At 63.6% G+C, this 115,343-nt stretch carries 96 protein-coding genes, 1 tRNA gene, 1 other RNA gene and 5 pseudogenes (2 of these 103 cut by a window edge); 34 read left to right on the top strand and 69 right to left on the bottom strand.

Going from position 1 to position 115,343, the window contains the following annotated elements:
• On the top strand, window positions 1-433 hold the 3' end of the coding sequence (gene gap, locus MMB49_RS03135) for a type I glyceraldehyde-3-phosphate dehydrogenase (protein WP_003817090.1). It extends 623 nt beyond the left edge of the window; only the last 433 of its 1,056 coding nucleotides appear in the window; its start codon lies off the left edge, out of view; it ends in the stop codon at window positions 431-433.
• Between the two features lie 137 nt (window positions 434-570).
• On the opposite strand, the gene ybaK is transcribed toward gap, so the two are convergent.
• The 3 genes from ybaK to MMB49_RS03120 all read right to left on the bottom strand — a co-directional run bounded on the left by ybaK (window position 571) and on the right by MMB49_RS03120 (window position 2,498).
• The gene (gene ybaK / locus MMB49_RS03130; RefSeq protein WP_003817088.1) at window positions 571-1,080 is read right to left on the bottom strand and encodes a Cys-tRNA(Pro) deacylase; all 510 of its coding nucleotides are present in this window, start codon (window positions 1,078-1,080) and stop codon (window positions 571-573) included.
• Between the two features lie 152 nt (window positions 1,081-1,232).
• The gene (locus MMB49_RS03125) at window positions 1,233-1,454 is read right to left on the bottom strand and encodes a hypothetical protein (protein WP_022174143.1); all 222 of its coding nucleotides are present in this window, start codon (window positions 1,452-1,454) and stop codon (window positions 1,233-1,235) included.
• A 54-nt stretch (window positions 1,455-1,508) separates the two neighbouring features.
• On the bottom strand, window positions 1,509-2,498 hold the full coding sequence (locus MMB49_RS03120) for a 4-hydroxy-3-methylbut-2-enyl diphosphate reductase (RefSeq protein ID WP_047271750.1): 990 nt from the start codon (window positions 2,496-2,498) through the stop codon (window positions 1,509-1,511).
• A gap of 230 nt (window positions 2,499-2,728) precedes the next feature.
• Here MMB49_RS03120 and MMB49_RS03115 point away from each other — a divergent pair, with 230 nt between their 5' ends.
• On the top strand, window positions 2,729-3,685 hold the full coding sequence (locus MMB49_RS03115) for an aldose 1-epimerase family protein (RefSeq protein ID WP_047271749.1): 957 nt from the start codon (window positions 2,729-2,731) through the stop codon (window positions 3,683-3,685).
• A 106-nt stretch (window positions 3,686-3,791) separates the two neighbouring features.
• Window positions 3,792-3,866 carry a 50S ribosomal protein bL37 gene (locus MMB49_RS09630; protein WP_003817083.1) on the top strand — a complete coding sequence of 25 codons (75 nt, stop codon included), beginning with the start codon at window positions 3,792-3,794 and terminating at the stop codon, window positions 3,864-3,866.
• A 193-nt stretch (window positions 3,867-4,059) separates the two neighbouring features.
• Here the strand turns inward: MMB49_RS09630 and MMB49_RS03110 are convergent, their stop codons facing one another.
• Complete coding sequence (locus MMB49_RS03110) at window positions 4,060-4,353, bottom strand: hypothetical protein (protein WP_371316009.1); 294 nt, start codon at window positions 4,351-4,353, stop codon at window positions 4,060-4,062.
• 67 nt (window positions 4,354-4,420) lie between these two features.
• Entirely contained in the window at window positions 4,421-5,062 is a 642-nt protein-coding gene (locus MMB49_RS03105; RefSeq protein ID WP_013363262.1) for a sigma-70 family RNA polymerase sigma factor, read from the bottom strand.
• 211 nt (window positions 5,063-5,273) lie between these two features.
• Here MMB49_RS03105 and MMB49_RS03100 point away from each other — a divergent pair, with 211 nt between their 5' ends.
• The gene (locus tag MMB49_RS03100; protein WP_047271747.1) at window positions 5,274-6,833 is read left to right on the top strand and encodes a UDP-N-acetylmuramoyl-L-alanyl-D-glutamate--2,6-diaminopimelate ligase; all 1,560 of its coding nucleotides are present in this window, start codon (window positions 5,274-5,276) and stop codon (window positions 6,831-6,833) included.
• A 44-nt stretch (window positions 6,834-6,877) separates the two neighbouring features.
• Window positions 6,878-7,876 carry a lipid II:glycine glycyltransferase FemX gene (locus MMB49_RS03095; RefSeq protein WP_047271745.1) on the top strand — a complete coding sequence of 333 codons (999 nt, stop codon included), beginning with the start codon at window positions 6,878-6,880 and terminating at the stop codon, window positions 7,874-7,876.
• Window positions 7,877-7,952: 76 nt separating this feature from the next.
• On the opposite strand, the gene MMB49_RS03090 is transcribed toward MMB49_RS03095, so the two are convergent.
• Complete coding sequence (locus MMB49_RS03090; RefSeq protein ID WP_047271744.1) at window positions 7,953-9,158, bottom strand: DegT/DnrJ/EryC1/StrS family aminotransferase; 1,206 nt, start codon at window positions 9,156-9,158, stop codon at window positions 7,953-7,955.
• A gap of 178 nt (window positions 9,159-9,336) precedes the next feature.
• On the opposite strand from MMB49_RS03090, the gene MMB49_RS03085 reads away from it, so the two are divergent.
• Together MMB49_RS03085 and MMB49_RS03080 are read left to right on the top strand one after the other, a co-directional pair.
• Entirely contained in the window at window positions 9,337-10,572 is a 1,236-nt protein-coding gene (locus tag MMB49_RS03085; RefSeq protein ID WP_013389675.1) for a carboxylate--amine ligase, read from the top strand.
• Between the two features lie 25 nt (window positions 10,573-10,597).
• Complete coding sequence (locus MMB49_RS03080) at window positions 10,598-11,323, top strand: aspartate/glutamate racemase family protein (RefSeq protein WP_047271743.1); 726 nt, start codon at window positions 10,598-10,600, stop codon at window positions 11,321-11,323.
• A gap of 173 nt (window positions 11,324-11,496) precedes the next feature.
• Here MMB49_RS03080 and smc read toward each other — a convergent pair whose 3' ends face one another.
• The 10 genes from smc to nagB all read right to left on the bottom strand — a co-directional run bounded on the left by smc (window position 11,497) and on the right by nagB (window position 28,008).
• Entirely contained in the window at window positions 11,497-15,159 is a 3,663-nt protein-coding gene (gene smc, locus MMB49_RS03075; protein ID WP_047271741.1) for a chromosome segregation protein SMC, read from the bottom strand.
• A 5-nt stretch (window positions 15,160-15,164) separates the two neighbouring features.
• Entirely contained in the window at window positions 15,165-16,805 is a 1,641-nt protein-coding gene (locus MMB49_RS03070) for a bifunctional folylpolyglutamate synthase/dihydrofolate synthase (RefSeq protein WP_047271739.1), read from the bottom strand.
• A gap of 556 nt (window positions 16,806-17,361) precedes the next feature.
• Entirely contained in the window at window positions 17,362-17,883 is a 522-nt protein-coding gene (locus tag MMB49_RS03065; RefSeq protein WP_033509470.1) for an NUDIX hydrolase, read from the bottom strand.
• A 73-nt stretch (window positions 17,884-17,956) separates the two neighbouring features.
• Window positions 17,957-19,555, bottom strand: coding sequence for an aminopeptidase P family protein (locus tag MMB49_RS03060; RefSeq protein WP_047271736.1), 1,599 nt, complete (start codon window positions 19,553-19,555; stop codon window positions 17,957-17,959).
• A gap of 168 nt (window positions 19,556-19,723) precedes the next feature.
• Window positions 19,724-21,457 (bottom strand): dipeptide ABC transporter ATP-binding protein, encoded by a 1,734-nt coding sequence (locus MMB49_RS03055; protein WP_047271734.1) that lies wholly within the window; start codon window positions 21,455-21,457, stop codon window positions 19,724-19,726.
• Window positions 21,450-22,601 carry an ABC transporter permease gene (locus MMB49_RS03050; protein ID WP_013363253.1) on the bottom strand — a complete coding sequence of 384 codons (1,152 nt, stop codon included), beginning with the start codon at window positions 22,599-22,601 and terminating at the stop codon, window positions 21,450-21,452. The genes MMB49_RS03055 and MMB49_RS03050 overlap by 8 nt, the downstream gene beginning before the upstream one ends.
• 1 nt (window position 22,602) lies before the next feature.
• Window positions 22,603-23,691 (bottom strand): ABC transporter permease, encoded by a 1,089-nt coding sequence (locus MMB49_RS03045; protein WP_003821622.1) that lies wholly within the window; start codon window positions 23,689-23,691, stop codon window positions 22,603-22,605.
• A 155-nt stretch (window positions 23,692-23,846) separates the two neighbouring features.
• Complete coding sequence (locus MMB49_RS03040; protein WP_047271732.1) at window positions 23,847-25,517, bottom strand: ABC transporter substrate-binding protein; 1,671 nt, start codon at window positions 25,515-25,517, stop codon at window positions 23,847-23,849.
• A 284-nt stretch (window positions 25,518-25,801) separates the two neighbouring features.
• Window positions 25,802-27,058 carry an N-acetylglucosamine-6-phosphate deacetylase gene (nagA, locus tag MMB49_RS03035; RefSeq protein ID WP_265067861.1) on the bottom strand — a complete coding sequence of 419 codons (1,257 nt, stop codon included), beginning with the start codon at window positions 27,056-27,058 and terminating at the stop codon, window positions 25,802-25,804.
• 137 nt (window positions 27,059-27,195) lie between these two features.
• Window positions 27,196-28,008: a glucosamine-6-phosphate deaminase gene (gene nagB, locus MMB49_RS03030; RefSeq protein WP_003812347.1), complete on the bottom strand. Its 813-nt coding sequence runs from the start codon at window positions 28,006-28,008 to the stop codon at window positions 27,196-27,198.
• A gap of 250 nt (window positions 28,009-28,258) precedes the next feature.
• Here nagB and MMB49_RS03025 point away from each other — a divergent pair, with 250 nt between their 5' ends.
• Window positions 28,259-29,398: an ROK family protein gene (locus MMB49_RS03025; protein ID WP_014760008.1), complete on the top strand. Its 1,140-nt coding sequence runs from the start codon at window positions 28,259-28,261 to the stop codon at window positions 29,396-29,398.
• A gap of 43 nt (window positions 29,399-29,441) precedes the next feature.
• Here the strand turns inward: MMB49_RS03025 and MMB49_RS03020 are convergent, their stop codons facing one another.
• On the bottom strand, window positions 29,442-30,176 hold the full coding sequence (locus MMB49_RS03020; protein WP_047271730.1) for a copper homeostasis protein CutC: 735 nt from the start codon (window positions 30,174-30,176) through the stop codon (window positions 29,442-29,444).
• Window positions 30,177-30,419: 243 nt separating this feature from the next.
• Here MMB49_RS03020 and MMB49_RS03015 point away from each other — a divergent pair.
• The 3 genes and pseudogenes from MMB49_RS03015 (at window position 30,420) to MMB49_RS03005 (ending at window position 33,982) form a co-directional block, all read left to right on the top strand.
• Window positions 30,420-31,628: pseudogene (locus tag MMB49_RS03015) on the top strand (ROK family protein).
• Between the two features lie 105 nt (window positions 31,629-31,733).
• Entirely contained in the window at window positions 31,734-32,630 is an 897-nt protein-coding gene (locus MMB49_RS03010) for a carbohydrate kinase family protein (protein ID WP_047271728.1), read from the top strand.
• A 68-nt stretch (window positions 32,631-32,698) separates the two neighbouring features.
• Window positions 32,699-33,982, top strand: coding sequence for an MFS transporter (locus tag MMB49_RS03005; RefSeq protein ID WP_003817038.1), 1,284 nt, complete (start codon window positions 32,699-32,701; stop codon window positions 33,980-33,982).
• Window positions 33,983-34,266: 284 nt separating this feature from the next.
• On the opposite strand, the gene dtd is transcribed toward MMB49_RS03005, so the two are convergent.
• Window positions 34,267-34,740: a D-aminoacyl-tRNA deacylase gene (gene dtd, locus MMB49_RS03000; protein WP_003812335.1), complete on the bottom strand. Its 474-nt coding sequence runs from the start codon at window positions 34,738-34,740 to the stop codon at window positions 34,267-34,269.
• Between the two features lie 359 nt (window positions 34,741-35,099).
• Here dtd and MMB49_RS02995 point away from each other — a divergent pair, with 359 nt between their 5' ends.
• Window positions 35,100-35,381, top strand: coding sequence for a hypothetical protein (locus tag MMB49_RS02995; protein ID WP_229940936.1), 282 nt, complete (start codon window positions 35,100-35,102; stop codon window positions 35,379-35,381).
• Between the two features lie 82 nt (window positions 35,382-35,463).
• Window positions 35,464-35,860, top strand: a transfer-messenger RNA (tmRNA) gene (gene ssrA, locus MMB49_RS02990).
• 86 nt (window positions 35,861-35,946) lie between these two features.
• On the opposite strand, the gene MMB49_RS02985 is transcribed toward ssrA, so the two are convergent.
• From MMB49_RS02985 to mraZ, 12 genes are all read right to left on the bottom strand, one after another.
• Window positions 35,947-36,759 carry a cell division protein FtsQ/DivIB gene (locus MMB49_RS02985; protein ID WP_003817017.1) on the bottom strand — a complete coding sequence of 271 codons (813 nt, stop codon included), beginning with the start codon at window positions 36,757-36,759 and terminating at the stop codon, window positions 35,947-35,949.
• A gap of 440 nt (window positions 36,760-37,199) precedes the next feature.
• On the bottom strand, window positions 37,200-38,789 hold the full coding sequence (gene murC / locus MMB49_RS02980; protein ID WP_047271725.1) for a UDP-N-acetylmuramate--L-alanine ligase: 1,590 nt from the start codon (window positions 38,787-38,789) through the stop codon (window positions 37,200-37,202).
• A gap of 70 nt (window positions 38,790-38,859) precedes the next feature.
• On the bottom strand, window positions 38,860-40,029 hold the full coding sequence (locus tag MMB49_RS02975) for a UDP-N-acetylglucosamine--N-acetylmuramyl-(pentapeptide) pyrophosphoryl-undecaprenol N-acetylglucosamine transferase (protein ID WP_013363242.1): 1,170 nt from the start codon (window positions 40,027-40,029) through the stop codon (window positions 38,860-38,862).
• A gap of 125 nt (window positions 40,030-40,154) precedes the next feature.
• Window positions 40,155-41,489 carry a putative peptidoglycan glycosyltransferase FtsW gene (locus tag MMB49_RS02970; protein ID WP_047271724.1) on the bottom strand — a complete coding sequence of 445 codons (1,335 nt, stop codon included), beginning with the start codon at window positions 41,487-41,489 and terminating at the stop codon, window positions 40,155-40,157.
• Window positions 41,479-42,909, bottom strand: coding sequence for a UDP-N-acetylmuramoyl-L-alanine--D-glutamate ligase (murD, locus tag MMB49_RS02965; RefSeq protein ID WP_047271722.1), 1,431 nt, complete (start codon window positions 42,907-42,909; stop codon window positions 41,479-41,481). The genes MMB49_RS02970 and murD overlap by 11 nt, the downstream gene beginning before the upstream one ends.
• A 110-nt stretch (window positions 42,910-43,019) precedes the next feature.
• Entirely contained in the window at window positions 43,020-44,126 is a 1,107-nt protein-coding gene (mraY, locus tag MMB49_RS02960; RefSeq protein WP_003817007.1) for a phospho-N-acetylmuramoyl-pentapeptide-transferase, read from the bottom strand.
• A gap of 17 nt (window positions 44,127-44,143) precedes the next feature.
• Window positions 44,144-45,685: a UDP-N-acetylmuramoyl-tripeptide--D-alanyl-D-alanine ligase gene (locus MMB49_RS02955; protein ID WP_047272031.1), complete on the bottom strand. Its 1,542-nt coding sequence runs from the start codon at window positions 45,683-45,685 to the stop codon at window positions 44,144-44,146.
• A 14-nt stretch (window positions 45,686-45,699) separates the two neighbouring features.
• On the bottom strand, window positions 45,700-46,728 hold the full coding sequence (locus MMB49_RS02950; protein ID WP_003817002.1) for a hypothetical protein: 1,029 nt from the start codon (window positions 46,726-46,728) through the stop codon (window positions 45,700-45,702).
• Between the two features lie 62 nt (window positions 46,729-46,790).
• Window positions 46,791-48,605, bottom strand: coding sequence for a peptidoglycan D,D-transpeptidase FtsI family protein (locus tag MMB49_RS02945; RefSeq protein WP_047271720.1), 1,815 nt, complete (start codon window positions 48,603-48,605; stop codon window positions 46,791-46,793).
• On the bottom strand, window positions 48,602-49,072 hold the full coding sequence (locus tag MMB49_RS02940; protein WP_047271717.1) for a hypothetical protein: 471 nt from the start codon (window positions 49,070-49,072) through the stop codon (window positions 48,602-48,604). Before MMB49_RS02940 ends, MMB49_RS02945 begins: the two co-directional genes overlap by 4 nt.
• Complete coding sequence (rsmH, locus tag MMB49_RS02935) at window positions 49,072-50,184, bottom strand: 16S rRNA (cytosine(1402)-N(4))-methyltransferase RsmH (protein WP_047271715.1); 1,113 nt, start codon at window positions 50,182-50,184, stop codon at window positions 49,072-49,074. The genes MMB49_RS02940 and rsmH overlap by 1 nt, the downstream gene beginning before the upstream one ends.
• Complete coding sequence (mraZ, locus tag MMB49_RS02930; protein WP_014759999.1) at window positions 50,184-50,633, bottom strand: division/cell wall cluster transcriptional repressor MraZ; 450 nt, start codon at window positions 50,631-50,633, stop codon at window positions 50,184-50,186. Before mraZ ends, rsmH begins: the two co-directional genes overlap by 1 nt.
• Before the next feature lie 274 nt (window positions 50,634-50,907).
• On the opposite strand from mraZ, the gene MMB49_RS02925 reads away from it, so the two are divergent.
• Both MMB49_RS02925 and serA read left to right on the top strand, forming a co-directional pair.
• Window positions 50,908-53,187, top strand: coding sequence for a HelD family protein (locus MMB49_RS02925; RefSeq protein WP_047271713.1), 2,280 nt, complete (start codon window positions 50,908-50,910; stop codon window positions 53,185-53,187).
• Window positions 53,188-53,197: 10 nt separating this feature from the next.
• Window positions 53,198-54,397, top strand: coding sequence for a phosphoglycerate dehydrogenase (serA, locus tag MMB49_RS02920; RefSeq protein WP_047271711.1), 1,200 nt, complete (start codon window positions 53,198-53,200; stop codon window positions 54,395-54,397).
• A gap of 179 nt (window positions 54,398-54,576) precedes the next feature.
• Here serA and nrdR read toward each other — a convergent pair whose 3' ends face one another.
• Both nrdR and MMB49_RS02910 read right to left on the bottom strand, forming a co-directional pair.
• Window positions 54,577-55,044, bottom strand: coding sequence for a transcriptional regulator NrdR (nrdR, locus tag MMB49_RS02915; protein ID WP_047271708.1), 468 nt, complete (start codon window positions 55,042-55,044; stop codon window positions 54,577-54,579).
• A gap of 143 nt (window positions 55,045-55,187) precedes the next feature.
• Window positions 55,188-55,685, bottom strand: coding sequence for a LysM peptidoglycan-binding domain-containing protein (locus MMB49_RS02910; RefSeq protein WP_229940934.1), 498 nt, complete (start codon window positions 55,683-55,685; stop codon window positions 55,188-55,190).
• Between the two features lie 134 nt (window positions 55,686-55,819).
• Here MMB49_RS02910 and lexA point away from each other — a divergent pair, with 134 nt between their 5' ends.
• On the top strand, window positions 55,820-56,536 hold the full coding sequence (gene lexA / locus MMB49_RS02905) for a transcriptional repressor LexA (RefSeq protein WP_003812299.1): 717 nt from the start codon (window positions 55,820-55,822) through the stop codon (window positions 56,534-56,536).
• A 129-nt stretch (window positions 56,537-56,665) separates the two neighbouring features.
• Here lexA and MMB49_RS02900 read toward each other — a convergent pair whose 3' ends face one another.
• From MMB49_RS02900 to MMB49_RS02885, 4 genes are all read right to left on the bottom strand, one after another.
• Complete coding sequence (locus MMB49_RS02900; protein ID WP_047271706.1) at window positions 56,666-57,604, bottom strand: cation diffusion facilitator family transporter; 939 nt, start codon at window positions 57,602-57,604, stop codon at window positions 56,666-56,668.
• Window positions 57,605-57,979: 375 nt separating this feature from the next.
• The gene (locus MMB49_RS02895; RefSeq protein WP_003812295.1) at window positions 57,980-58,942 is read right to left on the bottom strand and encodes an L-lactate dehydrogenase; all 963 of its coding nucleotides are present in this window, start codon (window positions 58,940-58,942) and stop codon (window positions 57,980-57,982) included.
• 191 nt (window positions 58,943-59,133) lie between these two features.
• The gene (gene hflX, locus MMB49_RS02890) at window positions 59,134-60,636 is read right to left on the bottom strand and encodes a GTPase HflX (protein ID WP_003812294.1); all 1,503 of its coding nucleotides are present in this window, start codon (window positions 60,634-60,636) and stop codon (window positions 59,134-59,136) included.
• 257 nt (window positions 60,637-60,893) lie between these two features.
• Complete coding sequence (locus tag MMB49_RS02885; RefSeq protein ID WP_013363232.1) at window positions 60,894-61,826, bottom strand: AbaSI family restriction endonuclease; 933 nt, start codon at window positions 61,824-61,826, stop codon at window positions 60,894-60,896.
• A gap of 232 nt (window positions 61,827-62,058) precedes the next feature.
• Here MMB49_RS02885 and MMB49_RS02880 point away from each other — a divergent pair, with 232 nt between their 5' ends.
• The 3 genes from MMB49_RS02880 to MMB49_RS02870 all read left to right on the top strand — a co-directional run bounded on the left by MMB49_RS02880 (window position 62,059) and on the right by MMB49_RS02870 (window position 67,932).
• Window positions 62,059-62,712, top strand: a complete 654-nt coding sequence (locus tag MMB49_RS02880; RefSeq protein ID WP_047271703.1) for a class I SAM-dependent methyltransferase — start codon at window positions 62,059-62,061, stop codon at window positions 62,710-62,712.
• 4 nt (window positions 62,713-62,716) lie between these two features.
• Complete coding sequence (locus MMB49_RS02875; RefSeq protein WP_047271701.1) at window positions 62,717-66,805, top strand: DUF3418 domain-containing protein; 4,089 nt, start codon at window positions 62,717-62,719, stop codon at window positions 66,803-66,805.
• Window positions 66,806-66,885: 80 nt separating this feature from the next.
• On the top strand, window positions 66,886-67,932 hold the full coding sequence (locus MMB49_RS02870; RefSeq protein ID WP_047271700.1) for a hypothetical protein: 1,047 nt from the start codon (window positions 66,886-66,888) through the stop codon (window positions 67,930-67,932).
• Window positions 67,933-68,002: 70 nt separating this feature from the next.
• Here the strand turns inward: MMB49_RS02870 and MMB49_RS02865 are convergent.
• Window positions 68,003-68,265 (bottom strand): annotated as a pseudogene (locus MMB49_RS02865) (MFS transporter); the annotation flags it as partial.
• Here MMB49_RS02865 and MMB49_RS02860 point away from each other — a divergent pair.
• Entirely contained in the window at window positions 68,147-69,175 is a 1,029-nt protein-coding gene (locus MMB49_RS02860; RefSeq protein WP_320109767.1) for a DUF5067 domain-containing protein, read from the top strand. The pseudogene MMB49_RS02865 and the gene MMB49_RS02860 sit on opposite strands and share 119 nt — an antisense overlap.
• A gap of 236 nt (window positions 69,176-69,411) precedes the next feature.
• On the opposite strand, the gene glnA is transcribed toward MMB49_RS02860, so the two are convergent.
• A complete protein-coding gene (gene glnA, locus MMB49_RS02855) occupies window positions 69,412-70,749 on the bottom strand; it encodes a type I glutamate--ammonia ligase (protein ID WP_003812280.1) in 1,338 nt (445 codons plus the stop codon).
• Window positions 70,750-70,855: 106 nt separating this feature from the next.
• Here glnA and MMB49_RS02850 point away from each other — a divergent pair, with 106 nt between their 5' ends.
• Window positions 70,856-72,301, top strand: a complete 1,446-nt coding sequence (locus MMB49_RS02850) for a DUF2252 domain-containing protein (protein ID WP_047271698.1) — start codon at window positions 70,856-70,858, stop codon at window positions 72,299-72,301.
• Between the two features lie 73 nt (window positions 72,302-72,374).
• On the opposite strand, the gene priA is transcribed toward MMB49_RS02850, so the two are convergent.
• From priA to hisD, 6 genes are all read right to left on the bottom strand, one after another.
• Entirely contained in the window at window positions 72,375-73,100 is a 726-nt protein-coding gene (priA, locus tag MMB49_RS02845; protein ID WP_013389648.1) for a bifunctional 1-(5-phosphoribosyl)-5-((5-phosphoribosylamino)methylideneamino)imidazole-4-carboxamide isomerase/phosphoribosylanthranilate isomerase PriA, read from the bottom strand.
• Window positions 73,101-73,211: 111 nt separating this feature from the next.
• A complete protein-coding gene (gene hisH, locus MMB49_RS02840) occupies window positions 73,212-73,862 on the bottom strand; it encodes an imidazole glycerol phosphate synthase subunit HisH (RefSeq protein ID WP_003812274.1) in 651 nt (216 codons plus the stop codon).
• A gap of 68 nt (window positions 73,863-73,930) precedes the next feature.
• The gene (locus MMB49_RS02835) at window positions 73,931-74,644 is read right to left on the bottom strand and encodes a hypothetical protein (RefSeq protein WP_047271696.1); all 714 of its coding nucleotides are present in this window, start codon (window positions 74,642-74,644) and stop codon (window positions 73,931-73,933) included.
• Window positions 74,644-75,246, bottom strand: coding sequence for an imidazoleglycerol-phosphate dehydratase HisB (gene hisB / locus MMB49_RS02830; protein WP_003812269.1), 603 nt, complete (start codon window positions 75,244-75,246; stop codon window positions 74,644-74,646). The genes MMB49_RS02835 and hisB overlap by 1 nt, the downstream gene beginning before the upstream one ends.
• Window positions 75,247-75,383: 137 nt before the next feature.
• The gene (locus tag MMB49_RS02825) at window positions 75,384-76,559 is read right to left on the bottom strand and encodes a histidinol-phosphate transaminase (RefSeq protein WP_003812267.1); all 1,176 of its coding nucleotides are present in this window, start codon (window positions 76,557-76,559) and stop codon (window positions 75,384-75,386) included.
• Window positions 76,560-76,702: 143 nt separating this feature from the next.
• Window positions 76,703-78,100 (bottom strand): histidinol dehydrogenase, encoded by a 1,398-nt coding sequence (hisD, locus tag MMB49_RS02820; RefSeq protein WP_013363223.1) that lies wholly within the window; start codon window positions 78,098-78,100, stop codon window positions 76,703-76,705.
• Between the two features lie 197 nt (window positions 78,101-78,297).
• Here hisD and MMB49_RS02815 point away from each other — a divergent pair, with 197 nt between their 5' ends.
• Entirely contained in the window at window positions 78,298-79,254 is a 957-nt protein-coding gene (locus MMB49_RS02815) for a hypothetical protein (protein WP_047271694.1), read from the top strand.
• Between the two features lie 373 nt (window positions 79,255-79,627).
• On the opposite strand, the gene MMB49_RS02810 is transcribed toward MMB49_RS02815, so the two are convergent.
• From MMB49_RS02810 to MMB49_RS02800, 3 genes are all read right to left on the bottom strand, one after another.
• Window positions 79,628-79,957, bottom strand: a complete 330-nt coding sequence (locus tag MMB49_RS02810; RefSeq protein WP_229940931.1) for a hypothetical protein — start codon at window positions 79,955-79,957, stop codon at window positions 79,628-79,630.
• 360 nt (window positions 79,958-80,317) lie between these two features.
• Entirely contained in the window at window positions 80,318-80,728 is a 411-nt protein-coding gene (locus MMB49_RS02805; RefSeq protein ID WP_014759983.1) for a DUF4186 domain-containing protein, read from the bottom strand.
• A gap of 111 nt (window positions 80,729-80,839) precedes the next feature.
• On the bottom strand, window positions 80,840-81,748 hold the full coding sequence (locus MMB49_RS02800; RefSeq protein WP_047271691.1) for an aldo/keto reductase: 909 nt from the start codon (window positions 81,746-81,748) through the stop codon (window positions 80,840-80,842).
• Window positions 81,749-82,052: 304 nt separating this feature from the next.
• On the opposite strand from MMB49_RS02800, the gene MMB49_RS02795 reads away from it, so the two are divergent.
• The 3 genes from MMB49_RS02795 to MMB49_RS02785 all read left to right on the top strand — a co-directional run bounded on the left by MMB49_RS02795 (window position 82,053) and on the right by MMB49_RS02785 (window position 84,458).
• Entirely contained in the window at window positions 82,053-82,880 is an 828-nt protein-coding gene (locus MMB49_RS02795) for an aldo/keto reductase (protein WP_003812255.1), read from the top strand.
• 139 nt (window positions 82,881-83,019) lie between these two features.
• On the top strand, window positions 83,020-84,060 hold the full coding sequence (locus MMB49_RS02790) for a helix-turn-helix transcriptional regulator (RefSeq protein ID WP_047271690.1): 1,041 nt from the start codon (window positions 83,020-83,022) through the stop codon (window positions 84,058-84,060).
• Between the two features lie 227 nt (window positions 84,061-84,287).
• The gene (locus MMB49_RS02785; protein ID WP_229058026.1) at window positions 84,288-84,458 is read left to right on the top strand and encodes a DnaA ATPase domain-containing protein; all 171 of its coding nucleotides are present in this window, start codon (window positions 84,288-84,290) and stop codon (window positions 84,456-84,458) included.
• A 187-nt stretch (window positions 84,459-84,645) separates the two neighbouring features.
• On the opposite strand, the gene MMB49_RS02780 is transcribed toward MMB49_RS02785, so the two are convergent.
• Window positions 84,646-86,523, bottom strand: coding sequence for an oleate hydratase (locus MMB49_RS02780; RefSeq protein WP_047271688.1), 1,878 nt, complete (start codon window positions 86,521-86,523; stop codon window positions 84,646-84,648).
• 187 nt (window positions 86,524-86,710) lie between these two features.
• On the opposite strand from MMB49_RS02780, the gene MMB49_RS02775 reads away from it, so the two are divergent.
• The gene (locus MMB49_RS02775; protein ID WP_003815248.1) at window positions 86,711-87,016 is read left to right on the top strand and encodes a YhbY family RNA-binding protein; all 306 of its coding nucleotides are present in this window, start codon (window positions 86,711-86,713) and stop codon (window positions 87,014-87,016) included.
• Window positions 87,017-87,106: 90 nt separating this feature from the next.
• On the opposite strand, the gene MMB49_RS02770 is transcribed toward MMB49_RS02775, so the two are convergent.
• The 3 genes and pseudogenes from MMB49_RS02770 to dnaE form a co-directional block, all read right to left on the bottom strand.
• Window positions 87,107-87,940, bottom strand: a complete 834-nt coding sequence (locus MMB49_RS02770; protein WP_047271687.1) for a hypothetical protein — start codon at window positions 87,938-87,940, stop codon at window positions 87,107-87,109.
• Window positions 87,941-88,126: 186 nt separating this feature from the next.
• Window positions 88,127-88,171: pseudogene (locus MMB49_RS02765) on the bottom strand (hypothetical protein); the annotation flags it as partial.
• Between the two features lie 130 nt (window positions 88,172-88,301).
• A complete protein-coding gene (dnaE, locus tag MMB49_RS02760; protein WP_047272027.1) occupies window positions 88,302-91,871 on the bottom strand; it encodes a DNA polymerase III subunit alpha in 3,570 nt (1,189 codons plus the stop codon).
• A 246-nt stretch (window positions 91,872-92,117) separates the two neighbouring features.
• Here dnaE and MMB49_RS09625 point away from each other — a divergent pair.
• The 3 genes and pseudogenes from MMB49_RS09625 to MMB49_RS02750 form a co-directional block, all read left to right on the top strand.
• A pseudogene (locus MMB49_RS09625) lies at window positions 92,118-92,525 on the top strand (hypothetical protein); the annotation flags it as partial.
• Window positions 92,474-92,725: a GH32 C-terminal domain-containing protein gene (locus tag MMB49_RS09620; RefSeq protein ID WP_123772233.1), complete on the top strand. Its 252-nt coding sequence runs from the start codon at window positions 92,474-92,476 to the stop codon at window positions 92,723-92,725. The pseudogene MMB49_RS09625 and the gene MMB49_RS09620, both read left to right, overlap by 52 nt.
• Before the next feature lie 120 nt (window positions 92,726-92,845).
• Entirely contained in the window at window positions 92,846-93,820 is a 975-nt protein-coding gene (locus MMB49_RS02750; RefSeq protein WP_047271683.1) for a YwqG family protein, read from the top strand.
• 137 nt (window positions 93,821-93,957) lie between these two features.
• Here MMB49_RS02750 and MMB49_RS02745 read toward each other — a convergent pair whose 3' ends face one another.
• From MMB49_RS02745 to MMB49_RS02720, 6 genes are all read right to left on the bottom strand, one after another.
• Complete coding sequence (locus MMB49_RS02745) at window positions 93,958-94,749, bottom strand: isoprenyl transferase (RefSeq protein ID WP_003812239.1); 792 nt, start codon at window positions 94,747-94,749, stop codon at window positions 93,958-93,960.
• Window positions 94,750-94,753: 4 nt separating this feature from the next.
• The gene (gene recO / locus MMB49_RS02740) at window positions 94,754-95,536 is read right to left on the bottom strand and encodes a DNA repair protein RecO (protein ID WP_047271681.1); all 783 of its coding nucleotides are present in this window, start codon (window positions 95,534-95,536) and stop codon (window positions 94,754-94,756) included.
• 64 nt (window positions 95,537-95,600) lie between these two features.
• Complete coding sequence (locus tag MMB49_RS02735) at window positions 95,601-97,226, bottom strand: alpha/beta hydrolase family protein (protein WP_047271679.1); 1,626 nt, start codon at window positions 97,224-97,226, stop codon at window positions 95,601-95,603.
• A gap of 267 nt (window positions 97,227-97,493) precedes the next feature.
• Entirely contained in the window at window positions 97,494-98,756 is a 1,263-nt protein-coding gene (gene ispG, locus MMB49_RS02730) for a flavodoxin-dependent (E)-4-hydroxy-3-methylbut-2-enyl-diphosphate synthase (protein ID WP_080959375.1), read from the bottom strand.
• A 117-nt stretch (window positions 98,757-98,873) separates the two neighbouring features.
• Window positions 98,874-100,064 carry a 1-deoxy-D-xylulose-5-phosphate reductoisomerase gene (gene dxr / locus MMB49_RS02725; RefSeq protein ID WP_047271678.1) on the bottom strand — a complete coding sequence of 397 codons (1,191 nt, stop codon included), beginning with the start codon at window positions 100,062-100,064 and terminating at the stop codon, window positions 98,874-98,876.
• Between the two features lie 57 nt (window positions 100,065-100,121).
• Window positions 100,122-101,696, bottom strand: coding sequence for a DivIVA domain-containing protein (locus MMB49_RS02720; RefSeq protein WP_047271676.1), 1,575 nt, complete (start codon window positions 101,694-101,696; stop codon window positions 100,122-100,124).
• 235 nt (window positions 101,697-101,931) lie between these two features.
• On the opposite strand from MMB49_RS02720, the gene MMB49_RS02715 reads away from it, so the two are divergent.
• The 3 genes from MMB49_RS02715 (at window position 101,932) to MMB49_RS02705 (ending at window position 102,802) form a co-directional block, all read left to right on the top strand.
• Window positions 101,932-102,005: transfer RNA gene (locus MMB49_RS02715), tRNA-Val, on the top strand.
• A 43-nt stretch (window positions 102,006-102,048) separates the two neighbouring features.
• A complete protein-coding gene (locus MMB49_RS02710) occupies window positions 102,049-102,213 on the top strand; it encodes a hypothetical protein (RefSeq protein WP_003812227.1) in 165 nt (54 codons plus the stop codon).
• A 127-nt stretch (window positions 102,214-102,340) separates the two neighbouring features.
• Window positions 102,341-102,802 carry a GNAT family N-acetyltransferase gene (locus tag MMB49_RS02705; RefSeq protein ID WP_229940929.1) on the top strand — a complete coding sequence of 154 codons (462 nt, stop codon included), beginning with the start codon at window positions 102,341-102,343 and terminating at the stop codon, window positions 102,800-102,802.
• 98 nt (window positions 102,803-102,900) lie between these two features.
• On the opposite strand, the gene MMB49_RS02700 is transcribed toward MMB49_RS02705, so the two are convergent.
• The 8 genes and pseudogenes from MMB49_RS02700 to MMB49_RS02665 form a co-directional block, all read right to left on the bottom strand.
• Window positions 102,901-103,119: a helix-turn-helix transcriptional regulator gene (locus tag MMB49_RS02700; RefSeq protein WP_003812223.1), complete on the bottom strand. Its 219-nt coding sequence runs from the start codon at window positions 103,117-103,119 to the stop codon at window positions 102,901-102,903.
• Between the two features lie 108 nt (window positions 103,120-103,227).
• The gene (locus tag MMB49_RS02695; RefSeq protein WP_171842372.1) at window positions 103,228-103,968 is read right to left on the bottom strand and encodes a pseudouridine synthase; all 741 of its coding nucleotides are present in this window, start codon (window positions 103,966-103,968) and stop codon (window positions 103,228-103,230) included.
• 43 nt (window positions 103,969-104,011) lie between these two features.
• Complete coding sequence (gene smpB / locus MMB49_RS02690; protein WP_003812219.1) at window positions 104,012-104,491, bottom strand: SsrA-binding protein SmpB; 480 nt, start codon at window positions 104,489-104,491, stop codon at window positions 104,012-104,014.
• Between the two features lie 99 nt (window positions 104,492-104,590).
• Complete coding sequence (locus tag MMB49_RS02685) at window positions 104,591-106,051, bottom strand: CHAP domain-containing protein (RefSeq protein WP_013363207.1); 1,461 nt, start codon at window positions 106,049-106,051, stop codon at window positions 104,591-104,593.
• Window positions 106,052-106,186: 135 nt separating this feature from the next.
• A complete protein-coding gene (ftsX, locus tag MMB49_RS02680; protein ID WP_003812215.1) occupies window positions 106,187-107,110 on the bottom strand; it encodes a permease-like cell division protein FtsX in 924 nt (307 codons plus the stop codon).
• Between the two features lie 434 nt (window positions 107,111-107,544).
• A pseudogene (gene ftsE / locus MMB49_RS02675) lies at window positions 107,545-108,531 on the bottom strand (cell division ATP-binding protein FtsE); the annotation flags it as partial.
• 44 nt (window positions 108,532-108,575) lie between these two features.
• The gene (gene prfB, locus MMB49_RS02670) at window positions 108,576-109,703 is read right to left on the bottom strand and encodes a peptide chain release factor 2 (protein WP_003812212.1); all 1,128 of its coding nucleotides are present in this window, start codon (window positions 109,701-109,703) and stop codon (window positions 108,576-108,578) included.
• 112 nt (window positions 109,704-109,815) lie between these two features.
• Entirely contained in the window at window positions 109,816-109,947 is a 132-nt protein-coding gene (locus tag MMB49_RS02665; protein WP_261804391.1) for a hypothetical protein, read from the bottom strand.
• Between the two features lie 138 nt (window positions 109,948-110,085).
• Between MMB49_RS02665 and dapD the strand changes: the two genes are divergently transcribed.
• Window positions 110,086-111,105 carry a 2,3,4,5-tetrahydropyridine-2,6-dicarboxylate N-succinyltransferase gene (gene dapD / locus MMB49_RS02660; RefSeq protein ID WP_003812208.1) on the top strand — a complete coding sequence of 340 codons (1,020 nt, stop codon included), beginning with the start codon at window positions 110,086-110,088 and terminating at the stop codon, window positions 111,103-111,105.
• Between the two features lie 369 nt (window positions 111,106-111,474).
• Here dapD and MMB49_RS02655 read toward each other — a convergent pair whose 3' ends face one another.
• Window positions 111,475-111,819, bottom strand: coding sequence for a DUF6176 family protein (locus MMB49_RS02655; protein WP_003812206.1), 345 nt, complete (start codon window positions 111,817-111,819; stop codon window positions 111,475-111,477).
• 279 nt (window positions 111,820-112,098) lie between these two features.
• Between MMB49_RS02655 and MMB49_RS02650 the strand changes: the two genes are divergently transcribed.
• On the top strand, window positions 112,099-112,422 hold the full coding sequence (locus tag MMB49_RS02650; RefSeq protein ID WP_047271671.1) for a hypothetical protein: 324 nt from the start codon (window positions 112,099-112,101) through the stop codon (window positions 112,420-112,422).
• Between the two features lie 113 nt (window positions 112,423-112,535).
• Here MMB49_RS02650 and MMB49_RS02645 read toward each other — a convergent pair whose 3' ends face one another.
• The 3 genes in view from MMB49_RS02645 to MMB49_RS02635 are tightly spaced (at most 3 nt apart) and all read right to left on the bottom strand, a layout consistent with a single transcriptional unit that may run on beyond the window.
• Window positions 112,536-113,477, bottom strand: coding sequence for an RluA family pseudouridine synthase (locus MMB49_RS02645; RefSeq protein ID WP_003820557.1), 942 nt, complete (start codon window positions 113,475-113,477; stop codon window positions 112,536-112,538).
• Window positions 113,474-114,151, bottom strand: coding sequence for a signal peptidase II (locus tag MMB49_RS02640; RefSeq protein WP_047271668.1), 678 nt, complete (start codon window positions 114,149-114,151; stop codon window positions 113,474-113,476). Before MMB49_RS02640 ends, MMB49_RS02645 begins: the two co-directional genes overlap by 4 nt.
• 3 nt (window positions 114,152-114,154) lie before the next feature.
• Window positions 114,155-115,343, bottom strand: partial view of a DivIVA domain-containing protein gene (locus MMB49_RS02635; RefSeq protein WP_003812192.1) — the 3' portion only. Its footprint extends 113 nt past the window's final position; only the last 1,189 of its 1,302 coding nucleotides appear in the window; its start codon lies beyond the right edge, outside the window — the gene reads right to left on this strand; the stop codon is at window positions 114,155-114,157.

The raw sequence follows: 115,343 nt of genomic DNA, 5'->3' as shown, positions 1-115,343 counted from the left end.
GAAGGCTCGCAACAACCGCGCCGCCGCGATCAACACCATCCCTCACTCCACCGGTGCCGCCAAGGCCATCGGCAAGGTCGTGCCCGAGGTCAACGGCAAGCTGCAGGGCCACGCCCAGCGCATCCAGGTCCCGGACGGCTCCATCACCGAGCTGACCACCGTCCTGAACAAGGAAGTCACCGCTGACGAGATCAACGCCGCGTTCAAGGAAGCCTTCTCCAACACCGAGTACTACGGCTACAACGAGGACGGCATCGTCTCCTCCGACATCATCGGCGACACCCACGGTGGCGTGTTCGACCCGACGCAGACCGACGTGAACACCGTTGACGGCACCACGATGGCCCGCACCGTGTCCTTCTACGACAACGAGTATGGCTTCACCTGCAACATGATCCGTACCCTGCTGTACTTCGCCGAGATCTCCGAGTGAATCCCCGCGGTCTAGGCCGCTAGATTCCACAAGGGTTTATGGTTTGGGCTCCCACAGTGCTTCGCTGTGGGAGCCCAAACCATAAACCCTTTGTTTTTACCGGCTCGGCACTTGCCGGCGGGCTGAGCCGGACTCCGTCACCACGTACCGATGGGCGCAGCGACCGCGTTCAACACCTTGAGCAGATCATGCGGATTGACACCGACCGAAAACCCGCGCTTGCCGCCGGACAGCAGGATCTCGTCGAATTGCAGAGCGCTCTCGTCAAGCACGGTCTTGTGATGCGTGCGCTGCCCGAGCGGCGAGATGCCTCCGACCACATAGCCGGACTCGCGCATCGCGACCTTCGGGTCGGCCATCGATGCCTTCTTCGCACCGACCGCCGCCGCCAACGCCTTCAGATCCATGTGTCCGCTGACCGGCACCACGCCCACCACACGCTCGGAACCGGTGTCGGCCATCAGCGTCTTGAACACCTGATGCTCATCGAATCCGAGCTTCTTCGCGGCTTCCACCCCGTAACCGTCATCCATGTGGTCGTTGGAATGCTCGTACTCGTAGGTCTTGAACGGCACTCCGGCCTTCTCCAGCTGCACAGTCGCCGGCGTGGAGCCGGCACCCTTCTCATGCTTCGTTTTTTTGCCCATGTTTTCCATACTACCGCTCTCAAAACTCGAAGATACGAAATCGGAAACCGCCATTTTCCAACAAACGGCTTTTCGTATCTGCGAGTTTTGAGAGCGCGAATCGGGAAGGCCTCGACTATTCGGCGGATTCTCCGCCGCTCGGGCCACTGGTTTCACGGTGTCGCAGCAAGGACCCGGCTGCGGTCGGCAAGCGCGACGGCGCCCACGGGCGCACCGGTGGCGGACAGTCCCGCCGCCGCATACCCGTCAGCGCCCACGTTCACCGTGGAGCCTCCCGTCAGCGTCACCTTGCCGTCGACCGCGAGTGTGGAGCACTCCCCCGCCGCGATGCCGGGAACCGTGGCGGCCCCGTCATTGGCGTTGAACACCCTCACATAGGGTTTGCTATACGCCTCGTCCCGCCAGCGGCGGTGAGGCGAGCAGGCGCACTACCGCGCCTGCGAGGGCTTCCGGCGGAGTTCCGCCGGAAGCACGAAATGCATGTTCTCCTTGATGGTCTCCACGGTGGATACATCGGTGAAGCCCCGTGCGCGCAAGGCCTCGATGACGCCCGCGACCAGTTCGTCCGGCACGGATGCGCCCGACGAGATGCCGACCGCCTCGACCCCGTCGAACCATGACGGGTCGAGCTCGTTCGCGTCATCCACGCGGTGCGCTCGCCCGCGCTCCCCCAACGCCCCCTGCGCGACCTCCATGAGCCGCACCGAGTTGGAGGAGTTCGCCGACCCCACGATCACCACGCTATCGGACTGCTCGGCAACGAGCTTCACCGCGGTCTGGCGGTTGGACGTGGCGTAGCAGATATCGGAGCTCGGCGGCTCCTTCATCCACGGGAACCGGCATTTGAGCGCCGCGATGGTGCCGGCCGTCTCATCAATGCTGAGCGTGGTCTGCGTGAGCAGCACCAGCTTCTGCTCCGGCCGGAAATCCAGCGAATCCACGTCCGCCTCATGTTCGATCAGATGCACGTGCACGGGGTCCTCCCCCACCACGCCGACCGCCTCATCATGCCCCCGATGGCCGATGTAGATGATCTCGTAGCCTTCGCGCACGAAACGCAATACCTCACGATGCACCTTGCTGACCAGCGGGCAGGTGGCGTCCACGACGTGCATGCCGCGACGTGCGGACTCCGCCTTGACCTGCGGCGACACGCCGTGCGCGGAGAACACGATCGGGATGCCGGCGGCAGCAGCCTCGTCAGGTATCTCCGCGAGCTCCTGCACGAACACGGCCCCCTGCGCGGCGAGATCCTCGACGACATGCCGGTTGTGCACGATCTGACGACGCACATACACCGGAGGCAGGCCATCCACCCGCGCCGACGCGGCCTTCAGGATGGTCTGCACGGTGAGGATCGCCCGGTCCACCCCGGCGCAGAATCCGCGCGGGTCCGCCAGCACGATGCGTTTCGCCATATCATCCTCCTCATGCAGTCAGTGGCCGCCATGCGGCATCACTCAATCACAACGACTCAGCGTAGCAAAGGCACACGCACGGGTGCGGCCGGAACATCCCTACGCGTGCGATACCGGCACATGACAACGCCCGGGGGCAACAGGCGACACCCCGACCGCACACGGCAGAAGCCCAGCGCACACTATGATAGCGAGCGGTAACAATATCACTGTCGATCATGGAGCAAGCAATGGGCACCACACCGCGTACCGGCAACCAGTATTCCATCCATCATGGCGATTTCTCCGCCGTCGTCTGCGAGCTCGGCTCGAAGCTGCGCCGTTTCGACTACGGCGGCAAGGAGGTGTTCTGCAGCTACGGACCGGACGACCTGACGCCGACCTGCTGCGGCTATATCCTCGCGCCTTGGCCGAACCGCATCAAGGACGGCGAATACGACTTCAACTGCAAGCACTACTGCGCGCCGGTCAACGAGTGCCACCCCGAGCCGCGCAACAACGCGAACCACGGCTACGCATACCAGTACATGTGGAAGCTGGAATCGCTCACCGAGAACAGCGTCACCCAGTCACTGCGCTTCCCGAACCTCGACGGCTATCCGTTCGACGTCACCGTCACCGCCACGTACGAGCTGAACGACAAGGGCATGACCGTCACGGTCAGCGCCCGCAATGATGGCGACGAGCCGGCGCCGTGGGCGCTCGGCCTGCACCCGTGGGTGGCGAACGGCAAAAACGGCGAGACCAGCGAGCAGCGTGACGCCGATTCGGCCGCATGCCGCCTGAAGATCGACGCGGACACGCACGTCACCGTTGACGCCGGTCTGGTGCCGAACGGCACCGAGCCTGTGGACGGCACCAAGTTCGATCTGCGCGACGACCCGGTTCTGGACGGACGCGCGTTCGACGACGCCTGGGTGGACGTCCACCGCGCCGACGACGGCACGACAACGACCGTGTTCACCCGCCCCGATGGCATGGAGATCAAGCTGGTCGGCGACGAGACCATCAACGCGTGGCAATGCTACACGGCCACCGGCGCCCCGTTCGACCAGCATCCGAACGGCATCGCCGTCGAACCGATGACCGCCCCGGCCAACGCGTTCCGCAGCGGCGACCACCTGACCGTGATAGAGCCCGGCAAGAGCGTCACGACCGTGGTACGCTACGAGGTGACGGTCAAGTGACCGACACCCGGCCGTCCTACGGCTGGTGACAATTCGCCACTTGCACAACGTCTACCCCGTATGTGATAATTCCCAAGGCTTATTAATCGTAGTAAAGGAGTCCATCATGGGCATGCGCGGACGCAAGCGCAAGGATCGTCGCAAGAAGGCCGCCAACCACGGCAAAAGGCCGAACGCCTGATTCTTGCCTGACGGCGTGATTCCACGCCGCGAGACATCGCCATATACGGCGGTGTCATAACAGACGACAACGGGTCTGTCCCAGCGAAAGCCGGGCAGACCCGTTTGTTATCTTATTATTCCGTTTTATTATGCAGGCCCGTTTTATCCTGCTTGCCGAGCTTCGAGACAGGGGCCCAAGCCGAAATCGCGTCTCAGGACACGACCGCAGCGCCGCGTACAGGCTGCGCGGGTTGCGCGGACCGTCCCGGCTCGTCGACGGCACCGGCAGCATTCCCGCCATCCTCGCAGCAACAGCGGTCAAGCGTGTCGCGCAACCGCGCCAGCAGACATTCCGGCGCGACCTCGGGCCGCAGATACGCACGCAGCGCCGCGATCATCGCCTTCTCATGCTCGTCGCAACACGAATCCGGGTCGAAACAGTCCCCGACCAGATCATCGCCCATGTCACCGGGCATGCCCGAAATCTCCACCGATGTGATATGCATATCCGCATGGACGATGCCCACAGGCGTCTGCCGTGTGATGGAAATATGGCTGTGCCGCTCAATAGGGTCACTCACGCCTGCTCCTTTCGCTCGTCGCAACGGATCGCATTCCGTCATCTCCATTATGAACGCTCACCGGGGATCTGGAGTTCGCGGACGGTGAACTTGGCAGTTGCTTGCGGGCGTCGCCGTATCCATGCGCCAGCGCGTACGATGACAGTTCGCGTTTCAACTGGGTGCGCGCACGGTTCAGGCGGCTCATCACCGTGCCGATCTTCACGCCCTGCTCGTCGGCGACCTGCTGGTACGACTTGCCGTCGATGGCTGCGTCAATGAACACCTGCCGGCGCTCGGGCGGGAGTTTTGCGAGCGCCGCCATGATCTCCTGCGGCGCGAAGGCGTCCAGATACTCCTGCTCCGCGGATTTCAGCCCCTCCGAGGAGTGCTCGGATGCCGCGTAGATGTCCCAGTCGTCGTATTCGCCGGTGGAGTCGTTGGCCCGCTGCGGCCGCCGCTTCGCCTTCGCGTACTGGTTGAAGTATGCGTTGCGCTCGATGGTGGTCATCCACGCCTCGAAGTTCGAACCGTCCTCGAAACTGTCGAACGCCTTGAACCCGCGTTCGAACGTGTCCTGCACAAGGTCCTGGGCATCATCGGGATTGTTGGTGAGCTTCATCGCCTGGCGGTACAGCGCGTTGACCGCGGGCATGGCGAGCTTCTCGAATCTCGCTCGCGCCTGCGCCGTGGTCTCGTTCGGTTGCTGTTCGTCGGTCACGCTCACTATTGTATGCAAGACGTGCGGTGAAATTGTGAGCGTGGGCACGGTTTTGTGATGGACTTATCAGCACATGTCGCGCATATCGTTCCCGCGGTCGTCGGGCTTGTACAATGACAGCGGCACCATGAGGAAAGGTTTTGGTATGACGGTAACGTTGGCATCGGCGGCGCAACTGCTCAAGCGGCACGGTCTGCTTCGGGAGATCATCCGCGCGGATCGTTGGACGCTTGATGCGCACGACATCGAAGGGGCTGACACCGCTTTTTCGGCGATCACCTATGACACGAGGGACGTGCGCGAGGGCACGCTGCTGTGCTGCAAGGGGCGGTTCAAGGCCGAGTATCTGCATGACATCGACGAGCGCGGGCTGGCCGCATACGTGGCCGACACCGATTTTTCGGCAGAGACCGGCGCACCCGGCCTGATCGTCAATGACGCGCGCAAGGCCATGAGCCTGCTGTCCGCGGAGTTCTACGGACGCCCGCAGGACGAGCTGACCGTGGTCGGCATCACTGGCACCAAGGGCAAGACTACGACCGCGTACTTCACCCAGGCCGTGCTGAACGCCCACTCGCACGGCAAGGCAGCGCTGTTCTCCTCCGTGGACAACTGCCTGGACGGGCACACGTACGTCGAGTCCGACCTGACCACGCCCGAGTCGATGGACGCTTTCCGCATGATGCGAGAGGCCGCTGACAACGGCATGAAGTACCTCGTCATGGAGGTCTCCTCGCAGGCGTACAAGGTCGAGCGCGTGTACGGGCTGACGTTCGACGTGGCCACGTTCCTGAACATCTCCCCCGACCATATCAGCCCGATCGAGCATCCGACGTTCGAGGATTACCTGTATTGCAAGCGCCAGATCGTGCGCAACAGCCGTGCGCTGGTGCTCGGCGCGGCCAGCGATCATGCCGACCTGCTGCGTCAGGACGCGGCGGACGCCGGCGTGCCGGTCACCACGTTCGAGCTGCTGGACGGGCAGAGCCCCGCCGGATCCGATGCCGCCGATGTCACCGCAAGCCCGGCGAACGCCGAGCACAGCGCCTACCGTATCGCCGCAGACGGCGCTGATCTCGGCGAGTTCCGTCTGGCGTTGGACGGCGACTTCAACTACGCCAACGCGGCAGCGGCGCTGGCCATCGCGCATGCCGCCGGAATCGACCTGACCGCCGACGCCGCGGCCACGCACGCGATGGAGCCGGTGCGCATCGCCGGCCGCATGGAGCAGTTCCACGACCCGCAGTCCAACACGCTGGCGATCGTCGACTACGCGCACAACTACGCCTCCGTGACCGCGCTGCTCGATTTCGTCGACGAGCGGTTCGGCTCGCAGCACCCGCGCATCACGCTTGTCACCGGCTCGGCCGGCAACAAGGCGTACGACCGGCGCAAGGAGATCGTCGAAGCGGCGCAGCATCGCATCGACAGCTTCATCTTCACCGCCGAGGACACGGACACCGAACCGTTCATCGACATCTGCATGGAGATGCAACGGTACATCACCGTGCCCGGCATCGCGTCCACCGTCATCTCCGACCGCCCGAGCGCCGTCACGAACGCGATCTACGACGCCCGAGCGCACGCCGACCGGTTCAACATCATCCTCATCATCGGCAAGGGTGACGAACGCTGGATCAAGGAGCACAACAAGCACGTGCCGTTCGAGGGCGACGACCGCATCGTCGAGCGCATGTTCGCCTGAGCCGCCAAAGCGCACGAACCGATAGAAAGACAAGCAAGACAAGCATGATTACGTTACAGAAAACCGACTACCAGCAAATGGAACAGGCGGCGGCCGATGCCGGCGTGACGCTGCCGATCGAACAGACCGACGTGTGGGCACGCTTCCAGGCGGACATCCCCGGCCGCACTCCTTGGGGCGTGTACCTGATCCAGCGAGACGGCGAGACCGTCGCGTTCATCGCGTTCATCGACATGGAGACGCACGGATACCATTACCTGCGTTCGATGCACGGCCCGGCCTGGATCGTCAAGCCGGACGAGGCGCTGGAACGCGAGGCCATCGACGCGATCGCCGCCGAAGTGCACCGAGCGGACAGGCACGTGGCGTTCATCCGTATCGACACGTGGTTCACCGACGGCACCGTGCCGGTGCTGTCGACCGTGCCGTACGACCAGACCGTGGTGATCGACGTGACCGGCGGCGACGATGCGATCCTGAGTCGCATGAAGCGTCGCGGCCGCCGCGACGTGCGCAAGTCGCTGCGCGAATGCCCGGCCGACATCGCCGACGAGACGAAGCAGGCGATCGCCGACTTCGCGGAATACTACGACGTGATGGTGGAGACCGGTAAGCGCGACGGATTCACGCCCGCTCCGATCACCGACTACTCCGACATGATCGAGGCGCTGGGCGCGGATCATTGCCGCGTGTTCGCGGCCCGCATCGAGGGCCGCGTGGTGGCATGGTCAATCGTGACCGTCAACGGCACGCACGCGGTACGCTACTATGCCGGCATGCGCAACGACGTGATGCGCCTGCACGTGACCGACAAGCTGCTGTACACCGAGTGCTGCATCCTTGGCTCGCAGGGCATCACCGAATACGATCTGATGGGCATCGGCTCCGAGCTGGCACCGAGCCTCAACGGCCTCAACGAATTCAAGTGCAAGTTCACCGAGGAAATCACCCCGGTGGCCGCCGGGCGTGACGTGCCGATCAAGAAGGCCTTCTACAGCTCCCTCAAGCTCGCCAAATCACTGAAGAACACCCTCAAGAAGTAAGATTCCCGGCGCGGTGTAACGGGTGAGACGTCTGACCGCCCGCTGCGCGCCAGAGGGCGGTCAGACGTGCCGGTGGTCAGACGGCGGCGCGGACGGCGTCGATGACGCGGCGAACCGCGTCTTCACCCAGTTCGGTGGGCAGGCATAGCGCGGTGGAGACCAGACGGTCGCTGACCGGCACGGTGGAGCGGTCCAACGTGTCGAGCCCATAGGCGGCCGGATCGGTCACGCCGGGGAACAGTTCGGGGCGGTACCAGCGTTCGGCGTAGCCACCCGCCTGCCGCGCTGCGGCGATGATGTGCTCCGCCGCCTCGGTATCCCGCGCGAACAGCGGGAACCGCAACAGCGGCTGCGCCTCGCCGTCCATCGCCACTGCCGGAACATCCAACCCGTCGACGCCCGCAAAAGCCTCGCGATACATGGTCACGACCGCGCGCCGCCCATTCTCATTGGCGTCGAGCGCGGAGATGCCGGCCACCGCCTGCTGCGCGATCCACGGCGTCACCGTCATCGGCTCATATTCCAGTGCGCCGCGACGCTCCTTGTCGGAAATCGGCGGCTCATACCAGCCCGAAGCGGTGAGTCGCTCACGCATCCGCCCGCCGAATCCGCCCAGACGCGACAGCACGCGGTTCTCGTTGATATACAGTTTCGTGACCGTATCCAGATGATGGGACGGCTGCTCCAGCGCGGCGAGCCGGCCTCGGGTCTCGGCGTCCAGCGCCGCATCCCGCTCACGCAGCCGCGGATTGACCCAGATGGCGCCGCCGAATCTGGTCGGCAGCATCTTCTCCACGCCGAACGAGTGCACGGAAATGTCGGCCAACGGCCATCCCGCAGCATCACGGGCCATGCGGGTCACGCAGTGGGCGCAATCCTCGACGAGCAACGCCCCCATCTCCCCCGCCAGCGCGGCCAGCCGCCGGGACGAGTCCTCATCGATCGCGCCAAACGTATGCTGCATCACCATCGCATGCACCTGCTCGTCGCTCCCCAGCGGCATGGACTCCACCTTGGCGACGTCAATGCCCATCGTGTCGGCGCCCACATCCGCATACCGCGGTCTCAGCCCGCTCACAACAATCGGATCGACCGCCGTGCAGCAGGTGAACAGCTGGGTGAGCACCGAGCCGTCGCCACGAACCGACCTCACTGCGTCGAACGCCACCTGCATGCCGTACCGTGCCTTGAAGACCGGGAACCAGTCCTCCGGCCACGTCCCGGTGCGGGACGCCAACGCCTCACGAAGTTCCGCGAATCCCCGTGCCGTCGTCTCTTCCATGACCAACCTCGTTCCATCGGGAGAATACGTCTTATTTCAATGTATCGTCCCCCCGCGCCAGGGGCAACGGCCCGCGTGACCGCATCTTCGCACTCTGCGCACGAAACGGCCTCCCATCGCCACACGGAGTATGTAGAATGTCATAAGCAATCGTGAACGTCCAACAGAAGGATCGATAATGACGGCTTTCCAGCCTGTACTACTCGGCAGTGAAACCTGCGCCTACGCGATGGCCCGCGCGTTCCACAGCGCGTATGGCCTGAAATCGCTGGTATACGGCCGTATGCAGCTTTCCGTCACCAAATTCAGTTCGATTATGGAGCCGACGTTCTTCGCGGACTTCACCGAGCCGGAATCCTTCCGCCGTCACATGGTCGAGGCCGGTCGCCGGCTCACGTCCGAGCGACCCGACACCACGTTCCTGCTCATCGCGTGCGGTGACGACTACAGCGAGCTGCTGAGCCGGTACAAGGACGAGCTGAAGCCGTATTTCACGTTCGTGTCGGTCGATGCCGACCTGCACGACCGTCTGAGCAACAAGACCTCCTTCTACGAGCTGTGCGCCCAGTATGACCTGCCGCACCCGCTCACGTTCGTTCTGGACAAGGCCGGTGCCGCGGCCGGCAAGTATCACGACCTGCCGTTCGGCTTCCCCGTGGCCGTCAAGCCGGCGAACAGCGTCGAATACCTGCACGTGGACTTCCCCGGACGCAAGAAGGCGTTCATTCTGCACACGCCCGAGGAGCTGGCCCATGTCGTCTCCGCGATCTACGGCGCCGGCTACGGCTCCGAGCTGATCATCCAGGACTTCATCCCCGGCTCCGACGCCAACATGCGCGTGCTCAACGCCTACGTCGACCATGACCACCATGTGCGCATGATGGTGCTCGGCCACGTGCTGCTCGCCGACCCGACGCCGGAGGCCATCGGCAACTACGCGGCGATCATCCCCGACTACAACGAGGGATTCTGCCTGAAGATCAAGAGCTTCCTGGAAAGCATCGGATATGAGGGCGTCGCGAACTTCGACATCAAGTTCGACCCGCGCGACGGAGAGTACAAGCTGTTCGAAATCAACTTGCGCCAGGGCCGCACGAACTTCTTCGTGACGCTTAACGGCTTCAACCTGGCCGAGTATTTCGTCGACGACCTGGTGCTCGGCAACCCGATGGAGGGCGACACGGTCATCGGCCGCGGTGACAGCATGCTGCTGGAGGTGCCGTTCTCGACGCTCAAGAAGTACGCGGAGCCGGGGGAGGCGCTTGACCGCGGAATCGCGCTGCACAAGGCGGGCAAATCCGGCTGGACGCTGCGCTACGGGCGGGACCTGTCGTTCAGGCGCCGGCTGCTGCTGTGGAGGCTGCACCGGCTGACCGCGAAGAACTACGACACGTATCTCGGCAAGAACGACTGACTTTTCGGAATCGACGGCGACATTTATGAGACGACCATTTTTTGCGGTATTGGGCGGCATGGGCACGCTGGCCACGGAAAGCTATATCCGGTTGGTCAACCGTGAGACGCACGCCCACAGCGACCAGGAGTTCCTCGACTACGTCGTGTTCAACGACGCGGCCGTGCCCGACCGGACCGCGTTCATCATCGGGCAGTCCGACGATGACCCGTTCCCGATAATCGCCGACGACATCGACAAGGCGACCGCGATGGGCGCGAGCTTCATCGTGCTCACCTGCAACACCGCGCATTACTTCTACGACCATTTCCAGTCACTGACGCCGGTGCCGATCCTGCACATGCCGCGCGGCGCCGTCGCGCACATGGCCGGGCAATACCCCAAGGAGCGTTTCCACCGCGTCGGATTCCTCGGCACGATGGGCTCGCGGGCTTCGGGCGTGTACCGTCAGGCCGTCGAGGAGGCCGGCTACACCTTCGTCGAGCCGGACGACAAGTTGCAGGAGCGCATCACGTCACTGATCTACGACGACGTGAAGGGAACCGGTGACCTGAATCTGCAGCGCTACGAGTCGGTGCTGCAGGCGATGCTCGATCCGGCCGGCACGTGCCGTTGCGATACGCTGATGCTCGGCTGCACCGAGCTCTCCGTGCTCAACGAGGCGTTCCCGCTGCCTCAGCTGCCGATCATCGACGCCCAGGCCGTCCTCGTGGAGGACACCGTCAGCCGGGCCAAGGCCATCCGCCGCTAGAGTCGGCGCAGGCGAAAAAGGTCGGTCGGGCGGAGCAACAGCCACATCCCCGGATGCACGGCCACCCCCAGTCGACCTACGGCCGATTGCCCCCGCCAGCGGGTCGGCAATCGGTAATCCTCCCGCTGACGGGAGGTGGCGCGCAGCGCCGGAGGGTGGTCTTCGATGTGGGGTCAGCGGCTGAGTTTCTGGCTGACTACGGCGGTGACGCCGTCGGAGCGCATCGTGATGCCGTACAGCGCGTCGGCGATCGACATCGTACGCTGCTGGTGGGTGATGATGATGAGTTGGGCGTGTTCGCGCAGTTCGTTGAACGCGTTGATAAGGCGGGTCAGGTTCACGTCGTCGAGCGCGGCCTCCACCTCGTCCATCACGTAGAACGGGCTCGGCCGCGCGGTGAAGATCGCGAACAGCAGCGCCAGCGCGGTCAGGGACCGCTCCCCGCCGGACAACAGGCTCAGCTGCTTGACGCGTTTGCCGGCCGGGCTCGCCTCGACGATGACACCCGTGGCAAGCAGGTCATCGGGGTCGTCGAGACGCAAACGGCCGGTACCGCCGGGGAACAGCGTGGCGAACATCTTCTCGAACGCGGCGGCGGTATCATCGAACGCGGATTTGAACACGCTCACCATCGTGGAATCCAGATCCCTGATGAGCTTCATCAGATCATCGCGAGATTTGACCACGTCGTTGCGCTGGTCGTTCAGGTATTGGTTGCGGGTCTCAAGCGCGTCGTATTCCTCGCCGGCCAACGGATTAACCTTGCCGAGCGCGGCGAGGTCGCGCTTCGCCTTCTCCAGCCTCTTGCGCTGTTCCGCACGGTCATACGGAACGGTTTCGAACCGGCTCGGGTCGTCGCCTCCGTCAGATTCGGAGCCTGGTTCGGACTCGGATTCAGGTTCAGAAGCGTCCGCACGCGGCACGGGACGCCCGTTCTCGTCCAGCACGGGCACCGGCCGCTCGGGGCCGAAATCGCGGGTGAGCTCGTCGATGGAAAGTCCCAGGTCATCCGACACCTTCTGCGTCAACTGCCCGAATTCCCCGGCCAATCGTTCGCGATCCACATCCAGCTCGTGTTCACGCCGCTGCAGTCCCGCGACCTTCGGCTCGATGCCATCGCGCTGCGCCCGCAGCGTCTTCAGCTCCGCGTCGTGGTTCGATGCCTCGGCCTGCAGCGCCTCGCGCTTGGCGATCACATCGTCGATGCTCGCCGCCACCAGGGAGGCGACCTGCGCGGCATCGTCGGCGATGCGCTGCGCGTGCGCGGCCTGCGCCTTGCGACGCTCGTTCATGGCCTCGATGCGCGCGCGTCGTTGCGTGGCCTCCGCGGCGTTGTCGCGCAACAGCCCGGCCTGCCGCTTGAACGACTCGACCTTGCGTTCCGCCTCCGTCCACGCGATCTTCGCGGTGACCTCATGCTCGCGGGTAGCGTTCAACGCGGCTTCCAGCCGATGCTCGCGCTCCCCCAGCTCGTCGACGTCGGCATGTTCCGCGCCGGAATCCCGGATCGCGGCGAGCGCCCGCCGCAAATCGTCGAGCTTCAACTGATGGCTCCGGCGTTCCTCGACACTGCCGCGCAGCTTCTCCTCGATCGCCGCGACCTGACGTTCCACGCCCTTCATCCGCGACTCGGCCGATTGCAACGCCTTCGCGGCCTGTTCGGACTTGAGCTTGGCCTGAATGCGCCGCTGCGATTCCTTGTCGACCAGCACTCGCCCCTGGTCCCGCCGCTGACGGGCCTCGCCAACCTGCCGCGTGATGTCGTCCAGCTGCCCTTGCAGCACCGTAATCCGCTTCAGCGCCTTATCCCGCCTCGCTGCCAAGGACAGGTCGCTTTGCGACAGTGATGAACCGCCCACGGCACCCACCGGGTTGACGACCTCCCCATCGCGGGTGATGGCCTGCGCCCATCCGCCGTCGTGGACCATCCGCACGGCCTCATCCATCGTCTCGACCGCGACGACGTCGTTGAGCAGCAGCCGCACCGCGCCGACGACCCCCGCGGCTCGGCCCGGGTCCGGTGCATTCGGATTCGCCGACACCATCGTGCCGGCCGCACACGGCGTCCGATATGGCGAACCATCGTTCTCCTCAGCGGCGGCCACCTGTTCCGGGGCACCGGCACCGCTTTCAGCCACATCGGACATCACGAGCACGGCCTTGCCCAGACGATCCTGCTTCGCCTTGCGCAGCGCATGCAGGAGGTTGCGCTCCCCCGGCACCACGATGGCGCCCGAGAACGCGTCCAGCGCGTGGGCGATGGCCTCCTCCCAGCCTTCCTCGACGTGGATGAAATCGGCGAGCCGCCCCATCGCGGCCACCTGATCGTCCTGTTCGAGAGCGCCGGAGGCGTTGCGCGATTCCAGCGTGTCGCGCAGCGCGTCGGCTTTGGCCTGCAGCGTGATGATCGAACCGTCGACGTCCCGTTGCCGCGCGAGCGCGTCGTCAAGCGCCTCCTGCCGCTTGGCGAGATCGGCCCGCGCCTGTTCCAGCGCCTTGCCGCCGTCATCGTCGCCGTTGTCGGCCTCGCGTTCCAACGACTCGCACTGCGAGCGCGCCTGCGACAACTGGGTCTGAAGTGTTTCGCGCTGCGCGGTGAAATCCTTGGCGCGTGTGTCTGCAAGTTCGGCGGCCGCCTCCTCGCGGGCGATCAGCGCGTTGAGGTTCGCGATCTGCAAGTCGCGCTGCTGGGCGCTTTTGCGCAGCTCCGCCAGGGTCTGCCGCACCGAGGCGAGTTTTTTCTCGTCGTCGGCGCGCTCCTGTATCGCCTTGTCGAGCGCGATGCGCATGTCGTTGACTGTCTCCGACTGCCGCCGCGCCTGCGATTCCAGCTCCTCCGCCCGCTTGTTCAGCATGTCGGGGTCCTCGCCGAGAGAGGTCACCAGCTGCCCGAGCAGCGACCGTCCGCGTTCGCCGGCCAGTGAGGACAACGATTTCAGCCGTTCCTGTATCTGAGACATCTCATGCCAGGTCTGGTTGATTCGCGCGAGTGCCGGGCTGGATTGCGCGCTCAGCGATTCGATCTGTTCGATGCGCACCTTGACCCGGGCGAGCTCCGATTGCGCGGCCTGCAGGTCGTGACGCACCGAAGCCAGCTCGCCGCGCACCGCGTCGCGCTTCGCCATCGCGGCGACGGCATCGTCGGCGTACAGGCGGCTCTGCGCATCGCGCAACGTCACCTGGATGCTGTCGGCCCTGCGCGAGATACGCGCCTGCCGGCCAAGCGGCCCGAGCTGCCGTCGTATCTCGCTCAGCAGGTCGTCGAGCCGCGACAGGTTCGTTTCGGTGTTCGCCAACTTGCGCAGCGCACGTTCCTTGCGCTTGCGGTGCTTGAGGATGCCCGCAGCCTCTTCGATGAACGCGCGGTGGCCGCTGGGATCGGCCCTCAGAATCGCGTCCAGCCGCCCCTGCCCGACGATCACGTGCATCTGCTGCCCGAGCCCGGTGTCGCTCAACAGCTCCTGGATGTCGAGCAGACGGCAGGCCGAGCCGTTGATCGCGTATTCGGAACCCCCGTTGCGGAAGATGGTGCGGCTGATCGTCACCTCGCTGTAGTCGATGTTCAGCGTGTGGTCGGTGTTGTCGATCGTCAGGCTCACCTGTGCGCGGCCGAGTGGCGGGCGGGAGGACGTTCCCGCGAAGATCACGTCCTCCATCGACGTGCCGCGCAGGTTCTTCGCGCCCTGTTCACCCATCACCCAGGTGAGCGCGTCGACGATGTTCGACTTGCCGGAACCGTTCGGACCGACGACCGCGGTGATGCCCGGCTCGAATCGCAGCGTCGTGGCGGATGCGAACGATTTGAAGCCGCGCAGCGTGAGTTCCTTGAGATACATGTCGACTAGGCCTGTCCGCCCTTGGGGCTGCCGTCGGCGGCATCCGCCTCCTCGTCAGCCTCCTTGGCGGCCTCCTTGGCGGCCTTGTCAAAGCCGAAATCGCCGAAGTCGTTCTCGTTGAAATCGGGGTTCGCGTCGGTGGCGAAGTCCGTGTCGGCGTCTGATTCCACCCCGGACCGTGCAGGGTCGCCGGCGCCGGTGCGCGGCTCGGGCTCGCCCACCGAGGGATTGACGCGCTCGGCCTTCGGCTTGGCGAGGTCGGCGTTCATCCGCTCCTTGAGCAGCGTACGCGCGTCTCCGGCGGTGACGAAACTGCCGCAGACCAGCACGCCACGGCCGTAGCCGACTCCGGTCTCATCCTCGACGTCCACCATGTCGACCGCTTTCTGGATGGCGTCTGGCAGGCTGTCCTCGCGGATGACGCGGTCGCGGCCGAACACTTGGACGGCGATCTTCTCCAGTTCCTCGGCCGGCATGACGCGGTCGCGCCACGAGTTCTCAGTGACGACGACCTGGCTCAGGATCGGCTCCAGCACGCCGAGATACTCCTCCACCTGCTTGTCGCCCATCATCGCGACGACGCCGACCAGCTGTGTGAAGTCGTAGCTTTCCTCGATGGCCTTGCGCAGCGCCTCGGCCGCGTTCACGTTGTGTCCGCCGTCAAGGATGATCGTCGGCGACGTGCGGATCTGCTCTATGCGGCCGGGCACCTTGACGCCCTGCAGCGCCTGCCCGACCAGGTCGCCGTTCAACGGCCCGTTGACCGGGATGACCGCCTCCGCGGCCGTGAGCGCGGCGAGCGCGTTGTGTGCCTGATGCTCGCCGAACTTGGCGATCGGCACCTGCTCGTACACCCCGTTCGGCGTGTGCAGCGTGGCGATCTGGCCGCCGACCGCAGGCACGCGGTCCGTGACCTCCATCTCATAGCCGTCGCGTACCAGCGTCGCATGGTTGCGCTCGGCGGCCTCCATCAGAATCGGCATGACCCGCTCCTCATGCGGCTGCGGCCCGATGATGGCGGTGCAGTTCGGCTTGATGATACCGGCCTTCTCGGTGGCGATCTGCTCGACGGTGTCGCCAAGCCACTGCATGTGATCCATGTCGACCGGGCCGATGATGGCCGCGTCCGCGTCCAGCACGTTCGTCGCGTCCCACAGGCCGCCCATGCCGACCTCGACGACGGCAACGTCGACCGGCGCGTCGGCGAACTTCCAGATGGCCATCGACGTCAGCACCTCGAAGAAGCTCATCGGGGGACGGCCGGACTCGGCCATCTTCGCGTCGACGATGGCGACCAGATCCTTGATCTGATCCCACATGTCCACGAAATCGTCATCGCTCAGCTCCTGCCCGTCGATGGCGATGCGCTCGTTGATACGTTCCAGATGCGGCGACGTATACAGGCCGGTGCGCAGCCCATACGCCCGGCAGAGGGCCTCGGCCATGCGGGCGGTCGACCCCTTGCCGTTCGTGCCGGTGACGTGGATCACACGGAACGAGTGCTCCGGATGGCCGAGCACGTCGAGCATGAGGTTCATCCGGTCCAGATCCAGATTCGTGGTGTTGTGCTCCGGCGGGCGGCGCATGATGTCACGCTCCACGTCGCGGATGGACTCGTTGTTGCGGTTCGGATGCTCAAAAGACATGCTGATATCGACCTCGTTTGCTCGTCAATGGTTCCGTTACGCCATTCTAATGGTCGTCCTGTCATATGCCGACGGCAATATCCGGCCAGCAGGTCGCCGCCGCGTCATTGCGACGCCAATCGCAGGCACGATGACGGCGTAATTCACGAAGTCGTCACCAAAAATTGACCGTTCGTATGACCTGACCCATGAAACGAGCTCTTATATGGTGCTGTACTTGATAAGGAAAGGTTCGGCTCTCCGATGAGAAGACCACGCGATAGGAGATGGATCATGCGGGCAATCATCCTCAGTGGCGTCGCGTTCATAGCGACCACGGCCGTGCTTGCGCTTGCCTGCCCGGCGCATGAGCTCGCCGACATGGAAGACGAGTGAGACGGACGGCACGTCACACCGGTCAGCCCCTATGACGACCGTGTAGCGCTCGTTTGCGTTTCTAAGTGCGCGCCGAAACGACGACCGTGCGCACTTAGAAACGCAAATGGCCTGGTTTGCGTCCCTATGTTCGCGCACTTGTCGTTTCGGCGCGCACTTAGAGACGCAAACAGACCCGCCGCTAGCGCTGCACCCCGTCGGCGACGAACAGCGCGTGGGCGTCGCCCCGGCGCTTGTTGTCGAGATAGCGCCGGAACAGCTTCAGCCGCTCCACAGTGCTGGCGGCCAGGGGCTCGGGCAGATCATCCAGTTCGAACCAGCCCACGTTCAGGCTTTCCTCGTCCCCCACATACGGCTCGGCATTGCCGCCGGGCTTGAGAGCGCACAGGAACGAGTGGTCCATGTACATCGTATTGTCGCCGTTCGCATAGGTGATCACGCGTGACGACGACGTGACGGCGACCAGGTCTGTGACGACCGCGTCGATGCCGGTCTCCTCCTTGATCTCGCGCACCACCGTATCCGCCGGCTGCTCACCGGGCTCGTTGATGCCATAGACCATGGCCCACTCGCCGGTGTCGGAGCGACGGCCCAGCAGCAGGCGGCCCCGGTCGTCCAGCACGCAGCCGGTGACCCCGTTGAGCCACAACAGGTCATGGCCGATCTTCTTGCGCAACTCCAATACGAATTCGGGTGTTGGCATGGGCATTCCTCCTTGTATTGCGTACAACCGACGATGCCGCCCCGTTGAAAGGGGCGGCATCGTATCGGAACAATCAGGCCTTGGAGCCTGCGGCCATGTCGGCCATCCACTGCTCGACGTCGTCGGGCTGCTTCGGGATGCCCGCGGAAATCCATTCGGGGCCGTTCTCGGTCATCAGCACGTCGTCCTCGATGCGGATGCCGATACCGCGGTATTCCGGCGGAATCAGCAGGTCGTCCTCGCGGAAGTACAGGCCGGGCTCGATGGTGAAGATCATGCCGGGTTCGATCTTCGCGCCTTGGTACGACTCGTAGCGAGCCTGTGCGCAATCGTGCACGTCAAGTCCGAGGTGGTGCGCCACGCCGCAGGCGAGCCAACGGCGGTGCTGCTGGCCTTCGGGCGACAGCGATTCCTCGACGTCCACCGGCAGCAGCCCCCAGTCGTGCAGGCGCTGCGCGATCACGCGCATGCAGGCGTGATGGATGTCGGAGTACGTGGCGCCCGGCTTGGCGGCCTCGAAGCCGGCCTGCTGGGAGTCCAGCACCGCCTGGTAGAGCCGGCGCTGGAAATCGGTGAACTTGCCGTTGGTCGGGAACGTGCGGGTGATGTCGGCCGTGTACAGGCTGTTGACCTCCACACCGGCATCGATGAGCAGCATATCGCCCTTGCGCACGACGCCCGTGTTGCGCATCCAGTGCAGAATCGGCGCGTGCTCGCCGGAGGCGATGATCGTATCGTAGCCCAGCGCGTTGCCCTCCTCGCGGGCCACCGCGTTGAACGCGCCTTCGAGGATGCGCTCGGAGCGCGGCTTGTCGAGCGCTTCGGGAAGCTTCGCAAGGATGTGGTCGAAGCCGTGCTTGGTGGCCTGGACGGCCTTGCGCATCTCTCCGATCTCGTACTCGTCCTTGACCATGCGGGCTTCGGCGGCGAACTCGTGCAGCTTGTCGTCGGCTGCGTTGTTCTTGTCCGGGTCGGTATAGCCGTTGGCCTCACGGATCGATTCGACCAGTGACGTGACCTGCGGGTCGGCGTCGCTGATCACGCGCACGCGCACCGCACCGGCCTCGGCCCCGACGTCCTTGGACAGCGCGTCAGCCAGCTGGGCGATGTCGTGCGTCTCGATGCCGGTCATCGAGGTCATTTCCTTGAGACCGGCGCGAGGGCCCACCCAGTATTCGCCGTAATGGGCGTTCATGAAGAAGTCCTGCGTGGCGGTGTCGGCGCGCGGGGCGACGAACAGCTCGGCCTCATGCGTCTTGCCGGCCTTCGCCTCGGGCGAATCCGGGTCGAGAGGGTTGAGCACCAGCACGGCACCCGCCTCGTAATCCTGGCCGAGGCCGGTGTAGTACGCGAAGGTGGTGTCCGGGCGGAACATGTAATCGCAGTCGTTGTTGCGCACCTTGGGACTGCCTGCCGGAATCACCAGACGCTCGCCGGGGAACGCCTTGCCCAGTGCGGCGAGTCGCGCCGGCGTGAACTTCGAGGATTCGAGCGGCTCGATCTCCGGTTCGCTGGCGTCCCAACCAGTCTTCATGAAATCAATGAAGGCGCTGGAATTGGGGCGCAGCGAACGGTTGTTCACACGGTCGCTCATCGCCTGATCCGCGCCGGGGGCGTTCGCCTCCTCGCGGGCCTCGTATTCCTTGTCCTTCTCGGTGATGACTTCGCTCATCGTGTGATGCTCCTTCGTACTGTTCGAAAACCTGTGTCGTTCGAAAACCGACTGACAATTCCTTCCCTATACTAGTCGCGCCACGCCCGCCCATACGACGTTCGCGTGGAGTCGATATGTGTCCTCCCGCCAGCGGGGCGGAACCGGTAATCCTGCTGGGGCTAGCGGCTAGGCCGCGTTTTCGGCGGCCAGGAGCTCGTGCAGGTGGGCGCGGTGCTTCTGCTGTTCGCGCGGGTCGGGAACCGGCAGCGAGGCGAGCAGTTTCTTCGTGTACTGGTTGCTCGGCCGCTGCATGATGTCGTCGGCGTCGCCGTGCTCGACGATGCGTCCCTTGTGCATGACCATGATACGGTCGGCGAGCATGTCCACCACGGCCAGATCGTGGGTGATGAACAGGCAGGCGAATCCGATCTCAACCTGCAGCTTCTTGAACAGTTCCAGGACCTTGGCCTGCACCGACACGTCGAGCGCGCTCGTCGGCTCGTCGGCGATCAGCAGCGACGGCTTGAGCGCCAGCGCGCGTGCCAGCGAGGCGCGTTGCCGCTGGCCACCCGACAGCTCGTGCGGGAATCGGCTCATGTACGCCCTCGGCAGCTGCACCATCTCCAGCAGGTCGCCCACGTACTCCTTCGCGTCAGCGACCGACGAGTACTTGCGGTGCACGATGAGCGGTTCGGCGACGTTCTCCGCGATGGTCATCAGCGGGTTGAACGAGCTGCCCGGATCTTGGAACACGAATCCGATGTCGGCACGCTTGGGCTTGAAATCACGCTCCCTGACGCCGTTCATCTCGACGCCGAGCACATTGAGCGAGCCTCCGCTCACTTTCTGCAGGCCGGCTATCGCGCGGCCGGTGGTGGATTTCCCGGAACCGGACTCCCCCACCAGACCGAGCACTTCGGAACGGTGGATCGCGAAGTCGATGCCGTCTACGGCCACGAAGTCGGGCTGCATCAGGTGCCCGGGGTACGTGATCGTCAGTCCCTTCGCCTCGACGGCCAGTGGCTCGTCATGCCAATCCGACGTGCGGTCGATCGGCTTGCCGCCGACATCGCGCACGACCAGCTTCTGGCCGATGCGCGGCACCGCCGCCAGCAGGCGCTGGGTGTAGGGATGGCTGGGGTGGTAGAAGATGCTTTCCACATCACCCTGCTCGACGACATGGCCGCGGTACATCACGACCACCTGGTCGGCGATGTCGGCGATGACGCCCATGTTGTGCGTGATGATCAGCACGGAGGCGTCGAACTCGTCGCGGGCGAGACGCAGCAGGTCGAGGATTTCGGCCTGCACGGTCACGTCGAGCGCGGTGGTCGGCTCGTCGGCGAGGATCAGCCCGGGGTTGAGCACCAGCGCCATCGCGATGACGATGCGCTGCTTCTGGCCGCCGGAGAACTGGTGGGGATAGTAGTCGATGCGGGTCTCGGCCTCGGGGATGCCGACCTTCTTGAGGATGTCGATGGCCTTCGCCCGGCGCTCCTTCTTGTCTTTCATGCCGTGGGCACGCAGGCCCTCCTCGATCTGCCAGCCGATGGTGTACACCGGGTTGAGCACCGAGTTGGGCTCCTGGAACACCATGGCCGCTTCGGAGCCGCGCATGCGGCGCAGATCCTCACCGGACAGGCTTAGCACATCAAGACGTTCGGAGTCGGCACGGTTCGACAGGTAGATCGCACCGGACGTGGTGGCGGTCTCGGGCAGCAGCTTGATGATCGAACGGGCGGTCACCGACTTGCCGGAGCCGGATTCGCCGACCACGCCGACCACGGTCTTGCGCGGGATGGTGAAGTTCACCTTGTCGATGGCCTTGATGGAGCCCGCATCGGTCATGAACGAGACGCTGAGGTTCTCGATTTCGGCTAGATTGCCGGACGTGTCCTTGACGTTGGTCGAGTCACTCATGGTCGGTCTCCTTTTCCATCACCTGCGCGATGGCAGGGTTCTCCACACTGACCTGGGGCTTGCCTTCGGATTTGAGCTCCGCGATCACCTCGTTGTCGGCGCTCGGCTTCTCACTGGGGTCGACGGACGTGTCTTCGATGGAGCCGATGACCTCGCCGGCGGACTTGCGGGCACGAAGACGCGGATCCGCCAGATCATTGAGCGATTCGCCCACCAGTGTGATGCCCAGCACGATCAGCACGATGGCGATGCCGGGGAACACGGCCGTCCACCAGATGCCGGCGGTGACGTCGGCGACGGAACGGTTCAGGTCATACCCCCATTCGGCCGCGGCCGTCGGCTCGATGCCGAAGCCGAGGAAGCCCAGTCCGGCGAGCGTCAGAATCGCCTCGGACGAGTTGAGCGTAAGGATGACGGGCAGCGTGCGCGTCGAGTTCTTCAGCAGGTGCTTGGTCATGATGCGCCATGTGGAGGCGCCCACGACCTTCGCCGACTCGACGTAGGCCGATCCCTTGATGCGCACCACTTCGGCGCGGATGGTGCGGAAGTACTGCGGGATGTACACCACGGTGATGGAGATGCCTGATGCCAGGATGCCGCTCCACAGGCCGGACTGGCCGCCGGAGATCATGATGGCCATCAGGATGGCGAGCAGCAGCGACGGGAACGAGTAGATGGCGTCGGCGATCACGACCAGCACGCGGTCGACCCATCCGCCGAAATATCCGGAGATGAGGCCGAGCAGCACGCCGGCGAAGATCGACAGCAGCACGGCGACGATGATGGCGATGACCGCGGTCCTCGCTCCCCACACCGTGCGGCTGAACACGTCGAATCCGCCGACGGTGGTGCCCCAGATGTGCTTGGACGAGGGGGCGGCCTGCGTCGGGAACGACACGCCGTCCGCATCCTTGATCTGCGAGTATCCGTAAGGCGCAATCAGCGGGGCGAAGACCGCCACGAGCAGGAACACGCCGGTGATGACAAGGCCCGTGACCAGCATGGCCTTCTGCCAGCCGACCGCGATCTTCAGGTCGCGCACCACCGGCAGCTTGCCGTACCATGGCACCGGCTTGTTGACCTTGAGGTCGCCGAGCCGCTTGTCGCCGGGCACGCCGACTTTGGTTGCAGTGCTTTCGGTCATGTCAGTACCTCACTCTCGGATCGATGAGCGCGCTGATCACGTCAACGATGAAGTTGACCACGGCGACGATGATGGCGATTAGGATCACGATGCCCTGCACGGCGACGAAGTCACGCTGCTTGAGGTACTGGGACAGCATGAATCCCAGACCCTTCCACTCGAAGGTGGTCTCGGTCAGCACCGCGCCGGCGAGCATCAGCGCGATCTGCATGCCCATGACCGTGATGATCGGGATCATTGCGGGGCGCCAGGCGTGCTTGGACAGCAGACGGCCCTCCGACACGCCGCGGGAGCGCGCCGCCTCGACGTAGCCGGACGTGTACGTGGAGATGACGTTGGTGCGCACCAGACGGATGAACACGCCTGCGGTCAGCAGACCCAGCGCGAGGGCGGGCAGCACCGCGTGACGCAGCACATCGACCAGCACGCTCATGTCACCCAGCTGGAAGGCATCGATGATGTAGAAGCCCGTGGGCGACACCAGCCTCTGGAATTGCATGTCGCTGGCGAAGCTGGAACGACCGGATGGGGGCAGCACGTTGAGCCACACCGCGAAGACGAGCTTGAGCATCAGTCCCAGGAAGAACACCGGCGTCGCATAGCACAGGATGGCGAACACGCGGATGCCCGCATCGGCGGCGTGGTCGCGGCGCCTGGCGGCGAGACGGCCCAGTCCGATGCCGACGATCAGAGCGACGATCAGGCTCAGGAACGCGAGTTCGAACGTGGCCGCCCCGTAGCGGGTCAGGATGGTGGTGACCGGCTGGTTGTCGGTGAGCGTGGTGCCCAGATCGCCGCGCAGCAGCCCGCCAAGATAGTCGAGGTACTGCACGACCAGCGGACGGTCATAGCCGGCGGCGTGGATACGGCGTTGCAGCTCTTCGGGAGTCAGGCGTCCGCCCATGGCGGCGGAAATCGGGTCGCCGGTGGCACGCATCACGAAAAACACGATGGTGACGAGAATGAATACAGTGGGGATGATCAGCAGGAATCTGGTCAATACGAAACGGAAAAACCCACTGGACAAACGGTTTTTCTTGGCTTTCGGCTGCGTCTTCGCAGGTGCCGACGCCGTGGCGCTTTCGGACACGCGATGCTCCTTCTGGGGAAAAACGATCGAATACGGATGATGCTCCCGCGGCGTGTGGGATCGCCCGCGGCGGTCATGGATGGCTTGGCGTCAACTGCACCATCCATGACCGGCTTCACGGGCGTCGCCCCGCGTCGGCGGGAGCCGGGACTGGATCAGGACTTGGTCACTGATGCGTAGCGGAAGCGGAACGAGGCGTCGAGCACGACACCCTTGATGTTCGTTCCGGTGACGGCCACCTGGGCACCCTGCAGCAGCGGGATGGTGGACAGGTCCTCGGTCTCCAGGGCCTGGACCTGCTTGAGGATCTCCTCACGCTTGGTGGCGTCCTTCTCGCCTGCCTGCTTGACGATCAGATCGTTGACTTCCCTGTTGGAGTAGCCGTTGTTGACGAAGTTGCCGTCGCGGAAGAACGGGGACAGGTAGTTGTCCGGATCGGAGTAGTCCGGGAACCAGCCGAGCTGGTAGACCGGGTACGAGCCGTCGGAGTCTTCGGTGACGACGCGTTCCTTGTTGTACTGCGTCCATTCGGTCTGCTGCAGGTCGACCTTAAACAGGCCGTCGGCCTCCAGCTGGGACTTGATGGCGGCGTACTCGTCGGCGGACGAGGAGCCGTAGTGGTCGCCGTTGTACTGGAGCTTGAGGTCGACCGGGGTCGAAACGCCGGCGTCCTCCAGCACCTTCTTGGCCTTGGCGGCGTCGGGCTTGCCCTCACCGTCGCCATAGGTGGCCTTCAGCGTGTCGTCATGGCCGGACAGTCCGTCGGGGATGAAGGAGTACATCGGGGTGTAGGTGCCCTTGTAGACCTTCTTGCTCAGCTCATCGCGGTCGATGAGGTTGGCGACGGCCTGGCGCACGGCCTTGGCCTTGTTGGCGTCGGCGTCGGACTGGGACTCGCCGTAGGGCTGGATCTTGAAGTTGAAGGTCAGGAAGCGTTCCTCACCGCCCGGCCCCTTGACGACCTTGACCTTGGAGTCCTTGGACAGGTCCTCGATGTCGGTCGGGGTCAGCGAGCGGAAGGCCACGTCGATCTGGCCCTGCTGGACGTTGAGCTTGAGGTTGGACGCGTCGGCGAAGTACTTGACCTGGATGGCGTCGTTCTTGGCCGGGGTCAGGCCCTTGTAGCTGTCGTTCTTCTCGTAGGACGCGGTCTCGTTCATCTTGAACGCGGTGAGCTTGTACGGGCCGGCGAACGCGTTCCCCTTGACGATGGTGTCGGCGTCGGTCAGCTTGTCGGCGTCGAAGACCTCTTCGTCGACGATGGGGCCGGCCGGGCTGGACATGACCTGCTTGAGCGTCACATCGAACGGCACGGAGTCCTTGAACACGACGGTGGTATCGTCCGGAGCCTCGACGGATTCGACGTTGGCGAGCAGCGAGCTCGGGCCGTTCGCGTCGTTGATCGTCTTGATGCGGTCATACGAGAACTTGACATCGGATGCGGTCAGGTCATGACCGTTCGCGAACTTCAGCCCTTCCTTGATCTTTACGGTGAATTCGGTGCCGTCATCATTCCATGTACCGTCATCGGCGGCGATATCCGGGCTCAATTCGGACGTATTGTAATCCTGTGCATACAGGAACGGGAAAATCTGAATCTGCACGGCATACGAACCATTGTCGTAAGAGCCCGCGGGATCCACGCTGGTGATCTTATCGGTGGTGCCGATGGTGATCGCGGATCCGCTCGCCGTATTGGCGTCCTTCACGCCGCCACATGCGGTCAGCGATGCGATTGCCGCGATGGATGCGACAGCCGCCAAAAACTTGCGATGATTCTTCAAGGGAAATACCTCTTCCTTAACTACTCTCCGCGCCGTCTTCATTGGCACGGTCACCAAGACTATGGGGTTATTGTGTTAGCCATGTGTTTCCATACGAATCGGCTGTGATGTGCAAGGGTGCGGCTTGTGGCCGAATAACCCTTGGAATTGCAACTATTCCGGTATTTTGCGACATCCGCCACACAATGCCCACATTATGAGACCGGAAGAGGTGGGGGCGACAAGGCTGTACATGAGATGAGGGCCGCCTGCATATGCAGACGGCCCTCATCGCGACCTATCACAGTTTCCCGTGACGAATGCAATCAACGCCTTGCGGCTGCGCCTTACTTCAGCTTGCGGCCGGCGCACCACACCTGGTTGACCGTCCAGCTGGACGGATCGGTGAGCAACAGGTCGGCGGCGTACCCGGGCGCGAGCAGACCCAGCGGGGCGCCGGTGACCGCGTTCGGCTTGTCGTAGCCGAACGCGCGCGCGGGCGCCAGCGTGGCAGCCTCGACGGCGTCGACCGGGGAGATGCCCAGCTCATTGACGGCGCGCTGCACGGCGACCTCAAGCAGCAGCGTGGAGCCGGTGATTGCACCGTTCGACACCAGACGGGCGTGGCCGTCGACGACGTTCACGTCCAGCGCACCCAGCTTGTACGGGCCGTCAGGGCAGTCGGTGGCCGCCATCGCGTCGGTGACGAACGCCGTGCGGTGGGGTGCGAACTCGAAGCCCAGCTTGACCATCGGGTCCTGCACGTGGAAGCCGTCGTTGATCAGCTCGATAGTGACGCGCGGATCCTCCACGGCCGCCGGGATCGGGCCCGGCTTGCGGTGGTGCAGTCCATTCATCGCGTTGAACATGTGGGTCATGATGCCCGCGCCGGCGTCGAAACCGGCCTTGGCGGTCTCGTAATCGGCGTCGCAGTGGCCGACGGCCGGCACGACGCCCGCCTTCGTGAACTGCTTGATGGCGCTGATGCCGTGAGGCAGCTCGGGCGCGATGGTGATCTGGCGGATGCAGCCGTCGGCAGCGCCCAGCAGCTCGTCGACGAGCTCGGGAACCGGGTCCTTGAGGCACTCGGGATCATGAGCGCCCTTGCGGGCGAGCGCCAGGAACGGACCTTCGAGATGGGCGCCGAGCACGTCGGGGCGCTCGTCCATCTTGGCGCGAACGTTCTTCAGGTTCGCGCAGATCACGTCGATGGGGTTGGTGATCAGCGACAGCACCTGCCTGGTCGTGCCGTGCACGGCGTGGCCGGCACGCGCGATGTCGATGCCTTCCGGACCGTCATCGAAGGAATGCTCCCATGCGCCATGCGCGTGAATGTCCACATAGCCCGGGGTGATCAGCTGCCCGGCCGCATCGATGATGGCCGTCTCGTCGGCCGGATCAAGGCCGATGGAACGACACGCCGACTCGAACGCCTCGTCGTCGGTGCCGGTGGCGACGATGACACCGTCCGCCGCGGTCAGCCAGAAATGATCCTGGACGCCGCACGCATCCACCTTGCGGGCACCGCGAACGGCGACGCGACCCGCCTCGCCCTTCAGCGCATCAGTCACCCGCGCGACGATCTGTTCTCGTGATTGAGTCATATTGTCCTACCTCTTTGTATGTGATTCGGGGCGCGATGATGACCGCCCCATGCGAGGATGGGTCCCCCAGACGGGGAACCCATCCGTCATGCGCCCCGGTTCGGGAGCGCATATCGATATGCCTGTCAGGGCGCTGATCAGATGCCCTGCCAGGCCGGCTTGTGCTCGAAGGCGTACTTGTAGTAGTCCTTGTGGCGCAGGCGGGAGGCGGCGGCCTCGTCGACGATGATCGTCGCGTGCGGGTGCAGCTGCAGAGCGGAAGCCGGGCAGAAGGCGCTCACGCCGCCCTCGCAGGTCTCCTCGACCGCTTCGGCCTTGCCCTCGCCGAAGGCCAGCAGCACCAGGTGACGGGCCTTGAGCACCGTGCCGATGCCCTGCGTGATGCAGTGGGTCGGCACCTGGTTGATGTCGTCGTCGAAGAAGCGGGCGTTGTCGATGCGGGTCTGTTCGGCCAGGGTCTTGACGCGCGTGCCGGAGGCCAGCGACGAGCCGGGCTCGTTGAAGCCGATGTGGCCGTCGGTGCCGATGCCGAGGATCTGCACGTCGATGCCGCCGGCGGCCTCGATGGCCGCATCGTACTCGGGGCCGGCGTGGGCGATACGCTCGCCGTCCTCCAGTGGGGCGCCGTCGAGCACGTCACCGGGCACGTGCACCTTCTCCGGGTCGAGGCCGAGCGGCTCGACGACGGTGCGGTGGATGGTGGAGTGGTAGGACTCCGGGTGGGTCAGCGGCAGACCGATGTACTCGTCAAGCGCGAAACCGCGCACCTTCGACACGTCGATGTCCTCGGCCTTCACCATGGCGGCGAGGTGACGGTAGGCGGCCAGCGGGCTCGAACCGGTCGCCAGACCCAGCACCGCGTCCGGCTTGCCCTTGATCAGATCGGCGACGCAGCGGGCGTACAGCTCGCCGGCCTCATCCTGATCCTTCACGATAATCACTTCAGGCATGTGCAACCTCCTTGTGTTGTTCATTCTTCAGCGGTTCGGCCACCCCGTTGTCATCAGCGACCAGCCGTGCCGTCACGCGATTCTTGCGTTTCCCGTGACATGCGCATCCGCTATTTGTTAATGATACTAACTAATGTGTATATCCGCATCTTCGGCGACACAACGGACATTGAACATGAGCGACCGTAGAATGAACATTGCGTGACAAGAAATGGTCTCGCGGAGAACCACGGAAAGGATCCAGGGACTTATGACCGCTTACCAGCAATCCGGGATATGGGCCCCCCACAACCCGGGACAGAGCGGCAAGGCAAGTCCCGCCGATGCAAGACGCACGAACCGGTCATTGATCTTCAGCCTGCTGTTCCCCGACGTCCAGCTTTCACGCGCCGAATTGGGGCGGCGCACGGGACTGTCCCGCGTGGCGGTCTCCGATGTGGTCAACAGCATGCTCAGCTGTCACCTGCTGCGCGAGAACGGCCGCGAGTCCAACGGCGGCAAGGGCAAGCGAGGCACGCTGCTGAGCGTCGACCCCGACACGCTGCATATCATCAGCATCGACCTGTCACAGCCGCATCTCATCCAGGGCGAGGCCACGAACCTGCTCGGCGAGCCGGTCATGCACGTGGAACACGCGCTGCGGGCGGTGAACCATGTGGATTTCGACACCATCAACGAGGTCATCACTCCCCTGCACGCCGCCACGCAGAACGTCATCGGCATCGGGCTCGCCATGCCCGGCGTGGTCGACGGCAACGGCCTGGTGAAGCGCTCCACGCTGCTCGGCTGGCGCAACGTCGACGTCCGCACGCCCATCGAACGGCGTTTCTCACTTCCCGTCACCGTGAACAACGACGCGACCGCCGCCATGTTCACCGAGCGACTGTTCGGTAAGGGCGGCCCCAATATGATGTTCGTCCGCCTGCGCCGTGGCGTCGGAGGTGCCGTGCTGCTGGGCGACGTGCCGGTGTTCGGCGAGAACCACGCCGGCGGCGAGATCGGCCACATCTCCCTCGACCCGCAGGGCCCTCCATGCGCCTGCGGCAAGCGAGGGTGCCTCGAACGCCTGGTCTCGGCGACCTCGCTGCACGCACGGCTGCAGCGCAGCGACGAACGGATGCGCGCGAGCATCCTGCGCGAGGCCGGCACCTATCTGGGCACGGCGCTGTCCATGCCCGTGGGACTGCTGGACCTTGCCGACGTGTGCGTGTACGGGCAGAGCGACATCGTCAACGACACCCTGCTGTCGGCCGCGCAGGCGCAGCTCGACCTGCTGACCGGCTCGTCGTTCCACACGCGGACCATCATCCGCCGATGCGAGTGCAAGGGCGAAATCACCCTGCGTGGCGAAGCCCTATCAGTCCTCCACGATTACCTGGAAAACCGCTGATCAGGCTGCGCGCCACCTCCCGACAGCGGGAGGATTTGGATTTTCAGCGCGCGGCGGCGACTGCGGCACGCACGACATCCCGATCGGTGCGGCATACCATGACGCCATCGCCTCCGCCTCCGGGGCCCCCATCCGATGTCATCGTGCGTTTCGCCGACAAATGAATCGCCGACACGCCCGTCTCCTTCAAGGCGGGAATGAGATCGACGGTCACACCGCCGCCGGCCTGTATCTGGATGCGCCCCGCGGCGTATTCGGACAGATCCCGCAGGCGGCCCAGACCATCCGGGACGCATGCGGCGCCACCCGAGGTGAGCACGCGGGTGAAGCCAAGTTCGATCAGGGTATCCAGCGCGGCGAACTGATCGTCGAGCATGTCGAACGCACGATGATACGTGACCTGCACCTTGCGATTGCAGCGCACGGCCTCGTTGCGGGCGGCCTCGGCCAGCGCGCGGGTGAACGGCACGTCAATGCGTCCGTCCTCGGTCATGCCTCCGACGACGACGCCGGACGCCCCGGCGAGGATGGCCGAACGGACGTCGGCGATCTGCACGTATTTCTCTTCATCGGTGAACGCGAACGAACCGCCTCTCGGACGGATCAGCACCTGGACGCCTTGGGGTACGCCGACATGGGAGCATGCCTGGATCATGCCGAAGCTTGGGGTCAGCCCGCCCGTGCCCATCAGAGCGGCGCACAGTTCGACGCGATCCGCCCCCTCCTCATGTGCGATGCGGGCGCCCTCCACGTCCTGCACCGCGATTTCAACCGTCATTGTCATCTCCTTCGATGCGTCACATACCTTGTCTATCACCGTACCATCCCGCACGAGGGCACCCGAACCATCCCACGCCCCGACACGCGCAAACCGTGGGACAAGGCGCGACACGCCGAACAACGGCGCGCCTCCCTTTTTTTGATTAACAGTGTTAATATATAAACATCGTTCATATTCAATGACGAGCATGACAACAACACGCAACGACCGCGTACACGGCACGACAGCGAAGGAGCAGTGATGACCAACACCATCGCCAACGCAACCCTGGCATCAGTGTCCGAAACCAACCGTTCGCGGATCATGCAGCACCTGTACCAGCACGGCATCAGCTCTCGCGCGCAGATCGCCAAAGCCCTCGACCTCACCCCCGCCGCCATCACCAAGATCACCGCCAAGCTCATAGAAGTCGGCGCCATCAAGGAGACCGGCGATTTCGAGGGGCGCAAGAACCGCCGCTCCATCGGGCTCACTCTCGACACCGCAGAATTCCACGTCATCGCCGTGAAATTCGCGCGAAGCCTGGTACAGCTCGGCGTGTTCGACCTCGCCGGCAAACCGCTGACCGTGCAGGAACTGCCCCAAGTCACCGAAGACACCATCGACTCGGCGATCATGCAGCTCCACGACACCATCGGTTCGCTGATCGAAGCCGACCGACGCATCATCGCCATCGGCATGGCCGTCCCCGGCCCCTACCTGCGCAACGTGGGACGCACCGCCGTCGTGTCCTCGATGCGCGGATGGCAGAAAGTCAACTTCATCCACGAATTCAGCAACGCGTTCACCGTCCCCGTGTTCGTGGAGCAAGACGCCCGCGCCGGCGCGATGGCCCAATACCTGTTCGATCCCACCATCACCACCGAGAACCTCGCCTACTACCTCGTCGGCGAAGGCGTCGGCCTCGGCGTGATCGACCACGGCAACATCATCAACGGCGCCCTCGGAGCGGCCACCGAAATCGGCCATGTCAGCATCGATATCAACGGCAAGCCGTGCGACTGCGGCAACGTCGGGTGCCTCAAACGCTACTGCTCCACCCCCGCGATCCACTAGATGATCCTGAAGGAAGGCGATCTGATCGCCGATGCCGGCACGATGACCCACCTGCAGGCATGCCGAGCGCTGTTCGCACTGGCCCGCGGCGGCGACAAGCGCGCGATCGCACTGATCAAGCGGGTCGCACGGTACGTCGGTTTCGGCTGCATCACGATCTTCAACTCCTTCAACCCCTCACAGATCGTCATCGGCGACATCGTCGCCGAAGCCGGGCAGCTCTTACTCGACGAAGTGCACAAGGTCATCGACAAGCACGTCATCCACGAGCTCAACGACACCACCGCCATCACCCTGTCCGCCCTGCCCGCGGACGCCGCCCTGAACGGCGCCGCGGCCGTAGCCATCAACCAGTTCCTCGACCACCCGTCACAGTTCTTCGAACTGTCGTGACCGCCCGCGGAACATCACGGATTTCCGGGGTTCCCCACAACGGAGGACCCCGCAGCAACACAACAACACAACAACCACAGCAACCATTCCGGAAAGGAAACCATCATGACCAAGCCCATCGTTCTGTCTCTCGGAGAGCTCCTGTGGGACATGCTGCCCAGCGGAAAGCGCGCAGGCGGCGCCCCCGTCAACTTCGCCTACCACGCGAAGATGAACGGCGCCGACGGCTGGTCAATCAGCGCGGTCGGCGAGGATGCGCTCGGCGACGAGCTGCTCGCCGAAGCCGAGAAGGCCGGCATCCACTCCATCATCCAGCGCAACGCATGGCCCACCTCCACCGTCGAGGTCAGCTTGAAGAACGGCATCCCGGAGTACACCATCGTCAAGGGCGTCGCCTGGGACCACCTGCTGCTCACCCGCCAGCTCATCGAGGTCGTGGAGCAGGCCGACGCCATCTGCTACGGCACGCTGGCCCTGCGCTCCCCCGAGACCCACGACACCATCATCGAGCTGCTCAAGCACACCAAGCCGGGCGCAATGAAGTTCTTCGACATCAACCTGCGCGGTGACCACTACTCCAAGGAGCTCATCGAGGAGCTGCTTGAAGCGGCGACCGTCTTCAAGATCAACGACGCCGAACTGCTGCTCCTGCGCGACATGTTCGACATCCGCGGCACCTCCGACGACGACGCCTGCCGCTGGTTCATGAGCGAGTACGGCCTCGACTACGTTATCCTGACCGGCGGTTCCACGTTCTCCACCATCATCTCCAAGAACGGCGAGTCCTCCACGCTGGCCGCCCCGCACGTCGAGGTCGTCGACACCGTCGGCGCCGGCGACTCCTTCTCAGGCACGTTCACCGCCCGTACGCTGCTCGGCGACACGCTGGCCGAGGCGCACCGCAAGGCCGTGAACACCGCCGCGTACGTCTGCACCGCCAACGGCGCCTGGCCGGAGTACCCGGACACCATGCCCGACTACCTCGCGCAGGCCGCGCAGTGACACGCCCACAGGATGCACCGACGATCAAATAATCACAGCTCATTATCAGAGAAAAGGGAAACATCGCAATGAGCAACGAAACCACCAAGCCAGTCAACGCGGGATTCGCCAAGATCCTGCCTGTCATGTTCGCCTTCTTCGTCATGGGCTTCGTCGACCTGGTCGGCACCGCGACGAACTATGTGAAGGCCGAGTTCGGTCTCGCCGACGGAACCGCCAACCTGTTCACCACCATGGTGTTCTTCTGGTTCCTGATCTTCTCCGTGCCCACCGGCATCCTGATGAACAAGATCGGGCGGCGCAAGACCGTGCTGTGGTCCATCCTGGTGACGCTCGTCGCCATGGCGCTGCCGATCATCGCCTACCTGCTGTGCCCGATGAAGTCCACCGTGCAGCTGGTGCTCATCGTCATCTCCTTCGCGTTCCTCGGCATCGGCAACACACTGATGCAGGTGTCGCTCAACCCGCTGCTGACCGTGTTCGTCAAGGGTGATAAGCTCGCCTCCACGCTGACCCTCGGCCAGTTCGTCAAGGCGTTCGCCTCCCTGTTCGCCCCGTGGATCGCCATGTGGGGCGCGAACAGCATCTCCGCCTTCACCTACACCAACGCTGACGGCAAGCAGGTCGGCATGTGGTGGATACTGTTCGTGATCTACTTCATCGTCGGCATCCTCGGCTACGTGCTGCTCGCGTTCGACAAGATCGAGGAGCCCGCGCCTGACGCCGGCACCACTACCATCGGCCGCTGCTTCAAGCTGCTGTTCTCCGACCGCATCGTGCTCCTGTGCTTCCTCGGCATCGTGGCGCACGTGGGCGTGGACGTCGCCATCAACGCGCAGGCGCCGCGCATCCTGACCGAGCACACCGGCGACACGTTCACAGCCATCGCGTCCTCCGCGACGATGGTGTACTTCGTCGCCCGCATGATCGGCTGCTTCACCGGCGGCATCGTGCTCCAGAAGATCAGCAACAAGCTCGGCGTGCGCATCTGCGGCGTCATCATGACGCTCTCCGCCATCTGCTTCGCGATCTTCACGCTCGTGCCGACCAATCCGCCGGTCTGGCTGTTCTGGGTCGCGGTCGCACTCGTCGGCTTCGGCAACTCGAACGTGTTCTCGCTGTTCCTCTCCCACGCGCTCATGTACCGTCCGGACCGTCAGAACGAGATCTCCGGCCTGATGCTCATGGGCCTGATCGGCGGCGCGATCTTCCCGCCCATCATGGGTGCCGCGGCCGACGTCGCGGGTCAGTTCGGCGGCATCCTCGTGATGGCCATCGGCTGCCTCTACGTACTCGTCGTCGGCTTCGCCTACAAGGTGCTCGAAAGCGGCAAGAAACCCGTGGAAGCCTGATAGGGTCAAGGCGCTTCGGCGCTGACTGACCGCCCCGCAAAGCCCGCCCGATTGACTGACCGGTTACGACCGGCAGCCGGTCGGGCGGGTTTTCGCATATTCGAGAACCGACACGGACACGGCAATATTCCGCGCGGGTTGCACGGGTTGCGTCACGGGCACCGTCACGCGGGACGCCGTCACACTGGAGAACCGTCACGCTGTGCGGGTTATGCGTCACGCAGTGAGGGATCGCACAGTGACGGTACTCTCGCACGGTGACGGCGCAGCCGCGGCCCGACCGGTCAATGGCGGTCGGCGGTGTCGATGACGATCGTGACCGGGCCGTCGTTGACCAGGCCGACGCGCATATGGGCGCCGAAACGCCCCTCGCGTACTGCAACGCCCCCGGAGCGCAGCGCCTCGTTGAATTTGATCCACATGATGTCGGCATGTTCCGGCTTGCCCGCGCCGACGAAGCTCGGCCGGTTCCCCTTGCGCACGTCGGCGAACAGCGTGAACTGCGACACGGACAGGATCTCACCGCCGATGTCCTGGATCGACCGGTTCATCTTGCCCTGCTCGTCCTCGAACACGCGCAGACGCAGAATCTTATGCGCCAGCCATGCGATCTCGTCATCGCCGTCCTCATCGGTCACGCCGACCAGCAGCAGGAACCCCGGACCGATCTGCTGAAGGTCGAACGTGGGATCCAAATCCCCCAGCTCATTGACGACATCGACCGACGCCTGCGACACACGCTGCAATACCACTTTCATGTATCGGATTCTATCGCACCCACCACCACCGCATCCGAACTGGGCATACCACGGCATACCCCCCCCCAAAAAAAAACCATAAGCGCGAACGAACACGCGATTATGCCGCGTCCACCGAAGCCGGCCGGCACCGTCGCCTCCGGAGAACAGGGAACCTCTCCGGAAACCGAGGGGGGGGTGTCCGGCCCGGCGGCAAGAACGAAGCAACCGGGGACAATACCCGTAAGGACGGCACCGATGCCGACAATGCCGACGGCAAATCCGCACAGCTCGATTCCACTGCACAGCCCGACAGGAGCGGCCCGAACGGCAGCCCCTCCGGGCACTGGGAGACCCGGCCGGTCTATGAGACGCAACGTGTGCAGGCGCCAACCGGACGCGCCATCTTTGAACACGACGGGTTCACTGCGAACGTGAACGACCCCGCGTTCGAGGAGCACGGTGACTACCTGCTCAAGTCCGGCCTCCCCGACAACTACCGGTACGAAAAGGTCTGGCAGGACAAGCAGATCCAAGTCGGGACCCGGCAGGAGGATCACGGCTCGTATCAGATGCAGAGCATCAAGTCCGGCACGAAAAAGGTGCGGACGGGAACCAAGCGCGTCCAGACCGGCACCAAGCGCGTATGGGTGACCGACTGATGACCGACTTGCTTTTTCGAGCAGCCGGGATATAATGAAATGTCCGGCCATAAACCGGAATGCGAATTGATAATTCAATATCGGGGCTGATCGGTTTCGACGGTGACCTGTTCGTCGCAGGGAAGCGTGCCGAGAACGCAGGGTCCGCTCGTGGATGCCCCCTGCAAAAGAATAAGTGCTAAATCTAACCGCACTGAGTTCGCTCTCGCTGCCTGAGCTTCGCGCCAGGGTTAAACAGTGAGCAGCCGCTCCGTTCACTCCCTCTCGTCTTCGGGGGGATGCTGAGCGTCGTTTAGAAGACTCGCCTGAATCATTGAGCCACAGGGTGATTCGGGGACTTTAACTGCGGATATGCCCGCCATCAGTTGTCTGCGACATCGATGGGGGCAGAAAAACCGCCATATGGCCAGCAGACTACGCACGTAGAAGACTGAGGGTTCGGTCATCGGACCGGGGTTCAATTCCCCGCAGCTCCACTCGCCAAGGGCCGCATGATTCCAACGATCATGCGGCCCTTTTCGTATTTTCACCCGCGTTTCGCGTCCTGCCCACGGCGAAACGCGCGCTATTTGATGATGGGTCGGCTCGGGGCCGACACGTCGATCTGATGCTTGTCTCCTATCAGCGACGGGTCGCTGAGCAGCTTGTCGACGATCGCCGACTTGAGTTTCAGCTCGGACGAATCACCCCAGACGACGACATATTTGCCGGAACTCAGCTCGGTGGTGATGGAATCCTGCGTTTTCGCGCTCACCTTGGTGATGACGGTGCGCATCGTGTCGGGCAGACCGCCGAGGATGGTCAGTGCCTCCTTGACGGCGCGGCTGTTCAGACCGTTGTCCACCGAGCTCACCTCGATGACCGGAATACCTTTCATGGACGCCTTGCCCACCGCGTTGAGCACGCGGGCCTTGCGGTCGACCGCCACCAGGGTTCCATCTGGTTCCTTGAGCATGGCGGCGGGCTGCTGCGCCTTGATGTCAATCTCCAGCGAGCGCGGATACCGTTTGACGACGTTCGCCTGGGTTACGCCGGGGATGTTCTTCAGCTGCGAGCTGACCTTGTCTGCGGAGACCAGGAACAGCGATTTGCCGGATTGCTGGTTCGCGATGTCCAGCACATCCTTCTCGCTCACCCATTCGTTGCCGCCGCTGACGCTGATCTGCGAGGTTTCCAAACGGAACACGGATGAGAACAACAGAAGCCAGATCAGCGCGGACACCAACGCCGCGGCCAATATCACAATCAGCACGCGGATGGCGGCGACCCGGGTGCCCGCCTTCTTCCGCTCCTTCAGGCGCGCGTCGAAATCCAGCACTTTGGGACGGGTCGCCACGCCGAGCACGCCGACGTTCTCATCGAGCGTCTTCTTGACCACATCCTCGCTGTGCAGGCGACGCGCGTCGACGAAACCTTCGGCGCGTGATACCGACCGGGACGAGGACGACGAAACGCTCCGGGACGCCGTCTTTCCGAACCTCGATTTTCGGGAGACTGTTTTCCCGCCCTTTGCCTGCCGGGAAGTCTCTTTTTCTAAGGCCTTTTCCGACTTCCTGCCGGACGTCATCTGCCGGCCCGTCGCCTTCCCGACCGTGGTTCTCCCCGGCGATGCCTCTCCGGATGCAGCCTTCCGGGACACGTCATTCGACGCGGTGCGAGGCTTTTTCCTGGTCTGGCGTTCCCGTGTCACGGCGACGCGATTGGCTTCGGCACCCGACGATGAGGCCCTGTCTGCCGTCGTGCGCGGCTTGCGCGAGCCGGACCCTTGCCCGGCCTCACGACCGGCATCGCCATGTGAGGAAACGACCCGCCGTGCCATCAGCGGTCACCGAGATTGTGCCGGGCCCCCAGTGCGTGCAGGATCACCGCGCCCATGGCGGTAATATCCCCCGCGCCGACGGTGAATACCACGTCCGTGGGACGGCAGCGCATCGCCAGCATCTGAGCCGCCACCTGCATGTCGTCGACCGCGCTGATCCACGTCCCGTCGCCCTGCGCCGAAGCGTGCGGCACGTCCTGCGCGGCATCGACGATGGTCATGGCGGAAACGTCCGGGAAGTCCCGCTGCAGTTCGCGTGCGGGGAAGATGCCGGTGACGATGACGTCATCGGCCTTGGACAGCGCCTCGGCGAACTCGTGGGCGAACGTACGCGTGCGCGAGAACAGGTGCGGCTGGAACAGCACCCGGATGACGGAACGCGGGTACCGGCGCCGGGCGGCGTCGAGCAGCGCGCTGATCTCCGTGGGATGATGCGCGTAATCGTCGACCACCGTCACGCCGTTCTCCTCGCCGCGCACCTGGAACCGGCGCGAGGCTCCGAGGAACGTCGAGGCGGTCTGGGCTGCGGCCCCGGGTGTCACGCCCAGCAGCATCGCGGCCAGGATGGCCGCGGTCGCGTTGCGCGCGTTGTGCATGCCTGGGATGGCGAGGCTGACCGGCAACGCCAGATCGGCGTCGCCACAGCCGCAGACCGACGCGAGCGACGCCGGCACATGGACGGTGAAGGTCTCCCGGCCGCTGTCGGCGCTCTCATGCTCGGCATCGATGCGCACCAGCGTGGCGCCGCGCATGTCCCCGATCTGGTCGGCATCCTTGGTGGCGTACACGATCGTTCGACGGGCCACGGACGGGTCGAGGTCGCGCAGCACGGCCACGGCACCCTCGTCATCGCCCGTCATGACGACATGTCCGCTTGCATGCCCCGCATGGTCGACGAACGCGGCGCAGTAATGCGCCTCGTCGCCATAATGGTCGAGATGGTCTGCGAGCGCGTTCGTGATCACCGCGATCGAGGGACGGTACTTGCAGAAGCTGCCGTCGGATTCGTCCGCCTCCGCGACCAATACGTCGCCGCGTCCGGCATGCCCACCGTCCAGTACCGCTCCCCCGGGTGCCTGGATGGTGCCGCCGATGGCGTAGCTGGGATCGGCCAGCTTCCCGGTTCCGGCATGGACGAGGATGTGGGATAGCAGCGAACTTGTCGTGGTCTTGCCATGCGCTCCGGCGACGGTGACCGCCCGGCGGCCGTTCATCAGCAACGCCAGGATGTCGCTGCGATGCACGATGCGGATGCCCCGCTCGTGCGCCGCGACGATTTCGGGGTTGTCGGGCTTTATGGCGCTGGAGTACACCACGGTGTCGGCGCCACGCACGTTGTCGGCCTGCTGGCCGATTTCGACGGTGATGCCGAGGGATCGCAGCCGTTCGGTCTTCGAGCCTTCCTCACGGTCGGAACCGTCGACGTCGACGCCACGCTCATGGAGCATTTCGGCGAGCACGCTCATACCGGCGCCACCGATGCCGATGAAATGGGTCCTTCCCAGTTGCAACACCGTCGCGTCGGGCGCGAACGCGACCCTCATCGGGTCGAGGACGATAGGGGTGGCATTGGTTTGCGCTTCAGACACTGCAGATTCTCCTTGATGATTCATGCTGGTCACCATTATGGTCATACCCGACGCCAATCAGAGCGCCGCATTACGCCAGTTCAAGCACGCGACGGGCCATGGTGTCGGCGGCGTCGCGAATGCCGTACTCCCATGCCTTGTCGCCCAGCTCGCGCAGCCGGTCCGGTTCGGCGAGCAGCGACGGCACATGGGACTGCACCCACTGCGCGGTGAAATCCTTGTCGGCCACCATCAGCCCGCCGCCGGCCTTGACCACGGGAAGCGCGTTGAACCGCTGCTCCCCGTTGCCGATCGGCAACGGGACATACACCGCAGGCAGGCCCAGGGCGGCGAGCTCGGACACCGATCCCGCCCCGGACCGGCAAATCACCAGGTCGGCGCATGCGAACGCCAGATCGATGCGTTCCAGATATTCGGCCGCATGATAGTCGCCCTTGCCGTATGAATCAGGGCCCACACCGGTGAAGACCCCGGCATCGGCGCGCTCTCCCACCAACGAGCGCACTTCGTCGATCTTGCCCTTGCCGGTCAGATGGACGACCTGCGCGTGTTCGAGCAGCACCGCGGCACTGGATGCCACCGCCCTGTTCAGGCTGACCGCGCCCAGCGACCCTCCGGTGACCAGCACCATGGGACGCGCCGGGTCGATGCCCATCGCCTCGGCCCCCGACTGGCGCACGGACGCGCGATCGGACGCGAACTGCGCCGCGAGCGTGCTGATCGCCGGCCGCAACGGCAGCCCGACGCGCTCCATACGGCACCCGGATCCCGGCTTGAGGCCGGTGTTCTCGTACGCCGTACCGATGAACGCAGCGTAACGCGCGCCGAGCTTGTTGGCCATGCCGGCTCGGGCGTTCTGCTCATGGATGACGACGGGTATGCCCATCCTGTGCGCCGCGGAATACACCGGAGCCGAGGCATAGCCGCCGAATCCGACCACGACGTCCGCGTGACGCGAACGCAGGATATCGCGGACCTTGCGGGTCTCGCGCATCCACTTGGCCGGAAACTGGAGCGCGGCCTTGTTGGGGCGCCGCGGGAACGGGACCTTTTCGATGGTGTCCAGCTCATAGCCGGCGCGGGGAACAAGGTCGTGCTCCAGTCCTACGGCCGTGCCGATGATGCTGATGGAAGCCTCGGGCCGGATACGGCGAATCGCATCCGCCACGGCCAGCAACGGGTTGACATGACCGGCGGTGCCGCCGCCTGCCAGAACGATATGCACAGGTGATGAACTCATAATCTCCGAGCTTAGCGTGAGTGATGAAAAAACGCGGCTTCGTCAAGCCGACTTTGACATATTTCGTCCTGTTGGAAGGGCCTTATGGCCACCCCAGCTGGCTTCGCCGACAGCCCCGCCTCCGGTCAGGCGCGGGACGAATCGGCCTTGATCTGAGGTTGGGCGCGCATGAGCGAGGCGGCCACGCCGGCCGCCGCCAGACACATGATCAGGGACGACCCGCCCGCCGAGACGAACGGCATCGGCACGCCCATGACGGGGAAAACCCCGACCACGACGCCGATGTTGATCAGCGCCTGCCCGACAAGCCATACGGTGATGCACAGCAGGCTGACCGATGCGTAACGGTCCGCGGTCTGCAGGGCCACGCTGATCATGCATCCTCCCAGCACCACGAACAGTATGATGACGATGGCCGCTCCGATGAAACCGGTCTCCTCGCCGATGATGGCGAAGATGAAATCATTGTGCGCCTCCGGCAGATAGTTCCATTTCTCGCGGGAGTTGCCCAAGCCTACCCCGAACAGACCGCCTTCGGCCAAGGCGTATTTCGCGTGTATCGACTGGTAGCAGACCTTTTGGGCATCGGTGCCGCTGCACTCCTGGTACGCGGCCAGAACGCGGTTCAGCCTGTTCGGACTGTATGCAATCAATCCCACGATGCCGATGATGCCCAGGGCGGCAAAGGCCGCAAGGACCTTGCCTGGATATCCTCCCAGAAGAAACGCGACGAATCCGATGAACAGGACGATCATGGCCGTGCCCAGATCCTTGCCCAGCATCACGAATCCCAGGCACAGGAGATACAGAACCGTCAGGGGGGCGTATGCCCGCAACTTGCCGATCTTACCGCTGTGTTTCTTCGCCCAGTGCAGGGCCGCCGGAAGCCATATGCACAAGGCGAGCTTCATCACCTCGGCCGGCTGCATCGTGAACACGCCGCGCTTGCCGATCCAGCCGGCATTGCCGTTGACCTCGACGCCGAGCGGCGTGAACGTCAGTAGCTGCAGCAGCATCGCGAATAACACCACGGCGAAGCTGAAACGCCTGTACATACGAGCCGGAAGGCACATGAAAACCACGCCCACGACCAGACCCATCACGCAGTACATGCCCTGGCTGATGGCCTGCGAGAACGGCGATCGGCCGGCGGAGACCATCGACACGGTGGAACTGGAGAACACCATGATCACGCCGAAGCCGGTGAGCACCACAACGGCGGCCCGGAAGCCGTGATAGCACCACAGCGGGTTGAGCAGGCTGCGCAGTCCGGTGAACCTGCCGAGCCGTTGGGCGTCACGCTCTTCGACCCGCCGAGCTTCGGCCAGTCGGGAGGCGGACGAATCCTGCCCCGTGCGTCTGCCCGTGCCAGTGCCCGCGCCCGCGGAACCAGCATCCGACCGCGAAGGCTGGCCGGATCTTACGGAGCGGGTGCGTCGCCGCGGATCGTCACTTGCCATGCTGCGTCACCCATCGTGAGGACTCCCGCGCGAACTGGGTGCCGCGGTCCGCGTAGGAGACGAACTGGTCCATGGAGGCGCAGGCGGGTGCCATCAGCACCACGTCACCTGTGCCGGCGTATGCGCCTGCGGCATCGACCGCGCGCGCCATCACCGTGTCCGAGGGCTCGGACTCGATCACAGTAAGAGGAATGCCGGGTGCGCTGGCGGCGAACGCCTCAAGCATCGGCTTCTGGTCCTTGCCGATGATGACGGCCGCCTTAATCGTATGCGCCTGATCCGCCACGAGCTGTTCAAAACGGCTTCCCTTGGCGAGTCCTCCGGCGATCCACACCACGCTCTTGGGGGCGAAGCTGCTCAGCGATGCCCGCGCCGCGTGGGCGTTCGTCGCCTTCGAATCGTCGATGAAGCGTATCGAGCCGCCGTCGCCCGTCGTCGCCGTCGCCACCGTCTGGATGCGATGGCCGCCGGGGGCGAACGCCTTCAGCGCAGCCAACGCCTTATCGAGGTCCACGCCCATTCCCAGCGCCAACGCCAGCGCGGTCATCGCGTCGGCGAGCAGGTGCGGGTACACGGTGCCGTCCGGCTCACACAGGTGGGGGAACTCCTGGACCGGCGCCAGGCGGGTCTCATCGCCGAATGCGCCGCCGGCCACGCCACTGCGGTCGACGATCCAGCCGTCGTCCACGCCGATCTGGCCGGGCTGGGGAACGCCGAGCGTGAATCCGATGCGCCGGCATCCCTCGGCGGTATGCGCCGCCGAGGCGAGCGCGCTGACGCGCCGGTCGTCGGCGTTGAACACCAGGGCGCGCCTGACGTTGCGAAACACCTTCGACTTGTCGGCGGCGTACGCTTCGATGCCGCCATGCCAGTCGAGATGGTCGTCGGCGATGTTCGTGATCGCCGCGCAATCCAGCGCCAGCGAATCGGTGAAATGCAGCTGGAACGAGCTGAGCTCCACGCACAGCGCGTCGTTGTCCGGATCGACCGCGGCGTGGGACACCGCCTTGCCGATGTTGCCGACCGCCGGTGCAACGAGGCCATCGGCGCACAGCATGGCCGAGGTCATCTCGGTCGTGGACGTCTTGCCGTTCGTGCCGGTGATGCCCACCCACGGGGCGGGGCGGCCGGTGCGGACGCTGTCCACGCGCAGCCGCCACGCGAGCTCGACCTCGCTGTACACGGGGATGCCTCGGCGTTGGGCTTCGAGGATGAACGGCGTGCGCGGGTTGAACACCGGCGACGTCATGACGATGTCGGCCGAATCCCAGTCGATGTCGTCGAACGAATGCAGGTCGGCCTCCGGCTTATGCTCGTCCACGCCGATTACCCGCGCTGCGCGGGAACGCAGCACTTCCATCATGCTGCGGCCGGATATACCCAGACCGGCCACCAGAACGGTCTTGTCACTGAGATCCATATCGTCTCCCTTGTCATTGCGCCGCCGAACCGGCGGACGCTCTCATGCGAACCTGCCTATACCGCGGCGGTCACGCCACGCTGTGCGGCGCGGAGCCGTCACGGTACCGTTCAGACAAACAGCAACCCGGATCGGGACACCCAATCGACGTAGAACATCATCAGGCCCACGATCATGAACAGGAACTCGATCATCCAGAAGCGCACGACGACCTTTGATTCGCTCCACCCGAGAAGCTCGAAATGATGGTGGATCGGCGCCATCTTGAACACGCGCTTGTGCGTGAGCTTGAACGAGGTGACCTGGATGATGTCGCTCATCACCTCGATTACGTACAGGCCGCCGATGATGATGGCGAGGAATTCGGTGTGTGTGGCGATGGACAGCGCGGCGAACAGGCCGCCGAGCGCCAGCGAACCGGTGTCGCCCATGAAGATCGTCGCCGGGTTCGAGTTGTACCACAGGAATCCGAAGCAGGCGACGGCCGCGCAGCAGGCGATGATGGTCAGGTCGAGCGGATCGGACACCGCATACGAGAACCCTTCGTGCGTGCCGCCCTTGATATGGTAGCTTTCCCAGAACGCGATGATGGCGTATCCGGCGAACGCGATCATCGACGAACCGGATGCCAGGCCGTCAAGGCCGTCGGTCAGGTTGACCGCGTTCGTCCACGCGGTCATGAGGAAATTCACCCAGATGACGAATATGATCGCGGCGACCACGCCGCCGGCGAACCGGAAGTCGAAGAACGGCTTCTCAATGAAGCTCATGCCTGCCTGAGCGCTGGGGAACCCCGATTTGGTGGGGATGATCAGCGCGAGAACCGCGTAGATCGTGGCGAAGATGAACTGGCCGATGAACTTGGCATGCACCGACAGGCCCAGATTCTGTTTTTTGCGCACCTTGGCGAAGTCGTCGATGAAGCCGAGCAGGCCCATCGACAGCATCGCGAACAGCACAAGCATCGCGGACAGGGAGGGAACCGCTCCCGAGCGGACGTAACGGTACAGTGCCGACGCCCCCCATCCGAGCACGATCGCCAGCACGATTGCTACGCCGCCCATGGTCGGGGTGCCGCGCTTGACCAGATGCGACTTCGGCCCGTCCTGACGGATGTACTGCCCGTAGTGCAGCCGATGCACCAGATGGATCAGCATCGGCGTGCCCGCGATGGTCACCAGAAGCGAGACCAGAATGCCAATGATTAACGCGATCAACTCAGATTCCCCGCTTCCTATTCGTGGTCGGACGGCTGTCCGTCCGCTGTCGTCCATCGTTGCGCCAGGGCGCTCAGGCCCGAGGCGTGTGACCCCTTCAGCAGCACAACCGTGTCGTCATGGTCTCCGGCAAGAGCTCGGACCAAGGTGTCGGCCTGATCGATGTCGTGAACCCAATGCACCTCCGGCGTGTTGCCGTCACTGTCGTCACGCCGCTTCCGCGCGCCCTTCGCAAGGGCGGAAGCCAGCGCGTCGAAATGCTCGTCATCGTTGCCCACCGCGATGACGGCGTCGATGGGCAGGCCGGCCGCGTACTCGCCGATGCCCTCATGCAGCGCGGACTCGTCACCGCCCAGCTCCAGCATCGCTCCCAGCACCGCGATACGGTACGGGTCTGCATCGGAACGCCACCGGGCGAGCCCGTCGAGACCGGCTCGCATGGAGTCGGGGTTGGCGTTGAATGAATCATCGATCAGCGTGAAAGACATCCCGCCGCGCCGGACCGTGGACACCGCCATGCGGTGCGGGCTGATGCGGGACTGACGCGACAGCGTCTCGGCGATCGACTGCAGCGGCACGCCCAGCAGGTGGGCGACGCTCGCCGCGGCGAGGGCGTTCATCACGTTGTGCGTGCCGCGAATCGCCAGTTGCACATGGGCGGTTCCGCCATCGGCCCGTTCCAAGGTGAACGAGGGGCGGTCGCCGTCGTCGGTCCGCACGTCGCTGGCGAACAGTGCGTCCGACTTCCCGGATGCGGCGTTGCCGGCGCTGGCTTCGGCGTTGTCGCCGGCCATGCCGAACCAGAATACGTGTCCTTGCGGCGCCAGGGGGGCCATCGCCGCCACATGGGCGTCGTCGGCGTTGAGCACCGCCAGCCCATCGGGAACCAGCCCCTGGACGATCTCGCTTTTCGCCTGCGCGATGCGCTCGACGGAGCCGAATTCGCCGAGATGGGCGCATCCGACCTTGAGCACGACGGCGATGTCCGGAGGGGCGATCGTGGTCAGGCGCGTAATCTCGCCGACATGGCTCGCTCCCATCTCGGCGACGAAGAAGCGCGTGTCCCGGCCGACCTTCAACGCGGTCAGAGGAAGGCCGATCTCGTTGTTGAACGAGCCGACGGGCGCCACGGTGGGGCCGAGCGTGGACAGCAGGGCGGCCATGAGGTCCTTGGTGGTGGTCTTGCCCACCGAGCCGGTGATGCCGATCAGGGTGAACGGCGTTCCGACCGCACGCCGCACAGCGATGTTCGCCTTCGCGAGCAGGCCCAGCGCGTCGACCGTATCGGGAACGACTATCTGCGCCACCGGCGCGTCCACTTCATGTTGTACGAGCGCCACGACCGCGCCGGATTCACCGGCGCGAGCGACGAAATCATGACCGTCCACACGCTCGCCGGCGATCGCCACGAACACGGAGCCCTCACGGACCTGGCGCGAATCGCTGACCGCCGACGTGGCCAGTGCATTGGCTCCGTCTTCGACGCCGTCGCCCGTCTGCGGGACGATCAGCCTGCCTTGGACCGCCTCGGCCACCTGCCGAACGGTCATAGGCATCATCGTTGCCTCTGCGTTCATGCCTTGTTTTCCTCTCCATGAGCCAATTCGTGAGATACGCGCAGCGCACTGCGAATGTTGTTTCTGCGAATCCCCGCCGCCATAACCATGGCAATGGCGAGCGACAATTCACGGATACTGTCGCGGTCCGAGGCGAACGGGGCCTGCGCCGCGAGCAGGTCGGATTGCGCGTCGGCACGGGCGACGTGGGTCTGCTCGTCGACCTCGAAGCCGAAGCCCGCCCCCAGCTGCCGCGCCTGTGCGAGATCGTCCCGGGCGTCGCCAGCCGACCCGGCGGGCTCCTCCCCGCTCGCCCACTGCCCGGACGGAGATGCCGCTTCGCCGCCTTCGCCAGCACGCGAATCCTCGCCGGTGCCACTCGGCGTCGGCTGGCGCAGGTCTCGTGCCGAGTCCAGGCCGATGACGTCGACGTTCACGCTGGTCAGCGCATCGGATTTGAGTGTACGGTCGTTGAGCGCGAACACCATCGCCGCCGCGCCGTCCTCCGCGCAGACCGACAGCGTCTGCTGCACGTCGAGTATCGACAGCGGGTAGGTCAGGTCGAGCTCGCGCTCCAGCGACGTCGAGCCGGATGATTTCACGACGCCGACAGGATTGCCCAGCATGTGCAGGAAATCCGCTACGCATGACGCGTACCGTTCACTGCGTTTCGGGTCATCCGAGCCAACCACGAAAATGGCGAGTGCGTTGGACGGGGTGCCCGCGATGTCGCTGGCGATGTCGCCCAGCTGCCGTGACGTCAGGCGCGCGCGCAGTAGTGGCATCTGCGCGGGGCCGTCCTCGTGCTTCATCGACGGGGGGACCAGCGCAGCGTACGCGCCGCGGGCCCGGGCCTCCTCCAGCCGCTTGACGTCCACGCTCTGCGCGGGAACATACAGGGATCCGGGAGCCACGGAATCGACGTCGTCCGCGATGGATGTGACGGTGACGCCCGAAGCGAAGTCCGGGTCGAGTTCCAGCCCGTACGTGTCGGCCAGATATCCCAACGTCATCCGCCGCGCGACGGCTTCACTGACTGCGCTCATCGCTTCCGCCTTTCTTCCGTATGTTCCTTGTCGACGCCCCGCCGGATTTCCGGCGCGGCCCCTTACCAGTCCACTGCAATAGCATCGTTGCGCGGGCTGGAGGTCGGCACGTTGTACTTCTGCATAAGGAATTCACCAATCTTGGCGAACACCGGGCCAGCCGTCATGCCGCCGTAGGTGCCCTGCGGGTCCTTCATGATCACGGTGATGGCGAAGCGCGGGTTGTCCGCCGGGATCATTCCGGCGAAATCGGCGACGATCGAGGTCAGCCGGCCGTCGCTTCCCGCGACCTCGGCGGTACCGGTCTTCGCCGCGATGCGGTATCCCTTGACGTTCACCACCTTGCTGTATCCCTCGGCCACGGATTCCATGGCGTTCTTGACCTGGTCGGCGACCGACTCGTCGATGACGCGCGTGGAAGAGCCCTCCTGCGGCGTCTCCACCGTGCCGTCGGCGTGGGTGACCGACTTGATCAGCGACTGCTGCTTGCGCACGCCCTTGTTGCCGATGGTCGCGACGACGTTGGTCAGCTGGAGCGCGTTCACGGAGTATCCCTGGCCGAACAGGATCGTGTTGCTGGTTCGCCCGTCCCACGATTCCGGCGTGCCGAGCTGCCCGCGCGACTCGCCCGGGATGGACATGCCGCTGGACTGGCCGATGCCGAACTTCGTGAGGTACTCGTACCGCTGCTTCTTCGTGTACTGCGACGAAGCCATGACCACGCCCACGTTCGAGGAGTTCTTGATGATGCCGGCCAGAGTCCAGTGCTCGTCGCCGTGCACGGACGAGTCATGGTATTCCTGCCCGTCCTTGGTGTACGAATAGGGAACAGTGAACTTGTCGGTCGCCTTGTGCAGCCCGGTCTGCAGCAGTCCGGACATCGTGATGACCTTGCCCACCGAGCCCGGTTCGAAGCTTTCGCTGACGGCGCGAGACGCGTTCAGCTTGGCCTGGTCGCTACCCGCCTGGTATTCGTCGGTGTCCTCCAGGGCCAGTATCTCGCCGGTCTGGATGTCCTGGACCACCGCCATGGCCCACGTCGCCTTGGTCTTCTTCTGGCCTTCCAGCAGCGCCTGCTTGACGTACCAGTCGACGTCATGGTCCAGCGTCAGCGCCACGTCGGAGCCGTTCACGGCCTCTTGGGAACCGGTCAGCGTGCCGGGGATCTCCTCGCCGCCGTTACCTTGCTGGTAGATGACGTAACCGTCCGTGCCGGTCAGCGCGGAGTTCTCCATGCTTTCCACTCCGGCGACGCCCTTGCCGGAATCGTCCACGCCGCCGAGCAGCGCGCCGAGCTGGGTGCCGTTGGCGTAGATGCGCTGGCTGCTCAACTCGCCATAGACCACGCCACCCAGATTCAGGTCGTCGATGGCCCGCTTGACCGTCGGCGTCACGTCCTTCTTCAGGATCATGTACCGGCTGGTGCCGGTCAGTTTGGCGCCGAGCGTCTTCGCGTCCATCTTCAGCACGGGTGCCAGCAGACGGGCCACGCCCGCGGATCCCTTGACCCCGACCGGCTTGCCGTTGACCTTGTGGCAGAATCCGGCCTGCTTCGCCTTCTGCGTGTCGCAGTCGATCGTCTCGAACTGCGAGGCCGCCCACGGGTCGGCGATGATCGTGTATCGCTCGACGCTCTGCGCCAGCACGGTGCCGTTCGTGTCGGTGATCTTGCCGCGCATCGAGTGGACGATCACCTTCTTGGTCCGGGCCTGGGTCGCCGCCTGTGCGGCCATCTGGCCGTCTATCAGCTGGATGGAGGCCAGCTTGAACAGGCATGCGGAGGCGACCATCGCGAGTATGACGCCGATGGAGATGCACTGGAAGAGGAACTTGCGGCATCTGGCGAACCGTATCATTGCGGTTATTCGGCCGATCATTGAGCGGACCCCTTACTGGGTTTGTACCCGTTGAGATCGATGGTGACGGAATCCTGCTGGGGCACCATGCCCATCTTCTGCGCCTTGTCGGGCAGCGACGAGATCAGCTCGTCAAGTTTCGCCTGATCGTCCTGCACGTCCTGGGTGAGCATGTTGATGTTTTTTTGCACCGTGTTGGATTCGAAGGAGTTCTGAACCATCTGCGTGCGCAGCATCAGGGTTATCAGCAGCGTGGCGACCAGGAAGACGATGGCGACCGTGACGTGGATCAGTGACGCGCCGCGCGCCTGGGTCCAGGCGATGATACGGGCCAGGCTGCCGGTGGACCGGGAGCCGTTGCGCTGGGAGGAGCCGTCGATGACGTGCAGCTGCGGGCGAGCGGCGGGGCGTGCGGCGTCATCCGAGCCGCGCCCCGCCGGTGCCGCGGGCGCCGCGTTGGAGCGGGCGGTTCGCAATGTCGAGGCCATCATCCCCTCCTTCTCGATGTCGTGTTTCGTGCCGTCATGTCGTCATGTCTGCCGCGGCCGCCGTGTCTGCCGCGGTTTTCACCCGCGTCCCGGGCCGACTCATGGTCCCGGGCGACTTGCGCGTCGTGCCGGAAGCGCTGGCGCCAGCGCGCAGGCAGGGCCCTGACCAGCTCGACGCCGCGCAGGCGCACCGACGCCGACCTGGGATTGGCTGCGATCTCATCCGGCCCGGCCTGGACGGCGCCGCGCGTCAGCGGCGCGAAGAACGGCTGCGCGTCGTCGGGGATGACCGGCATGTCGGCCGGCGCGTCCACGCGCAGTCCTTCGTTCATGAACGACTTCACCGTCTTGTCTTCCAATGAGTGATACGACTCGACCACCAGGCGGCCGTTCGGGGCGAGCCGGCAGGCTATCTGCGGCAGGGTGCCGGCGAGCTTGTCCAGTTCGCCGTTCACTTCGATGCGCAATGCCTGGAACACGCGCTTGGCGGGGTTTCCTGCGGGACGGTGCGCCTGCGGCACCACCTCGTCGACGAGCCTGTTGAGCTGGGCGGACGTCGTCAGAGGTTCCTGCGCGCGACGGCGCACGATCTCGCGGGCGATCTGGCGGGAGAACCGTTCCTCCCCGTATGCGCGGAATATGCGTACCAGCTCGCGCTCGGGGTACTCGGCCAGGACGCGTTGCGCGGTCAGGGGCTGGCTGACGTCCATGCGCATGTCGAGCGGCGCGTCGTGCGCGTAGGAGAAGCCGCGGTCCGTCTCATCGATCTGCAGGCTCGACAGCCCCAGATCCATGAACACCGCATTCACCCGATCGATGCCCTGGTCGTCAAGCACTTGGCCGAACGCGTCGAATGCGGCGTGGACAGGTATGAAGCGGTCCGAAAGTCCTTCCCCGGCGATGCGCTCGGTGGCCATGGCGAGTGCTTCCGCATCCCGGTCGATGCCCAGCACGCGGGCCTGCGGCGCGGCTTTGAGGAAGGCGATGGTGTGGCCGGCCAGACCGAGCGTGCAGTCGACCGCAATGGATCCGGGGTCCTGCAACGCCGGGGCGACCAGCGACACGCACTGCTCAAGCAGTACTGGCTGGTGAATCGAAGCATAATCAGTCATCAGAATCCCACCACCGGAAGCACGTCGTCGGCTATGTCGGCATAGCCTTGTTCCTTCTCGTTCAGATATCGTTCCCAAGCCTCGCGGTTCCAGATCTCGGCGCGGGTGCCCACGCCTATCACCACGATGTCGTCGCCGAGGTTCGCGTAGTCGCGCAGCATCTGCGGTACCAGCACTCGTCCCTGCTTGTCCGGGTCTTGGTCGACGGCTCCGGACAGGAACACGCGCAGGTAGTCGCGTGCGGCCTTGTCACCCATCGACGTGTGCTGGATCTGGATGGCGATGCGACGGAACTCCGATTGCGGCAGGAGGTAGACGCACCGTTCCTGACCGCGCGCCATGACGAGTCCCGCGCCAAGCTGGGAACGGAGCTTGGCGGGCAGGGCCATGCGGCCCTTCGCGTCGATTTTCGGGGTGTACGTGCCCAGCAACAGCGGGGGCAGAGCCATCGGCTCCGGCTGTGCGGAGGGGTTCGTAGCGTTCTGGACTTGCGAGTCGTCTGCCAACGTTCCACCTCCTAACCGTGAATCCGGATACACCAATCCACCACTGTACCCCACTTCTCACCACAAATCCCCACGAAATGGTTTTTCCACATAGTTTTAATGCGTATCCTCCACAACCGCTTCGGAGCGCCGTTGCGGCAGGACACATCCACACGGCTTCGTATTGCCCTTGCGCTACATTTGAATGCCTGAGTTTTCACCGAGAGAACGGACATCAATGCCGGGATTATCAACGCAACTGCACGAGGAACAGCAAGCGGTCGACCGCGCATACGCCCGCTTGGACGCCCTGCGATCGCAGACGCGCACGCGATTGGATACGGTACGTGCGGCCGGCTCGCACGGGTCCCCCACCCAGCGCACGGAACGCGACTCGTTCGCCACCATGTACGAGGACCGGCTCACCCAGCTGCGCGCCATGGAAGACCGTCTGGTGTTCGGCCGACTCGATGACGTGAAAAGCGAGCGCCGGTACATAGGCCGCATCGGCCTGTCCAGCGAGAACCACGAGCCGATACTGACCGACTGGCGCGCCGAGGCGGCCCGCCCGTTCTACGAGGCGACGCCATCCAACCACGGCGACATCGTCATGCGCCGCCATATCACACTGAACTTCCGCGATGTCATCGGCATCGAGGACGAGGTGCTCGACGTCCATTCCGAGCAGGTGGACAAGGCCTCGAAGGCCGGGACGCTCACCGGCGAAGGCGCCCTGCTGGCATCGCTCAGTTCGCGCCGAACCGGCAAGATGACGGACATCGTCGCCACGATCCAGGCGGAGCAGGACCGCATCATCCGCTCAGATCTCAACAGGGCTCTGGTGGTGCAGGGCGGGCCCGGCACCGGCAAGACCGCGGTCGCGCTGCACCGCGCCGCATACCTGCTGTACACGCACCGGCGCAAGCTGGAGCGCTCCGGCGTGCTGGTCATCGGCCCGAGCACGACGTTCCTGCGCTACATCGACCAGGTGCTGCCCTCGCTCGGCGAGACGGGCGTCGTCAGCCGCACCATCGCCGACCTCATCCCAGGCATCAAGGCGACCGCGACGGACACGCCGCTCGCCGCCAAGCTCAAGGGAGACCGTCGCATGGCGCAGGTCGTGGCCAACGCCATCGCGCTGCGCGAACGGGTTCCGCAGGACCTGCCCACCGTGCACGTGAACGGCTTCGCGGTCCGCATGCTCGACACCGATGTCAGGGCGGCCATCGACCAGGCGAAGCGCACGCGCCAGCCGCACAACAAGGCGCGGGAGACCTTCGTGCGGACCATGCTGATGGCGCTTCGGGACCGTTACGCCGAGCAGCTGGACTATACGCCGTCCGACGACGAGCTGAACGAGGCGCTGACGAACCTTCGCCTGAACGACAAGGTGAGGGTCGCGCTGAACCTCGCGTGGCTGCCGATGAACGGCACGTGGCTGATCGACAACCTGTGGTCCCATCCGCTCCGTCTTCGCGCGCTCGCGCCGTGGCTTGACGACGACGGCATCGCCGCGCTCACCCGCCCCAAGGGCGCCCCGATGACGCAATCGGACGTGCCGCTGCTGGACGAGGCCATGGAGCTTCTGGGGCCCGACCCCAAGATCGCGGCGCAGATCGCCGCCAAGAACGCGAAGCGCGCCCAGGAGGAGCAGTTCGCGCAGGACACCCTGAACTCGGTAGGTCTCGGGTCGGGCATCGTCTCCTCGCAGATGCTGGTCGACCAGATGAACGGCGAGGGCGGCGAGTTCATCGCACAGCGTGCCGCGGCCGACCGCGAGTGGACATACGGGCATGTGGTCGTCGACGAGGCTCAGGAACTGACCGCGATGGACTGGCGCATGCTGATCCGCCGGTGCCCGTCGCGCTCGTTCACCATCGTCGGCGACGTGGCTCAGACATCTGCGCTCGGCGGCACGCGCCGCTGGGACCGCACGATGAACCGGCTGTTCGGCGAGCGGCAGTGGGATCTCAACGAGCTGACCATCAACTACCGCAATCCGCAGGAGGTTTCGGACCTGGCCTCGGACTTCGCGCAGAAGGCGGGACTGTATATCTCGACGGTCAACGCCGTGCGCACGATACCGGACGCCGTGCGCAGGATCATCGTCGACGGCGAATCCGACACGATCGCGACCGCGGCATCGCATGTCGCGCAGCTAGCCAAGCAGTTCGTGGATGCGGACGGAACCGGTCGCGTAGCGGTCATCGCCCCCGCCCACATGCTCGACCCGCTCCGATCCACTATCTTTTCAACGCTTCCGGGTACGCTGGGACAGCAAGAGACGAACCGGCTGTCCGAGCAGCACGAGTGGGACGCGCAGATCAGCGTCGGTTCCACGGAGTCGGTCAAGGGACTTGAATTCGACGCCGTAGTGGTCGTACAGCCAGGACGTATCGAGCAGGATGCTCCCTCGCGTCTGGTGGCGGCTTCGGATCTCTACGTGGCTATGACCAGACCGACGCAGCGATTGGTTATAGTGCGGACAGGGGAAGACGAAACGGCTTTGCAGCTATAAGGTAGGTACCATGGCAAAAGCTCTGTTATTGGAAAACATTCACCCGGATGCGGCGCAATCGCTGCGCGATCACGGTTTCGAAGTGGAGACGCGCAAGGGCGCCCTGGGCGAGAAGGAACTCATCGAGGCGCTTGACGGCGTGAGCCTGCTCGGCATACGGTCCAAGACGCCCGTGACCGCAGCGGTCATCGACGCTTGCCCGTCCCTGACCGCGGTCGGATGCTTCTGCATCGGCACCAATCAGGTGGATCTCGATTATGCGGGCAAGCATGGCATCGGCGTGTTCAACGCCCCGTATTCCAACACCCGTTCCGTGGTGGAACTGGTGATCTGCGACATCATCTGCCTGATGCGCCGCATTCCCGCCCACACGCATCACATGCGTCATGGCTTGTGGGACAAGTCCGCTTCCGGCTCGCATGAGGTTCGCGGCAAGACCTTGGGCATCATCGGATACGGCAATATCGGCTCGCAGTTGTCCGTGCTGGCGGAGGCTCTGGGCATGCGCGTCGTGTTCTACGATATCGAGGAGAAGCTGGCGATGGGCAACGCCCACCGTTGCGAGACCCTTGACGAATTGCTGGAGCAGTCCGATGCGGTGACCCTGCATGTGGACGGCCGCAAGTCCAACACTGGCTTCTTCGGCGAGGACCAGTTCGCCCGCATGAAGCAGAATGCCATTTTCATCAACCTGTCCCGCGGCTTCGTCGCCGACCTGGACGCGTTGAAGCGTCATCTGGATTCCGGTCATCTTTCCGGCGCCGCGGTCGACGTGTTCCCCGTCGAGCCGAAGAAGAGCGGCGATCCGTTCGACACCGATCTCGCCGACGAGGACAACATGATTCTCACCCCGCATATCGGCGGCTCGACGCTTGAGGCGCAGAAGTCAATCGGTCATTTCGTCTCGCAGCGACTTGAGGACTACTGGGACAAGGGGTCGACCATGCTTTCGGTCAACCTTCCCCAGGTGACGTTGGGGCCGTGCAAGAGCGCTGCTCGAATCGCGCATCTGCATGCCAACCTGCCGGGCGTTCTCGCCCGCGTCAACCATGTGCTGGGCGAGGAGAACATCAACATCGCTGCGCAGTCTCTCGGAACCGAGGGCGAACTCGGCTACGTGGTCACTGACGTATCGCAGAAGCCCAGCCAGACCACGCTGGACGCGCTCAGCCACATCGAAGGCACGATTCGCATGCGCGTGATCAGCTGAACAAGCCGGTCATCGGTTTTCCACACGGCCCCTTCCGCTGTTCGATCACGGAAGGGGCCGGTCGCATATCAGGCGTCACATGTCGACGTCGGCATCGACATCAACATTGATTCGTGTCAGTGCAGTTTCGACCAGCACAGTTCCGCTTCAGCACTGCTTCACTTCAGCACCGTTCCGTTTCAGTGCTGTTCCGCTTCGGTGTGCTTTTCCTTGCGCAGATCGTCTATGGCTCGCTGGAAGTCCTCAAGACCATCGAAATTCTGATACACGCTGGCGAATCGCAGGTAGGCGACCTCATCGAGCTCCCGTAGAGGAGCCAATATCGCCTTGCCGACATCGTCCGAATCGACTTCGGCAAGCCCCCTCGCCCTCAGATCCTCTTCGACGCGCTGACCGAGTGTGCGTAGATCGTCTTCGTTGATGGGCCGTCCCTGACAGGCCTTCCTCACGCCGGACACCACCTTCTTGCGGTCGAACGGCTCTACGTTTCCGGAACGCTTGCGCACCAACAACATGGTGCTTTCCACGGTGGTGAAGCGTTTGTGGCATATCTGACACACACGCCTGCGACGAATCGAGAACCCGTCATCACTGATTCTCGTATCGATGACCTTGGTATCGGAATTCTGACAATAAGGACAATGCATGACCTCAGAATATCGTAAGCGTTGACAAAGCCCCTTCCCCATGTCAACGGTCACATCCGAATCCGGAAGCGGCCGGCGGAAAATTCCGAAGAAGCGATTCGAAAAAGCACTCATGGGGACGCACCGCTCCGAATTCGCCGGAATCAGACAATCGGCACCTTGAGCTGCTGCCCCACCTGCAACGAGACACCATCGAGATGGTTGAGCGATATCAGATCATCGATGGTGTCGCGCACATCGCCCCCATCAGGAGTGATGGCCGAGGCATATGACCACAAGGTGTCCCCCGGCTGCACGGTATAGCTGTACACTGCGGAGGGATCCGGCGCCGACCGGGCGACCTGCGGCATCAGCAGGCCGATCATGCACAGGCACAGCAGGGCGCCCATCATCGAGAACACGATCTTGCCGCGAAGAGTCAAACACATGGTCGAATGACCCTTCTTCGCCATGCGAACACCATGCTCATCGCACACTCCGATAATCACCCGGGAATCACGCCGTCGCGCATCGGAAGAATCCATATTCCTCGAAAACGTTGGAACATCGCTGTTTCTGACATCGAACGCCACATCGCGCATCGCATCATGACGACTCGATGCACACTGGAGCCCCGCTGCCTCAATCATTTGTTCCATCATGTCGCCCTCCTTCTCGAACTCATGTTTCATAGAACAACTGTACTCATAGTGACACAGCGGTTCGACAAAAGCAACACGCCATATCGAACGAATGTTTGTTTTCATGGAACAAATCACGCTATGATTGAACGAAGATGAAAGGAGTCGACGTGAGCACACCAGCACCCACCTCGAAAAACGCCACGCGGCAACGCGATGACGCCCTGACCGAAAGGCAGCATCTGGTGCTTGATGCCATACGCAAGCACATTGCGGAACAGGGATTCGCTCCGTCCTTCCGAGAAATCGGCGAAGCTGTCGGGCTGAAGAGCCCGTCATCGGTCAAGCATCAGCTTCATGCGCTGGAGCGCAAGGGCTATCTTCATATCAGCGCCAACAAGGGCCGCGCCATCGAGTTGTATGATTCCGGCACGGACTCGCAAACCGCCACGGTACTCCCCTTCCCCGGGGACACGGAGGCCAGCGAGTCGATTCTCGCATCCCGTGACGTCCCGCTGGTCGGGCGCATCGCCGCCGGCGTCCCGATCACCGCCGAACAGCACATCGATGATGTCATGCGGCTACCGCAACGGCTTACGGGCAGCGGCAAACTGTTCATGCTCGAAGTGCACGGCGACTCGATGATCGACGCCGCCATCTGCGACGGCGACTACGTGGTCATACGCGAACAGCCGTCCGCAGTCAACGGCGACATCGTCGCCGCGTTGCTCGACGACGAGGCCACGATCAAGACGTTCCGCAAGGACAATGGCCACATCTGGCTGATACCGCATAACCCCGCATACTCCCCCATCGATGGCACCCACGCGCAGATCATGGGCAAGGTCGTCAGCGTGCTGCGTCGACTCTGACCGCAGCCAACCGTCCCGGACCTTGCAACTCAATACACTCTCGATACGACGGATGGGTTGGGTAATCGCCCGATTTCAGGCAATCACCCAACCCATTGTCGTATCAAGCCGCGCAATGCGGCGTCCCATTCAGGAGTGCAGCTGTTCGGCGCTGGGCGAACGGTACCCCTGCGGTTCGAGCTGGAACGTGGTGTGGGGAATCGAGACGGGGAAATGTTCGCGCAGACAGTCCTGCAGTTGGCTGAGCACATTCGCCGCCTGATCCATGCTCATGCCGGGTTCCACCACGACATGCGCCATGAGCATGGGCATGCCGGTGGACACGGTGCTCGCATGCAGATCATGGACGGCCACGACGTGAGGGATATTCTCCAGATGCGTACGTACTTCGTCGAGATTCAATCCGTCCGGGGTCTCCTCCAGCAGCACTTTCAGCGCATTGCGCAACAGCTTCACCGCACGTGGAATCATCAGCAGCGCGATCAGGCCGCCGGCGATGGCATCGAAGCCATCCCACCCGGTGAGCATCATGACCACGGCCGACGCTATGACCGCCACCGAGCCCAGGGCATCATTCACCACTTCGAGGAACGCGGCTTTCATGTTCATGTTGTCGTTATGCTGCCCGGCGAGGATGATGATCGAGCCGACATTGGCAGCCAGACCCAGAATGCCGAAGAACAGCAGCAGCCCACTGTCCGCCACATGTTCGGCGGATCCTCCGAACAGTCGCATCCCCGCCTCGATCAGCGCATACAATCCGACGAACAGCAGGATCATCGCTCCCGCCTCCGCGGTCAGCACCTCAAGCCGGGCCCAACCCCAGGTGCGGGAGCTGTTGGGCTTTCGACGCATAAGCACCGCCGTCACCGTCGATGCAATCAGCACCGACATGTCCGTGAGCATATGCCCGGCATCCACCAGCAATGCCAGTGATCCGGTGATGATGGCGCCGACGATCTCCGCCACGAACACCGTGCCGGTCAAGGTCAGCGTCATCATAAGCCGTCGCTGGTGCGCCTTGCTGCCGCGCGTCACCTCGTTCACCGTTCCATGCGTGTGCGGCATAGTGTACCTCTCCTTCTGCCTGCTATGTGAAACTGTTTCCTACAATCATTTTCAATAGCCCTAGAACGACGAAAACCTCGGCCGAAGCCGAGGTTTTCAAACAACAGGGTTCACTATACACCGAATCGAACGGCGCGCCGACGTTCTCTGTGAGCAGATGCGGGCGAATACCAGGACGAGGAGGACCCCCCTGCCGATAAACAAAAACCACCCCCAGTCTCGCTTCACTCGATGGCCTTCCCGCCGGGGGGGGGGGCAAGATGAGAGCACCGCCGGCTCTTGGCCGACAGCCGCGCCAGCATGGCAAGGCGCGAAGCAAGACTGAGGGCGGTTCATGCGCCGATCTGCACCGGCGCACCGTCAATCAATCCGATATCAGAAGCCGAACTGGGCAGCGGTTTCCTTCAGCGTCTCAGCGGAGCGCTTCAGGGCGGCAAGCTCGCGGTCGGAGACAGGGGTGTTGATGGCGGTGTTGACGCCCTTACGGTTGAGCAGCGTCGGCACGGACATGCACACGTCGGAAATGCCGTGGAAGTCCTTCAGCATGGAGCTGACGGGCAGGATGCGGTTGGAGTCGCGCAGGATGGCCTCGATGATGTCGACGCCGGACATGGCGATGGCGTAGTTGGTGGCGCCCTTGCCGTTGATGATCTTGTAGGCGGCGTTCTTGACTTCCTGGTGGATCTCCTCGCGCTTGGCGGCATCGAGCGGCTCGTGACCGGGCAGCGGGGTCCAGTCGCACATGGGGACGCCACCGATGGTGGCGGAGGCCCACAGCGGGACTTCGGAGTCACCGTGCTCGCCGGCGATGTAGGCGTGCACGTTCTTGACGTTGACGCCGGTCTGCTGGGCGATCAGGAAGCGCAGACGAGCGGAGTCCAGGTTGGTGCCGGAACCGAAGATCTGGTTGGTCGGCAGGTCGGACAGCTTCTGGCACACGTGCGTGACGACGTCCACCGGGTTGGTGATGAGCATGTAGATGGCGTTCGGGGCGACCTTCATCATGTTCGGGATGATGGACTTCATGATGTTGATGGTCGCGCCGGCGAGGTCGAGGCGGGACTGGCCGGGCTTCTGACGGGCACCTGCGGTGATGACGACCATGTCGGCGTCACGGCAGATCTCAGGGTCATCGGAACCGTCGATGGAGACGGTGGGGTAGAAGCTGGAGCCGTGCTGCATGTCGAGGACTTCGGCTTCGACGTGCTCCTTGGCGATGTCTTCGAGGACGATCTGACGGGCGACACCGCGCTGGGCGGCGGCGAAGGCGAGCGTGGAACCGACTGCGCCGGCACCGACGATGGCGAGCTTTGTGGGCTTAATGGGTGAATCCACCATGTTTGCTAGACCTCTCTTAGCACAGTGCCCCGTGTTTGGCGGGGTTCATTTTGACAACACACTTACTGTATCTACACATGATGACGTTTGCGCTGATTGCCGTAGTCATTATCGCCCCGAAGGCAAGGTGATTTGCGTCACATTGTTGTGAACGCTCACAGACATTGCGTCAGCGGCAATGGGTAGAACACTCAATCGACATCATGCTCGGCATCGATGTGATCGCTGCCATCACCGTCCGTCTCATCGATCGCCCTATCGACGATCTGGGCGGCGAGTCGGCGGTCCACATCCGCCTCGATCCATATGCCATCGGCGCGATAGTCGACGGAATCGACGTTGCCGTATTCGCGCACGTGCGACAGCAGCGAACCGGCGTCGTAGGGCAGCAGCGCAGACACGTGCACGCCCGGAACGGGCAGCATCGATTCGATGCGCCGCAGCAGGTCGTCAAGGCCCTCTCCCGTGGCGGCGGACACCAGACTCGCCTCCGGTTCGAGCGCCGCCAGCCGCTCGCGTGTGGCCGCATCGATTCGGTCGATCTTGTTGAACACGACGACGCGCGGTATCTCCTCGGCCCCTTCGATGTCGGCGAGCACGTCGTTGACGGCGTCAATCTGCGAGAACGGGTCGGGGTGCGAACCGTCGACCACATGTAGGATGATGTCGGCTTCGGCGACCTCCTCCAACGTGGATTTGAACGCCTCGATCAGCTGGGTCGGCAGGTTTCGCACGAAGCCGACGGTGTCGACGTAGGCATACAGTCGCCCGTCCTTGGCCCGGGCTCGACGCACCGCAGTGTCGAGCGTGGCGAACAGGGCGTTCTCGACCAGCTCCGCGGAACCGGTGAGACGATTCGTCAGTGAGGATTTGCCGGCGTTCGTATATCCGACAACGGCGATGGTCGGCAGCCCGTACCGTCGACGCGAACCGCGCTTGACCTCACGGGCCGGGGCCATCTGCGCGATCTGGCGCCGCAATCTGGCTATCCGGCTCCGGATGACGCGACGGTCCATCTCGATCTTCGTCTCGCCCGGGCCTCGCGATCCGATGCCCGCGTCGGCCCCGGCCGCACGGCCGCCCGCCTGACGCGACAGCGACCCGCCCCAACCGCGCAGACGCGGCAGCATGTATTCAAGCTGCGCGAGCTCCACCTGTGCCTTGCCTTCACGGCTGGTGGCGTGCTGGGCGAAGATGTCGAGTATCACCGCGGTGCGATCCACCACCTTGACCTTGGTGGCATCCTCCAGCGCACGCCGCTGGCTGGGCGGCAGATCATCGTCGACGACGATGGTGTCAGCCTCGTTCACGGCGACGATGTCGGCCAGCTCGCGGGCCTTGCCCGAACCCACGTATGTGGCGGAGTCGGGCTTGTACCGATGCTGCAGCAGACCATCGCACACCACCGCTCCGGCGGTCTCGGCCAGTGCGGCGAGCTCGCGAAGCGACTCCTCGGCCTGAGCCGCGGTGGTGGTCATGCTGGACCACACGCCCACCAGCACCACACGCTCAAGGCGGACCTTGCGGTATTCGACTTCGGTGACGTCCTGCAGCTCCCCGAGACCCGCGACATGCTTGAGCTGGTTGCGGGATTCGCGCTCCTCCCACTCCTCGGCGTCCCGTTGCCCGACGTGCCCATCGCCGTTCTCGTCCAGCAGGACGTCCGACTGGTCGGCCAGCACACCGGTCAGCACCGGCTCTTCCTGTTCGCCCGGCTGACCGGCCTGATTCGCATCAACGGTATTCTGTTGGCTCAATGGCACCTCTGCTGTCACTCATGCTCTCTGCTCGTCATCCGCCACTCGGTATCCGTCACTCGACATCTGTCACTCGGCATCCGACACGAAACGCCCCTGCAGGCATGAACCACACCACGGTGGTCCGCATCGCAGGCGATCCGCATCGCATGCACGATGGTGAGTACGGAACGACGTTCTCCAAACGCTTGCCATTATCTGTGGATTGGCAGACAAGGCGTGCGATGAATCGGGAAGACGGTTTCGATGCGCTGGTACCGCTTTCGTGTTCCGTCCTCGCTGTTCGAGATCCGGCGGAACACGCCAACGAATCGATACGCCTGAATCCGCGTCACCGGGTCGGCGGACTTGGCGAACGTTATACGGATGTCATTGGGGTCGCCGTCGTCGCCGACCGGATCCACCAGATCGGCGTCCTCGTTGTATTCGTAGATATAGGTGCCGTCATCGGACAGCCGGTTGTTCCAACCGTTTGCCACGGCCTTCCCGCCTATGGCGAGCTTCGGGAACCAGACTCGATATCGGTCGCCGTACCATTGGCGCATCACGCTGGGGACGAACCAGGATTCCTGAAATCTCTTGTACTCGGAACCGCACAGCGTGTTGACCGCGTCGGCGATTCGGGGAAAGCCGACGTCATCCGCAACGCTGACGGCGTCCCTCGTCTTGTAGAACTCCTTGTAATCGACGTAGGCTTCCGTCCACGGCGTGAACTCGTTCGCCTGCCTGCGCCGTTCGATCTCTGCACGTATCCGCCGCACGCAGTCGTCGATGGATCGCTCCACCTGCTCATACGATCCGGAAACATCCACATGCAACGCCCGATAGTCCTCGCCGCGAATCTGACGCAGCACGTCCGTGATGGTTATCTCGCGCTCGCGGTCACGTTCCCGTTGCCTCTGATGATAGGCCTCATCGCATTCCACCCCGATCATCGCCTGAGGAAAATACAGGTCCACGAACGACCGACGCCCGTCAGGCCACAACACCAGCTGTTGTGTGACCGGCTTGACATCGTCCATCGCCAACCGGTTCCATATGGCATTGACGACGTAATTCTCGTAATCCTTGCGCTTCGTCCTCGAAAGCGCACGAATCAGGTATCCCAGTTTATCCGCACCACTCATGATCCCATCCTTTCGCCATTGATGGCGGAATCCATCCGCCCGACAATTGCATTGTGCACCACGCAATGTCACTGCGGTAGATATCTACCGGATAATTGCGCCAGAAAGCATTCTCGAAGAGGCGCAGCGCTCTCGAAGGCATAGGAATCCGCAGCCCTCCCCCGCTAACCATGCCTTTGACTATCATGGTTCCAAGTCGAAAGCCATCACTCATCTATATGCGGGAGAACGAATGAAAACGCAGCATGCCTCGGACGCCTCGAAGCGGGACGGGAACGCCACCGAACAGTATTTCGCCGCCGAACCGTCCTCCGAGGACGTTCGCCGTCGCATGAAGGTGACGCTGCGCGGGCAGGATGCCGTGGTCGAGGTGTCGAACGGCGTGTTCTCCGGCTCGCGCCTGGATCTGGGCACGTCGGTGCTGCTGCGCGAGGTGCCGGAGCCGCCGGAGATGGGGACGCTGCTGGATCTGGGCTGCGGATGGGGACCCGTGTCGCTTGCGCTGGCGTTCGCCTCGCCCAAGGCCGACGTCTGGGCCGTGGACGTGAACGAACGCGCGCTCGACCTGACCCGCGCCAACGCCAAGTCCAACGGCTGCGAGCACATCCATGCCGCGTCGCCGGAGCAGGTGCCGGCCGATCTGATGTTCGACGCGATCTGGTCGAACCCGCCGATCCGCATCGGCAAGGACGCGCTGCACGACCTGCTGATGACGTGGCTGCCGCGGCTCACCCCCGCAGGCGCCGCGTACCTGGTGGTGCAGAAAAACTTGGGCGCCGACTCGCTGATCCCCTGGCTCGCCACCGCGCTGGGCGACGATTATGAGGTGTCGAAGTATCATTCCGCGAAGGGATATCGCGTCATTGAAGTGTTGAGGAACAAGTAAACGGATGAAATTCACATATCCTTCCGAGCTGCCGGTCTCGGCGGCTCGCGATGACATCGCCAAGGCGGTGTCATCAAGCCAGGTCGTCATCGTCTCGGGCCAGACCGGTTCGGGCAAGACCACGCAGCTGCCGAAGATCCTGCTGGAGCTCGGCCGCGGTACGCACGGCCGGCAGATTGTACACACGCAGCCGCGCAGGCTCGCCGCGCGAACCGTCGCCGAACGCATCGCCTCCGAAATGGGCGTCCATCTGGGCGACGAGATCGGCTATCAGGTGCGGTTCACCGACGAGACGTCGCCGAAGACCCGGCTGCGCGTCGTCACCGACGGCATCCTGCTGGCGCAGATCCAGCGCGACCCCCAGCTGCGGCAATACGACACGATCGTCATCGACGAGGCGCATGAGCGCAGCCTGAACATCGACTTCCTGCTCGGATACCTCACCGCGCTGCTGCCGAAACGTCGCGACCTGAAGCTGATCATCACCTCGGCGACCATCGATTCGGTGAAGTTTCAGGAGCATTTCGAGCATGCGCTGCACGAGAAGGTTCCGGTCATCGAGGTCTCCGGCCGCACCTACCCCGTGCAGGTCGTCTACGAGCCGCTGGGCACTGCGCCCGCGCTGATGCGGCACGTGCCCGGATTCGAGACCGGCGCGATGCCCGGCGAGGAATCGTATGCCGAACTGTCGGCGGCACCCTCCGACGGCGGCCGGGACCGTGGCTCATCTCGCGAACCCGACATGGACATGCCCACGGCGGTCGCCAGGGCGTGCGCGGAGCTCATCATCCATTCCAGCCATGAGCGCGGCGCCCGCGACATCCTCGTGTTCGCCTCCGGCGAGCGCGACATCCACGAGTTCGAGAACGCGCTGCGCCGCCATTACGGCCCGCGCGCCGACGACATGCGCCACCCCGACGCCATCGAGATCATGCCGCTGTTCGCCCGCCTGTCGTCCAAGGAGCAGCACCGCGTCTTCGAGCCGCACACGCATCAGCGCATCGTCATCGCCACGAACGTGGCCGAAACGTCACTGACCGTGCCGGGCATCCGCTACGTGGTCGACCCGGGCACGGCCCGCATCAGCCGGTATTCAAAGACCGCCAAGGTGCAGCGGCTGCCCATCGAGCCGATCAGCCAGGCGAGCGCCGACCAGCGGTCCGGCCGGTGCGGCCGTATCGCGGACGGCATCGCCATCCGCCTGTATTCGCGTGAGGACTACGAGACCCGCCCTCGGTTCACCGAGCCGGAGATCCTGCGCACATCGCTGGGTGCCGTGGTGCTGCACATGCTGTCGGTGGGCGTCGCCCGTACGGCCGAGGATGTGACGAATTTCGGGTTCATCGACCCGCCGGACATGAAGGCGGTCTCCGACGGCTTCAACGAGTTGACGGAGCTCAAGGCGATCGGCCGCAAGCGCGGCGAGGTGACGCTGACGCATGTCGGACGGCAGCTCGCCCGCATCCCCATCGATGTCCGTCTCGGCCGCATGGTGATCGAGGCCGCGAAATCCAGCACGCCCGACACGTTGGCTGCCGTGCTGGTGATCGTGGCGTTCCTGAGCCTTCAGGATCCGCGTGAACGCCCGGACGAGGCCCGGGATGAGGCCGACCGCATCCACAACCGGTATGCGGATCCGTCCAGCGACTATCTGACCGCGCTGAACATCTGGGACCGTATCTTCCAGGCCGATGGCGAGCCGAGCAACAATGCGCTGCGCCGTATCTGCAAGAGCGAGTATTTCAGCTGGCTGCGCGTACGCCAGTGGAAGGACCTGGTCAATCAGCTGACGGAGATGTGCCGCGAACTCAAGTTCAAGGTCGGCTCCCCGCAGCCGGTCTCCCGCCCCGATCTGGCGGTACGCCAGCTGCCGATCAACCAGCAGGCGGCCCATTCGCTGTGCTGCTCGTGGGACGACCGCGGCATTCACACGTCGATGCTCTCCGGCCTGCTGTCGATGATGGGCATGCAGATCGTGCGCGAGCCGAAGGCCTCCGATTTCGCCGGTCTCAAGGGCGCGGCGAAGGCCAAGGCCATCAAGCGGGCTCAGAAGATGGCGAAGAACGACTATCAGGGCGCGCGAGGCACTCATTTCGCATTGTTCCCGGCCTCGGCCGTGGCCAAATCCACCCCGCAGTGGGTGATGAGCACGGAACTGGTGGAGACGAGCCGCCTGTGGGCGAGGTACAGCGCCGCCATCGACCCGGCGTGGGCCGAGCCGCTGGCCGGGCAGCTGACCCGCACCACGTATGCGGAGCCGCACTGGTCTGGTTCGCGCGGCTCCGCCGTCGCCACGGCGAAGGTGCTGCTGTACGGTCTGCCGATCATCTCGGACCGCACCGTGCAATGGGGGCGCATCAACCCCATGGAGGCCCGCGACTTCCTGATCCGGCAGGGCCTTGTCGAGGGGGACGTCCAGCAGCGGTTCAGCTATGACGATTTTCTGGCCCGAAACCGCGACATCCTGGACGAGGCGGCCGAGGACGCCAGTCGCACCAGGCAGGTCTCGCAGTCCGTCAGCGACGAGGACCTCTACGACTTCTACCAGTCGGTCATCCCCAATGACGTGACCTGCGTCGCCGACCTGGCGAAATGGTGGAAGCGCGAGCACGGCGAACACCCGCATCTGCTCGATTTCGACCCGGACAAGGTCGAACGCCTGTCATCGGCGGAGTCGGTGAGCCTCGCCGACTATCCGGACCATTGGCATGCGCTCGGCACGGACGGCCAGCCGATCGACCTGCGGCTCAGCTACATCTACGACCCGCACGACCCCGCCGACGGCGTGACCGTGCACGTGCCGCTCAAGGCGCTGTCCCGTCTGACACCGGAACAGTTCACATGGAACGTTCCCGGACTGCTCGACGAGCTGATCGTGGGGCTGATCAAGTCCCTGCCGAAATCACTGCGCGTGCAGTTCGTGCCCGCACCGGACACCGCGCGCAAGATCCGCGCATGGATAGACGACCGGTATCCGGCCCTGCCCGGCACCGGCACGTCCGACGGCCAGGGCCACGCATGGCCCGACCTGCCGCACGTGTTCACCCAGGCGGCGATCGACACCGTGGGCGCTCAGATCCACCCGGAGGTGCTGACCGGCGAACTATGGGAGAAGCTGCCCGCCTATCTGCGGATGACGTTCTCCATCGAGCAGCAACTCCCCGCGCCGCGCAACGCACGCGGACGGCGGCATGCACGCGGCCCGGTGAAGGTACTGGGTTCGGGCAAATCCCTGACCGCGTTGCAACGGCAGTTCGCCGAACAGGCGGAGGCATCCGCTCGGCGCATGGTCGAACACAAGGCGGAACAGGCCGCCAGCCGGGGCAAACTGGTCGAACAGGCCAACCTGCTGCACAAGGCCGGGGCGACGAGCGAGTCGCGCGCGGTGATGCTGTGGCGGGGCGCCCTGGACGCGCTGCGCATGCCTTCGGAGCGTATCTCGTCTCGGTGGCTCGGCGCCGAGGCGCTGATGCTCGCGTCGGCGCCATACCCCTCCACCAAGGCGCTGGTGGAGGACCTGCAGCTGGCCACCGTCAAACGTCTGCTGCCGAACATCGACACGCTCCCCGACGACGATGCGCTCGCCGATGCGGTGATGGGGGTGACCGAGGTCTACGAGGACACCGTCTACGCACTCGCCCATGATGTCATCGCCATCCTGCGCGCGTACGCGAATGTCGACAAGGCGACCTCCGGCAAGGCCGACCTGCCGATGCTGTCGGTGCTGCAATCGGTGCGCGAGCATATCGCCACGCTGGTGTTCCCCGGGTTCATCGGCGCGACGCCGCCCGCCGCCCTGCCGCGCATACCAAAGTATCTGGAGGCCGACCTGATCCGTCTCACCAAGGCGAAGAACGACAAGAACCGCGACGTGCGATGGGCCTGGGAGGCCGACGAGGCGCGACAGCTGGTCGACAAGGCCGTTCAGCGTGCCAAGACGGAGCCCGCGGGCCCACGCCATGAGGCACTGACGAAACAGGCCGACGACGCGCGCTGGATGCTGGAGGAGTTCTACGTCTCTCTGTGGGCCCAGGAGCTTGGCACCGCGAAGCCGGTCAGCTTGCAGCGAATCAAGAAAACGCTCGGCAAATAGCGCTGTGCGCGGCCTCTCCCCCGTCGCCGCGCACGGCCAGTCCGCGCATCCAACATATCCCCGCGCTACAATGACGGACGATGACAACACGTAAGAAGCAGGGGAACAACACCGGGCGGACCGGAGGACGGAACGGCGGCAAGCAACGCAACCGCCGGCCCGGTACGGCCGCCAAGAAAAACATCAGGGGAAACAACACCAAAAACACCAGGCGTGGCACAGCGGCACGGTCCGCGATCCGCCGCCCGAAGCCGAATGCCCGACGCAACACGCTGCGCCGCTGGTGGAAGCGGGCTGGATGGCGCAGGCGCATCCTCGCGGTGGCGGGCACCGCGCTGGCGGCGGTGTGCGCCGTGGCGCTGGCGTGGGGCACCACCTCGTTCGTCGGACAGCGCATCGCGCTCGTGACGGCCGAGGAACGACAGCAGGATCTGGGCGACCGATACGGTTTCGACCCGGGCAACATCATCTCCGACGGCCAGTTCTTCAACGGCTATGCGATGAGCCGCACCGAAGTGCAATCGTTCCTCGATGAGCACGGCGGCGACTGCACCGGGACGGGATGCCTGAAAAACCGCACGTTCGACACCACGGACCAGCCCGATGACCGGTACTGCGACGGATACGACGGCGCCAAGGGAGAGACTGCGGCGACGATCATCGACAAATCGTCGCGATCATGCGGCATCAGCCAGAAAGTGCTGCTCACCGTACTGCAGAAGGAACAGCAGCTCGTCACCGCGAGCAAGCCGACCGACTTCCAGTTCAAGGCGGCCATGGGCCTGAGCTGCCCCGACGACAACGACTGCGACCCGCAGTACGCCGGCTTCTTCCGGCAGGTCTACGGCGCGGCGCATCGATACAGGTATTACGTGCGGCATGAGGCATCATACGGTTACCATGTCGGCAAGCTCAACTTCGTCAGGTTCCATCCGAACACGAGCTGCGGCGGCGCCAACGTGGTCATCGGCAACAAGGCGACCGCACTGCTGTACATCTACACACCCTACCAGCCGAACGAGGCCGCGCTCGCCGCTGGAGCCGGGGAAGGAGACTCCTGCTCCAGCTACGGCAACAGGAACTTCTCGATCATCTACCGGGGATGGTTCGGAGACGCAAGGCACTGAGACGGCCATTGCCGGCCCGCATGCGGAACTGCGGCAGAAAACCGACCTTCGCCATGTGGCTGTAATGCGGCAGCACCGCGTAATTCGGCGCGAGCGCACACAGGATGTTGCCGGCGAGGAACACGCCGGCAACGTCAGATGGGTGGCGAACCGCGACACCAGATTGCCGACCGTGACCTCTAAGACCCGCAACCCATGGGCGATGTCGGGCAGGATGCCCACGACCACGAAATCGCTCATGCCCAGCACGAAACTGGACGCGATCAGCGTGACGGCCGGCAGCGTGAAGAAGCGTTCGCTCCCCTGCCGCCCACGGATGGCGGAACCGGACATGACCGTACCCCTGCTGTTGTTTCTTCTTCCAGACGGAACATACATTAGCGGCACCTCCTGCCGCGCAAGGCCCCCGAGCCCCGCAGACGAACCAGGCGGGCCGGCACGGACCGGAGCGGGCGATGCGTCCCTCAATCTGTCCTACAACGGCCATCCATATCGCGGCGGCTACGGACACGTACAGTCCAAGAGCGACCGCAAACCCGGCGGAGCCACGAAGCGCCAGCGCCGATCCTGGGTTGCCGTCATCGCCATAATCGTGTTCGCGCTGGGATCAAACCTGGTGAGTCATATCATCAGCACAGGCGGCAGCAGCGACTCGGACGACTCATCGCACTCATTCAAGTCGCCCTCCCAAGACAACAAGCCGACCCGCGTGAAAACCGGCGAGACGACATCGTTCAGCAACCGGAAGGCCACGGTCACCATAGCCAAGGCGACCACCGGCCCCACGGATTACGACGGGCACAAGACGGTGATCATCACCTACCACTGGAAGAACACCGGCGATGCCAATACGACCTTCGGGGAACTCGCCATGGACCTGCAGGCGTATCAGAGCGGCATCGGCCTGAACAAAACCTACCTGCACAGCCGCGGCGGCTCATCCATCGAAGGGCACAAGACGCAGTCGAACGACATCAAGATCGCCAAGGGCGAGGAAAGCGACGCAACCATCGCGTACCAGCTGAACGACGCGACGGGCGACCTGTACGTCATAGCCAATCAGGCGACCCGCTACCATGAGGGCATCATGTCCGCGTTCAAGGCACCGACCAGCGGCACGCAATACGAGCAGGTCCAGCCTGACGACATCGCTCCCGCCCCGAAATCCACCGAGGCGGAGAAGCGCAAGATGAAGCGGATCAGCAGCTACAGCGGGACGCCCTCGTCTCCATCGACGACGTGACGACGGACCCCGACGACTATCAGGGCCGTCACACCATCATCGTCACCATCACATGGGTGAACCAATCCGAGGCCAATGAGCCATTGTCCAACGCCGCGCAAGGTCGAGTGACCGCAGCGGCATCCTGCGGCGGTCGGTTCGGCAAGCAAAAACGGTGTGGGGATGATGGCCGGATCAGCAGCCATCATCCCCACACCGTTTCTTGTTTGCCGGTAGTCGGCCGGTTTCACGTCACGTCAGAGCTTGGGCAGGTACTTCTTCAACTCGTACGGCGTGACCTGGCCACGGTATTCGTCCCATTCCTGATGCTTGTTGCGCAGGAAATACTCGAACGCATGCTCGCCGAGCACGTCCGCGACGAAATCGGACTTCTCCATGATCTTCAGTGCGGCGTCCAGCGAATCCGGCAGTGGCTCGATGCCCATCGCCTGACGTTCGGCGTCGGTCAGCTCCCACACGTCGTCGCTGGTCGGCTCGCCCAGCGTCATCTGCTGTTCGATGCCGTCCAGACCGGCGGCGAGCAGCACCGAATACGCCAGATACGGGTTCGCCACCGGGTCGAGTCCACGGAACTCCATACGCGCGGAGTTGCCCTTGCCGGGCTTGTACTGCGGGATGCGCAGCAACGCGGACCGGTTGTTGTGACCCCAGCAGATGTAGCTCGGCGCCTCAGCACCACCCCACAGTCGCTTGTACGAGTTCACGAACTGGTCGGTGACCGCGCAGATCTCCGCCGCATGATGCAGGATGCCCGCGGCGAACTGTCGGGCGGTCAGGGACATGTTGAACTCCTGGCCGGCCTCGTAGAACGCGTTGGAATCACCCTCGAACAGGCTCAGGTGCGTGTGCATGCCGGAACCGGGCGCGTCGGCGAGCGGCTTGGGCATGAAGCTGGCGTGGATGCCGCGCTCCAGCGAGATTTCCTTGACGACCGTGCGGAACGTCATGATGTTGTCGGCCGTGGTCAGCGCGTCGGCATACCGCAGGTCGATCTCGTTCTGGCCGGGACCCGCCTCATGGTGCGAGTATTCGACGGAGATGCCCATCTGCTCCAGCATGTTGACGGTGGCGCGGCGGAAGTCCATGCCCGGGCTGCGCGGCACATGGTCGAAATAGCCGCCCTCGTCGATTGGAGTCGGCGCCTTCGACCAGTCGGTCTGGTTCTCGAACAGATAGAACTCAATCTCCGGGTGCACGTAGAACGTGAAACCCTTCTCCTTCGCCTTGGCGAGCGCACGCTTGAGCACGTGGCGCGGGTCACCCAGGGACGGCTCGCCGTCGGGCGTGAGAATGTCGCAGAACATGCGAGCGGTACCCTGCGGGCCGCCACGCCACGGCAGTATCTGGAACGTGGACGGGTCGGGCTGCACGATCATGTCGTCCTCCGACACGCGCGTCATTCCCTCGATGGCGGAACCGTCGAAGCCAAGCCCCTCCTCGAACGCCGCCTCCAACTCGGCGGGCGCGATGGCCACGGATTTCAACGTGCCCAGCACGTCAGTGAACCACAACCGAATAAAGCGCACGTCGCGTTCCTCGACCGTGCGCAGGGCAAACTCTTGCTGCTTATCCATAATCCCTCATGGTTTCACGTCCGTGTTACGAGACTCGTTAACATGCCATCGGACACGCCGGGGCATCGCCGGAATGTCGCTCCCGCGTCGGCGTTATCGTGGAGCCATGAGCGAGAACCATCCCATCATCGATATGTCATGGCACATGGCCGACACGCCGCTGGGGCAGGCCAAGGCCGGCATCGCGCTGCGCAAGACCACACCGTTGGAGAGCCACGCCGACTGGAAGATCGTGTCGCGCCGGCGCGACGTGATCGGGCTTTTGGAGGAACAGTCGGCGCAGCGGGTGCCGGATCTGATCCCGCTGAGGTACTACCGCATGAGCGATTCCGCGTTCACGTTCTACCGCGGCACCGCGCTCATCATGGCGAACGACCTCGCGCACACGCCGACCACCGGCATCCCCGTCCAGGCGGTCGGCGACGCGCATATCGGCAATTTCGGCATGTTCCGCTCCCCCAGCGACCGGCTCGTGTTCGACATCAACGACTTCGACGAGACAACCACGGGACCGTGGGAATGGGACGTGAAGCGGCTCGCGGTGTCCGTGGAGATCTGCGGGCGGGCGAACGGCATCAAGGAGAAGGACCGGCGCAACGCGGTCGCACGCTGCGTGCACTCGTACCGCGACCATATCCGCCAGTTCTCGCAGATGGACTTCCTCGACGTCTGGTACGACCATCTCGACGTGGAGGCGGCGCTCGACCATTACGAAAGCACGGTGAACGGCAAGCGCAACCGCACGTTGCGCGACGCCGCGCTGCGCGCGTCGGTGCGTGATTCCGACCATGCGGCCGCGAAGCTCACCTATCTTGACAGCGGCGAGAAGCGGCTGCGGTTCCGCTCGAAGCCGCCGGAGCTGGTGCCGATCAGCGAGCTGCAGGACTATGCGGATCTCGGGGTGCTGCGGGAGAGGCTGGACGCACTGTATGACAGCTACCGGCAAAGCCTGTACGAGGACCGGCGTTACGTGCTGAACCGTTACCGGTACCATGACACCGCCCGCAAGGTCGTGGGCGTCGGCTCGGTCGGAACCCGCGCCTGGGTGTCGATTCTCACCGGACGGGGGCTTGACGACCCGCTGATGCTGCAGATGAAGGAGGCCAACGAGTCGGTCTTCGAACGGTTCGTCGGCCGCTCGCCGTATGCGACGCATGGCGAGCGTGTGGTGCAGGGGCAGAAGCTGATCCAATCCACCGCCGACGTGCTGCTCGGCTGGGCGAGTTTCGTGGCGGAGGACGGCCGGCCGCGCGACTATTACGTGCGCCAATTCTGGAACGGCAAGGGCTCGATCGACATCGATCATCTGAACGCGCTGGGATTGTCGGATCTGGGCCGCATGTGCGCATGGTGCCTGGCGCACGCGCATGCCCGCACCGGCGACAGCGTGGCCATCGCCAACTATCTTGGGGGCACCGACGAGTTCGACCAGGCGATAGCCGCGTTCGCCCAGGCGTATGCGGAGCAGAACGAGGAGGATTACTCCCTGTTCAGGAAGCTCATCAAGAAGGGCGAGCTCCCCTGCTCGAAGAAAAGCGGCACGAAGAAGTGAGCAGGGGCCGCCGGCCGCCCAGCCGACGGTGACGGGCGGCGGGGGGGGCGGCCCCTGTCGACAGCCGTATCGGTCAGCGGGCGACTTCGAGCGCCTCTTCGAGCGTGAACGCGCGGGCGTACAGCGACTTGCCGAGGATGGCCGAGTCCACGCCGAAATCGGAGAGGATCTTGATATCGCGCAGGTCGTCCAGCTTGCTGATGCCACCGGAAGCGGTGACCTTGGCATCGGTGCGTTCCGCGACCTCGCGCAGCAGGTCGATGTTCGGGCCGCTCATCATGCCGTCCCGCGCCACATCGGTGACGACGTAGCGGGAGCATCCGACCGAGTCGAGGAACTTCATCGTCTCGAACAGGTCGCCACCCTCCTTGACCCATCCGCGGGCGGCGAGCGTGTGGCCGCGCACGTCAAGTCCGATGGCGACGCGGTCGCCGTACCGCTTGATGACCGAGGCGGTCCATTCGGGGTTCTCCAACGCGGCGGTGCCGATGTTCACGCGGGCCGCTCCGGCCTCCAGCGCGGCGGACAGCGAGTCGTCGTCACGCACGCCGCCGGACATCTCGATGTTGACCTTGTCGCCGAGCTCATGAACAATCTCACGCAGCTGCGCGCGGTTGTTCCCCGTGCCGAACGCCGCATCCAGATCGACGAGATGAATCCACTCGGCGCCGGCCTCGACCCACGTGCGGGCCGCTTCGAGCGGGCTGCCGTAGTCGGTCTCTGAGCCGGATTCGCCCTGGCGCAGGCGCACGGCCTTGCCGTCGCGCACGTCGACCGCGGGAAGCAATGTGAGTGACATGGTTGTTCTCCTTTGGAATCGTTGAAGTCGTTGAGGCTCGGGGCCCGCCGTCCGCGTTGCCGGGTGAGTCGGGGTTCCCGGCCGCGCCGGCTGGTCATGCCGTTCAGCCGGCTACTTCGAGAACGTGCCGACCCAGTTGCGCAGCAGCTGTTTGCCGGCGTCGGCGGACTTCTCGGGGTGGAACTGGGTGACCGACAGCGGGCCGCGCTCATAGGCGGCGACGAATCTGCTGCGGCCATACGTGCACCACGTGATATGCTCGTCGCCGCCCAGATCGACCTGCTCGGCGCTCAGATCCTTCGCGGTGGCGCTCATCGCCGCGTAGGAGTGCACAAAATAGAACCGTTCGTTCTCCACGCCTTCGAGCAGCGCGGAACCGGACGGCGCTTCGACCGTGTCCCATCCCATGTGCGGCACGACATCGGCATCCAGCAGATCGACGGTACCGCCGATCAGTCCAAGTCCTTCGGTGGTGTCTGCGTGCTCGTTGCCGCGCTCGAACATGATCTGCTCGCCCACGCACACGCCCAGCACGGGGCGGCCGGCACGCAGACGGTCGAGGATGACGCGGTCGCCCGACACCTCGCGCAGGCCGGTCATGCAGGCGGCGAACGCGCCGACGCCGGGCACGACCATGCCGTCCGCCTCAAGCGCCTGCCGGTAGTCGGAGGTCAGTGTCGTGTCAAGGCCGAGATTGGCGAGCGCACGCACCATGGAACGCACGTTGCCGAATCCATAGTCGAATACCACCACCGATGTCATGTCGTCTCCTTCAGTCTGAAAATCCTTGGCTGCACGGGCACGGGCGGCGTCAACCGCCGGCCGCCCGATTATTCGATGCGCGACGAGCCGCGCCCGAACTTCGTGTGTTCCGCGATGACGGCCATGGCCTGGTCATGGTCGAGATCCGCGGACTGTTCGACTTTCATGCCGGTGCCGATCAGGCCGTCCTCGTCGGTGATGCCAAGCAGCAGATCCTCCACGAACGGCGCCGTCGATGTGAACAGCAGCGGCGGGGCGATCGTCTGCCCTGGCTTGCCTTGCAGATAGACGGTCGCCTCCAACTTGTCCGCACGGTTGACGGCGAGCACCAGCGACATGCCCGACACGACGATGGTGAGGTCGCGTGCCGCGACTTCGGGCCCGTCGCCGTCAAGGTTGCGCAGGATGGCCACGGCCCCTTCCTCCGATCCGATGCAGTCGGCGGACACGTCCGACAGCTGGCAGAACGCGGCGAGCAGGCGGGCGGACGCGATGCGCGTAATCAGCACGGCGGCCTTCGCCTTGTTGCCCAGAAGCCCTTGCAGCTCGTCGTCGAACGCGGCCGCGGTGTCGGCCTCCTGTGCCTGACCGGAATCCGCGGCTCCCGCATCGTCTGCGAGGCTGTCGGCCGCGGCGTCGTTCGCCGGTTCGCCGGCAGCCGCGTTCGAATCGCGGAATTCCTTCTCGAATCCGTCCAGCGCGGCCTCAAGTTCCTCGTCGCTGAAATGGATGTCGTCGTCGAAACCGTCGTCTCCGCCGTGCCTGTCGTCGTTGCCGCTCATCACAGTGCGCCCTTCGTGCTGGGGATCAGGCCCTGGATGCGCGGATCCGGCTCGACCGCGAAGCGCAGCGCCCGCGCGAGCGCCTTGAATTCGGCTTCGGCGATGTGGTGGGGGTCGCGGCCGGCGAGCACCTGCATGTGCAGGCAGATGCCGGCGTGGAAGGCGATGGATTCCATGACGTGGCGTACCAGGGAGCCCGTGAAGTGGCCGCCGATCATGCAGTATTCGAAGCCGTCGGGTTCGCCGGAGCACACGCAGTACGGACGGCCTGAAATGTCGACGACGGCCTTGGCGAGTGCCTCGTCGAGCGGCACGGTGGCGTCGGCGAAGCGGCGGATGCCTCGCTTGTCGCCGAGCGCCTGCTTCAACGCCTCGCCGAACACGATGGCCGTATCCTCGACGGTGTGGTGCACGTCGATGTCGGTGTCGCCGTGCGCATGAATCGTCAGGTCGATGAGCGAATGCTTGCCGAGCGCGTTCATCATATGGTTGTAGAACGGCACGGAGGTGTCGATGTCGGTCTTGCCGGTGCCGTCAAGGTTCAGGCTGAGTTCGATGTGCGATTCGCTGGTCTCGCGGACGATGTGCGCGGTACGCGCCATGATGTGCTCCTTGGTCCTTGATCCTGATATGTCCCGATAAGTCCCGGCTTGCCTGCCGGCCAGTGTGCCGGTCGGCGGTCGCCGACGACGGGTCATGACGTTAATGGTCGCGCGCGCCGCCGGCGTTTCGGGAGTTGTTATCTGCTTTCTACAATACGCAATGCTTCGGTCAGCGCGTTACGGAATTGTTCCATCTCCTTGTCGGTGCCCATGCACATGCGCAGCCAGCCGTCCGGGCCGACCACGCGGATGAGCACGCCGCGCCTGAGCAGCTCGTCGAAGATGGCCTCGCGGTCGTCGAAATGCCCGCCGAACAGCAGGAAGTTCGAACCGGACTCGGCCACTTCGAGCGGCTCGCCCTTGTAGGTCTGACGTGACAGCCATTCGGCGGTGGATTCGCGGATCTCGCGCAGGTGCTCGACGCGGCTCAGCTGCTCGTCGGTGTGTTCGAACGCCGCGAGCGCGGCGGCCTGGGTCACGGCGGACAGGTGGTAGGGCATACGCACGATGCGCACGCAGTCGATGATGCCCTTGCTCGCGGCGAGATAGCCGACACGTGCGCCGGCGAATGCGAACGCCTTGCTCATCGTGCGGCTGACGGCGAGGTTCGGGTGGTTCTTGATGAGCGAGACCGCGCTCGGCGTGCCGGGCTTGCGAAACTCCACGTACGCCTCGTCGATGACGAGGATCGGGTGGACGCCTTCGCCCGCGCCCGCCACGTCGGCGGTCTCGCAGGCGGCGAGGATGCGTTCGATGTCAGCCATCGGCAGCGGCGTGCCGGTGGGGTTGTTCGGGCTGGTGAGCAGCACCATCGAGGGCTTGACCTCGGCGATGGCCTCGATTACCCTGTCGACGTTCAGCGTGAAATCGGCGTTGCGGTGGGCGAGCTTCCAGCCAGTGAACGTGTCGCGCGCGTATTCGGGGTACATGGAGTAGGTCGGGTCGGCGCCCAAGGCGGTGCGGCCCGGGCCGCCAAAGGCCTGGAACAGCTGGAGCATAATCTCGTTGGAGCCGTTCGCGCCCCACAGTTCGTCCACGTCGAGACGGGTGCCGGATTCGCGGGCGAGGTAGTCGGAGAACGCCTGGCGAAGTTCGATATGCTCGCGATCCGGGTAGCGGTTGAGCGTGGGCGCGATCTCACGCACGCGCCTGGCGATGGTGTCGCACACGGCCGGATCCGGCGCATACGGGTTCTCGTTGACGTTCAGGCACACCGGCACGTCGAGCTGCGGCGCGCCGTACGGCTCCTCGCCGATCAGATCGTTCCTGAGCGGCAGGCTCGCCGGAATTGCATTGCTGTTGTTCTCACTCATTGCTCTCTGTTCTTTCCGTCTATAGTCCCGCTGACGGGGGTTGTATTCGCATCCGTACGCGGCACATTCGATCCGCTCATCGCCCCCGCTGGCGGGGGCTGTCTGCGCGGCAGACTGGGGGGGGCAAACCACCCAAGCAGCCCTTAGCGCAGACCGGCTTCCTTCTCCTGTTCGCGCAGCGTGGCCTTGTCGTACGGATCCTTGACGAAGCGCGACAGGACACACTCGCCGTGGGCGGGCAGGTCCTCGGAGACGGCGAAGGCGTTGATGCGCGCGGCGAGGGCCTTCAGGCCCTCCTTGTCGTATTCGATGACCTCGACGGGCTTCATGAACGTGTGCACGCCGAGTCCCGCAGCGAAGCGGGCGGTGCCGCCGGTGGGCAGCACGTGGTTGGAGCCGGACATGTAATCGCCCAGCGGCACCGGGGAGTACGGGCCGCGGAAGATGGCGCCCGCGTTCTTGATGCGTGGCACGATGGCGTCCGCGTCGGCAGTCTGGATTTCGAGATGCTCGGCCGCATATGCGTTGGCCGCGTCGATGGACTGGTCGAGGCTGTCGGTCAGGACGATGGCCGACTGGCTTCCGGACAGCGACGTGTGGACGCGCTCGGCGTGTTCGGTGCGCGGCACGCGGTAGTTCAGGGACTCCTGAACCTTCTCGGCGATCTCGGTGGAATCGGTGAACAGCACGGAGCCGGCGAGCTCGTCATGCTCGGCCTGACCGATCAGGTCGGCGGCCAGCAGGCTCGGGTCGGCGGTCTTGTCGGCGATGATGCCGATCTCGGTGGGACCGGCGACCGCGTCGATGCCCACGAACGCGGAGACGAGCGACTTGGCGGTGGCCACGAAGATGTTGCCCGGGCCGGTGATCTTGTCGACCGGGTCGCACAGCACGTCTCCGTCCTGCGGCTCGGAGCCCTTGGCTCCGTATGCGAACATGGCGATGGCCTGGGCGCCACCGACCGCGTAGACCTCGTCGACGCCGAGGATGGCGCAGGTGGCGAGGATGGTCTTGTTGGGCAGTCCTTCCGCGTTGTCGCGTGCGGGCGGAGTGGCGATGGCCAGCGACTCGACGCCAGCGGCCTGCGCCGGCACGGCGTTCATGATCACGGAAGACGGGTAGACAGCCTTGCCGCCGGGCACGTACAGACCGACGCGCTGGATCGGAATCCAACGCTCGGCGACGCGGGCGCCTTCGGCCAGATCGGTGTAAAAGTCCTTCGGCACCTGGTTGGCGGCGACGGCGCGTGCGCGACGCACGGACTCCTCGATGGCGGCGCGTACTTCGGGATCAAGCGTCTCAAGTGCCGCGGTCATCGCCTCGACCGGCACGCGCAGGTGCTCGGGACGCACATGATCGAACTTCTCCTCGAAGTCTCGCAGGGCCGCGGCGCCGCGTTCCTTGACGTCGTCAAGAATAGGCCGCACCAGATCGGTGGCTTCGGAAGTGCCCATCGCGGCGCGCGGCATCGCGGCAAGTAACTCGGCGCGGGACAGGTTCTTGCCCCGCAGATCAATGATTCGCATGATGTTCTCGCTCATAACGCCCTATCGTACCAATGCACGCTGTCGTAATCCTCCCAGAATCGCCGTATCACCCACATCGTGAGAAATCGCAGGCTCGTCGGCGATGTGGATAGCTGTGGATATCCATGCATTCATCCACATATCCACATTTTTTCCATGGTTCATCACACCGACAGCGCGAATACGCTACCGTGACATTCATGAACGATGTGATGCCCCAGCCGATGGGCGAGAGAACGCCCATGACGCAATCGCTGCGCGACCGCGCCCAGGATGCCATCATGTGCTGCGCCGCATTGGCGTGGCGCATCGGAGGCAATGTGCTGTTCGGCATGACCACCGCTCTCGCCCTGCAGCAGGTGCCGTTGCCGGAGGTCTGCGATCTGGACGCGGAGATGCTGCACATCACCTCCAGCACTCCCGACAGGAGGCGGCGCCGCATTCCCGGCACGCATCCGCATGTATGGAAGCTGATCGCCACTTATCCTGATGCTTGCGTACCGATCAAGGGCAATGTATTCGCGTTGCATCCCTTCCATGCCTGGGCGCAGCTGTCATCACACGTGTCCTTGGAGGAACTCGTCATACTGGCGGAGGCCATCATCACCGCCATATCGAAATCATCGGGCAGATATCCCCGACTGGTCTTGTCGTCCTTGCGCGAGTTCATCGACAATGCGCCATACTTTCTCGGGAAGACCGCTTGCCGGACCGCACTGCAGCTGGTCAAGGCCAACGTGCTGTCGCCGAAGGAGAGCAAGGCGAGACTGGTACTCCTCCGGCACGGCCTGCCCGACGCGGAGGTCAACTGCCATGTCGACAGGGCGATGTTCGATTCGGGCAAGCCAATGAGCCTGGACATTGCATGGAAGCATTTCAAGGTCGCCGTGGAATACGACGGCGATCATCATCGGACCGACAAGCACCAATGGCGCAGGGATCGCAAAAAACGAGACCGGCTTCGGCAATTGGGTTGGACGATCATCGTCATAACGGCCGATGACATCAGAGACGAGGTCGCATGTGCCGAATTCGCGCTCAGTGTCGCGCGTGAGCTTACCCTCCGCGGCTGTGACGTCGATTTTCATGTGATCGCCATGACGGTCGAGGAGCTGGCACGCCGGGAAAAGGCGGCTGACCGAAAAAAGCGACGTGAATCCGCGGTCTGACACGAGTCGCATCATCATGCCATGCACCGGCAGGGCCGCGCCATCCATGCTTCGAGATTCACCGTCTGCAATGTGAGACGATCGGCGTCGAGTCTGTACCACACCAGCGAAAAAACACGTCTTTTAGGCATTGTGTGGCAATTCGCGTGCCTCACAATGCGATGTTAACCTTATCATTCTCTGGTATGGTACAGCGCGGGTAGACGGCTGAAACCACAAACCGCCATTTTCCAACGGTTTGCTCGCCACGTGTAAACATCTCTACATACGGACGTGGCCACACCACGCTCAAAACCGCCGAAATTGCCCTGGTGTGGCACAACTTCGACAGCCCGGTCACCTCTACACCGGTCCGGCGCAGGCCCGCGCCCGGTCATTCCTGCAGATAGTACACGGCATCGTCAGCAGGAGGCACATTCATGCGTTCGGCCAGGAAACATAGACAGGGACGCGACGAATCCGGCTTCTTCTTTCCCTTGACATCCGTCGGACGGATGATCTCCGCACTGCCGTAACCGGCATTCGAGCAATTGTCAAAGCCGATGATGCCACCCGGGCACCGATAGTCGGTGTCAGGCCCCTTCAGTTCCACGCCGCCCCCGTCAATCAGGAACATCCGGGAGCGGGTCAGAGCCGCGAAAATCGATGGAGTACTCCCCGCATACGGTCCGAGCCCCTGAAAACGCAATGCGATCAGTCTCATAGCCCACCGTGTCGGTGTCCGCTGATGCCACGGACGCCGTGAATCCCGCTCCCGAAAGAAGCGTCATGGCCACTATCAGTGCCACCACGCACCGCTTTCCTTGAAAGTAGTTGTCTGATTTTTCCATTACAAACCAGTAATTTCCCTTTCGCGACGACCGTGATATGAGACAGGTTCCGTCTTGTGTCATCATCGCCGTAACTTCCTCTGCGACTGAGAAACAGTCATTTATCCAGCATCGACGCAACGCCTTCACAAAATAATCACGATTGTAATCGCCTTCATATTTTTTTCGGCGGCGGCAACATCGGCCCCGAACCGTATGCCTCGCCCGCGGCGGATGCAGCACGATGGACGAGCTCAGACGGCGGGATGACGTATGAGATCGCGCTCTATCCACGCCATGACCAGGTCCGCCAAGCGATCGATTTCGGCATCGGTGAGCTCCCTGCCTTGGGGAAGATGGTGCCATTTGGCGATGCACCCGCGGCAGCACGTGGCGGTGGCATGCTGCGCGGTAAACACCGGATGCCCGCGCCACGGCGTCTGGCGCCCGTCGTTGCGCGGATTCGCCGCCCCGATGCGGGCGCGCAGCAGCTCGCGGGCATGGCGATCGATCACGGCCTTGCCCTTCGCCCGCGCATACGCGCGGTCCTTCGCCGACAACTCGAATTTCGCACGGAATGAGGAGCGCGAAAGCCGGTTCAGCGTGTCATCGATCCACCGGCGTTCGGCACCATCGTCCGCATCATCCGGCAAGACCCGCTCCATTTCACCATCCATACCGCACACCTCCGCACAACCCACGCCCGCTTACATCTCGCCCATAGACCAAGCCGCAGCCGACTGGGGGTGATCCCGCCGACCGCCCCCCCGCCACAATCAGATATTGCCGCGCACGTGCTGGTCGGCCCACGACTGGGAATGCATGAAGGTCGCCGGATCGGCGCTGACGTTGTCATGCGGGTCGTCGAGCGCATCGATCGCCGCCAGTTCGGCCGACGTCAAATCGAAATCGGAGCTGGCGAGGTTCACCCGCATGCGTTCCACGTGCTTCGACTTGGGGATAATGATGCGCCCCTCCTGCGTGTGCCAGCGCAGCACCACCTGCGCCGGCGTGACATCATGCGCCTTCGCCGCGGCGACGACGGGCTCGGATTCGATGTCCTTTCCGTGGCCGAGCGGGCTGTATGCCTCGACGGCCACGCCGTTCGCCGCGCAGAACGCACGGTTTCCCGGCTGGTTGAACCGAGGATGGACCTCGATCTGGTTCACGGCCGGGGTCTCACCGGAATCCTCGATCAGCGCACGCAGGTGCTGCGGCAGGAAGTTGCTGACGCCGGGCACACGGACCGCGCCTTCGTCGCGCAGTTTCAGCAGCGCGCGCCACGTCTCCTTGAAGAACCCCGCCGCGGCGAATGGCCAGTGGATCAGATACATGTCCACCACGTCGACGCCGAGGTTGCTGCGGGAACGGTCGAACGCGACCATCGTCGAATCATACCCCTGGTCGCAGTTGCGCAGCTTGGTCGTCACCCACACCTTGCCGGCCATGCCGGTGGCCTTCAGCGCGTCGCCGACCTCTTTCTCGTTGTAGTACGCGGCCGCGGTGTCGATGTGCCGGTAGCCGATCTCCAGCGCCTCCTCGACCGCGCGCTGTGTGTCTTCCGGCGGAATCTGGAACGTGCCGAACCCTATCTGAGGAATCACCGAATGCGCCTTGTCGTTCAGCGTCAGCTTCGGAGCCTCGGCACTCCCCTGCTGCCCCCGCGTCGTGTCATCACTCATCATATGCCTCGTTTCCCCACGGATTCGCGGCGGACGATCGCCGCCGCCCGGCACCCCACGGCGCCACACCTGCGAACCAGTACTCATGGTAATACGCGGCCATGCATGCGCAAGCGTCATCGTTCATCTCTTGCCCACCCGCGGTCGGGCACGGCGAGGAAACGCCCCCCCTCAGTCCCGGCCGGGACCTGCGATTTGGGACGCCCTGCGGGCGCAGCATTGCCTGCTCGCCTGTCGACTCGCCTTCGCCGGCATCACTACAATTGTCTGCGACGCATCATCGGCAATATCACAGGAGACAACGGTCATGGCGATTCAATCGACGATCACGCTGAACAACGGCACGGTCATCCCGCAGATCGGTCTGGGCGTGTTCCGCACGCCGGACGGCGACACGACGGTAAACGCGGTGCAGGCCGCGTTGGAGAACGGATATAGGCATATCGACACGGCGATGATATATCGCAACGAGACGTCTGTCGGCGAGGGAATCCGCCGTTCCGGCGTGCCGCGAGGCGACCTGTTCGTCACCACCAAGCTGTGGAACGACGACATTCGCGCGCACCGCGGCAAAGAAGCGTTCCAGGAGAGCCTCGACCGCCTGGGCATGGATTATGTGGATCTGTATCTGATCCACTGGCCGGCGGACGTCTGGCAGCAGGCGTGGGACGACCTGCAGGAGATCTATGCCTCCGGGCGTGCGAAGGCGATCGGCGTGAGCAATTTCCAGCCGCATCATCTCGCCGACCTGCTGAAGAACAGCGACGTGACGCCGGCCGTCGATCAGATCGAATCCTCGCCGCAGTTCACCAACCAGCCGCTGGTGGACGAGCTGTCCGCCAAGGGCATCGCCACCGAGGCGTACAGCCCGCTGGGCGGCACCGGCGGCGACCTGCTCGCCATCCCCGAGCTGGCCGAGATCGGCGCGAAGTACGGTAAGTCCGCTGCGCAGACCGTGATCCGCTGGCACATCCAGCGCGGCGTCGTCGTGCTGCCGAAGTCCACGCACGCCGATCGCATCAGGCAGAACATCGACGTGTTCGACTTCGTGCTGTCGGACGATGACATGGCTGCGATCAGTGCCATGGACACCGGCAAGCGCAACAGCGCCGACCCGGACAATTTCGATTTCTGATGGATCCTTATCCGTGTGGCGTATCGCTCTCAATGAGAGCGATACGCCACACGCAACAGGCGATGATATGATTACCGGTAGTTATCTACCGTTTTAATCACCCAGGTGGCACGGTATCCGTCAAGGGAGAGGAGACATCGTGGCTGCATCATCGGCACTCCCCACCGCTCAGATCGTCATCGAAATCCTGGAACAGCTCATCAAGCACACCGACCCCGAGCACGGCCTCACTGCCGCGGAAATCAGCAAACGCATCAATGTATCCGACAAAACCGTGCGCGGGCATCTCAAGGCATTGCAGTCCATGACGCCGTTCGACCGCCATGTGGGCCACCTCGACCGGCAGGATCTGGTCAACGCGGAAAGCGCCAACCCCCGACCCGGCTGGTACATCGAACCGGTCTTCGACATCGCGCAGATGCGCCTGCTCGTGGACGGCGCGGCGCTGTCGAGCTCGGACGGCGAATACCTACGCGAACTCATCGCCAAGATCTACACGTTCGCCGGCAAATCCGGCCAATTGCGCGGCCTCGAACAACTCACCACGCCCAAGAACTACAATACGGAGTTCCTCAACAACATCGAGATTCTGAACGATGCCATCGCATACGGGCGCGTGATCCGGTTCCGGTACTGCACGTACGACGTCAACGGCAATCTCGTCCCCCGCCGTAACGGCGACGGCGACATCAAGACATATCTGGCGGACCCCTACCACCTGATGTACAAGAACAGCAAATACTACCTGCTGTGCCACATGCACCGGTATGACTCGCTGTCCTACCTGCATGTGGAACGCATCCGGGACCTGTCCATCGAGGGGCCGGACCACTCACTCAAACGCACGCTCGACAGCTTCAGCCCCACGCCGGGGCAACCGTTCGACATCGTGCGGCATATGAACGAGCGACCTTATCCGATGGACGGCAAGGCGACGCCGATCCACATGAAGATCCACGGGGCGCTTGAACCGCTGTACGACTGGTTCGCCGACGCCGATGTCGTCCAGACCGGCGAGCGCGAATACGATGTGCACGTCGTCGCGAACGAACACGCGACCCTTTGGTGGGCGTTGCAGTACGCGGATTCGCACATCATCGAGATATTGTCGCCGGCTTCATTGCGCAAGATGCTGCACGATACCGGGGAATATCTGGTGTCGACATACGCGCAACAATAAGAGGAACATATCTACCGGATAAGTGAATCGGACCCTATGTTGGAATCCCCGCATTCGGTGAGGCGAATCCGTCTACCGAATGGAGGACAACCCACAGGAGACGATCATGCCCGCCATCAATCTGACTGCACGTCTGAACAGGGATCAGACATTCGAAACGCTCGCGCTGACTCCCTTCCGCGAAGTGCCTCTATCTCACCAGTGAGGATCATGCCAATGAATTCGTCATGACGGCGCAGGATGCCGACCCGCAACAAGACCGGATCACCCTGTCCGGCAACCGGTTTAGGCATATCGACATGGTACTCATCGACGACTTCCAGTACTTCGCCGGCAGGACGGCCTTGCAGGAGCAACTGCTGCAGACGCTGAGAGCATTGCATCAGGCGGGGCGATGACACAGCCCGCGATACGCAGCGAACCGTTCTCACTGGGAAACGTGCGAGCCCTGCGGTCCGCCAAACGAACACGGAACCCTTCAGAGGCCCGGAATTCCGGGCCTTACCGAAATGTTCACTTGTGCGGTTACGCGAGGAATCCTCACACGTTTCCTAATGAGAACGGTTCGCTGCGAGGCCGATGCCGTCAGATCGCCCCGTACTCGCGCAGCAGCATGCCGATGTCGGTCTTGCCGAGCTTCTTGAGGACCTTCTTCATAACGGCGCGCTCCACGACATTGAGCTTCATATCGGTGACCGGGGAGCCATCGCGCAGTTTGACCGTGGCGTTGAGCAGGTTGCGCACGTCGTAGACGCTGCCCCACACCTCCGGCACGCCGCGGTCCACGTCAAGCAGCGTGTACACGGCCTCCATGCCGGTGCGCATCGAGTATTCGGTAGTGAAGATCGTGTCGCGCGGTGTCTCGGCGAACTGGCCGAGGAACGCAAAGTTCACAGCGCCATCCGGCACCACGTCCGGCCGATCACCGGCCGAACGCGGCATGAAGAACGCGGTGATGTACGGCATCATGACCGGCACGGTGTTCGCGTGGGATTTCGCGAGCGCCTCGATCTTGTCGGTCGGCACGCCCATGTGGTACAGCCATTCCTCGCAGATCTCCTCGCCGGTGCATTCGGTCATCGGCTTCTTGATATAGTTGCCCGGCTTGTCGGGGAACAGGCCATACACCCATACGCACAGCTGGTCCTTGGGCTGGTCACGGAACTGCTGCTGGCGGTTGAGCGTCCAGCTCATCAGCCAGTTGGAGTCCTCCACGGTCACGATGCCACCGGTCACCACGCGCCCGGAGAACGGGTCGCGCTTGCAGATGCGTTTGATGTACGGCGGAATCTCTGCGTCGAGCGTAGTCACCGTGGCGCTCATCCACTTGGTGGCATCCGGGTCCGAGCAGAATGTGTCGGGATGCCCGAAGCTCGGGTCCTGCTTGGCGATGCGCCGCCACATGTCCCAACCGCCACCGGGCTTGAGGTCCGGATTCCATGCGGCCGGCGAATGCTGGGATCCCATCGTGGAGTTCTCCACGCAACCGCCGTTGGTGATGAACACCAGATCGTTCTGCGTCAGGTCGATGGACGACTTGTCACCTTCGTGGTCGATGTCGATGCGGACGGCGAGTTTCTTCGTGTTCGTGCCGTACGGGTTGCGCTTGAAGAAGCCGGACGTGGCCTGGATCTTCTGGATCGTGTCCTGTCCGACCCCGGTGCGCTCACGTTCGGGTCCGTTCCCGCCGCCGATCGCAAACTCGACGTTCTCGACCTTGGTGTTGTAGTGGAACTGCACGCCGTGCGCTTCGAGGTACTTCACCATCGGCAGGATCATCGACTCGTACTGGTTGTATCGGGTGAACCGCAACGCGCTGAAGTCCGGCAGACCGCCAATGTGGTGGATGTACCGTTTGATGTACAGTTTCATTTCCAGCGCGGAATGCCAGTTCTCGAACGCGAACATGGTGCGCCAGTACAGCCAGAAGTTGGATTTCAGCACCTCGTCGTCGAAGAAATCGGTGATCGGCTTGTCGTACAGTTCCTCGTCCGGAGTGAAGAACAGTTTCATGATCTCCATCGAGGCCTTGTCGCTCAGCCCGAATTTGCCCTGGAGTCCCGCATCTTGCCCGCGGTCCTTGGTGGCGCGGCACAGCGAATAGTTGGGGTCGTCCTTGTTGAGCCAGTAATACTCGTCGAGCACGGAGACGCCTTCGGTCTCGATCGACGGGATAGAGCGGAACAGGTCCCACATCACCTCGAAGTGGTTGTCCATCTCGCGCCCGCCGCGCATGACATAGCCGAGGCCGGGGATGTCGGCGCCGTCGCACGCCCCGCCGGCCACCGCGTCCTTTTCGAGGATGTGGATGTTCTTGCCCGGCATCTGCGCATCTCGCACCAGATAGCAGGCCGCCGACAGCGCCGCAAGTCCCGTACCGATGATGTACGCCGACTTGCCGTCGACACCCGCCGGCTTCTTCGGTCGTGCGAACGCTTCATAGTTGCCACTGGAATAGTACATATTCCGCCTCCTTGAGGATATTGTGGATGTCTGCGACATCATTACCAGACATGATGTCGCATTTCTTTCGTCCCCGCCATAGACATTAGTCGGTGTTTTGAAGGATTTCCAGAAGCGTCCATGCCGTTCATCGTGCCGCTCCGCTATCCTCGTACACAGCACATCAGATTGACGGAGAGGACCAGACATGGCATTAAGCAAGAAGCAGGTCAAGCAGCTGCGCGCGATGGCGAATCAGCTGAACCCACTGCTCTACATCGGCAAGAACGACCTGACCGACGCCGCGGTGAAGCAGGCATCGGAGACGATGGACAGCCACGAGCTGCTCAAGGTCGCCGTGCAGGACGGCTCCGGTCTGACGGCGAAGGAGGCCGCCGACAAGCTCGCCGGCCAGATCGGTGCGCAGGTGGTGCAGGTCATCGGCAACCGGTTCGTGCTGTACCGCAAGAGCTCACGCAACGACATCGAGCACATCCGCCTCGTACGCGAGTGACGGCGGCCGAATTCCTCGTGCGCGAATATGGTTGTGGCCCCGACACCGGTATCGTGTCGGGGCCACAACCATATTTTCAGCGCGTGCAGGTCACTTCTTCAATGACAGTGTCATAGTCATATCGGGATCATCGAGGGAAACGTCGAATGTCGCGTCACCGGTCTTGCTCCATGTGCCATGGAGCGTCGACTCGCCATGACCGGTGGCCTGTACCGACATCGTCAATGTGCCATCATCCTTGAAGTTGGCTGAGATGCCCATGCCCAGTCCCATGACCGAGCAGGAGACCGACCAGGTGCCGTTCGGCTCGCCCTTGGACGCGCCATCGGGGATGGTGACGGTCGGGCTGAGCGCGTTGAGAACGGCCTTGCCCTGTTCCTCGCCCAGACCGCCGATGTACCCGATGAGGCCGGTGACCTCGGACATCAGGTAATCGCCGCTCGCACCGCTGAACTTCAGATCCTTCAGCGTGTATGAATGGCTGCCACTGCCACTTGTGACCTTGTCTATCGTGGCGCTGACCGCCGGCTTTCCGTCGTCATTGCCCGACAAGTCAAGCGACATCTTCTTCCCGTCGACGCTCAGAGTGCCGGTGTTGCCGCCGGCGCTGAGTGAATACGTTCCGTTGACGACCGTCTGGGACAGGTGCAGGAACACGCCGCCGACGACCAGCGCGGCCACGATGATGATGGCGAGCACGATGATGAGCGGCTTCTTGGATTTCTTCTGCGCGACCGGTGCCACGGGAGCCATGGGGACTCCGGGGACGCCCGGCTGCTGGTATTGGCCGTACTGCTGGGAATCGACCGGCTGCTGCGGATACGTTTGAGCCCGATACGGCTGCTGGTATCCGGCCATTTGCGGCTGCTGCTGGTAAGCGGTGCCGGGCGCCGCGGGAACGGCGGGCGCGGGAACGGGAGACATCCCGGTCGTCTGTACCGGTTGCGGCGGCTGCGCCGGATACTGCGCTGATTGAGGAACCTGTGCCGATTGAGGAACCTGCGAAGCCGAAGTCTGCGGCTGCATCGTGTACGCAGGCATCGCCGGTGCCGCAGCGGCCGGCTGTGCCGTCGCCGCCGTCAATTGTGCACCGCACGCCCTGCAGAACAAGCTTCCATCGGCGTTGTCTGCGCCGCAATGTGAACACACTATCATCGTTCTTCCCTTCTAGGTCCAGGCCCATAATTGACGGCAGCCAGCGGCCCCGTTTCGCCCTCATTCTACCTGCATACGCCCATCGTCAGCGGATTCCGTAGCGCATATGGTCACATTCCGGCTGATGGTCTCAGGCCGTCGGCAGGCAGCTCGGGCCGAACAGGCTCTTGATCTCGGCGAACAGGCTGGTGTCACGTTTGACGCGGAACCTATCGCCGAAGGTCATCACCTGTGCGTTGCCCTTGGCGTCGAGCACGGCAAGCCGCACTTCGCAGAATCCCGGATGCCGCGTGATGATCTGCGCAAGCTGCTGCATGTTGCCGCGCCCCAGGGCCACCAGCGGCAAGGTGATCAGGAACGGACGCTCGTCATCGGTCTCCAGCGCGACCGGCTGCATTTCCGTGGCGCGCATGCTGACGGTCTCGTCCCGAACCTCGACCTGGCCGCGCACCTGCACGACCGCATCCTGTATGAGCTCCGTGCTCGCCGCCTCGTACACTTTGCCGAAGAACATGCACTGGATGGAGCTTTCCATGTCCTCGATGGTGACGATCGCCCACGGGTTGCCCTTCTTCGAGACTCGTCGATCGACGTTGGTAATCAGTCCCGCCAGCGTGACCTGCTGCCCGCTGGGCATGGTGGGCGCACGGTCAATCAGATGGGCGATGGACATCTCCCGCATCCCGGCGAGCACTGCTTGCATGCCGCTCAGCGGATGGTCCGACACGTAGAGGCCAAGCATATCGCGCTCGAACTTGAGCTTGTCCTTCTTGTCCCATTCCTCGATGTCCGGCACGGCGACCGTCGCATCCCCCATCGCGTCGGCGCCCGAATCCTCCGTGTCGGAGAACAGGTCGAACTGTCCTTCCGCCTGCTTGCGCTTGAGGCCGACCACCGAGTCGATCGCCGACTCGTGCACGGTGAACAGCGCCCGGCGGTTCGGGTCGATCGAATCGAATGCGCCCGCCTTGATCAGCGATTCGACCAGTCGCCTGTTCAGCGCGGTCAACGGCACGCGGCGGATGAAGTCCATGAAGTTCACGTATTTGCCACGGCCCGTCTCGCGTTCCGCGATGATGTCCTTGACCGCATTCTCGCCGACGTTGCGGATAGCCCCGAGCCCGAATCGGACGACGTCGCCGACTGCGGAGTACTCGTAGACCGACTCGTTGACATCCGGGGAGAGCACTTGGATGCCCATTCTCCGAGCCTCGCCCAGATACAGGGCGGTCTTGTTCTTGTTGGTCGCCGCGCCCTGCAGCAGCGCGGCCATGAACTCGACCGGGTAGTGCGTCTTGAGGTATGCGGTCCAGTAGGAGATCAGGCCGTACGCGGCGGAGTGCGCCTTGTTGAACGCATAGCCGGAGAACGGGACCAGGATCTCCCAGATCGCCTCTGCGGCCTCCTCGGAATAGCCATGCTCCTTCATGCCGGCGAAAAACGGCACCTTCTCCTTGGCCAGCACCTCGGGCTTCTTCTTGCCCATGGCTCGCCTGAGCACGTCTGCCTTGCCCAGCGAATAGCCGGCCAGGATACGCGCGGCTGACTGCACCTGCTCCTGATAGATGATCAGGCCGTACGTCTCATCGAGCACCTGCTTGAGGGGCTCGTCGAGCTCGGGGTGGATAGGCGTAATCTTCTGCAGGCCGTTCTTGCGCTTGGCGTAGTTGGTGTGCGAGTCCATCGACATCGGGCCCGGTCGGTACAGGGCAATAAGTGCGGAGATGTCGTTGAAGTTATCGGGCTTGAGCGTCTTGAGCAGCGAGCGCATGCCGTCGGAATCGAGCTGGAACACGCCGAGCGTGTCTCCGCGCGACAGCAGCTGGTACGTCTCCCGGTCATCGAGAGGGATCTTCGTGTAGTCGATGACGCCCTTGCCGTTGTGCTCGATGTTGGTGAGCGTGTCGCGGATGACCGTCAAGTTGGACAGGCCGAGGAAGTCCATCTTGACCAGGCCGAGCGTTTCGCACGTATGGTACTCGAACGTGGTGGTGACGGTGCCGTCGGTGCGCTCCAGCAACGGCGAGGTGTCGGTGATCGGCGCGGAACCCATGATCGTGGCGCACGCGTGGACTCCGGTCTGGCGAATCAGCCCCTCAATGCCCTTCGCCTCCTCGGTGATGCGCTTGACTTCGGGATCGGAGTCGTACAGCTCGCGGTATTCGCGCGCCTCGGCGTAGCGCTTGGCGCTCGGGTCGAAGATGTCGTGCACGCTGATGTCCTTGCCTCCGGTGGCGGCCGGCGGCAGCGCCTCGGTGATACGAGTGCCCGTCTCAAAGGGGAATCCCATGATGCGCGCGGAGTCCTTGAGCGCCTGCTTGGTCTTGATGGTGCCGTAGATCACGCATTGGGCGACCTTGTCATGACCGTACTTGTCGGCCACATAGCCCAGCACGCGCATGCGGCCTTCGGGATCGAAGTCGACGTCGATATCGGGCAGGGACACACGCTCGGGGTTCAGGAACCTCTCGAAGATCAGGCCGTGCTTGAGCGGATCGAGCTCGGTGATGCCCATCGCATAGGCGACCATGGCCCCTGCGGCGGAGCCTCGCCCCGGGCCCACCATCACGCCGTGCTCCTTCGCCCAGTTGATGTAGTCGGCGACGACGAGGAAGTAGCCGCAGAACTGCATCTGGCAGATGACGCCGCATTCGTAGTCGGCCTGCTTGAGCACCTCCATCGGCGGGTTGCCGTCGTAGCGCTTCTCCAGGCCCTCCTCGACCTTCTTGAGGAACAGCGAGGTCTCGTCCCAACCTTCGGGGCAGTCGAACTGCGGCATGAACGCGCCATCCTCATGGTCGTCGAAGATCACGTTGCAGCGTTCCGCGATCTCCAGCGTGTTGTCGCAGGCGTCGGGATGGTCCTTGAACAGCTCGCGCATCTCCTCGGCGGATTTGATGTAGTATCCCGATCCTTCGAACTTGAAGCGGTTGGGGTCGTCCAGCGTGGCGCCGGAGTTGATGCACAGCATGGCGTCCTGGGCGTCCTTGTCCGCCTCCATGACGTAGTGCGAGTCGTTGGTGGCGAGCAGGGGCGCGCCGAGCTTCTTGGCGATGGTCAGCAGATCGCCGGTAACCTTGCTTTCGATGGACAGGCCGTGGTCCATCAGCTCGATGTAGAAATTGTCCTTGCCGAAGATGTCCTGGAACTCGCCTGCGGCACGCAGCGCCTCGTCGAACTGGCCTAGGCGCAGACGGGTCTGGATGATGCCGGAGGGGCAGCCGGACGAGGCGATCACGCCTTTGGAGTAGGTGGACAGCACCTCCTTGTCCATACGCGGATATCGCATGACACGGCCTTCGAGGTTGGCGACGGACGACGCCTTGATGAGGTTGACCAGCCCTTCGTCGTTCTCCGCCCACATGGTCAGGTGGGTGATCAGGCCGCCGCCCGAGACATCGTCGGGGTTGCGGGCATGGCCGGGAACCGGGGTCCAGTTGGTGTCCCATGACACGCGCGTCTTGTCCTGCCGCGCGGTTTCAGGGGTCACATACGCCTCGATGCCGATGATCGGCTTGACGCCGGAATCGACCGCTGCACGCCACAGCTCGTAGGCGCCGTGCATGTTGCCATGGTCGGTGATGCCGACCGCCGGCATGCCCAGCTCCTTGACGCGCTTGACCAGATCGGGCACCTTGGATGCCCCATCCAGCAGCGAGTAGTGCGTGTGGTTATGCAGTTGCACGAAGTTTCCAGCCATGCGTTCCACCTTACCTCATGCCGCACTCACCGGTAGATATGTTCCGTTAATCCTCGCCGGAAACCCTCTTCCGCAGCACGACACACAACGTCAATCGTTTGACTTAATCGATTGACGTTATATTATTCCAGCACAAAACACGATTCCCCACAACGGCACGGCAGCCGCGCAGAGAACCCTCAGCACCCAACAAGACCTACCCGCACGGGCGCGCTGATCGGCTCCATCGTGCTGTCGGCCGGCTTCATGGCCGCCTGCGGCCTCGGCATGCTGCTCATCTACCTGTTCCGGGTCCCGTCCGAACAGAAGGACGAGCTCCGCAAGGAGGCCGACCCGAACGGCCTGTGCTACTACAAGGGCCGCTGGCACGTGTTCTACCAGCTGCACCCCTACGGCACCCAGTGGGGCCTGTGCCATTGGGGTCATGTCTCCAGCGAGGACATGGTCACCTAGCGCCGCGAGCCCATCGCCTTCGCCCCGTCCCTCGAACAGGAGAAGGACGGCGAGTTCAAGCCGGAAACCGAGTTCCGCCCGTGGGACTGCGGCCACAATTTCTACGCGCCGCAGTCGTTCAACACGAACGGGCGGCAGATCATGTACGGGTGGATGAGCCCCTTCGTCGAGCCGATCCCCATGCAGGACGACGACTGTTGCGCCTGCGCGTGTTCGTGGACCGCGGCAGTGTCGAGGTCTACGTCAACGGCGGCAAGCAGGTCATGAGCTCGTACAGCTACGCGCCCAAGGGTCCCCGCGCGATCGGGCTCGTCGCCGAATCCGGCTCGCTGACCGTCACCTCGCTGACGCTGCATCATCTCAAGTCAATCGGCCTGGACTGGCTGAGGCCAATCCGCTGACGCAATCGGGAAGACACGCCGCAAGACGGTACCAAGCCTTCACCAATCGCGTCAGCGAAATCGCCTTTCAGCTGCTAGGCTTTCCTGTGCAAGGATGATGATCTGAAAACGGGGAATCACATGGGATTGCTGGACAAATTATTCGGTCGTGACACACCGTCCCAGGAAATCGTAGGGAAAGTGGACAAAGAGGGGCCCCGCAACCCCATCGACCAGCTTGGCGTCACCGGCAGATCCCAGCGAAACGCCGCCTACGAGGACACCGCGCACATCCCCAGGATCACCGACTACGTTGCCGAGAAACTTTCGCAACTGCTGCGATATTCCACCGAAATGCCGGTGCTGCGTCTGACCGAGGACGACTCCCCCGCACAGATCACCGACAGCAAGCTCGGCGGCGCGTTCTACGTGCCGGAAGGCATGAAGGCGCCACGCAATCTCGACACCGGAGACCCGCTGTATCTGCTGGCCCAGCTGAACTTCAGCCAACTGCCGCAGCTGCGCGGATTCCCCGCCCAAGGACTGCTGCAGTTCTTCATCGACGGCGAGGACACCCTGTACGGAGCGGACTACGACAACCCGCAGTCGCAACGCTCGTGGCGCGTGCGCTACCTCCCCAACGTGCCGGTCACCGCACTGCATGCCAACCGTGTCGTCAAACCCGCCTGGCATGACGACACGGTGCTGCCGTTCAACGACCCCGACACCGAGCGACGGCTAGTCGCACAGGTCGGCAAGCAGACGATCACGCCTACTGACTACCGGTTCGAGGGACGGCTGCAAAGCTGCGTCAGCACGCTCAACGAGTACGACCACGGCTTCTTCCGCGAACATGAGGCGGAGATTCGCGACTCGCTCGCCGCACTGCTGATGTCGGGCGGGCACCAGGTCGGCGGATACCCGATCTTCACGCAAAGCGACCCGCATGATGACAGGGATCCGCTGTGGAACAAGGCGACCGACCTGCTGCTGCAGATCGATTCGACCAACGATGTGTCGTTCGGCGACTCCGGCGTGGCGAACTTCTTCATCTCCCCCAGCGATCTGGAACGGCTTGACTTCTCACGCGTCCTCTACACCTGGGACTGCTACTGAGCAGCTTTCCTCTTCTCGCCCCCCCCCACTGGCGGGGGCTGTTGAGCGGAGCGAAACTGGGGGTGGTCTTGACGCCCGAGGAGCGCTCTCCCGGTCGCCTCACAACAGACCCGCCAACACAGGGCGAAACGGGAATCCTACTTCTTCACACCGCCGAATCTGCGATCGCGGTGGATGTAGTGGTCGATGGAGCGCCAGAGGACATCGCGGCCGCAGTCGGGGAACAGTTCAGGCACGAAATCAAGCTCGGCGTAGGCGGCCTCCCACGGCAGGAAGTTCGACGTGCGCTGCTCGCCGGAGGTGCGGATCACCAGATCGCAATCGGGAATGTCGGGGTTGTACAGGTGGTCGGCGATCATCTTCTCGGTGACGCGGTCGCCCTTGATGCGTCCCGCCGCCACCTCGCGCGCGATCTCGGCGCAGGCGTCGGCGATCTCGGCGCGGCCACCGTAGTTGATGCAGAACACCACATCGATGACCTTGTTGTGCTTGGTGCGCTCCATGGCCACCTCAAGCTCGTCGATCACCGACTTCCACAGCTTCGGGCGGCGACCGGACCAGCGCACTCGCACGCCCCAATCGTCCATCTGCGCGACACGACGGTGGATGATCTCGCGCGAGAACCCCATCAGGAAGCGCACCTCCTGCGGTGAGCGCTTCCAGTTCTCGGTCGAGAACGTGTACAGGCTCAGATACCGCACGCCGGCCTCGATCGCACCGGCGATCGTGTCGAACACCACGGGCTCGGCCGCCTGATGGCCGTCCGTGCGCACCAGCCCGCGCTGCTGCGCCCAGCGGCCGTTGCCGTCCATGATCACGCCCACATGACGGGGCACCTTGTTCTTCGGGAAATCCGGGATACGCGCAGGATCGGAAAATGGCGCCGCCGGAATGTCCAGCGACGTGTAATCGACGTTTTCAAAAGCCATACCGCTAATCTAGCAAGCGCAAGGAACGAATGGGGCGTTCCAGATAATACTCGCCCCAGTCTTCAACAAATCGCAACACCCGCGCATCCGGCGGAGCCCCGTCAAGCACTCCCCAATCCCCGTCGACCGCCGCCGAGAGCTGCACCACCTCGTCCGGGTCGATGCGTTTCGCATCGGGCGTGCGGTCGGTCGAACACATCAGCCCGCCGGCGGACGGGGAGAAGAACATCGGGCCCGACATGTGGCCCTCCCCGGCACCCCCGTCATCGCCGCTCTCCCCGGCGACCGGCGAGACGGCGACATGCCGTCCGCACACCACGCATGAATGCAGCCGCGGAGTCCACCCGGCCAAAGCCAACGCACGCAGCACATAGGATTCCCCGATCGCCGTCGCCGGATGCGCGTGACGCGCCAGCGCGTTCAGCCCGCCGACCAGCAGACGGTACTGCGCGACGGCCCGCTCCCCTTCGGCGGACACCAGCTTGTCGGCGGTCTCCACCATGACATTGGCGATGCCGTACGCCCCGTAATCGGCGCAGATCGGAGCCGCATACGCCGAAATGGACTCGACCTGCGACACCACGTCCAGGGTCCGTCCAGTGGCGATGAGCACGTCAACTCGCATGAACGGCTCCAGCCGCCCGCCGAACCGTGATTTCACACGGCGCACGCCCTTCGCCACGGCTCGGACCTTGCCATGGCTGCGGGTCAGCAAGGTGACGATGCGGTCGGCTTCACCGAGTTTGGCCGTACGCAACACGACGCCTTCGTCACGATACAGCGGCATAAGCGCTTCCTCCCGTTCCTCGCGTATCCATTGGTTCCGCCACCGTTCGCTGCGGCGAGCGCCGTCAGTAGACGAACAATCCCCAGAACGCGAACATCAGCAGAACCGACAGCATGGTGACGGCCGTCACCCAGAACAGCACGCGTCCAAGTCTGGTCGAGGCGAACACTGGATCACGGCCGGTCATCACATCCCCGATCGCGCCCTTGCGCGGAGGGAACCGGATGACACCGCGCAGCGACGCCACTTCGATCAGACGGGCCAACACGCGGGACCACGCCCACACCACCACTGTGCACACCACCTGGATGACCGGCCAGCTCCAATACATGAGTCCGGGCTTCTCTGGAGGGGCACCGCCCCAGGCAATCTTCACCACACCCATGATGACCTGTCCGAGACCGGCGCCGAACAGGGCCAGCGTGGCCACGGTAGCGACCGTCAGAGTGAGCAGCTGGTTGCCGAAACCATGCGAGAACCCCAGCGCCGGACCGGTGCGACGGATCATCGCGCGTATCTTCACCACCAGCGCGACCACGGCGATGACCAGCGAAAGCACCATCATGAACACCATGAACACGTGCAGCAGCAGCCCGTACACCGTCAGTCCGCGATTCGCCTTCAGGTCTTTCGGCACTGCTATCGACTGATACAGGTTCACGCCTCCCACGCGCTCGCTCGTCTGGTGCAGGCCCTTCGCCGTGCCGACCGCCCAATCCACCACGTCATCGGCGTACTGGTCCGCGAACGGCGTCCCGGTTTCGGATTCGTCGCCCAATCGGAGCACATGATTGGCCACGGGATAGCCGCGGATGCTCACGTCATGGTTGCCCGTGCGCAGGGCCATGTCCACGATCGCCTCCACGCCCTCCACCTGGGCGGTCATCACGTCCTTCGATCCATACGCTACCAGCGTCGGAATCGAATACGCGCTCGGCTTGAGCGTATGGACGTCGGGAAGCGTGACGCCGAACAGCGCGGAATCGATGTTGAACACGCGCCGGACTATCGACTGGTATCCGTCATGGGCTCCGACCAGCGCGAAATCCTGTGCGGCGAGGAACCCTATCGCCTGTCGCGGCGTGAACACCATCGGGCTGAGCAGCACCTGGAACGCGATGTCCTTGTCCATGTCCAGCAGATATGACGACACCCATGTCGATTCCGAGGTCGCGTAGATGCCGACCTCCCTGTCATCCACGTTGTCGAGGCCGCGCAACATGCGGATCACTTCGTCATAGACGGCCGCCGAGCCCGTATAATCGCGCGTTATGTCGTTCGTGGACCATACCGGCTTGTCGAGCACGGCGGTGACGAATCCCGCGGACGACAGGTCATAGGCCATGTCGCCGAACGAATCGACGGCGGAACCGTAGCCCGCGCCGTGCATGAACACCATGCCGGGCAGCTTCCCGGAGACGCCGACAGGCTCGCGGATGATGACATGCGTGCGTTGGATCTCGCCCGTTGATGGTCTCTTCGCGTCGAACCATACGGACCGCTCGCTCACCTCGTACTCGCCGCGCTTGGCAAGGTGAACGCCGCCCGGGTTGTCGAACGTCACGCCGGTATCGGCGGACAGTGTCGACAAAGTCTGCCCTGTGGGCTCATTGTTCCACGGCATGGTCGTCGCATTGGAGACGAACACCAGCAGGCCGATGAGGATGATGAAAATCGGCACGGTGCACATCAGACGGTGCCATCGCGTCCAGGCGGCCGGCGACACCTTGTCGCCCGGTTGCCGCCGCGATGCGGCCGATTCGTCGGATACGCGCGACTTCCCGTCTGCGGGACGTTCGCCGCGGCGGATACGAAACCTGTTACGCTGCCGATTCAACACGCAACCATACTAGCCAATCCGCCGGTCTTCTGCGCTGTGAGCTGACGGCATCCGGCCGCGCTCAGGCCGTCCGGCCGGATGCCGGCGGCGACGGCGGCCGGACGCCGATGAAAATCCTCAGCGAACGGCGTTCATCGCGTTCGGATGCTGGATGGGGATGACGACAGGGCCGGTGGCGCCTACCGGCACCTGTCCGTCGGCCTCCATCTGGGCGGCGATGTCGTTGGCCCGCGCGAGCAGCGTCTCGACGATCTGGTCTTCCGGCACGGTCTCGATGACCTTGCCCTTGATGAAGATCTGTCCTTTGCCGTTGCCCGAAGCCACGCCGAGATCGGCCTCGCGGGCTTCTCCCGGCCCGTTGACGATGCATCCCATCACGGCGACGCGAATGGGCGCGGTGACGTTCTTGAGTCCCTCGGTGACCGCGTTCGCCAGCTGGATGACATCGACCTGGGCGCGACCGCAGCTCGGGCATGAGATGATGTCGAACTTGCGCTTGCGCAGTCCCATGTACTCCAGCAGCTTGCAGCCGACCTTGACCTCCTCGACGGGCGGTGCGGACAGGGACACGCGGATCGTGTCGCCGATGCCTTCGGCCAGCAGCGCGCCGAACGCGAGGCATGACTTGATGGTGCCCTGCCATGCCGGCCCCGCCTCGGTGACTCCCAGATGCAGCGGCCAATCGCCCTTGGATGCGAGCAGCCGGTAGGTCTGCACCATCGTAATCACGTCGTGGTGTTTGACGGATATCTTGAAATCGCGGAAGCCGACGTCCTCGAACATGTGGGCTTCCTTGAGCGCGGAGGCGACGAGCGCCTCGGGCGTGGGACCGCCGTACTTGGCGTACAGCTCCTTGTCGAGCGATCCAGCGTTGACTCCGATGCGCAGGCTGACGCCCGCGTCGGTGGCGGCCTTGCAGATGTCGGGGCCGACCTGATCGAATTTGCGGATGTTGCCGGGGTTCACGCGCACGGCCGCGCAGCCGGCGTCGATGGCCTGGAACACGTACTTCGACTGGAAGTGGATGTCGGCGATGATTGGAATCGGCGATTTGGCGACGATCTGCGGCAAGGCGTCGGCGTCATCCTGGCTGGGCACCGCTACGCGCACGATGTCGCAGCCTGCGGCGGTGAGCTCGGCGATCTGCTGCAGCGTGGCCGGCACGTTCGCGGTGAGCGTGTTGGTCATCGACTGCACGGAGATGGGGGCGCCGCCGCCGACCGGCACCGGCCCGACCATGATGCGACGCGATCTGCGGCGCGGATGCAACGGGCTCTCGCTGATATCCGGCTCTCCGGTCTTGCGGAACGATCCTGTCACGGCCGACGCCGTTCCTGTGGTCGCGGACGTCTGTGCACTGGTTTGCGGCAACGCGCTCATGCTGATGATTGGTCTTTCCTGTTCGATTATGCGCGACACCACATCCATGCCGGGGCATGACTGATTGATCGCATGGCTGTGCCATGCCATCAATCCGGGCGCGGTCGCGCGAATGATTCACTTCTGACTGTTTATCAAATCATCGGCTCGCCGGCGCGCCTCACGCTCGACTTGACCCATTTCCTCCACGGATGCGAACAGCGGGTTGCCGCGAAGCTCCCCGTCCATCGCGTCGACGACCTCCTTGACCGTGTCGACGATGCCCAGATAGGGCAGTCGATGGTCGAGGAAGGCATGCACGGCCTGCTCGTTCGCTGCGTTGAGCACCGCGGTATGCTTCTCCGACGCGCGTAGGCACTCGCGCGCCAACGCGACGGCGGGGAACGCCTCGTCGTCCAGCGGCTCGAACGTCCACTCGCTAGCATGCGTCCAGTCGCACGCCGCCGCGACGTCACCCAGACGATCAGGCGCCGACAGGCCCAAGGCGATCGGCAGCCGCATGTCAGGCGGGGACGCCTGGCAGACGGTCGCTCCGTCCACGAACTCCACCATCGAGTGCACGATGGATTGCGGGTGCACGGTCACGACGATGCGATCCGGCGCCACGTCGAACAGACGGCTCGCCTCGATGACCTCCAGTCCCTTGTTCATCAGGGTGGACGAGTTGATGGTCACCACGGGTCCCATATGCCACGTGGGGTGGTTGAGTGCCTGTTCAGGGGTGATGTCGCTCATGTCGGCGCGCTTCCAGCCGCGGAAGGGACCGCCCGAGGCCGTGACGACCAGTCTGCTGACCTCGGCGTGGGTGCCGGACCGCAGCGACTGCCAGATGGCGGAATGCTCCGAGTCGACGGGATTGATCTGGTCATCGCGCACTTGCGCGCCGAAAAGCAGGTGACCGCCTGCGACGACCGATTCCTTGTTGGCGAGCGCCAGCTGAGAGCCAGCCCTCAGCGCCGCAATGGATGGTTCGAGTCCGACCGAGCCCGTGATGCCGTTCAACACCAGGTCGGCACCGGAACCGGCGATGGCGTTGACCGCCTGCGGCCCGGCCTGAATCTGCGTGTACCGAGCTCCGACCTCCTCAAGTGCCTCATGCAGCGCCGGAACGGCGGCCTCGTCATATACGGCCACCTGCGGCACATGATGACGTGCGACCTGCTGTGCCAGAAGCCGCACATGCGCGCCTCCGGCGGCCAGACCGGTGACGGTGAACCGCTCCGGATGCCGACTGATGACATCCAGACCTTGCGTGCCGATCGAACCGGTCGATCCGAGAATGACAACCGTATTCCTATGCTGGCTCATTGCAATGCTTCTTTATGTCTTCTGTGGTGTATCTGTCTTCCCGCGCCGACGAAATGGTCAGTCGTTGTCCTTGCCGAAACCGCTCAGTCCGCTATAGAACTCGCCCGTGTTGAGCGTGGGGAACGACAGGTCGGGGATGTCGAAATCGAGCTTGCTTTCCGGGCTGAGGTACATGCTGGAGAACAGGTCATCCGACGATGACTTGTGAGAGTCATCGGATTGCGTCTGCGCGGCATCGTCTACGGCATGAACGGGAACGTTCGCCGACGGCGACGAGGACGGCGCGAACGACGGCAGGGCCTCGACACTGGCATCGGTATGGGCGTCGGAGGCCACGGGCTGATCGAAGACCGGCATGGGGGCCGGCGCGGAGGGAGCAACGGCGGGTGCGGCTGCAACTGGCTCCGCGGAAACCTTCACGGACTTGGCAACGCGTTCGGGAGCCTGGGGCTCGGCGACTGCGGCCGGCTGATCGGATACCGCGGCGTGCGAAGGGGCGAATGATGCCGGTGCCGCCGGGATGGCCGGAGACGGAATCTCCGGCGCCGGGGCAGGAGCCGTGGCATGATCCGCGCTCACGTTGCTCGAGCTCACGCTTCTGCCGGTGCGCCGGGACAGCGCCGCCAACGACGACTGCGGCTCCGGGGCGGAGGCTCCGGCCGAGAACGTGGATGGAAGCGCTGAGGCGGGCGCGGATACGACCGTGCCGGACATGCCGGCGGGAGCGAACGAGGGAGGAACGGACTGCGCATCGGCCGCGACGCTCGGCTCGTCGGCCGTCTGCGATGAGAACAGCGCCTCCTCTGCCTCATGGAGGGCATGGAACGATTCGTTCGCGGGTGCGAAGGACTGAGGCTCCGCTCCCTGCCGCGCCGGCGACGGCGCATGTGCATAGGCGTTGTCCGCGCCGAACAACGGCGTCACACCCGCGTCGGAGGCGCTCCTTGCACCGGACGAACGCCGGCTGCCGCCGGATTCGTGACCGCCACCGACATAATCGGAGACGCGCGCGAACGATTCGAGACGGCTGAGCAACTGCACGCACGAGTTGAGGTAATAATCGACCTGACGCTCGTCATAGCCGTTCTTGCCCTTGCGCTGCGTGAACACCACGTTGGAGACGGCACCGGAATTCAGATCGGCGAGCTTGCGCACGTCCTGTTCGCTCACGCCGTCCACGCCAAGGCCTGCGGCGGCCTTGTCCACGATCTGGTCGATCAGTCGGTCGACCTGCTTGCGGTCGTACGACGGCCGGCGATCATGTCCGCGCGCGAACCGCTCCCCCGTTCCGCGGTCGGCGTGCTCACATACCTGACGGTACAGCTCTTCGGTCTGGGCCTTCCACGCCACACGACCGTGCTCGGTAATCTCCCGCGTCGTCTGCTTGTCGACCACGGCCTGCTCCAGCCGAGACAGCGCCGCATCAACCTGGGTGATGTCATACCCGCCCTTGCTCAGATCGAAGGACACGTTCTGGATGTCCTGCTGCGTGAGATGGGCATCCTCGCTCTCGTAGAGCGCATGTGCACGATCCAGGAAAGCGTCCACCTGATCGGGATCGTATCCCCATTTGCGCTTCCCAACGCGAGCGATCCCCGATGCGCCTTTATCTGCCCCGTCTTGATGCGCCATTGGTGTATCGACCTCCTACGGATAGTACTTCTCTTGCACACTTTACGTGAGTGTTGAGACGCAGCTTCACATTTGGCCCAGCAAAACGGCATCCTCACACGTCTTTCGCACGATTACGGCATATATCATGCGCCGGCAAGCACAGCATCGCCACGGTTCGACCGACGGCGGAATTCCACCCAACGACACTCGGCCGGCGTCCCGATACAGACTATACGATACAGTGTGAGTCTGCGGGCAATTAGCTCAGTTGGTTAGAGCGCCACCTTTACACGGTGGATGTCAGGGGTTCGAGTCCCTTATTGCCCACACATTACGAAACGGCGGAACACCGCCAATATCAGGCACCGGTGTGAAACTGATTCCGGCATACGCGCCGCCTGAGGACGGCAAGCCGCGCAACGCAGTGGACGAGAAATGGATGAAGCTGACCAACAGCGCTCGCCACTATCTGTCACGCAGGGCAAACACCCGGGAAGACACCGTCGATGAATCTGAATCTCGTCATCGAGCGTGAATGCTCCAGAGACCATCAGACAGCCCTCAGACAGTTCCTGTGCTGCAAGCCAGGAGACCCCGAATGGGCGATGGATCCACAGAGATATATACGCGGTCTCTGCGTGCGCAAGACCCCGACCGGAGTTATGCGCACGCTTCTTGTCGTATCCGGGGACATTCCCCTGCATGATGAAGTGGTCGGCTTCTGCGAATACGGTGTCGGCGTGGAAACCACCAAGGAGCACGAAGGCATCTACCAGATTTCGTACATCGCCACCGCGCTGAAGGTACGGGGGCAACATCTCGGAGACACGCTGCTCACCTCGGTGATTATGAGACTTCGTGATGATGCGTGGCGTTCCAATCGCACGCCGCTCGTGCTGACTCAAGTGGATCCACGCAACAAGCCAAGCATGGATTTGTTCTCTCGCTTCGGATTCGTGGATGAGGGGCCAGACCCCAACGACCTGGAATACCATCTGCTGTCCCTGGAATTCACCGGCACCAATTACGTAATTGGCGATCAGCAGGACTTTCCTGCTGCTTTTCATCGCAATATACCTATCGCGTTCGTCCGTGACCTTTTCGGCTTGGCTGTCAATACTTGATTGAGTAAAGGCGAAGAAGAAAATCAATCACACTCCAGGCAAGCGGAACAATTCCCAGAATCAGAACCACGATCGCCGTAACGAGACTCCTCACATTGTTAATTCGCTTCCTGATCCTTATCCTCCAATTCCCTGTTTTCTTTGAGACAACACAATTCTTCGACAGTCACGCCGAACACTTCCGCAATTCGGTAGGCCAACATTAGCGATGGACTATATTGTTCCTTTTCGATGGAAATAATCGTTCTGTTTGAAACATGGACCAAGTCGGCCAATTGCTGTTGCGTCAGCTTTGATTGTTTTCGCAGTTCTCTCACTCTTGTCTTCAATCAATTCCTTCCATAACATGAAGCTTACTTCTCATGAAGTTAACTTCATATTACCGCCAAGACGCGAATACGTCAACAGAAAAAGTGAAGTAAACTTCACCAACCCAGAGGTATGCGGGAGATGAATTCGCGCGGCTCCCCGCTGACGGGGTCGGTGAAGCGCAATGACCGCGCGACCAGTTCCAGCGGCGTGGAGAAGTCGTCATAGGCGCGTTCGACGATACGCGGATAGAAATCATCGCCATGGATCGGCAACCCTATCGAGTTCATGTGCACGCGCAGCTGATGGGTCTTGCCGGTGAGCGGGTGCAGCTCGTAGGCGCGCAGACCGTTCCTCCCGTGGCATAAGCGCCCGCCCATCGAGGGATATCCTTCCGCCGCGAGATCGATCACCGTCTCGGCATTGACGGCCTGCGGCTCCTCGAACGCCTGCAGCACGCCACGCAGCTTGGTGATGTGCGAACGTCGGCGCAGCGGGAACACGGCAGGAGGGTCCAGCCGCTCGACGGTGCCGTATCGCGGCCGTGTCGTCGGCCGGCACGGAGCCAGGCATTCGTAGGTCTTGCTGATCTTCCGGCCCTGGAACATCATCTGGTATGCGCCCCGCAGCGCTGGATCCCTCACGAACACGACGATGCCGGCGGTGAGCCGGTCCAGCCGATGCGCGGGCGTGATGTCCGGCTCGTCGAACATCTCGCGAAGCCGAATCAGCGCGGTCTGCCGATACCACATGCCGCGCGGGGTCGTCGCGAGGAAATGCGGCTTGTCGATGACGATGATGCCGGCATCCTCATACACCACGTCGATATCGAACGGGATATGGGGCTCCTCACTCACCCACCGGTGCGGCCTGTCCACAGCGCTTTCCGTCCGTCGGCTCTCACCGGGAGCGCATGTTCTTGTAGCGCATGGCACGCAGCGCCTCGCGCTTGTCCTGCTCCTCACGCAGCGCCTGGCGCTTGTCGAACTCGCGCTTGCCTCGTGCGAGGGCGATCTCGGCCTTCGCCCGACCATCCTTGAAATACAGGCTGAGCGGCACGATGGTGTACCCCTTGGCCTCGATCTGACGGGACAGTTTGACGATCTGCTGCGCATGCAGCAACAGCTTGCGCTTGCGCTTGGGCGCATGGTTGTTCCACGTGCCGTTGAGATATTCGGGGATATTGGCACCTTCCAGCCACATTTCACCCCGACGGTCAATGGAGACGAACGCCTCGGCGAGCGACGCCCGCCCCTCGCGCAGCGACTTGACCTCGGTCCCGGTCAGCACCAGTCCCGCCTCGTACTTGTCCTCGATCAGGTAATCATGCCGGGCCTTGCGGTTCTGTGCGATGAGCACAGTGCCCTGTTCCTTTGCCATGGTCTTCCTCTTCAATCACTCACATCAACACAGACATCATGAGACCAGACCCGCTTGCACGGGCCGTGACCGGACGAATCGGAAAACACCACCCGGAACTCAGTAATGCACGTATTGGAAATTACCAGCATTGTAAATCGTGCGCCATTGCGCCACGCCCTGAAGGCTGGCGCCGCACTCGGAGATCAGCACGGATCCGTCGCTGTTCACACGCTCGACGACCGCCACATGGCCGTAACGGCTGTTGGCGCCGAGCTGGCCTGCACGGAACACCATCGCGGCGCCGACGTGCGGCGTGCGGTTGACCAGATAGCCGAGGCTGCGGCCGGTGTTCGCCCAATCCTGCCCATTGCCCATGTATGAGCCGGTGGGCAGATGGTAGTAGTACACGCGGCGACGGTACGCATACCACGTGCACTGGCTCCACGGGTAGGCGCTGCCGCCCACCGTGTTGCCGGTCCTGTGCCCGTAGCACACCGGCATGCCCTCATAGCAGTTGCCGGGCACCGTGTAGTTCATGCCGTTGGCCTGTCCCGATCCGCCGGGCTGGGATCCGCCCGAACCGGAACCATTGCCGGAACCGGAGCCGGGCTTGCCGGAACCGGAACCGGGCTTGCTGGAGCCGGCACCGGAACCGGAGCCGCTGCCCGACCCGCTGCCGGCGCCGGGCTTGATCTGCTGCTGTCCGCCGGTGCCGGCATTCGCCGAACCGGTGTTGTTCTGCACGCTCCACGAATCGATCTCGGCCTTCATCGACACCAGTTCGGCGGCCTCCTGCGCTTCCTTGGTGCTCAGGCTCTTCTTCTGCGCTTCCAGCTGGGCGCGTTCCTCGTCGCTCTTCTTGCGCAAGGCCTCCAGCTCGCTCTGCTTGGACGCCGCATCCTCAGCGGCCTGCTGCGCGCTGGCCGCCTGGCTGTCCGCCTGGCCCTTGAGCTGGGTGATCTCGTCCTCGATGGCCGTGAGACGTTCCTTGCGGTTCATCGACGTGCTGAGGCTGGTGGCCGCGGCGTCGGCGGCATTCGCCTCACTGCGTGTGACAGCGGCATCCGACTGCATCTTGTTGACGAAGTCCTCGGTCGTGGTGGCATTGGTCACCACGTCCATCAGGGTGGAGGCGTCCGAGCCGTGGAAGCTTTCGCGCGCGAGCTGAGCGACCGCATCCTTGGCGTCATCGTAATCCTCACCGGTCTGCTTGATCTTCTCCTCAAGCGAGGTCCGGTCGTTCTTCGCCGCCTCAAGCCGCGCCGTAGTCGCCTCTGCGAGGCTCTTCGCCTGTTCGGCCTTCTGCTGGGCCTCCTGTACGGCCTTCTGCGCGGCGGGAATCTGGTTCTCGGTCAGGTCATTCAACGAGATGATGAGATCGGCAAGTTTGGAATCGACGCCGGTCAGCTGCTTCTTGAGGCTGTTGTGGTTCGATACCTTCTGCTGGTATTCATACTCCGTAACCGCAGCGGCCTGCTCGGGCGGGGCGACCACGGCCACTGATCCCGCCCCCAGGGCCATTGCGGCGGCAAGCGCCAAAGCGGTGAACGTACCCCCACGTTTCGCCATCTTCACCATTGTTGTCGCCCTTCCATTAATGCCGTATTTGAATGTATTGTAACGAATTAAACTGGATAAATGCGCCGCGTGTCATCCGGCAGCGAAATGATTCATCTCATACTTCGCGCATCCCGGACGTCACGCGGCGGCAAGTCACACCTTGAGATAGCGTCGCAGCGATACCGCGGACGCAACCGCCGACAGCAGCATGGCCCCCACCACCAGCACGGGGGCGGTCAGCCACACCGTCGTCTGCGTGATGAACGGCATCCACTGCACGCTGGTCGCCAACCAATCGGTGACGAACACCTTGACGATGCCGCTCAGCGCGCCGACCGCCAGCAGCGATCCCAGCAGGGACGCCACCACGCCCTCCAGGATGAACGGCAATCGAATCGTCCAGTTCGAAGCACCCACCAGACGCATGATCTCTGTCTCGTTCTTCCGGGAGGCGGCGCTCATGCGAATCGTCGTCGCGGTCAGCATGATGGCGACGACCACCATGACACCGGCCAGCACGACGGTGACCACGGTGGCCCGGTTCAACACCGAGAACACCGGGTCGAAGATCTGCCGCTGGTCGACAACCGCCTCCACGCCCGTGCGCCCGGTCAGCACCTCCGACACCACCTGGTATTTGGTCGGGTCCTTGAGCTTGAGACGCAGCGAATCCTGCATATCGGAGGCGGTGAGGGTACGTCCCTCGTACACGCCGTTCGGGTACTGCTTGAGGAACGTGTTCTTGAAGAACTCCTCGCGGCTCATGTACGTGATCTTTGACACGTCACTGCCGAGCTCATTGTTGATCACGTCCTCAAGATCCACGATCTCCTGCTGGGTCGGCGCCTTGCCGGTCGAGCAGGACGCCGACTGGCTGGTGCCGTCCGGGCACAGCCACACCACGACCTCGACCTTGTCGTACCAGTCGCCCTTCGCCTTGGTGATCTGCGCCTGTATCAGCACGGACGCGCCGATGAACACGAAGGAGATGAACGTGACGAGCATGACCGAGATGATCATGGACACGTTGCGCCGCAGGCTGGTCCAGGTTTCAGACAGGATAAAACGCATTCTCATCGATTGTCCTCCTCGTTGCGAGCACCGTCGGCATCATCAGCGCTACCGGCCTTTCCGGCATGCCTGTCGCGATGCCCCGGTTGGGCCGGCGGCGCCGGCGGCAGCTTGTGCGCGCGCCTCGGCTTCGTCTCGCCCCCCTCATCGGACGGGGAGCCCGGCTCTGCCGCCGAACCGGCCTGTTCGCTTTGGGATGTGGATTCATCCTGAGGATGCTCCGTCTCCGGCTGACCATGCGGTGCGGCATCATCCGCCGAATGCGGCGGTTCCGGCGGCTCGTGCCGTTCCGGCTGGGCGGCGTCCTCCGGCTGCGCGGACCGGGCATCACCCCGAGCCGTCGCCCGGTCGCTCGACTGAGCCGCGGCATCGGAGTGTTCATCCCCGCCCTGCTCGGCGCGGGCCTTCTGCTCCTCCTGCGCGGCAATCTGCTCAAGCGACAGGCCCTTGCCCCAGGTCAGCGTGTCCTCCACCGACTGGAACGCCTCACCGTAGCGGCCGGTACGCCCCGAATGCACGGAGCTCGCCAACCGGGCGATGCCTTCGTTCCGGATATTGCCGCTGACCGCCTTGGCGACCACTTCGATACCCTCGACTGCACCCTCCTCGCCACGGGCCTCGATAGTGGTGACCTGTGCGTCGAACGAGCCGGAATCAGGGCGGAAACGCGAATCATCCGACTGCCCGCTGATCGCCTCATGCGCCTTGGACGCGACATCGCTGTCGGGGAAGAACTCGGCGGAATCATACGAGCCCTGGGCCTCGTCGCGCACGATCTTGCCGGTATGCAGCTCGATGACGCGCTTGCGCATCGAGTTGACGATCTCCTCGTTGTGCGTGGCCATCACGATCGTCGTGCCGGTGCGGTTGATGGCGTCCAGCACCTCCATGATGCCCAGCGACGTTGTCGGATCGAGGTTTCCGGTGGGCTCATCGGCCAGCAGGATTTGCGGATGGTTCACATACGCGCGGGCGATGGCCACACGCTGCTGCTCACCGCCGGACAGCTCATGCGGGTAGTTGTTCTCCTTACCGGTCAATCCCACGGTCTGCAGCACCTGCGGCACCAGCGACTTGATGGCGGACCGGCGCGTGCCGATCACCTCAAGCGCGAACGCCACATTCTGCCACACGGTCTTGTTCGCCAGCAGCTTGTAATCCTGGAACACGAATCCGATGGAACGACGATACTGCGGCACCTGACGGTTCGTCAGACGGCGAAGATCATTGCCGGCCACTCGAATCTCGCCGTCCGTGGCCTCCTCCTCGCGCAGCAGCAGGCTCAGCAGCGTCGTCTTGCCAGAACCGGAAGCACCGACCAGAAACACGAAATCGCCACGTTCGATGTCGAGGTTGACATCATCCAACGCCGGCCTCGTACCCTTGGGATACACCTTGCTCACATGATCCAATGCGATGAGTGCCATATCGTCTCCTCACTCGCCCCCGGAGCCGGGAGCCAAGTCACGGTTTACTCTTCCTCTTCGGCCGCCTGGCGACGCTGCTCGTGACGCCAGCGGATACCGGCTTCGATGAACGCATCGATATCGCCGTCGAACACGGCCTGGGTCTGGCTGGTCTCGCAACCGGTGCGCAGATCCTTGACCATCTGGTACGGGTGAAGCACGTACGAACGCATCTGGTCACCCCAGCTGGCCTTGATGTCGCCCGCGAGCTCCTTCTTCTTCTTCGCTTCTTCCTCGTGGCGCAGCACCAGCAGTCGGGACTGCAGCACGGCCATCGCGGCGGCGCGGTTCTGGATCTGCGAGCGCTCGTCCTGCATCGTCACCACGATGCCGGTGGGAAGGTGGGTGATGCGCACCGCGGAATACGTGGTGTTCACGCCCTGGCCGCCGGGGCCGGACGAGCAGTACGTATCCACGCGGATATCGGTGTCCGGAATGTCGATGTGATCGGTCGCCTCGACGAGCGGCACCACCTCGACGGCGGCGAAACTCGTCTGTCGACGGCCCTGGTTGTCGAACGGGCTGATGCGCACCAGACGGTGCGTGCCGCCCTCCACGCTCAGGCGGCCATACGCATACGGCGCATCCACCTGGAACGTGGCCGACTTGATGCCCGCTTCCTCGGCGTACGACGTATCCATCACCTTGGCCTTGAACCCGTTGCGCTCGCAGTAGCGCAGGTACATGCGCAACAGCATCTGGGCGAAATCGGCGGCGTCCACGCCACCCGCGCCGGAGCGGATCGTCACGACCGCGGAACGCTCGTCATATTCGCCGTCCAACAGCGTCTGGATCTCCATGTCATCCAGCTCCTGGGCGATGGAGCCGATCTCGGACTGAGCCTCGCTCAGAGAATCGGCGTCAGCCTCCTCCTGAGCGAGCTCCACCAGCGTCTCGACATCCTCGATGCGACGGTTCGCCTCGTTCAGGCGCTTCAGCTGCGCCTGAGCCGCGGACAGGCGGCTGGTCACCTTCTGCGCGTTCTCAGGATCATCCCACAGACCAGGCTTAGCGGCCTCGGTCTCCAACGTCGCGATCTGCGACTTCAGCCGTTCGATGTCCAACGCCTTCGCAATGGACTCATACTTCGACCGTGCCTCGCCGATTGCCTGTGAAAAATCAAATTCTGCCATCGAATACCACCATAATCATTGAACTTGTGAACGAATCGATTGTGTGACGACGCTGCCGACCATATGCGAAATCTCAAGCACCTCGCGTCACGGCAGGACGCCAATGATCGCGTCAAAGACCCGCATACACCGCGGGAATGACCAGGCTGCCGAGCATGGCCACGGCAATGACGACGCACACCGCACGCATGATGATGCGGCGGCGGCGCTCACGCTGCTCCCGTTCGGTCCTGTAGTCACTCATAGCTTTTCATCGTAGCCGCCCCGCTAGATTTTCTCCCGTGACGAAACCGCGCCACAATGATTCGGAACGGCAGCCTCATACGTGCCCATCTGCCCATAATATAGAAGCATCTACCGTTCATCCACCAAGGAGACAAGCATGACGAACGAACGCACCGCATGGGGCTGGGGACTGGCCAGCATCGATGCAGCCGGGAACACACTCGACGTCTGGTATCCGCAACTGACGCTCGGCGCCGCGCCCGAAGGCGCGAACCGCCCCAACCACGAGTTCGGGGCGCTGGCGCAGCCGCAGGCCGACGCCCGTGGCGTGCGCCGCGAACCGGTGTTCACCGTAAGCTCCCTTGACGACCCGATCGCGGATGCGGCCGACGCCTACCTGCGCCTGCACCTGCTCTCCATGCGCCTCGCCCAGCCGAACACCCTCAACCTCGACGGCATCTTCGCCAAGCTCACGAACGTGGTCTGGACCAATTACGGCCCGTTCGCGGTCGAAGACTTCAACGCCCGCAAGCTCGACGTCGAATCGGCCGCCACCAGCGCCGCGCGCTCCTTCGCCGCCTCCGCCGGGCTTCCGGCCGCCGCTCCCGCCGCCACCGTCAACGTGCTGTCAATCGACAAGTTCCCGCGCATGATCGACTACGTGGTTCCCTCCGGCGTGCGCATCGGCGACGCCGACCGCGTGCGTCTCGGTGCCCACCTGTCCGAAGGCACCACCGTCATGCACGCCGGCTTCGTCAACTTCAACGCGGGAACTTTGGGCGTCTCAATGGTCGAAGGCCGTGTCTCGCAAGGCGTCGTCGTCGGCAACGGCTCCGACATCGGCGGCGGCGCCTCCATCATGGGCACCCTGTCCGGCGGCGGCAAGCTCCGCAACTCCATCGGCGAGCACTCCCTGCTCGGCGCCAACGCCGGCATCGGCATCTCGCTCGGCGACAACTGCGTCGTCGAAGCAGGCCTGTACGTCACCGCCGGTACCAAGATCACCGTCTGGGACAAGGCCAAAGCCGCCGCCGGCGAACCGCTGGACGTCGTCAAGGGCGCCGATCTGAGCGGCAAAGACAACATCCTCTTCATCCGCAACTCCGTCAACGGCCGCATTGAGGCCCGCTACCGGAAGACGGGGATTGAGCTCAACGCCAAACTGCACAAAAACTGATTGTGCGCTGGCGGAGCGTCCTCTGCGTTATTCCTCGGGCGACGCGTTTCAGTGCATATGGTTCTTCCGCCCCGGCGGCGAGGCGGAAGAACTTGCTCCGCGCGTTTCCGACCCGAGTGCAATGCCGCGTGTACAACGCCCGCGAAATGCCATAATGCGGACGTTGTCCCGCATAATCGCGGGAAACAGCACACATACCCGTTGCCGCGAGTCACGGGTATTCCCGAAAACGCTGGAATTCCAACGAAACGCAGCAAGGCAAGTAGGGTCTCTAGGGAAATCGTTTGTACAACTTATGCATTTGACCGAAATGCATAAGTTGTACAAACGAGTCTGCAAACACAACGGCGTCGACGAACCGTCGACCAATCATCTCCGGAATACGGAGTAGTCGCCCAGCGCCACGGCAGGCTTCATCTCGGCGTAGTCGTGGTAGTCGATGCAGGCGTTCATGTACTCGTTGTGCTTGATGTCCAACGGATTCTCACTCTCCTTGAACACTTCGACAGCCTTATCATTGTCGTCGTAGATCACGTACACGTATCCGTACAGTCCGTCCGATTCCTCGTGCAGGAACCATGACTCGATATGCGCGCCCTCAGCCGGCATCGTCGCATTCGCTTCGGCCAAGTGATCGTTCAGATATCGGAACCATTCGCGGGCCAAATCCTCTTTACCCGGCTTGATGCGGAACCTGTCCAACGAGGTATACATGCTCACCCCTTGTCTCATCATGCATGACATGGTCATTGTACAGGAGGGACATGTATGGCAGCGAATGACGACCATCAGTAAACACTGCGAAAATGCCACATGTAACTCGCGAAAGCTGAATCGAATCCGGCACGACACGCCCAAAATGTGGATAACTCGGCAGCCTTCGACCACATTGTCCGTTCCGCTGGACAAAAAGTGTCTCCGTCGCATAGATTGCCATCAAGGATGATCCGCCGTCGCCAGACAATTCGCGGCAACGAACCACCAGGAGGAACAATGACGTCCGCAAATCAGCCACACTATGAGGATTCGCCGCCGATCACCGTGCAGTCCGCACCGACCATGCCGACTGCGGCATCGGCTCAATCTTGCTCCTCATCGCATGATGCCTTGCGCACGCTCGGCTTTGCGCTGCTGGCGGCCGGCACAGTATCGGCACTGGCCGCAATCGCATGTTATATGTATCTCAATCGCGGCGTCTACAATCCCGCAGACGCCATCCTGCTGCTGGTTGAAGGCGTCGCGGCGTTGGCCTGCGTACCGCTGCTGGCGGCCGGCGTGGTCACTTCCGTCGTCGCATGGAAGAAACGCGATAAGTAAGAACAGCGGGGGCGCGAATTGGCGTTGGACCACCCCAGTCGCTACGCGACAGCCCCCCGCCAGCGGGGGCGACAGTAGGATGACAGCGCTACGCGACAGGCCGATTGGGTACGCTAGTCGGCGGCTTCCAGACCAGTTGAGGCATGCCTGGCGCGCATAAGTTCCAGTGCATGGGCAAGATCGGCCGGGTAGTGGGATTCGACCGACGTCCAGAGATGGGTGCGGGGGTGGCGAAACTCCAGCTTCATCGCATGCAACCACTGCCGGTCCAGGCCGAGCTCCCCGGCCAGCACCGGATTGGCCCCATACATCGGGTCTCCGACCAGAGGATGCCCGATCGAAGAGAAATGCACGCGAATCTGATGCGTGCGTCCGGTTTCGAGATTCACCGAAACCAGCGTCGCCTCGCCGAATCGGTCCAGCACGTCCCAATGCGTGACCGCCGGCTTGCCCGACGGCGTGACGCAGAAGCGGAAGTCCGACACCTTGGCGCGGCCGATGGGCGCTTCGATGGTGGCCTTGTCCTCCTTGAGGTTGCCCTGGACCATCGCATGATAGGTCTTGACCACCTCATGCTCGGAGAACTGCCGCCGCATCTCCTTGTACGCCAGCTCTGACTTGCACACCAGCATCAGGCCGGACGTGCCCACATCCAACCGCGACACGATGCCCTGCCGCCCGGGAGCTCCGTATGAGGTGATGCGCACGCCGCGTTTGAGCAGGCTGCCCAATACGGTGGGGCCTGTCCATCCGGCCGAAGCATGTGCAGCGACGCCCACGGGCTTGTCGACCACGACGACATCGTCATCCTCATACACGATGGCCATGTCGAGACACACCGGTTCCGGCTCATGCCGTTCTTCGGCGATGTCGAATTCGACGGTCTCCCCATACAGCAGCGTGCCCGACTTGGCGATCGCACGATCCAGCACGCGGGCTTGGCCGGATTCGATAAGATCCGCCGCCTTGGCACGCGAGATGCCCAGCATCTTGGAAACCGCCACGTCGAATCGTGACCCCACCAATGCGTCGGGCGCCGGAACGAGACGGCTCATGAAGCGCTCCTCTCCGAGTCATCAGGCTGACGGCTCGAAACGGTCACCTCCGTCCGGGGTGAGCCGGACGATGCATCCTGCACCATCGCTGACGAGTCCTGCGATTCGTCCGCCGTGCCGTCTGGCTCCCCGTCACGCGCCACGTCACCGGCATCCTCCCCCAGATGCTCAATCCGATCGAGGTCCTTGCGACTGAACGGCACATCCAGCACAATCAGCACCACGACGCCGATGCCGGCCATCACCAGATAGATATCAGCGACATTGCCCACGGACCAACCATAATTCAGGAAATCAACGACCTTGCCATTGAGAAACCCGTCCGCATAGGCCACGCGATCGATCAGATTGCCGAACGCTCCGGCGAACGCGAACGCGAACATCACCGTCCAGCGCATCGATATCGTGCGTGCCGCCAGCACCGCCATCACCACGCACGCCACCACGGCGAGCAGCGAAATCAGCCATGTGCTTCCCGATCCGAGACCGAGCGATGCACCCGGATTATGAACCAGCGTCAACGAAAGCAGGCCCGGGATCAGCGGCACTGTACGCCCGTCGCCCAACGCCTGCTGCGCCCACATCTTGGTGAGCTGATCGATGCCCAGCGCCACGGCCGCCACACATGCAAAGACGGCTACGCGAACACGCAGCCGTCCTTGGATATCCTTCATCGACTATTCCGCCTGCTTGCCGATCTGGCTGTAGTTGTTCGTATCGGACACCTGACGAGACAGCTGGCCGAGGAACTCGGTCAGACGCGCACGGTATTCGGCTTCGAACTGCTTGAGGCCCTGAATGTTGCCCTCGATGACCTTGGACTGGGTGGTGAGCTTGTCACGCACCTGCTGCGCATACTCATCGGCGTTGGAGCGGGTCTTGCTGTCGTACTCGCCGGCGCGACGACGCACCTCGTCCTCATAGTTGTCGGCCTGCTGCTGCGTGTTCTCGCGGTACGTGTCGGCATCCTGACGGGTCTTCACCGAGTAGGCGTCGGCGTCGGAACGAGTGCGCTCCGAGTACGCGTCGGCATCGGAGTGAACCTGCTTGTTGTACTCATCGGCCTCGGTACGGGTGCGGGACGAGTAGTCGTTGGCCTTGGTGACCAGCTCGTTGTACTTGTTCTGGCTGGCCTCGGTGATTTCCTTCGCCTTGGCCTTGCCCTTGTCGACGTACTGGTCGTGCAGCTGCATGGCCAGCGTCAGCATGGCGGTGGCGCGCTCGGGCTCGCTGCTGGCAGCGGCGGCGGCACCAGCGATCTTCTGCAGGCTGCCGGTCTCCGTGCTCGGCTCGACCTTGGCGACCTGCTCGCGCAGCTGGTTCTCGCGCTGCTTGGACTCCTCCAGCTGACGAGCCAGATCGGAGGCCTGCGCGGCCTGCTGCTGCAACGCATCGAGGTGCTTCTTGGCATCGTTGAGCTGCTGCTGGTAGGAGGCGGCCTGCTGCTGCGCTTCCTGCAGACGTCCGCTCATGTCCCGGGCGCTGACGCGGTACTGGTCGCGCTCGTTCTGCACCGCGGCGAGCTGCGCGGCGACATCGGCCTTGCCGGAGGCCTGGGCGGCCTGCGCGGTCAGCTGGTCGATCTGGCCGCTGAGGCGATCCACCTGATCCTTGAGCTGCTCGTTCTGCTGGGACAGCGCGCGGTTGCTCTCCTCGGCTTCGGTGAGTTTCGCCGCAGCCACCTGAGCCGCCTGATCGTCCTTGCTGGCGACGGGCGCCGCGGACTTGAGCTGCTCGTTTTCGCTCTGCAGTGACTGTACCTGCGCAGTCAACTCGGAAATCTTGGAGTTGAGCTTGGCGACGTCGGGAGGAAGGGACTGCGTCGCCTGGCCACTTGCAACGGCCTGCTTGCCAAGCGCCTCGACG

The sequence above is a fragment of the Bifidobacterium sp. SKU genome (assembly GCF_026016405.1).
GTDB classification, from domain to species: domain Bacteria; phylum Actinomycetota; class Actinomycetes; order Actinomycetales; family Bifidobacteriaceae; genus Bifidobacterium; species Bifidobacterium bifidum.
The sequence above is the reverse complement of the archived record's forward strand: the minus strand, read 5'-3'. Positions and strand labels throughout refer to the sequence as shown.

Coding starts and splice junctions, on each gene's coding strand:
- MMB49_RS03040 (WP_047271732.1), bottom strand. CDS start 25,517: ATGAAGACGGCGCGGAGAGTAGTTAAGGAAGAGGTATTTCCCTTGAAG.
- dapD (WP_003812208.1), top strand. CDS start 110,086: ATGACGAACGAACGCACCGCATGGGGCTGGGGACTGGCCAGCATCGAT.
- MMB49_RS02645 (WP_003820557.1), bottom strand. CDS start 113,477: ATGAGCCGTCTCGTTCCGGCGCCCGACGCATTGGTGGGGTCACGATTC.
- MMB49_RS02860 (WP_320109767.1), top strand. CDS start 68,147: ATGCCCACGACCACGAAATCGCTCATGCCCAGCACGAAACTGGACGCG.
- MMB49_RS03085 (WP_013389675.1), top strand. CDS start 9,337: ATGACGGCTTTCCAGCCTGTACTACTCGGCAGTGAAACCTGCGCCTAC.
- dtd (WP_003812335.1), bottom strand. CDS start 34,740: ATGAAAGTGGTATTGCAGCGTGTGTCGCAGGCGTCGGTCGATGTCGTC.
- MMB49_RS02975 (WP_013363242.1), bottom strand. CDS start 40,029: ATGAGTTCATCACCTGTGCATATCGTTCTGGCAGGCGGCGGCACCGCC.
- MMB49_RS02655 (WP_003812206.1), bottom strand. CDS start 111,819: ATGTATACCTCGTTGGACAGGTTCCGCATCAAGCCGGGTAAAGAGGAT.
- MMB49_RS02775 (WP_003815248.1), top strand. CDS start 86,711: ATGGCATTAAGCAAGAAGCAGGTCAAGCAGCTGCGCGCGATGGCGAAT.
- MMB49_RS02665 (WP_261804391.1), bottom strand. CDS start 109,947: ATGAGTGACTACAGGACCGAACGGGAGCAGCGTGAGCGCCGCCGCCGC.
- serA (WP_047271711.1), top strand. CDS start 53,198: ATGGCAAAAGCTCTGTTATTGGAAAACATTCACCCGGATGCGGCGCAA.
- MMB49_RS02955 (WP_047272031.1), bottom strand. CDS start 45,685: ATGATGCCTATGACCGTTCGGCAGGTGGCCGAGGCGGTCCAAGGCAGG.
- mraZ (WP_014759999.1), bottom strand. CDS start 50,633: ATGGCTCTGCCCCCGCTGTTGCTGGGCACGTACACCCCGAAAATCGAC.
- MMB49_RS02720 (WP_047271676.1), bottom strand. CDS start 101,696: ATGGCGCATCAAGACGGGGCAGATAAAGGCGCATCGGGGATCGCTCGC.
- MMB49_RS02945 (WP_047271720.1), bottom strand. CDS start 48,605: ATGATCGGCCGAATAACCGCAATGATACGGTTCGCCAGATGCCGCAAG.
- MMB49_RS03050 (WP_013363253.1), bottom strand. CDS start 22,601: ATGACCGAAAGCACTGCAACCAAAGTCGGCGTGCCCGGCGACAAGCGG.
- recO (WP_047271681.1), bottom strand. CDS start 95,536: ATGCCGCTGTATCGTGACGAAGGCGTCGTGTTGCGTACGGCCAAACTC.
- MMB49_RS02870 (WP_047271700.1), top strand. CDS start 66,886: ATGACAACACGTAAGAAGCAGGGGAACAACACCGGGCGGACCGGAGGA.
- MMB49_RS02910 (WP_229940934.1), bottom strand. CDS start 55,685: ATGATGGAACAAATGATTGAGGCAGCGGGGCTCCAGTGTGCATCGAGT.
- MMB49_RS03065 (WP_033509470.1), bottom strand. CDS start 17,883: ATGCCAACACCCGAATTCGTATTGGAGTTGCGCAAGAAGATCGGCCAT.
- MMB49_RS02815 (WP_047271694.1), top strand. CDS start 78,298: ATGCCCCAGCCGATGGGCGAGAGAACGCCCATGACGCAATCGCTGCGC.
- MMB49_RS03025 (WP_014760008.1), top strand. CDS start 28,259: ATGACCGCTTACCAGCAATCCGGGATATGGGCCCCCCACAACCCGGGA.
- MMB49_RS02795 (WP_003812255.1), top strand. CDS start 82,053: ATGGCGATTCAATCGACGATCACGCTGAACAACGGCACGGTCATCCCG.
- MMB49_RS02685 (WP_013363207.1), bottom strand. CDS start 106,051: ATGGTGAAGATGGCGAAACGTGGGGGTACGTTCACCGCTTTGGCGCTT.
- MMB49_RS02950 (WP_003817002.1), bottom strand. CDS start 46,728: ATGAGCGCAGTCAGTGAAGCCGTCGCGCGGCGGATGACGTTGGGATAT.
- smpB (WP_003812219.1), bottom strand. CDS start 104,491: ATGGCAAAGGAACAGGGCACTGTGCTCATCGCACAGAACCGCAAGGCC.
- smc (WP_047271741.1), bottom strand. CDS start 15,159: ATGTATCTCAAGGAACTCACGCTGCGCGGCTTCAAATCGTTCGCATCC.
- MMB49_RS03090 (WP_047271744.1), bottom strand. CDS start 9,158: ATGGAAGAGACGACGGCACGGGGATTCGCGGAACTTCGTGAGGCGTTG.
- ftsX (WP_003812215.1), bottom strand. CDS start 107,110: ATGAGAATGCGTTTTATCCTGTCTGAAACCTGGACCAGCCTGCGGCGC.
- MMB49_RS02850 (WP_047271698.1), top strand. CDS start 70,856: ATGAGCGAGAACCATCCCATCATCGATATGTCATGGCACATGGCCGAC.
- MMB49_RS03005 (WP_003817038.1), top strand. CDS start 32,699: ATGAGCAACGAAACCACCAAGCCAGTCAACGCGGGATTCGCCAAGATC.
- hisH (WP_003812274.1), bottom strand. CDS start 73,862: ATGACATCGGTGGTGGTATTCGACTATGGATTCGGCAACGTGCGTTCC.
- MMB49_RS03060 (WP_047271736.1), bottom strand. CDS start 19,555: ATGAGCGAAGTCATCACCGAGAAGGACAAGGAATACGAGGCCCGCGAG.
- MMB49_RS02805 (WP_014759983.1), bottom strand. CDS start 80,728: ATGGAGCGGGTCTTGCCGGATGATGCGGACGATGGTGCCGAACGCCGG.
- dnaE (WP_047272027.1), bottom strand. CDS start 91,871: ATGGCTGGAAACTTCGTGCAACTGCATAACCACACGCACTACTCGCTG.
- nrdR (WP_047271708.1), bottom strand. CDS start 55,044: ATGCATTGTCCTTATTGTCAGAATTCCGATACCAAGGTCATCGATACG.
- MMB49_RS02875 (WP_047271701.1), top strand. CDS start 62,717: ATGAAATTCACATATCCTTCCGAGCTGCCGGTCTCGGCGGCTCGCGAT.
- nagB (WP_003812347.1), bottom strand. CDS start 28,008: ATGCCTGAAGTGATTATCGTGAAGGATCAGGATGAGGCCGGCGAGCTG.
- MMB49_RS02835 (WP_047271696.1), bottom strand. CDS start 74,644: ATGAGCGGCAACGACGACAGGCACGGCGGAGACGACGGTTTCGACGAC.
- MMB49_RS03080 (WP_047271743.1), top strand. CDS start 10,598: ATGAGACGACCATTTTTTGCGGTATTGGGCGGCATGGGCACGCTGGCC.
- MMB49_RS02735 (WP_047271679.1), bottom strand. CDS start 97,226: ATGTGCACCGTGCCGATTTTCATCATCCTCATCGGCCTGCTGGTGTTC.
- murD (WP_047271722.1), bottom strand. CDS start 42,909: ATGGATCTCAGTGACAAGACCGTTCTGGTGGCCGGTCTGGGTATATCC.
- MMB49_RS02900 (WP_047271706.1), bottom strand. CDS start 57,604: ATGCCGCACACGCATGGAACGGTGAACGAGGTGACGCGCGGCAGCAAG.
- MMB49_RS02650 (WP_047271671.1), top strand. CDS start 112,099: ATGACGTCCGCAAATCAGCCACACTATGAGGATTCGCCGCCGATCACC.
- rsmH (WP_047271715.1), bottom strand. CDS start 50,184: ATGACTGATTATGCTTCGATTCACCAGCCAGTACTGCTTGAGCAGTGC.
- MMB49_RS02785 (WP_229058026.1), top strand. CDS start 84,288: ATGACGGCGCAGGATGCCGACCCGCAACAAGACCGGATCACCCTGTCC.
- MMB49_RS03020 (WP_047271730.1), bottom strand. CDS start 30,176: ATGACGGTTGAAATCGCGGTGCAGGACGTGGAGGGCGCCCGCATCGCA.
- MMB49_RS02810 (WP_229940931.1), bottom strand. CDS start 79,957: ATGAGACTGATCGCATTGCGTTTTCAGGGGCTCGGACCGTATGCGGGG.
- nagA (WP_265067861.1), bottom strand. CDS start 27,058: ATGACTCAATCACGAGAACAGATCGTCGCGCGGGTGACTGATGCGCTG.
- MMB49_RS03120 (WP_047271750.1), bottom strand. CDS start 2,498: ATGGCGAAACGCATCGTGCTGGCGGACCCGCGCGGATTCTGCGCCGGG.
- lexA (WP_003812299.1), top strand. CDS start 55,820: ATGAAAGGAGTCGACGTGAGCACACCAGCACCCACCTCGAAAAACGCC.
- MMB49_RS03115 (WP_047271749.1), top strand. CDS start 2,729: ATGGGCACCACACCGCGTACCGGCAACCAGTATTCCATCCATCATGGC.
- MMB49_RS02825 (WP_003812267.1), bottom strand. CDS start 76,559: ATGAGTGAGAACAACAGCAATGCAATTCCGGCGAGCCTGCCGCTCAGG.
- MMB49_RS02780 (WP_047271688.1), bottom strand. CDS start 86,523: ATGTACTATTCCAGTGGCAACTATGAAGCGTTCGCACGACCGAAGAAG.
- ispG (WP_080959375.1), bottom strand. CDS start 98,756: ATGAGCGCGTTGCCGCAAACCAGTGCACAGACGTCCGCGACCACAGGA.
- MMB49_RS03010 (WP_047271728.1), top strand. CDS start 31,734: ATGACCAAGCCCATCGTTCTGTCTCTCGGAGAGCTCCTGTGGGACATG.
- MMB49_RS02770 (WP_047271687.1), bottom strand. CDS start 87,940: ATGTCTCCCGTTCCCGCGCCCGCCGTTCCCGCGGCGCCCGGCACCGCT.
- ybaK (WP_003817088.1), bottom strand. CDS start 1,080: ATGGGCAAAAAAACGAAGCATGAGAAGGGTGCCGGCTCCACGCCGGCG.
- hisD (WP_013363223.1), bottom strand. CDS start 78,100: ATGAGCGAGAACATCATGCGAATCATTGATCTGCGGGGCAAGAACCTG.
- MMB49_RS03100 (WP_047271747.1), top strand. CDS start 5,274: ATGACGGTAACGTTGGCATCGGCGGCGCAACTGCTCAAGCGGCACGGT.
- MMB49_RS02880 (WP_047271703.1), top strand. CDS start 62,059: ATGAAAACGCAGCATGCCTCGGACGCCTCGAAGCGGGACGGGAACGCC.
- MMB49_RS02640 (WP_047271668.1), bottom strand. CDS start 114,151: ATGAAGGATATCCAAGGACGGCTGCGTGTTCGCGTAGCCGTCTTTGCA.
- MMB49_RS03105 (WP_013363262.1), bottom strand. CDS start 5,062: ATGCCCGCGGTCAACGCGCTGTACCGCCAGGCGATGAAGCTCACCAAC.
- MMB49_RS02885 (WP_013363232.1), bottom strand. CDS start 61,826: ATGAGTGGTGCGGATAAACTGGGATACCTGATTCGTGCGCTTTCGAGG.
- MMB49_RS03110 (WP_371316009.1), bottom strand. CDS start 4,353: ATGCATATCACATCGGTGGAGATTTCGGGCATGCCCGGTGACATGGGC.
- hisB (WP_003812269.1), bottom strand. CDS start 75,246: ATGGCGCGTACCGCGCACATCGTCCGCGAGACCAGCGAATCGCACATC.
- MMB49_RS03070 (WP_047271739.1), bottom strand. CDS start 16,805: ATGTCTTTTGAGCATCCGAACCGCAACAACGAGTCCATCCGCGACGTG.
- dxr (WP_047271678.1), bottom strand. CDS start 100,064: ATGAGCCAGCATAGGAATACGGTTGTCATTCTCGGATCGACCGGTTCG.
- MMB49_RS02895 (WP_003812295.1), bottom strand. CDS start 58,942: ATGGTGGATTCACCCATTAAGCCCACAAAGCTCGCCATCGTCGGTGCC.
- MMB49_RS03055 (WP_047271734.1), bottom strand. CDS start 21,457: ATGAGTGACTCGACCAACGTCAAGGACACGTCCGGCAATCTAGCCGAA.
- prfB (WP_003812212.1), bottom strand. CDS start 109,703: ATGGCAGAATTTGATTTTTCACAGGCAATCGGCGAGGCACGGTCGAAG.
- MMB49_RS02940 (WP_047271717.1), bottom strand. CDS start 49,072: ATGGCCTCGACATTGCGAACCGCCCGCTCCAACGCGGCGCCCGCGGCA.
- MMB49_RS03095 (WP_047271745.1), top strand. CDS start 6,878: ATGATTACGTTACAGAAAACCGACTACCAGCAAATGGAACAGGCGGCG.
- MMB49_RS02745 (WP_003812239.1), bottom strand. CDS start 94,749: ATGGCTTTTGAAAACGTCGATTACACGTCGCTGGACATTCCGGCGGCG.
- MMB49_RS02970 (WP_047271724.1), bottom strand. CDS start 41,489: ATGGCAAGTGACGATCCGCGGCGACGCACCCGCTCCGTAAGATCCGGC.
- glnA (WP_003812280.1), bottom strand. CDS start 70,749: ATGGATAAGCAGCAAGAGTTTGCCCTGCGCACGGTCGAGGAACGCGAC.
- MMB49_RS02800 (WP_047271691.1), bottom strand. CDS start 81,748: ATGATGAGTGATGACACGACGCGGGGGCAGCAGGGGAGTGCCGAGGCT.
- MMB49_RS02705 (WP_229940929.1), top strand. CDS start 102,341: ATGCGCACGCTTCTTGTCGTATCCGGGGACATTCCCCTGCATGATGAA.
- MMB49_RS02925 (WP_047271713.1), top strand. CDS start 50,908: ATGCCGGGATTATCAACGCAACTGCACGAGGAACAGCAAGCGGTCGAC.
- priA (WP_013389648.1), bottom strand. CDS start 73,100: ATGTCACTCACATTGCTTCCCGCGGTCGACGTGCGCGACGGCAAGGCC.
- MMB49_RS02750 (WP_047271683.1), top strand. CDS start 92,846: ATGGGATTGCTGGACAAATTATTCGGTCGTGACACACCGTCCCAGGAA.